At 69.1% G+C, this 90,252-nt stretch carries 89 protein-coding genes; 27 read left to right on the top strand and 62 right to left on the bottom strand.

Going from position 1 to position 90,252, the window contains the following annotated elements; genetic code table 11:
• Nucleotides 1-316: 316 nt before the first annotated feature.
• The 11 genes from ACXJLU_RS07890 to ACXJLU_RS07840 form a co-directional block, all read right to left on the bottom strand.
• On the bottom strand, nt 317-1,156 hold the full coding sequence (locus ACXJLU_RS07890) for an alpha/beta fold hydrolase (RefSeq protein ID WP_457329885.1): 840 nt from the start codon (nt 1,154-1,156) through the stop codon (nt 317-319).
• A gap of 8 nt (nt 1,157-1,164) precedes the next feature.
• The gene (locus ACXJLU_RS07885; protein ID WP_457329884.1) at nt 1,165-3,342 is read right to left on the bottom strand and encodes a 3-hydroxybutyrate oligomer hydrolase family protein; all 2,178 of its coding nucleotides are present in this window, start codon (nt 3,340-3,342) and stop codon (nt 1,165-1,167) included.
• Nucleotides 3,339-4,391: a branched-chain amino acid ABC transporter permease gene (locus ACXJLU_RS07880; protein WP_457329889.1), complete on the bottom strand. Its 1,053-nt coding sequence runs from the start codon at nt 4,389-4,391 to the stop codon at nt 3,339-3,341. The genes ACXJLU_RS07885 and ACXJLU_RS07880 overlap by 4 nt, the downstream gene beginning before the upstream one ends.
• Nucleotides 4,392-4,411: 20 nt before the next feature.
• Nucleotides 4,412-5,407 carry a branched-chain amino acid ABC transporter permease gene (locus tag ACXJLU_RS07875; RefSeq protein WP_457329883.1) on the bottom strand — a complete coding sequence of 332 codons (996 nt, stop codon included), beginning with the start codon at nt 5,405-5,407 and terminating at the stop codon, nt 4,412-4,414.
• A complete protein-coding gene (locus tag ACXJLU_RS07870; RefSeq protein WP_457329882.1) occupies nt 5,404-6,132 on the bottom strand; it encodes an ABC transporter ATP-binding protein in 729 nt (242 codons plus the stop codon). Before ACXJLU_RS07870 ends, ACXJLU_RS07875 begins: the two co-directional genes overlap by 4 nt.
• Nucleotides 6,129-6,872: an ABC transporter ATP-binding protein gene (locus tag ACXJLU_RS07865; RefSeq protein WP_457329888.1), complete on the bottom strand. Its 744-nt coding sequence runs from the start codon at nt 6,870-6,872 to the stop codon at nt 6,129-6,131. Before ACXJLU_RS07865 ends, ACXJLU_RS07870 begins: the two co-directional genes overlap by 4 nt.
• Before the next feature lie 15 nt (nt 6,873-6,887).
• Nucleotides 6,888-8,327 carry an extracellular catalytic domain type 2 short-chain-length polyhydroxyalkanoate depolymerase gene (locus ACXJLU_RS07860; protein ID WP_457329881.1) on the bottom strand — a complete coding sequence of 480 codons (1,440 nt, stop codon included), beginning with the start codon at nt 8,325-8,327 and terminating at the stop codon, nt 6,888-6,890.
• Between the two features lie 34 nt (nt 8,328-8,361).
• A complete protein-coding gene (locus tag ACXJLU_RS07855; protein ID WP_457329887.1) occupies nt 8,362-9,543 on the bottom strand; it encodes a substrate-binding domain-containing protein in 1,182 nt (393 codons plus the stop codon).
• A 234-nt stretch (nt 9,544-9,777) separates the two neighbouring features.
• Nucleotides 9,778-10,680 carry a transglycosylase SLT domain-containing protein gene (locus ACXJLU_RS07850; RefSeq protein WP_457329880.1) on the bottom strand — a complete coding sequence of 301 codons (903 nt, stop codon included), beginning with the start codon at nt 10,678-10,680 and terminating at the stop codon, nt 9,778-9,780.
• Nucleotides 10,681-10,767: 87 nt separating this feature from the next.
• Nucleotides 10,768-11,421, bottom strand: a complete 654-nt coding sequence (locus ACXJLU_RS07845) for a DUF6515 family protein (protein WP_457329879.1) — start codon at nt 11,419-11,421, stop codon at nt 10,768-10,770.
• Between the two features lie 73 nt (nt 11,422-11,494).
• Nucleotides 11,495-12,967, bottom strand: a complete 1,473-nt coding sequence (locus tag ACXJLU_RS07840; protein WP_457329878.1) for a sigma-54 interaction domain-containing protein — start codon at nt 12,965-12,967, stop codon at nt 11,495-11,497.
• Between the two features lie 134 nt (nt 12,968-13,101).
• Between ACXJLU_RS07840 and ACXJLU_RS07835 the strand changes: the two genes are divergently transcribed.
• From ACXJLU_RS07835 to ACXJLU_RS07805, 7 genes are all read left to right on the top strand, one after another.
• On the top strand, nt 13,102-13,806 hold the full coding sequence (locus tag ACXJLU_RS07835) for a GntR family transcriptional regulator (protein ID WP_056815428.1): 705 nt from the start codon (nt 13,102-13,104) through the stop codon (nt 13,804-13,806).
• Nucleotides 13,799-15,106 (top strand): malonyl-CoA decarboxylase, encoded by a 1,308-nt coding sequence (locus tag ACXJLU_RS07830; RefSeq protein WP_457329877.1) that lies wholly within the window; start codon nt 13,799-13,801, stop codon nt 15,104-15,106. Before ACXJLU_RS07835 ends, ACXJLU_RS07830 begins: the two co-directional genes overlap by 8 nt.
• 51 nt (nt 15,107-15,157) lie before the next feature.
• Nucleotides 15,158-16,159 (top strand): Bug family tripartite tricarboxylate transporter substrate binding protein, encoded by a 1,002-nt coding sequence (locus ACXJLU_RS07825; RefSeq protein ID WP_457329876.1) that lies wholly within the window; start codon nt 15,158-15,160, stop codon nt 16,157-16,159.
• A 10-nt stretch (nt 16,160-16,169) separates the two neighbouring features.
• Entirely contained in the window at nt 16,170-16,958 is a 789-nt protein-coding gene (locus ACXJLU_RS07820) for an enoyl-CoA hydratase/isomerase family protein (RefSeq protein WP_073463269.1), read from the top strand.
• 20 nt (nt 16,959-16,978) lie between these two features.
• The gene (locus ACXJLU_RS07815; RefSeq protein WP_457329875.1) at nt 16,979-18,517 is read left to right on the top strand and encodes a malonate--CoA ligase; all 1,539 of its coding nucleotides are present in this window, start codon (nt 16,979-16,981) and stop codon (nt 18,515-18,517) included.
• 184 nt (nt 18,518-18,701) lie between these two features.
• Nucleotides 18,702-19,547 (top strand): hypothetical protein, encoded by an 846-nt coding sequence (locus tag ACXJLU_RS07810; protein WP_457329874.1) that lies wholly within the window; start codon nt 18,702-18,704, stop codon nt 19,545-19,547.
• Nucleotides 19,528-19,770 carry a cysteine-rich CWC family protein gene (locus ACXJLU_RS07805; protein ID WP_457329873.1) on the top strand — a complete coding sequence of 81 codons (243 nt, stop codon included), beginning with the start codon at nt 19,528-19,530 and terminating at the stop codon, nt 19,768-19,770. Before ACXJLU_RS07810 ends, ACXJLU_RS07805 begins: the two co-directional genes overlap by 20 nt.
• Before the next feature lie 164 nt (nt 19,771-19,934).
• On the opposite strand, the gene ACXJLU_RS07800 is transcribed toward ACXJLU_RS07805, so the two are convergent.
• Nucleotides 19,935-21,614: an MFS transporter gene (locus ACXJLU_RS07800; protein ID WP_457329872.1), complete on the bottom strand. Its 1,680-nt coding sequence runs from the start codon at nt 21,612-21,614 to the stop codon at nt 19,935-19,937.
• Nucleotides 21,615-21,889: 275 nt separating this feature from the next.
• Here ACXJLU_RS07800 and ACXJLU_RS07795 point away from each other — a divergent pair, with 275 nt between their 5' ends.
• The gene (locus ACXJLU_RS07795; protein WP_457329871.1) at nt 21,890-22,831 is read left to right on the top strand and encodes a GSU2403 family nucleotidyltransferase fold protein; all 942 of its coding nucleotides are present in this window, start codon (nt 21,890-21,892) and stop codon (nt 22,829-22,831) included.
• On the opposite strand, the gene ACXJLU_RS07790 is transcribed toward ACXJLU_RS07795, so the two are convergent.
• From ACXJLU_RS07790 to ACXJLU_RS07770, 5 genes are read right to left on the bottom strand one after another with little or no spacing between them, the layout of a single operon-like run.
• The gene (locus tag ACXJLU_RS07790) at nt 22,832-23,476 is read right to left on the bottom strand and encodes a 2-hydroxychromene-2-carboxylate isomerase (protein ID WP_457329870.1); all 645 of its coding nucleotides are present in this window, start codon (nt 23,474-23,476) and stop codon (nt 22,832-22,834) included.
• Entirely contained in the window at nt 23,473-23,679 is a 207-nt protein-coding gene (locus ACXJLU_RS07785; RefSeq protein WP_457329869.1) for a DUF1289 domain-containing protein, read from the bottom strand. Before ACXJLU_RS07785 ends, ACXJLU_RS07790 begins: the two co-directional genes overlap by 4 nt.
• Nucleotides 23,679-24,197, bottom strand: coding sequence for a TlpA family protein disulfide reductase (locus ACXJLU_RS07780; protein ID WP_073463255.1), 519 nt, complete (start codon nt 24,195-24,197; stop codon nt 23,679-23,681). Before ACXJLU_RS07780 ends, ACXJLU_RS07785 begins: the two co-directional genes overlap by 1 nt.
• Nucleotides 24,198-24,250: 53 nt before the next feature.
• A complete protein-coding gene (locus ACXJLU_RS07775) occupies nt 24,251-24,769 on the bottom strand; it encodes a YbaK/EbsC family protein (protein WP_457329868.1) in 519 nt (172 codons plus the stop codon).
• Nucleotides 24,766-25,689, bottom strand: coding sequence for a hydroxymethylglutaryl-CoA lyase (locus ACXJLU_RS07770; RefSeq protein ID WP_457329867.1), 924 nt, complete (start codon nt 25,687-25,689; stop codon nt 24,766-24,768). Before ACXJLU_RS07770 ends, ACXJLU_RS07775 begins: the two co-directional genes overlap by 4 nt.
• Nucleotides 25,690-25,794: 105 nt before the next feature.
• Here ACXJLU_RS07770 and ACXJLU_RS07765 point away from each other — a divergent pair, with 105 nt between their 5' ends.
• Nucleotides 25,795-26,223, top strand: coding sequence for a hypothetical protein (locus tag ACXJLU_RS07765; RefSeq protein WP_457329866.1), 429 nt, complete (start codon nt 25,795-25,797; stop codon nt 26,221-26,223).
• Nucleotides 26,224-26,281: 58 nt separating this feature from the next.
• Here the strand turns inward: ACXJLU_RS07765 and ACXJLU_RS07760 are convergent, their stop codons facing one another.
• Genes ACXJLU_RS07760 through ACXJLU_RS07740 form a run of 5 tightly spaced genes read right to left on the bottom strand, consistent with a single transcriptional unit; the run spans nt 26,282 to nt 32,512 of the window.
• Entirely contained in the window at nt 26,282-28,273 is a 1,992-nt protein-coding gene (locus tag ACXJLU_RS07760; RefSeq protein ID WP_457329865.1) for an acetyl/propionyl/methylcrotonyl-CoA carboxylase subunit alpha, read from the bottom strand.
• A gap of 14 nt (nt 28,274-28,287) precedes the next feature.
• Nucleotides 28,288-29,472, bottom strand: a complete 1,185-nt coding sequence (locus tag ACXJLU_RS07755) for a dienelactone hydrolase family protein (RefSeq protein WP_457329864.1) — start codon at nt 29,470-29,472, stop codon at nt 28,288-28,290.
• Nucleotides 29,469-30,095: a DUF4126 domain-containing protein gene (locus ACXJLU_RS07750; RefSeq protein ID WP_457329863.1), complete on the bottom strand. Its 627-nt coding sequence runs from the start codon at nt 30,093-30,095 to the stop codon at nt 29,469-29,471. The genes ACXJLU_RS07755 and ACXJLU_RS07750 overlap by 4 nt, the downstream gene beginning before the upstream one ends.
• A gap of 7 nt (nt 30,096-30,102) precedes the next feature.
• Entirely contained in the window at nt 30,103-30,888 is a 786-nt protein-coding gene (locus ACXJLU_RS07745; RefSeq protein WP_457329862.1) for an enoyl-CoA hydratase/isomerase family protein, read from the bottom strand.
• 16 nt (nt 30,889-30,904) lie between these two features.
• A complete protein-coding gene (locus ACXJLU_RS07740; protein WP_457329861.1) occupies nt 30,905-32,512 on the bottom strand; it encodes a carboxyl transferase domain-containing protein in 1,608 nt (535 codons plus the stop codon).
• 122 nt (nt 32,513-32,634) lie between these two features.
• On the opposite strand from ACXJLU_RS07740, the gene ACXJLU_RS07735 reads away from it, so the two are divergent.
• Nucleotides 32,635-33,675: an AraC family transcriptional regulator gene (locus tag ACXJLU_RS07735; protein ID WP_457329860.1), complete on the top strand. Its 1,041-nt coding sequence runs from the start codon at nt 32,635-32,637 to the stop codon at nt 33,673-33,675.
• An 8-nt stretch (nt 33,676-33,683) separates the two neighbouring features.
• Here the strand turns inward: ACXJLU_RS07735 and ACXJLU_RS07730 are convergent, their stop codons facing one another.
• The 4 genes from ACXJLU_RS07730 to ACXJLU_RS07715 all read right to left on the bottom strand — a co-directional run bounded on the left by ACXJLU_RS07730 (nt 33,684) and on the right by ACXJLU_RS07715 (nt 38,648).
• The gene (locus ACXJLU_RS07730; RefSeq protein WP_457329859.1) at nt 33,684-35,819 is read right to left on the bottom strand and encodes an alpha/beta hydrolase domain-containing protein; all 2,136 of its coding nucleotides are present in this window, start codon (nt 35,817-35,819) and stop codon (nt 33,684-33,686) included.
• A 92-nt stretch (nt 35,820-35,911) separates the two neighbouring features.
• Nucleotides 35,912-36,886: a Bug family tripartite tricarboxylate transporter substrate binding protein gene (locus tag ACXJLU_RS07725; protein ID WP_457329858.1), complete on the bottom strand. Its 975-nt coding sequence runs from the start codon at nt 36,884-36,886 to the stop codon at nt 35,912-35,914.
• Nucleotides 36,883-37,290, bottom strand: a complete 408-nt coding sequence (locus tag ACXJLU_RS07720) for an AtuA-related protein (RefSeq protein WP_457329857.1) — start codon at nt 37,288-37,290, stop codon at nt 36,883-36,885. Before ACXJLU_RS07720 ends, ACXJLU_RS07725 begins: the two co-directional genes overlap by 4 nt.
• Nucleotides 37,287-38,648: an acyclic terpene utilization AtuA family protein gene (locus ACXJLU_RS07715; protein ID WP_457329856.1), complete on the bottom strand. Its 1,362-nt coding sequence runs from the start codon at nt 38,646-38,648 to the stop codon at nt 37,287-37,289. The genes ACXJLU_RS07720 and ACXJLU_RS07715 overlap by 4 nt, the downstream gene beginning before the upstream one ends.
• 70 nt (nt 38,649-38,718) lie before the next feature.
• Between ACXJLU_RS07715 and ACXJLU_RS07710 the strand changes: the two genes are divergently transcribed.
• The gene (locus ACXJLU_RS07710) at nt 38,719-39,672 is read left to right on the top strand and encodes a LysR family transcriptional regulator (protein ID WP_457329855.1); all 954 of its coding nucleotides are present in this window, start codon (nt 38,719-38,721) and stop codon (nt 39,670-39,672) included.
• Here the strand turns inward: ACXJLU_RS07710 and ACXJLU_RS07705 are convergent.
• The 16 genes from ACXJLU_RS07705 to ACXJLU_RS07630 all read right to left on the bottom strand — a co-directional run bounded on the left by ACXJLU_RS07705 (nt 39,641) and on the right by ACXJLU_RS07630 (nt 54,434).
• The gene (locus ACXJLU_RS07705) at nt 39,641-40,156 is read right to left on the bottom strand and encodes a hemerythrin domain-containing protein (RefSeq protein ID WP_457329854.1); all 516 of its coding nucleotides are present in this window, start codon (nt 40,154-40,156) and stop codon (nt 39,641-39,643) included. The genes ACXJLU_RS07710 and ACXJLU_RS07705 overlap by 32 nt on opposite strands.
• Before the next feature lie 70 nt (nt 40,157-40,226).
• Entirely contained in the window at nt 40,227-40,829 is a 603-nt protein-coding gene (locus ACXJLU_RS07700) for a 2-hydroxychromene-2-carboxylate isomerase (protein ID WP_457329853.1), read from the bottom strand.
• A 5-nt stretch (nt 40,830-40,834) separates the two neighbouring features.
• Nucleotides 40,835-41,443 carry a GNAT family N-acetyltransferase gene (locus tag ACXJLU_RS07695; protein ID WP_457329852.1) on the bottom strand — a complete coding sequence of 203 codons (609 nt, stop codon included), beginning with the start codon at nt 41,441-41,443 and terminating at the stop codon, nt 40,835-40,837.
• A 31-nt stretch (nt 41,444-41,474) separates the two neighbouring features.
• On the bottom strand, nt 41,475-41,870 hold the full coding sequence (locus ACXJLU_RS07690) for a hypothetical protein (protein WP_457329851.1): 396 nt from the start codon (nt 41,868-41,870) through the stop codon (nt 41,475-41,477).
• Nucleotides 41,871-41,877: 7 nt separating this feature from the next.
• Complete coding sequence (locus tag ACXJLU_RS07685) at nt 41,878-43,008, bottom strand: acyl-CoA dehydrogenase family protein (protein ID WP_457329850.1); 1,131 nt, start codon at nt 43,006-43,008, stop codon at nt 41,878-41,880.
• A 31-nt stretch (nt 43,009-43,039) separates the two neighbouring features.
• Nucleotides 43,040-43,705, bottom strand: a complete 666-nt coding sequence (locus ACXJLU_RS07680; RefSeq protein ID WP_457329849.1) for an SDR family oxidoreductase — start codon at nt 43,703-43,705, stop codon at nt 43,040-43,042.
• The gene (locus ACXJLU_RS07675) at nt 43,702-44,469 is read right to left on the bottom strand and encodes a DUF72 domain-containing protein (RefSeq protein ID WP_457329848.1); all 768 of its coding nucleotides are present in this window, start codon (nt 44,467-44,469) and stop codon (nt 43,702-43,704) included. Before ACXJLU_RS07675 ends, ACXJLU_RS07680 begins: the two co-directional genes overlap by 4 nt.
• On the bottom strand, nt 44,469-45,647 hold the full coding sequence (locus ACXJLU_RS07670; RefSeq protein WP_457329847.1) for an acetyl-CoA C-acyltransferase: 1,179 nt from the start codon (nt 45,645-45,647) through the stop codon (nt 44,469-44,471). Before ACXJLU_RS07670 ends, ACXJLU_RS07675 begins: the two co-directional genes overlap by 1 nt.
• The gene (gene bioF, locus ACXJLU_RS07665) at nt 45,640-46,848 is read right to left on the bottom strand and encodes an 8-amino-7-oxononanoate synthase (RefSeq protein ID WP_457329846.1); all 1,209 of its coding nucleotides are present in this window, start codon (nt 46,846-46,848) and stop codon (nt 45,640-45,642) included. Before bioF ends, ACXJLU_RS07670 begins: the two co-directional genes overlap by 8 nt.
• Nucleotides 46,845-47,516, bottom strand: a complete 672-nt coding sequence (gene bioD / locus ACXJLU_RS07660) for a dethiobiotin synthase (RefSeq protein WP_457329845.1) — start codon at nt 47,514-47,516, stop codon at nt 46,845-46,847. The genes bioF and bioD overlap by 4 nt, the downstream gene beginning before the upstream one ends.
• Entirely contained in the window at nt 47,513-48,817 is a 1,305-nt protein-coding gene (gene bioA, locus ACXJLU_RS07655) for an adenosylmethionine--8-amino-7-oxononanoate transaminase (RefSeq protein ID WP_457329844.1), read from the bottom strand. The genes bioD and bioA overlap by 4 nt, the downstream gene beginning before the upstream one ends.
• Entirely contained in the window at nt 48,814-50,613 is a 1,800-nt protein-coding gene (gene aceK / locus ACXJLU_RS07650; RefSeq protein ID WP_457329843.1) for a bifunctional isocitrate dehydrogenase kinase/phosphatase, read from the bottom strand. Before aceK ends, bioA begins: the two co-directional genes overlap by 4 nt.
• 13 nt (nt 50,614-50,626) lie before the next feature.
• Nucleotides 50,627-51,304, bottom strand: coding sequence for a carbonate dehydratase (can, locus tag ACXJLU_RS07645; RefSeq protein WP_457329842.1), 678 nt, complete (start codon nt 51,302-51,304; stop codon nt 50,627-50,629).
• Nucleotides 51,305-51,431: 127 nt separating this feature from the next.
• A complete protein-coding gene (locus ACXJLU_RS07640; protein WP_457329841.1) occupies nt 51,432-52,565 on the bottom strand; it encodes an ABC transporter substrate-binding protein in 1,134 nt (377 codons plus the stop codon).
• Nucleotides 52,566-52,800: 235 nt separating this feature from the next.
• Entirely contained in the window at nt 52,801-53,979 is a 1,179-nt protein-coding gene (locus ACXJLU_RS07635; protein ID WP_457329840.1) for an isovaleryl-CoA dehydrogenase, read from the bottom strand.
• A gap of 35 nt (nt 53,980-54,014) precedes the next feature.
• Nucleotides 54,015-54,434, bottom strand: a complete 420-nt coding sequence (locus ACXJLU_RS07630) for a MerR family transcriptional regulator (protein WP_073463204.1) — start codon at nt 54,432-54,434, stop codon at nt 54,015-54,017.
• Between the two features lie 83 nt (nt 54,435-54,517).
• Here ACXJLU_RS07630 and ACXJLU_RS07625 point away from each other — a divergent pair, with 83 nt between their 5' ends.
• Nucleotides 54,518-55,606, top strand: a complete 1,089-nt coding sequence (locus ACXJLU_RS07625) for an MBL fold metallo-hydrolase (protein ID WP_457329886.1) — start codon at nt 54,518-54,520, stop codon at nt 55,604-55,606.
• A 22-nt stretch (nt 55,607-55,628) separates the two neighbouring features.
• On the opposite strand, the gene ACXJLU_RS07620 is transcribed toward ACXJLU_RS07625, so the two are convergent.
• Genes ACXJLU_RS07620 through ACXJLU_RS07600 form a run of 5 tightly spaced genes read right to left on the bottom strand, consistent with a single transcriptional unit; the run spans nt 55,629 to nt 60,370 of the window.
• The gene (locus ACXJLU_RS07620; protein WP_457329839.1) at nt 55,629-56,318 is read right to left on the bottom strand and encodes a GntR family transcriptional regulator; all 690 of its coding nucleotides are present in this window, start codon (nt 56,316-56,318) and stop codon (nt 55,629-55,631) included.
• 2 nt (nt 56,319-56,320) lie between these two features.
• Complete coding sequence (locus ACXJLU_RS07615; RefSeq protein WP_457329838.1) at nt 56,321-57,196, bottom strand: ABC transporter permease; 876 nt, start codon at nt 57,194-57,196, stop codon at nt 56,321-56,323.
• A complete protein-coding gene (locus ACXJLU_RS07610; protein WP_457329837.1) occupies nt 57,196-58,053 on the bottom strand; it encodes an ABC transporter permease in 858 nt (285 codons plus the stop codon). The genes ACXJLU_RS07615 and ACXJLU_RS07610 overlap by 1 nt, the downstream gene beginning before the upstream one ends.
• A gap of 11 nt (nt 58,054-58,064) precedes the next feature.
• Nucleotides 58,065-59,339 carry an ABC transporter substrate-binding protein gene (locus ACXJLU_RS07605; protein ID WP_457329836.1) on the bottom strand — a complete coding sequence of 425 codons (1,275 nt, stop codon included), beginning with the start codon at nt 59,337-59,339 and terminating at the stop codon, nt 58,065-58,067.
• Nucleotides 59,340-59,377: 38 nt separating this feature from the next.
• A complete protein-coding gene (locus tag ACXJLU_RS07600; RefSeq protein WP_457329835.1) occupies nt 59,378-60,370 on the bottom strand; it encodes an ABC transporter ATP-binding protein in 993 nt (330 codons plus the stop codon).
• Nucleotides 60,371-60,520: 150 nt separating this feature from the next.
• Between ACXJLU_RS07600 and ACXJLU_RS07595 the strand changes: the two genes are divergently transcribed.
• Nucleotides 60,521-61,252, top strand: coding sequence for an aspartate/glutamate racemase family protein (locus ACXJLU_RS07595; protein ID WP_457329834.1), 732 nt, complete (start codon nt 60,521-60,523; stop codon nt 61,250-61,252).
• 74 nt (nt 61,253-61,326) lie between these two features.
• Here ACXJLU_RS07595 and ACXJLU_RS07590 read toward each other — a convergent pair whose 3' ends face one another.
• The 5 genes from ACXJLU_RS07590 to ACXJLU_RS07570 form a co-directional block, all read right to left on the bottom strand.
• Entirely contained in the window at nt 61,327-61,611 is a 285-nt protein-coding gene (locus ACXJLU_RS07590) for a type II toxin-antitoxin system RelE/ParE family toxin (RefSeq protein WP_457329833.1), read from the bottom strand.
• 3 nt (nt 61,612-61,614) lie between these two features.
• Nucleotides 61,615-62,079, bottom strand: a complete 465-nt coding sequence (locus tag ACXJLU_RS07585; protein ID WP_457329832.1) for an antitoxin PaaA2 family protein — start codon at nt 62,077-62,079, stop codon at nt 61,615-61,617.
• 218 nt (nt 62,080-62,297) lie between these two features.
• Complete coding sequence (locus ACXJLU_RS07580; RefSeq protein WP_457329831.1) at nt 62,298-63,065, bottom strand: ABC transporter permease; 768 nt, start codon at nt 63,063-63,065, stop codon at nt 62,298-62,300.
• A complete protein-coding gene (locus ACXJLU_RS07575) occupies nt 63,062-63,883 on the bottom strand; it encodes an ABC transporter ATP-binding protein (protein WP_457329830.1) in 822 nt (273 codons plus the stop codon). Before ACXJLU_RS07575 ends, ACXJLU_RS07580 begins: the two co-directional genes overlap by 4 nt.
• Nucleotides 63,880-64,707: an alpha/beta hydrolase gene (locus ACXJLU_RS07570; RefSeq protein WP_457329829.1), complete on the bottom strand. Its 828-nt coding sequence runs from the start codon at nt 64,705-64,707 to the stop codon at nt 63,880-63,882. Before ACXJLU_RS07570 ends, ACXJLU_RS07575 begins: the two co-directional genes overlap by 4 nt.
• Before the next feature lie 91 nt (nt 64,708-64,798).
• On the opposite strand from ACXJLU_RS07570, the gene ACXJLU_RS07565 reads away from it, so the two are divergent.
• Entirely contained in the window at nt 64,799-65,320 is a 522-nt protein-coding gene (locus ACXJLU_RS07565) for an ABC transporter ATP-binding protein (RefSeq protein WP_143171296.1), read from the top strand.
• Nucleotides 65,321-65,325: 5 nt separating this feature from the next.
• On the opposite strand, the gene ACXJLU_RS07560 is transcribed toward ACXJLU_RS07565, so the two are convergent.
• The 5 genes from ACXJLU_RS07560 to ACXJLU_RS07540 are packed head-to-tail and all read right to left on the bottom strand — an operon-like array spanning nt 65,326 to nt 71,098.
• Nucleotides 65,326-66,345, bottom strand: a complete 1,020-nt coding sequence (locus tag ACXJLU_RS07560; RefSeq protein WP_457329828.1) for an ABC transporter substrate-binding protein — start codon at nt 66,343-66,345, stop codon at nt 65,326-65,328.
• Nucleotides 66,346-66,385: 40 nt separating this feature from the next.
• Nucleotides 66,386-67,645, bottom strand: a complete 1,260-nt coding sequence (locus ACXJLU_RS07555; RefSeq protein ID WP_457329827.1) for a M20 family metallopeptidase — start codon at nt 67,643-67,645, stop codon at nt 66,386-66,388.
• On the bottom strand, nt 67,642-69,405 hold the full coding sequence (gene uraD / locus ACXJLU_RS07550) for a 2-oxo-4-hydroxy-4-carboxy-5-ureidoimidazoline decarboxylase (protein ID WP_457329826.1): 1,764 nt from the start codon (nt 69,403-69,405) through the stop codon (nt 67,642-67,644). The genes ACXJLU_RS07555 and uraD overlap by 4 nt, the downstream gene beginning before the upstream one ends.
• A complete protein-coding gene (puuE, locus tag ACXJLU_RS07545) occupies nt 69,402-70,349 on the bottom strand; it encodes an allantoinase PuuE (RefSeq protein ID WP_457329825.1) in 948 nt (315 codons plus the stop codon). The genes uraD and puuE overlap by 4 nt, the downstream gene beginning before the upstream one ends.
• Before the next feature lie 5 nt (nt 70,350-70,354).
• Complete coding sequence (locus tag ACXJLU_RS07540) at nt 70,355-71,098, bottom strand: GntR family transcriptional regulator (protein WP_457329824.1); 744 nt, start codon at nt 71,096-71,098, stop codon at nt 70,355-70,357.
• 26 nt (nt 71,099-71,124) lie between these two features.
• Between ACXJLU_RS07540 and uraH the strand changes: the two genes are divergently transcribed.
• Both uraH and ACXJLU_RS07530 read left to right on the top strand, forming a co-directional pair.
• Entirely contained in the window at nt 71,125-71,478 is a 354-nt protein-coding gene (uraH, locus tag ACXJLU_RS07535; RefSeq protein ID WP_457329823.1) for a hydroxyisourate hydrolase, read from the top strand.
• Nucleotides 71,479-71,483: 5 nt separating this feature from the next.
• On the top strand, nt 71,484-72,683 hold the full coding sequence (locus tag ACXJLU_RS07530; protein WP_457329822.1) for a urate hydroxylase PuuD: 1,200 nt from the start codon (nt 71,484-71,486) through the stop codon (nt 72,681-72,683).
• 252 nt (nt 72,684-72,935) lie between these two features.
• Here ACXJLU_RS07530 and ACXJLU_RS07525 read toward each other — a convergent pair whose 3' ends face one another.
• A complete protein-coding gene (locus ACXJLU_RS07525; protein ID WP_457329821.1) occupies nt 72,936-75,194 on the bottom strand; it encodes a tetratricopeptide repeat protein in 2,259 nt (752 codons plus the stop codon).
• A gap of 194 nt (nt 75,195-75,388) precedes the next feature.
• On the opposite strand from ACXJLU_RS07525, the gene ACXJLU_RS07520 reads away from it, so the two are divergent.
• From ACXJLU_RS07520 to ACXJLU_RS07510, 3 genes are all read left to right on the top strand, one after another.
• Nucleotides 75,389-76,948, top strand: a complete 1,560-nt coding sequence (locus ACXJLU_RS07520; RefSeq protein WP_457329820.1) for a clostripain-related cysteine peptidase — start codon at nt 75,389-75,391, stop codon at nt 76,946-76,948.
• Nucleotides 76,949-77,158: 210 nt separating this feature from the next.
• Nucleotides 77,159-77,572: a hypothetical protein gene (locus tag ACXJLU_RS07515; RefSeq protein ID WP_457329819.1), complete on the top strand. Its 414-nt coding sequence runs from the start codon at nt 77,159-77,161 to the stop codon at nt 77,570-77,572.
• 179 nt (nt 77,573-77,751) lie between these two features.
• Nucleotides 77,752-78,582, top strand: coding sequence for an urease accessory protein UreD (locus tag ACXJLU_RS07510; RefSeq protein WP_457329818.1), 831 nt, complete (start codon nt 77,752-77,754; stop codon nt 78,580-78,582).
• 34 nt (nt 78,583-78,616) lie between these two features.
• On the opposite strand, the gene ACXJLU_RS07505 is transcribed toward ACXJLU_RS07510, so the two are convergent.
• Complete coding sequence (locus tag ACXJLU_RS07505) at nt 78,617-80,182, bottom strand: AbfB domain-containing protein (protein WP_457329817.1); 1,566 nt, start codon at nt 80,180-80,182, stop codon at nt 78,617-78,619.
• A gap of 183 nt (nt 80,183-80,365) precedes the next feature.
• Between ACXJLU_RS07505 and ACXJLU_RS07500 the strand changes: the two genes are divergently transcribed.
• On the top strand, nt 80,366-80,590 hold the full coding sequence (locus tag ACXJLU_RS07500) for a hypothetical protein (RefSeq protein WP_073463162.1): 225 nt from the start codon (nt 80,366-80,368) through the stop codon (nt 80,588-80,590).
• Nucleotides 80,591-80,749: 159 nt separating this feature from the next.
• Nucleotides 80,750-81,229 carry a carboxymuconolactone decarboxylase family protein gene (locus ACXJLU_RS07495; protein WP_457329816.1) on the top strand — a complete coding sequence of 160 codons (480 nt, stop codon included), beginning with the start codon at nt 80,750-80,752 and terminating at the stop codon, nt 81,227-81,229.
• Here ACXJLU_RS07495 and ACXJLU_RS07490 read toward each other — a convergent pair.
• A complete protein-coding gene (locus ACXJLU_RS07490; protein WP_457329815.1) occupies nt 81,222-82,217 on the bottom strand; it encodes a LysR family transcriptional regulator in 996 nt (331 codons plus the stop codon). The genes ACXJLU_RS07495 and ACXJLU_RS07490 overlap by 8 nt on opposite strands.
• Before the next feature lie 155 nt (nt 82,218-82,372).
• On the opposite strand from ACXJLU_RS07490, the gene ACXJLU_RS07485 reads away from it, so the two are divergent.
• Genes ACXJLU_RS07485 through ACXJLU_RS07470 form a run of 4 tightly spaced genes read left to right on the top strand, consistent with a single transcriptional unit; the run spans nt 82,373 to nt 85,265 of the window.
• Nucleotides 82,373-83,125, top strand: a complete 753-nt coding sequence (locus tag ACXJLU_RS07485) for an SDR family oxidoreductase (RefSeq protein WP_457329814.1) — start codon at nt 82,373-82,375, stop codon at nt 83,123-83,125.
• Nucleotides 83,126-83,163: 38 nt separating this feature from the next.
• Nucleotides 83,164-84,045, top strand: a complete 882-nt coding sequence (locus ACXJLU_RS07480) for an RNA polymerase sigma-70 factor (RefSeq protein ID WP_457329813.1) — start codon at nt 83,164-83,166, stop codon at nt 84,043-84,045.
• Between the two features lie 42 nt (nt 84,046-84,087).
• Nucleotides 84,088-84,489 (top strand): TA system antitoxin ParD family protein, encoded by a 402-nt coding sequence (locus tag ACXJLU_RS07475; RefSeq protein WP_457329812.1) that lies wholly within the window; start codon nt 84,088-84,090, stop codon nt 84,487-84,489.
• On the top strand, nt 84,483-85,265 hold the full coding sequence (locus ACXJLU_RS07470) for a hypothetical protein (RefSeq protein ID WP_457329811.1): 783 nt from the start codon (nt 84,483-84,485) through the stop codon (nt 85,263-85,265). The genes ACXJLU_RS07475 and ACXJLU_RS07470 overlap by 7 nt, the downstream gene beginning before the upstream one ends.
• Before the next feature lie 30 nt (nt 85,266-85,295).
• Here the strand turns inward: ACXJLU_RS07470 and ACXJLU_RS07465 are convergent, their stop codons facing one another.
• Nucleotides 85,296-87,104 (bottom strand): cellulase family glycosylhydrolase, encoded by a 1,809-nt coding sequence (locus tag ACXJLU_RS07465; protein ID WP_457329810.1) that lies wholly within the window; start codon nt 87,102-87,104, stop codon nt 85,296-85,298.
• 147 nt (nt 87,105-87,251) lie between these two features.
• Between ACXJLU_RS07465 and ACXJLU_RS07460 the strand changes: the two genes are divergently transcribed.
• Entirely contained in the window at nt 87,252-87,731 is a 480-nt protein-coding gene (locus tag ACXJLU_RS07460; RefSeq protein ID WP_457329809.1) for a DUF4275 family protein, read from the top strand.
• Between the two features lie 15 nt (nt 87,732-87,746).
• Here ACXJLU_RS07460 and ACXJLU_RS07455 read toward each other — a convergent pair whose 3' ends face one another.
• A complete protein-coding gene (locus tag ACXJLU_RS07455; protein WP_457329808.1) occupies nt 87,747-89,507 on the bottom strand; it encodes an ATP-binding protein in 1,761 nt (586 codons plus the stop codon).
• Between the two features lie 332 nt (nt 89,508-89,839).
• On the opposite strand from ACXJLU_RS07455, the gene ACXJLU_RS07450 reads away from it, so the two are divergent.
• Nucleotides 89,840-90,252, top strand: a 413-nt coding sequence (locus ACXJLU_RS07450; protein ID WP_457329807.1) for an ATP-binding cassette domain-containing protein, incomplete at its 3' end; no start/stop codon positions are given.

Genomic DNA, 90,252 nt, shown 5'->3' with positions numbered 1-90,252 from the left:
GCCCTGGCGCACAACCTGATGCGCATGGCGAAGTTGAACCATGCGTTCGCGAGCTGAGCCTGAACCCCGTCTGGAGCGGGCACTGGGCGCCCTCGGATCGCCCTATGGCGACGCCGATGACATCACGCAACAGACGAGTGCGGCGCACAGGATCGCACCGTCAACCCCAGGTCCTGAACCTCACGACGCCCGCGTCCACGAGGTTCAGGCTTCAGATACGATTCCTTCACAGGTTCTCAGCCCGAACGGGTGGAGGCAGCTCGAATGGGCTCTTTGCCGTTGCCAAACTTGAGGTCGCAAATTGCGATCTCAAAAATCAGGGCGCCATCAAGAACCGCTCCACCACCGTCAGCTGCTCCGGCACGTTCAAGGCCGGCGCGTGCCCGCAGCCCGGCACCGTCACCACCTGCGCGCGCGGGCCACGGCGGCGCATCTGCTCGGCCACCTCGGGCAGCAGCAAATCAGAGTGCTCGCCGCGCAGGCACAGCACCGGCAGCGTCAGCGTGTCCCACGCATCCCACAGCCCATAGTCGTCGTCGTGGTGGGTGAACTGCATCACCATCGCCGGGTCGTAGTGCGGCGTCACGCGGCCGTCGGGCAGGCGGCGCGTCGAGGTCTCGGTCAGGCGCCGCCACTGGCCATCGCTCAGCCAGCCGTAGGGCTGGTAGATCTTGCGGAAGTACTGCTCCAGCTCTCTCACCGTCTCGAAGGCCGCCGGCCGGCCCGCATAGCCGCGGATGCGCGCGATCGCCGCCTCGGCGAGCTCCGGGCCGTTGTCGTTCAGGACAAGCTTGCGGATGCGGCCGCGCAGCGGCCCGGCCGCGGCCAGCGTTCCGATCGCACCGCCCATCGACGTGCCCAGCCAATGGAAATCGTGCAGTCCCAGCCGGTCGACCAGCGACACTGCCTGCTGCACGTAGAACGCCAGGCAGTACTCGCGCTCCGGGTCGCGGCTCCACTCGCTCAGGCCGCGGCCCAGCGTGTCCGGGCAGATCACCCGGAAGCGCTGCGACAGGTGCGCCGCCACCTCGTCCATGTCGCGGCAGGTGCGCGCGAGGCCGTGCCACGCGATCACCGTCTCGGCGCGGCCGGCGCCCCACTCGGTGTAGTGGAGTTCGCGGCCTTCGCAGGCGACGTAATGCGAGGTGAAGGCCACCGTCTCCCCTAATTCGGAACGGCGATCGACGTGCCGCTGAACCCGATCTGGTCGGCCACCAGCGGCGTCGAGCTGATCGCCGGCACGTTGCCCGCGGTGATCGCCGGTGCCATGCCCGGCGCGCCGCCGCGCGGCGTCGCGCGCACCACCTGGCTGGGCGGCAGCGCGGCGCCGGTCTTCAGGTGCACGAACATCGCGTCCATCGCCCGGTTGAAGTAGACGTGCAAGGGCACGAAGCGCGTGTCGAAGCCGGCAAACGACAGGAAGCCGTCGAAGTGCTGCGCGTTCGCCACCTCGATGTAGCCGAGCTTGCTCGCCGCCTCCACCGTCTTGTTGAATGCCACATAGGCGCGCGCGTTGTTGTTGACCGGCACCAGCGCGTCGCTGCGGCCCGCCACCACCAGCGTCGGCTTCGCGCGCAGGTTGCCGTTGACCACCACCTCGGCCATGCCGGCCTGCACCGCCGCCGCCTGCGCCGCGGTCGGGCGCGTCGACGTGGCGGTGGCCGTCAGCGCCGCGCCGGTCTCGTCGACACCGGTCACCAGCGCGCGCTGGCACAGCGCGTTGTCGAGGCCGAAGTCCTGCACGCCGGTCGACACCGAGGTCGCCACCGACCACAGCTTCGCGCCGCCGACGGAGTCGTTGTAGACCACGCTGGCCGGCGACCCGTTGGCCGTGCCGTTGCCGGTCGCGAAGCTCGGTGCCTTGCTCGTCGCAAGCGCCGCGATCGGGTTGCCACCGGCATCCACCTGCGCGAAGCTGGTGTTGCACAGGTTGTCGGTCACCGAGAAGCGACCGTACATCATCGGGTACATGGCAGACAGGATCGGCCCGTTGCCGAGCGCGTAGTGCGCGTTGTGCATCTGGTCGTTGTCGGCGGTCCAGCCGTAGGCGCGCAACTTGGCCAGTGCATCCGCCGATTGCGCCGCGGTGTCGGCGCCGCTCACCAGCCCCTTCGCCGCGAGACCGGTGCAACGCGCGGTGGCTTTCGCCGTCTGGTTGGTCGCGACGAGGTAGTTGAAGGTCGAGTTCTCGGCCATCACCGCCCCCGCGGCCAGCGCGGCGCAGGGCTGATAGATGTTGCCGAAGGTCGTGAAATCGCCCAGCTTCCTGCCGTAGCCTGTGACCGCCACGCCGCCGAACTGCACGCCGTAGCCGGTCGTGGTCGGCAGCTCGGTGACCGGCTCGCCGGCGACCACGCCGTCGATCAGGCCCGCGGTGTCGGCCTCGGCCGCGCGCAGCACCGCGGCGCCTCCATTCGACACCGAGCCGGCGATCACGATCGTGTTGGCCGCGGTGAACGGCAGCGGCGCGGCCGCATTGCCGTAGCGGTCGTTCAACGCATACAGCGCGTAGGCGGCGGCCACCAGCGTGTCGCTGCCCCAGTCCTTCTCGGCGTTCTGCTGCGAGTGCGCCTGCTTCAGCGACAAGCGGTTCGGGTACAGCGCGTTGTACGCAGCGCGCACGGTGTCGGTCACCGCGGCGGCGAACGAGCCGGTGGCACCGGCCGCGGCGCGCGTCGCGCGCGTGCCGTCGATGCGGGTCACCGTGTCGTCGGTCATGTCGTACAGGCCCATGCCCTTGCCGGCATCGGTCAGCGCGACCGCGCAGCCGTGCTTCAGGCCCCACTCGGCCGAGGTCGCGATCGCGCCATACACGCCGCGCGAGCCGGACGACGGGCCGAGCACGAGGCAGGGCGCGCTCTGGTTGAAGGTGTCGGGGATCTGCACCGCGATCGCGACCCGCTTGGTGCCGGCCGCGTTGTCCAGCACCGCGACGTACTCGCGGCCCGGGATCAGCCCTTCGCCGGTCGTCGCGAGGCCGGTCACATCGACGTTCGGGCCGTACAGCGTGCCGTAGCCACCGCCGGCGCTGATGTCGACGAGGCCGCGGTAGTTGCTGAACAGCGCATTGCGGCGCAGCTCGGCAGCCGTCGGGTTCAGCGGGTCGGCGTAGGTGGGCGCGGCCGCGCCAAGTCCGGACTTGCCGAGGCCGCCGGTCAGCAGGTCCTGCGTGGCCGCGGTGCTGCCGGCGCCGGTGGCGGTCGCGGGATAGTCCGTCACCGACTGCTGCGTGACGTTGGCGGGCAGCGCGTTGACGGGCGGCGGCGTGTCGTCGTCGCTGCAGCCGGCGAGGGCCAGCGCAGACAGTCCGAGGGCGGCGAGCGTGAGCGGGTGCAGGTTCATGTCGATGTCTCCTTCTGGGTGGGATGGTCGTGCCGGCTGGCCCTCTTCGCGCGCAGCCGCCCCACGATCCCGTTCGGGAAGTGGTAGACCGACAGCACGAAAAGAACCCCGAGCCACAACAGCCAGCGCTCGGGCGAGATCAAGGTCGACAGCAGCGGCACGCCGCCGACCAGCGGCGCCGCGAGCGCCATCAGGTTCTGCAGGTAGCTCTGCGCCAGCACGAACAGCAGGCTGCCGATGACGGCGCCGTACACCGTGCCCATGCCGCCGATCACGACGATCAGCAGCACGTCGAGCATGATCTCGAAGCTCAGCGAGGTGTCCGGCCCGTTGTAGCGCAGCCAGAGCGCGAGCAGGCAGCCGGCGAGCGTCGCGAACAGCGCCGACAGCACGTTCGACAGCGTGCGGTACACCACCGTGCGGTAGCCGATGGCCTCGGCCCGGAAGTCGTTCTCGCGGATCGCCTGCAGCACGCGGCCGAACGGCGAGTTGACGATGCGCAGCATCGCCAGCACCAGCAGCAGCGCCGCACTGAACAGCAGGTAGTAGCTGACGCGCCGGTCGCCCAGCGCCTCGGGCAAGCGGAAGCTGAGCCCGTCTTCGCCGCCGGTCCAGTCCGACAGCTGCGACGCGAGCGTCAGGAAGGCCGAGGCCACCGCCAGCGTGATCATCGCGAAGAAGATCGCCTTCACGCGCAGGCTGAACAGGCCGATCAGCAGCGACAGCACGAGCGAGACCGCGAGCGCCGCCGCGACGCCCACCGCCAGCGCGAGCCAGCCCGGCCCGAGCCGCGTGCTGGCGATCGCGATGCCGTAGGCGCCGATGCCGAAGAACATCGTGTGCGCGAAGCTGACGATGCCGGTGTAGCCGAGCAGCAGGTCGAAGCTCGCGACCAGCACGATGAAGACCATCACCTTGGCCGCGACGTTCATCGCCTGCGTGCCGGTGAACACGAAGGGTGTCAGCGCGAGACCGAGCACGATCGCGACCAGCAGCACCGCGAGCATGCGGCTGCGCGGCAGGTCGTGCGACAGCAGGCGATCGAGCAGGCCAGCTCCCAGACGAGCGCTCATCGCGAACTCACCGGATACAAGCCGCGCGGGCGCCACAGCAGCACCGCGACCATCAGCCCGATGTTCGAGAACAGTGCGACCTTCGGCCACAGGAAGCCGGTGTAGTTGGCCAGCAGCCCGACCAGCAGCGCGCCGACGAAGCAACCGAGCGTCGAGCCGAGCCCGCCGATGATGATCACGATGAAGATCAGCACGTTCAGCTGCGCGCCGATCTGCGGCACCACGCCCTGCTGGTACAGCGCCCACAGCGAGCCGCCGAGCCCGGCCAGCGCCGAGCCGGCGACGAACACGCCGACGAACAGCGTGCGCACCGGGTAGCCGAGGCTCTCGACCATCTCGCGGTCCTGCACGCCGGCGCGCACCAGCAGGCCGAGCTTGGTGCGGTTCAGCGTGTAGAGCATCGCGGCCAGCACGACGGCGCCGAGGCCGGTGGCGAGCAGCCGGAACTTCTCGACCGACGCATCGCCCAGCGCGAGCACGCCGCGCAGCGCCTGCGGCAGCGACAACGGGATCAGCGCCGGGCCCCAGATCGCCTTGATCAGCTCCTCGCCGATGATCATGCCGCCCATCGTGATCAGGATCTGCTTCAGGTGCTGGCCGTAGACCGGGCGCACCAGCACGCGCTCGAAGGCCCAGCCCACCGCGGCAGCCAGCGCCATCGCGGCCAGCATTGCCGGGAACAGCGCGGCCAGGTTGAGCCACAGGCTGTCGGCGCCGGTCCAGTCGGCCAGGCCGCCGAGCACGCTGGTCGCGATGAAGGCGCCGAACGCGATGAAGACGCCGTGGCCGAAGTTCAGCACGTCCATCAGGCCGAACACCAGCGTCAGGCCGGACGCGACGATGAAGACGATCATCCCCATCGCGAGGCCGGCGACGGTCAGCGTGAGCCAGCTCGACGACGAGCCGATCAGCGGCCACGCGGCGAGCGCCAGCAGCGGCACCAGCGCCAGCGGCACGTAGTCGAACGATGAGCGGGGCAGCGTGGCGCTCATGCGTGCGCTCCCAGTGAGAGGCCGAGCAAACGGTGCTGCAACGCGTCGTCGTCGGCCAGCTCGGCCATCGCGCCGCGGTGCACGATGCGGCCGCCGTCCATCACCGCGACGTGGTCGCCGAGCGCACGCGCCATCGCGAAGTTCTGCTCGACCAGCAGGATCGCCGTGTTCGTCGCCTTCATCTCGCGCAGCGCCGCGACCAGGTTCTGCACGATGGCCGGCGCGAGGCCCTTGCTCGGCTCGTCGATCAGCAGCAGGCGGCGCGGCTCGATCATCGCGCGCGCGATCGCGAGCATCTGCTTCTGCCCGCCCGACAGCGCGCCGGCCGGATGCAGCCAGAACGTGCGCAGCGCGGGGAACAGGCCGCACAGCCAGTCGAGGCGCTGCGTGTCGATGTCGTCCAGCGAGCGGGCGCCGCGCGCCGCGAGCAACAGGTTCTCGCGCACCGTCAGGTCGCCGAAGATGCCCATGTTCTCCGGCACGTAGGCGATGCCGCGCTGCGCGATGCGCGGCGTTCCGAGGCGCGTGATGTCGTCGTCGTTGAACGCGATGCGGCCGGCGGATGCCGTCCACAGGCCCATCACCGTGCGCAGCGTCGTCGTCTTACCGGCGCCGTTGCGGCCGAGCAGCATCGTCACCTGCCCGGCCGACACATCGAGGTCGACGCCTTGCAGGATGTGGTACGCGCCGATGTGCGTGTGCACGCCTTGCAGCGAGAGCGTCATGCCGCCAGCCCCAGGTAGGCCTGCTGCACGATCGGCGAGGCGATCACAATGTCGGGTTCGCCGTAGGCGACGAGCTGGCCGTTGTGCAGCACGACGATGCGGTCGGCGAGTTCGCGCACCACGTCCATCTTGTGCTCGACCAGCAGGATCGCGCAATCGCGGCGCGCCTTCAGCATGCGGATCAGGTCCAGCACCACCGGCACCTCGTCGACGCTCATGCCGGCGGTCGGCTCGTCGAACATGAAGACGCGTGGCTCCAGCGCCATCAGCATCGCAACCTCCAGCTTGCGCTGGTCGCCGTGCGGCAGGCTGCCGGCAAGCCGGTCTGCTTGATCGGTGAGGCGCACCTGTTCGAGCAGCGCCTGCGTGCGCTCGAGCGTGTCGCGGTGATCGCGCCACACCGACCACAGGTTCAGGCCGAGCCGAGCGCGCGATTGCACGACCAGCCGCACGTTCTCGCGCACCGGCAGGCCCGGGAACAGCTGCGTCAGCTGGAAGGCCCGGCCGATGCCGCGCTGCGTGCGCGCCGCCGGGCCGTCGGCGGTGATGTCGACGCCGTTCAGGCGCACGTGGCCGGCGCTCGCGCGCAGCTGGCCCGAGACCAGGTTGAAGTACGTCGTCTTGCCGGCGCCGTTCGGCCCGACGATCGCGGTCAGCGTGCCGGCCTCGAAGCTGCAGCTGACGCGGTCGACCGCGACGTGGCCGCCGAAGCGGATGGTGAGGTCCTGGGTCTCGAGCATCGGGGCGTCAGGCATTCAAGGACAGGTTCCGATCACGTAGTAGTTCGTGCCCGTCATCTTCAGCGTCGTCGTGACGAACAGGTTCCACAGCCCCATGTTCTGGTTCGAGCCGTTCGCCAGCGCGTAGCCGCCCTGCACGTGCGCCCGGTTGGCCGCGACGTGCGCATAGTTGCTCGCGGTGGTGCAGGTGGCGGCCGGTGGCGCGCCGGTGGTGCTGCCGGTGGCCACAGCAGACGACGTACCTTCGACGCCGCCGCCGTCGACCGCCTTCACCGTCCAGGAGTAGGTGGTGCCGGCGGCCAGCCCGGTGTCGGTGTAGCTGGTGCCCGCGACCAGGCTTGCGTTGACCTTGCTGCCGCCGCGGTACACGTTGTAGCCGCTCGCGCCGGTGACGCTGCCCCAGCTGACCACCATGCTGCTGGCGGTCGCGCCCGAGGTGCCGACGCCGGTGGGCGCCGGCAGGCCCGACGGTGCCGAGCCGCTGCCCAGCGTGGTCATCATCGCGCGCACCGCCGCCATCTGCGGGCCGGACTTCTTCGCGTAGTTCGCGTTGTCATACCCCCACCAGTCCCAGCAGCTGTTGGTGGCCTGCGTGCTGGTCTGCGGGTACAGCACGACCATGTTGTTGGTGTCGGCCCAGCGGTTGTAGCCGGTGTTGCGCACGTACTGCTGGCCGACCAGCGCGGTGTTCTGCTGGCAGCCGTGGAACACCACGTGCAGCTTGCACGCCGCGCCCGCGCTGCAGGCTTGCGGCACGTAGACCCAGCCGGTGGTGGCCATGCCGTGGCCGGAGATGAAGGCGGTCTGGTCGAACTCGGTGAACGTGCCCGACAGCGTGCCGGTGTTGCGCGGGTTCAGCGTGCCGTGCAGCTGCTTCAGGATCTCGCCGGCGAGGTCGAAATCGCAGTCGTTGATGTAAGGCGACGCGGTGGTGCCGCAGCTGCTGCCGTAGTCATCGGTGATCATCGCGTGGCCGGACGCGATGGTGTTCTTGTAGAAGAGGTTCGCCGCCGGCACGAAGCTCTGGTAGTAGGTCTTCAGGTCGTTCATCACCGCTTGCTTGACGGTGTTGTCGGAGGTGCCGGAGTAGAGGTAGACCTTCGAATTGGTGAGGTTGGCCACCGGGTCGATCAGGCCGCTCGTGGCCCAGCTGTTGGTGGTGCTGACGAGGCTGCTGACCGGGATGGTGCTCGCGTGCGTCATGCAGCGGCCGGTCGCGTTGACGATCGAGCCTTCGGCGCAATAGAACGGCCCGCCGGCGACGATGCCGGCGCCGCGCTTGAAAGTGGCGGAGTACGCGACGTGCATCTGCACCGCCATGAAGCCGCCGGACGACAGGCCGGACACGCTGACCTCGGCGGGGTCGATCTGCAGTTGGGGCAGCGGGGTGGCCTGGCAGGCCACAGCAAACACGAACGAGGCCGCAGCCCCGATCCTGGCGAACCGGTTCTTCATCGTGATGTCTCCTTGGTGGGTTGGCGGACGGTGCTCAGCGCTTGTTGCGAATGGGCACGTCCATCTCTTCGGGCTTGATCTCGCGCACCAGCTCCGGCACGCCCCAGGCGAAGGCCGGGTCGGCCTTGATGCGGAAGTGGTACATGCTCTGCATCGCCTGGTGATCCTCCTTGCGGAACACCATGCGGCCCTTCGGCGTCTCGAAGGCCATGCCTTCCATCGCGGAGATCAGCTTGTCGCTCGCGGTCGCGCCCTGCGTCTTCTTCAGCGCCTCGACGACCGCGATCGCCGCGCTCATGCCGCCCGCGGTGAAGAAATCCGGCGGCGCCTTGAACTGCTTGTAGTGGTTGGCCACCAGCCATTCGTTGACCGGGTTCTTCGGGATGCCGAAGTAGTAGTACGTGGCGCCTTCCATGCCGGGAAAGTTCTTGTACGCGGCCATCGCCGGCAGGATGTTGCCGCCGGTCGCGATCTCGATGCCGTGGCGCTTGAGATCCAGGTCGGCGATCTTGAACGGGTTGCCGGCGCCGGCCCACAGGATCCAGATGATCTTGCGGCCGGGTTGGTCCTTCAGCTTGTCGATCAGGCGCTGCGCCCCGGCGGTGAAGTCGGTGGTGCTGGTCGGCAGGTACTCGCCGTCGATCAGCTTCGCCTTCTTGATCGACTCCTTGAAGGCCTTCACGCCGTCGCGGCCGAAGGCGTAGTCCTGCGCGAGCGTCGTGATCGTGACGCCGGGCTTGTCGAGCGCGACCGCATTGGCGATGGCGTCCTGCGAGCTGTTGCGGCCGGTGCGGAAGATGTAGCGGTTCCACTTGTCGCCGGTGATCGAATCGGCCACCGCGGGCTCGACGAGCAGCACCTTCTTGTACTCCTCGGCGACCGGCAGCAGCGCCAGCGCGACGCCCGACGACGACGGGCCGACCGCGATGTCGGCCTTGTCGTCGCCATAGGCCGCCGCGAGCTGGCTCTTGCCGACGTCGGGCTTGCCCTGGTCGTCGCGCTCGATCACCGTGAGCTTGCGGCCGGCCACCGTCATCGTGCCGCCGGTCGCGTAGTCGAGCCCCATCATGAAGCCGGTCTGCGTCTGCTTGCCGTAGGCCTCGAGCGGGCCGGTCTTGCTGTAGACGTGGGCGATGCGGATGTCCTGGGTCTGCGCCTGCGCGCCGGTGGCGGCGATCAAAAGGCCGGCCAAGGCAAGGCAGGCCAGCAGCGCCATCGGGCGCTGTCGGGTCGCGGTCATGCTGTCTCCTGTTTTATTGGAATGGTGATGCGCGTGCACCTCGTACAGCGCAAGCCACGTGCCACACACGGGCCATCGTGCGCCGCGGCGTTCAAGCCCTTGAGCGGCAAGGACTTTGTGCCGGCGTCTTCGGGTTGTCCCGCAGGCCGCGCCAAGCGGGCGTGAACGGATCGCGGACAGTGCGCACTGTCCGGACAGCAGGCAGAGTGGCTAGAACTTGCGCATGACCGCGAGCTGCGGTGAGGCCTCGGTGACCGTGGTGTCGAACGGGTGCGTCAGCATGCGCGACGACTTCAGGATGCGGCTCACGTAGCCCAGCGTCTCGGCATACGGCGGCACGCCGCGGTAGCGGTTCACTGCGCCTTCGCCGGCGTTGTAGGCCGCCGCCACCAGCGTCACATCGCCGCGGTAGTAGGCGAGCAGCCAGCGGATGTAGGCCAGCCCGCCGCGGATGTTCTGCGCCGGGTCGAACGGCCGCTTCACGTTGAAGCGGGCGGCGGTCTCGGGGATCAGCTGCATCAGGCCCTGCGCGTTCTTCGGCGACAGCGCGACCACGTCGAAGTTCGACTCGACCTGGATGAACGCGAGCGCGAGCTGCGGGTCGACGCGGTACTCCGGCGCGATGGTCTTCACCAGGTCGACGATGTACTTCGGGCCGTTGCTGCGCAGCTCGGCCGCGGGTGCGGCGGCGGCGGGCGTGGCCTGCACCGCGGCGGCCACCACCGGCGCGGGCGGGCGCATGCAGTCGGGAATGTCGGTGCCGGGCTGGCCGACGCGTTCGAGCATGCGCACCGCCTGCGGCAGGCCCTGCTCGGCGGCAGCGTGGAAGAAGAACGAGGCGGTGGCGTCGTTGCGGTCGATGCCGCGGCCGTTCGCATACATCCACGCGAGGTTGTATTGCGATTCGGCGTCGCCCTGGCGGGCGGCCTGGCAGTAGAGCTGCGCGGCGCGCACCGGATCGCGCGGCACGCCTTCGCCGTTTTCGTAGGCGACGGCTTCGTCGCGCGTCAGGCGGACCAGCAGGTCATCTGACGTGGATGCATCCGGCTGCACCTGCGCCCGCACCGTGCCGGCGAGGCAGCAGAGCAACAGCAGGAGGGTGGGCAGGCGCATCGGTCGGGCGAGAGGGAGTGGAGCCGAAACTTAACGGCCCCGCTCCCTGCCCACAACCGCCCAGCCGAGGGGGTCGGGCCCCCTATGTCACCGAACCGTGTAGCCGCGCCCGTCCATGCAGGCCGCCACCGCGCGCTGGAAGACGGAGGCATCCGCCATCGCCGCCGGCTGCGTGGTGGCCCAGCGGTTGCATTCCTGGCGGTCGGCCTCGGTCTGCGCGGGACTCTGGCCGGTGCGCGGGTAGAGGATCGGATCCGGCTCGGGCTTGGGTGGCGGCGGGAGCGGTGTGGGCTGCGCGGCATCGGCGCCCGGCGGCGGCTCGACCACGGCATAGCCGCCCGGCGCGGTCGCGTAGTACGCACCGTTCGCGTAGTAGTACGGCGCGCCGCCGATGTAGAGCGTGGTGTAGGCCGGCGGCAGCAGCGGCACGACGATGCCGAACGGCGGCGCGACGACGACGTAGCGCGGGCCCTGCGGGCGGAACCAGACGCCGCCTTGGTAGAAGTAGTTGCCGCCGTGGAACCCGATGCTGATGCTGCCGCCCGGCAGCGCCGCGGCGACATACCCGCGCGACGGGTAGTAGTGGTCGTGGTGGTAGCGGTTGTCGAACTGCCAGTGCGGCGAGCGGTAGCCGGGTGGCGGGCCGCCGCGGCCGTGGCGCTCCTGGGCCTGAGCCATGCCTGCAGAAACCGCCAGCACGAGGGCCACGGTGGTGAATGCGAGTCGCTGGGTGGTGCTCATCGAAATCTCCTGGACAGCTTCATCGTGGGATGCAGGCGTGTCGCTTGGATTTCAGGTGTGCAAAGAAACGTGGCTACCCGTTCAGATGCGGCAGCTTCTCGTACAAGGTCGCCCGCGAGATCCCCAGCAGCCGCGAGGCCGCAAGCTTGTTGCCGCCGGTCGCCGCGAGCGCCTCGCGGATCGCGCGGCACTCCAGCTCGGCGATCGCCTGCGGCAGCGACTTCGGCGTCGATGCCGTCGCCGCCACCGGCAACGGTTCCACCGCCGCCTCGATCACCGGCCCCAGCCCGCTGTCCTGCGCCTCCACCTGCCTGAAATGCCGCGCCGTCAGCGTCATGTCGTCGGTCATCAGCGTCGCCTGCTCCAGCACGTTGCGCAGTTCGCGGATGTTGCCCGGCCAGCGGTGCCGCGCCAGCAGCGCCAGCGCGTCCGGCTCCAGGTTCTTGTGCGGCAGCCCGCTGCGCCGCGCGATGTCGTCGGCCAGCGCCTCGATCAGCGCCTCCAGGTCGACCATGCGCTCGCGCAGCGCCGGCAACCGGATCGGCAGCACGTTCAGCCGATAGAACAGGTCGGCGCGGAAGCGACCGTCGGCCACCATCGCCGGCAGGTCGCGGCTGGTCGCCGCGATGATGCGCACGTCCACGCGCTGCACCGTGTTGCTGCCCAGCGGCTCCACCTCCTGCTCCTGCAGCACGCGCAGCAGCTTCGACTGCAGCGCGATCGGCATGTCGCCGATCTCATCGAGGAACAGCGTGCCGCCATCGGCCAGCTTGAACTTGCCGTCGCGGCCCTTGCGGTCGGCGCCGGTGTAGGCCCCCGGCGCCACGCCGAAGAATTCGGCCTCCAGCAGGCTGTCCGGCACCGCGGCGATGTTGACGCCGACGAACGCCCGCGACGCCCGCGTGCTCGCCGCATGGATCGCATGCGCGAGCAACTCCTTGCCGGTGCCGGTCTCGCCCAGCAGCAGCACCGTGCTGTCGGTCTGCGCGACGCGCCGCGCCTGGCGCTTGACCTCCATCGCCTGCGGGCTCGCGCCGATGAAGCTCGCCACCGTGAACTTCGGGCGGCGTTGCGCGGCGAGTTGCCGGCGCGCGTCATCGAGCTCGCGCTGCAGGTGGCTGAACTTCGTGATCAGCGGCTGCATCGTCGTCTCGGGGTGGTCGAGCAGCACCATGCCCATCGCGCCGATCACCTCGCCGCGTTCGTCGCGCAGCGGCAACCGGCTCACGAGAAAGGTGCCGGCCTGGTTGGTCAGCAGGTCCACCAGCATCGGCTGGCCGCTGTCGATCACGTGCGCCATCAGCGTGTTCGGCACCACCTCCTCGACCAGCCGGCCGACGAAGTCGTCCTCTGCATGGCCGAGCGCCGGCAGGAAGCGCTTGTAGCCCTCGCTGATCCACACGATGCGGTGCTGGCGATCCACCACCAGCGTGCCCATCGCGGTGCGCGCGAGCGTGTCGAACATGCTGCGCGCCGCCAGCTTCAGCAGCGCGTCGGCATCGGCCGGCAGGGTCGGCGGCGACAGGAATTCAGGGGTGTCTGGCACGCGGACACTGTAGCGAGCAGGCCGCGCCGCGCACTCAGGGTTTGTCTTTGTCGCAGCCCCTCTTGTAATTATGAATTACTGGATTTAGAGTGACCCGAACCGCCGCGCCGTGGCGGTCCACCGGTGAACACCCCATGGTCGACCCGACACCTCTGCGCCTGGCATCGCTTCACGAAGAAGTGGCCGCTCGCCTGCGCAACATGGTGTTCGAGCGCCAGCTGGTGCCCGGGCAGTGGATCGACGAACTCGCGCTGGCCAGCAACTGGAAGATCAGCCGCACCCCGCTGCGCGAGGCGTTGAAGGTGCTGGCGGCCGAGGGCCTGGTCGAGCTGGTGCCGCGCCAGGGCTGCAAGGTGACCGAGCTGTCGGAGGACGATGCCGACGAACTGTTCCCGGTGATGGCCTTGCTCGAAGGCCGCTGCGCGTTCGAGGCGGTGCGCAAGGCGACGCCCGCCGACATCAAGCTGCTGCAGCGCCTGCATGCGGCGCTCGAGAAGCACGCCGCGGCCCGCAACATCGACGGCTACTACCGCGCGAACCATGATTTCCACAGCACGGTGCAGGCGCTGGCCGCCAACCGCTGGCTCGACCGCGCCACCACCGACCTGCGCCGCTTCGTGCGGCTGCTGCGCGGGCGCCAGCTGAACTGGCCGGGCCGCATCGAGGAATCGATCGGCGAGCACCGTCGCCTGATCGACGCCATCGAGCAGCGCGACGCCGCGCGCGCCGAGCAGCTGATGCACGACCACCTGATGGCCCAGCTCGCCGCGCTGAAGGCATTGCGCGCGCATGAAGCGGCCCAGGAAGCCACCTTGGACCAGGGACAACACCATGCTTGAAAGCCTGAAGAACGCCGCGCGCCGCGCCGGCAACGACCGCGCGTTGCGCAGCCTGATGCTCGACTGCCGCCGCCTGCTCTCCGAGCGCGGCGAGGCCAACAGCGTCGCGATCGCGAGCGGCCTGGTGGCGCGCTTCAGCAACCTGCCCGACGACCAGCAGGCCGGCTTCTTCGAGCGCCTGTCGCGCGATTTCAGCCCCGACCCGAAGGCGGTGCTGTCGGTGGCGCAGGCCTATGCCGACGAACCGTCGGCCGACAACCTGATCCGCCTGACGCACCTGGCCGAGCCGCCGCGCCAGGAGCTGCTGCGCCGCATCAACCGCACGCCCGGCGGCACCGCGCACATCGTCTCGATGCGCCGCAAGCTGCTGGCCCGCGTGAAGGCGCAGCCCGAGCTGCGCGCGCTCGAGGCCGATTTCCTGCACCTGCTGTCGTCGTGGTTCAACCCCGGCTTCCTGCAGATGCAGAAGGTCGACTGGCGCTCGCCCGCGCAGCTGCTGGAGCAGATCATCCACCACGAGGCGGTGCACGAGATCGACGGCTGGGACGACCTGCGCCGCCGCCTGCAACCCGATCGCCGCTGCTTCGCGTTCTTCCACCCGCAGTTGCCCGACGAGCCGCTGATCTTCGTCGAGGTGGCGCTGCTGCCCGAGATGCCGGGCGCGATCGCGCCGCTGATCGACAAGAACTCGCAGCCGCTGCCACCCGACCAGTTCAAGGTGGCGGCGTTCTACTCGATCAGCAACTGCCAGCCGGGGCTGAAGGGCGTGTCGCTCGGCAACTTCCTGATCAAGCGCGTGGCCGAGCAGCTGAAGCGCGAGTTGCCGCAGCTCAAGACCTTCTGCACCTTGTCGCCGATCCCCGGCTTCGCGACCTGGCTGACAAGCCGCAGCGACCTGGCCGCGCTGCCCGGCCTGAAGCGCGGCGAGGCCGAGCGCCTGGTGCAGGCGCGCGAGCTGCTCGACGAAGCCAGCGGCGGCGACCTGGCGACTCTCGCCACCGCGGCCACGTTGAACGGCCTGGCCGAGGCCGAGCGCGAGGCGCTGGCCCGCCTGTGCGCCGCCTACCTGGTGCACGTGTCGACCACGCCGGGCGGCGATGCGGTGGCGCGTTTTCACCTCGACAACGGCGCGCGGCTCGAACGGCTCAATCCTTCGGGTAACCTGTCGCGCAAAGGACTCAAGCAATCGTTCGGGATGATGGTCAATTACCTCTACGACCTGCAGAAGGTCGAGACCAGCCACGAGAAATTCACCCAGGGCGACGTGGCGCATTCGCGCGCCGTGGCCGCCCTGCTCTGACCCCGGGCCGCCCTCGGCCCCCTTGCTTCACATCAACGACCGGGAGACAACATGAGCTTCGAATCACGACGCGCGCCGACACGCCGAGACGTTCTTCGCACCGGCGCCGCGGCGGCTGCCACGCTGGCCATGCCGTTCGCCGGCGCGCAGAGCGCCTGGCCGAGCAAGCCGGTCACGATCATCGTGCCGTTCCCGGCCGGCGGCGGCACCGACGCGTTCGCGCGCCCGCTGTTCGGGCTGATGAGCAGGAACGCCGGCAAGCAGTTCCTGATCGACAACAAGGGCGGCGCGGGCGGCAACGTCGGCGCCACCGTCGCATCGCATGCGGCGGCCGACGGCTACACCTTCTTCATGGGCGCGGTGCACCACACGATCGCGCCGTCGATGTACCCGAAGCTCGACTACAACATCGAGACCGATTTCATCCCGGTCGGCCTGATCTCCAGCGTGCCGCAGGTGATCGTGGTCAACCCGCAGCGCGTGCCGGTCACCGACCTGAAGGGCCTGCTGGAGTACGCGCGCAAGAACCCGGGCAAGCTGAACTACGGCTCGGCTGGCAACGGCACCTCGCACCACCTGGCCGGCGAGCTGTTCAAGCTGCAGACCAAGACCTTCATCACGCACATCCCGTACCGCGGTGCGGGCCCGGCGCTGCAGGATTTGATCGCCGGGCAGGTCGACATGATGTTCGACGGCCTGGGCTCGTCGGCCAACCACATCAAGGGCGGGCGCATCAAGGCGCTGGCCGTCGCCTCCGAGCGGCGCGCACCCGGCTTCGCCGACGTGCCGACCACAGCCGAGGCCGGCCTGCCGAGCTACCAGGTCGCCACCTGGTACGGCCTGTGGGCGCCGAAGAACACGCCGAAGGAGATCGTCGAGTCGATGCGCGCCGAGATGAAGAAGGCGCTGACCTCCGACGACCTCGTGAAGGCCTGGAACGGCCTCGGCGCCGAAACGCCCAACCTGTACGGCGACGCCTTCGGCAAGTTCGTCAACAGCGAGATCAAGCGCTGGGCCGATGTGGTGAAGGCCTCGGGCGCAAAACTTGATTGACGAGGCAAGCGTGCCCGGTTCCATCACGCTGAGCCACGACGAACCCGGCATCGCCCGGGTCGTCATCGCGAATCCCGGCAAGCACAACGCGATCGACATCGCGATGTGGCAGGCGCTGCGCGACGTGTTCGCGCGGCTGCAGGCGCTCGACGCCGCGCAGGCGCCGCATGCGGTGATCGTCTGCGGCGCCGACGGCCAGTTCGCGTCCGGCGGCGACATCGGCGAGTTCGCGCAGTTCCGCTTCGACGAACAGCGGTTGCATGATTTCCACGAGCACACCGTCGCGCCCGCGCTGCAGGCGCTGCTCGACTGCGACATCCCGGTCGTCGCGCAGATCGAGGGCGCCTGCGTCGGCGGCGGGCTGGAGATCGCGGCCTGCTGCGACATCCGCATCGCCGGCATGGGCAGCCGCTTCGGCGCGCCGATCGCGAAGCTCGGCTTCCCGATGGCGCCCGGCGAGCTGCAGATGCTCGCGCGCGTGGTGCCCGCGCCCACCTTGCGCGAGATGCTGCTCGAAGCCCGCCTCGTCGATGCGTCGATCGCGCTGCAACGCGGCCTGGTGCATGCGGTGGTGGCCGATGAGCAGGTCGCGCCGCACACGCTGCAGCGCGCCCGCGCGCTCGCGGCCTTGTCTCCGCAGGCCGCGCGCATCAACAAGCGCACGCTGCGCCAGCTGGCCGCCGGCGGGCCGAGCGCCGACGAGCGCCGCGCGCACTACGGCTATGCCGACAGCCCCCAACACCGTGAAGGCATCCAGGCCTTCATCGAGAAGCGACCGCCGCATTTCCAGCGCGGCTGAAGATCCCCCGAGGAGGTTCGATGAGTAGTGACAACCTGTTCGCCGCGTTGCGCGCGGCCTTTCCCGCCGACCTCGACACGACCGCGATCGAGGTGGCCGATGGCGAGGCGCCGCTCAGCTACCGCTGGCGCGACCTCGAGCGCGCCACCGCGATGCTCGCGAACCTGCTCGAGTCGCTGGAGCTGCCGGCCGGCAGCCGCGTCGCGGTGCAGACCGAGAAGTCGGTCGAGGCGCTGATGCTGTACCTCGCGGTGCTGCGCGCCGGCTTCGTCTACCTGCCGCTGAACACCGCCTACCAGGCCGCCGAGATCGAGTACTTCATCGGTAACGCCGAGCCGGCGGTGGTGGTGTGCGCACCGAAGAACTTCGGCTGGGTCAGCAAGCTCGCGTTCAAGGCCGGCACGCGCCATGTGTTCACGCTCGGCGACGACCGCAGCGGCAGCCTGCTGGAGCGGGCTTCGCACCAGAGCGACCAGCACGTGCCCGCAGTGCGCGGTGCCGACGACCTGGCGGCCATCCTGTACACCAGCGGCACGACCGGGCGCAGCAAGGGCGCGATGCTGACGCACGGCAACATGCTGAGCAATGCGCGCACGCTGAAGGCGTACTGGGGTTGGCAGCCGGGCGACGTGCTGGTGCACGCGCTGCCGATCTTCCATGTGCACGGCCTGTTCGTCGCGATCCACGGCGCGCTGCTGAACGGCAGCAAGATGATCTGGCTCGCGAAGTTCGACCCGAAGCGCGTGCTGGCCGCGCTGCCGCGCGCCACGGTGTTCATGGGCGTGCCGACGCTGTACGTGCGGCTGCTGGCCGAGCCGGGGCTCACGCGCGCGGCGTGCTCGGGCATGCGGCTGTTCGTCGCCGGCTCGGCGCCGCTGTTGCCCGAGACCTTCAACGCCTGGCGCGAGCGCACCGGGCAGGCCATCCTCGAGCGCTACGGCATGAGCGAGACGGTGATGCTGACCTCGAACCCGTACGACCCGGCCGACGGCGAGCGCCGCGCCGGCACGGTGGGCTTCCCGCTGCCGGGCGTGCAGTTGCGCGTGCGCGACGAAGGCCGCGACTGCCCGCGCGGCGAGATCGGCGGCATCGAGGTGAAAGGCCCGAACGTGTTCGCCGGCTACTGGCGCCTGCCCGAGAAGACGAAGGAAGAATTCACCGACGACGGCTGGTTCAAGACCGGCGACGTCGGCCGCATCGACGAGCGCGGCTATGTGTGCATCGTCGGTCGCAGCAAGGACCTGATCATCAGCGGCGGCTACAACGTCTACCCGGCCGAGATCGAGGGCTACATCAACGACATGCCGGGCGTCGCCGAGAGCGCGGTGGTCGGCGTGCCGCATCCCGATTTCGGCGAGGCGGTGGTCGCGGTGGTGGTGCCGCGCGCCGGTGCGCAGCTCGAAGGGGCCGCGATCGCGGCGGCGCTGAAGGCGCAGATCGCGAACTTCAAGGTGCCGAAGCTGGTCGAGCTGGTGCAGGAATTGCCTCGCAACACGATGGGCAAGGTGCAGAAGAACCTGCTGCGCGAGAGGCACAAGGGGCTGTTCGCGGCAGGCTGAGCTTCGCGCGCGCGGCGTAAGCGAATGCGTCGGCTGTGAGGGCACGCAACGTGACTGACACGCCGCGGCACCCGGGTGGGCGCGAATCGTCGCTCGCCGCGGCGGTCCTACGGGGAACGGGTGTTCCAGCGCGGGTGGCAGGGCCCTTGCAGGGTTCTGAGCTCACGCTCACCGGGAATGCCGCATGCCCTCCTCGATCCTTGCCCGCACTGCCCTCGCCGCCGCCCTGGCGACGAGCGCTTTCGCCGCCCACGCGAACTACAACCCCGCCACCGGCAAGCTATTGTTCGAGGACACGATGAACCAGACCGGCCTGTCGTTCACCGGCAACTGCACGAGCTGCCACACCAACGTGCAGAACCGCCGCGCGGAGATCTACTTCAAGACCGGCGGCGGCGCACGCGATCCGTTCGCCGCGATCGATTCCGAGACCGCGCTGAACCGCATCGGCTATGCGCTGAACAACGTCAGCGCGATGAAGCAGTTCCAGGTGCTGGACGCGGAAGAGATGACCGACATCGCCGCCTTCATCGCCGACACGCCGAAGACCAGCGACAGCGCGCTGAGCTTCTCGGCCAGCGCAGTGAACGTGCCGACGGTGTCGCAGAACCTCGACCTCGCCAACGGCGTGACCTTCGGGCAGGTCACGGTCGACAGCGTCGCGATCGGCGGCGCCGGCGCGGCACGCTTCACGCTGAAGAGCGATACCTGCACCGCGCAGAAGCTGGCGGCGTCGGCCACCTGCCGGGCCACCATTTCGTTCAGCGCGGCCGACACCGCGGGCTACAGTGCGACGCTGACCATGACGATGCACCAAGGCACCTCGACCACCAAGTTCACCCGCACGGTCGCGCTCGACGGCGCGGTCGGCGTGGTGACGACGCCGCCGCCGAGCGGCGGGAATGGGGGCGGGAGCGGTGGCAACAGCAACAGCGACGAAGGCGGCGGCGCGCTGGGCTTTGGGTGGCTGGGTGGGCTGGCGCTGGCGACGGCGCTGCTGCGGCGGCAACGTGGACGCACTGCCGGCTGACAGCGACGACGGCAGCACCTGCCCGCGCTGCGAGCGGGCGTTCCATTGCGGCGTCAATGACGACCAGCCATGCTGGTGCAGTCGAATGGTGCTCAGCGCAGGGATGCTGGCGCGGCTTCGGTCGGCGTACGACCGGTGCCTGTGTGGCAATTGCCTGATCGAGCTGTCTCAGGCTGCTGATCTCGACGCGCAGATCGAGCGGAACCCCTCGCGACGACAGTGACCCTTCAGTCATCGATGCCTATTTGGCAAGAACACACCATCACTGCGCAGCGCGTCGTTCTCGCCAACCGGGACTGAGTGACCCCGCGCCGGAGGAAGTTCCTGCGCCCCCAAAGCAAMCGCGGGCCGTGTCGCCACGGCCCGCGTCTCGATTCAACTCAGCGCTCAATCACTCGCGTAGATATCAACGTCCTTCGTCTCCTTGACGAACAGCATCCCCACCACGAAGGTGATCGACGCGAACACGATCGGGTACCAGAGGCCGTTGTACATGTTCCCCGTCTGCGCCACGATCGCCAGCCCGGTGGCCGGCAGCAGGCCGCCGAACCAGCCGTTGCCGATGTGGTACGGCAGGCTCATCGAGGTGTAGCGGATGCGCGTCGGAAACATCTCGACCAGCATCGCGGCGATCGGGCCGTAGACCATCGTCACGTAGATCACCAGCAGCGTCAGGATCGACACCAGCGTCCACCACTGGCCGCTCATGAAGGCGATCGGCTTGGCCTTCGCCGGGTAGCCGTGCTCCTTCAGCGCCGCGGCCACGTCCTTCTTGAACGCCGCGTCCTTGGCCTTGGCTTCGTCGGCGGGCAAGCCCTTCGACGTGAAGGACTCGATCGTCTTGTCGCCGATCACGATCTTCGCCGGGCCGGTGCCCGCCACGTTCTCATAGCTCACCGACCCCGCGGCCAGCACCTGCTTGGCGATGTCGCACGAGCTGGTGAACTTGGCCACGCCGGTCGGGTTGAACTGGAACGAGCATTCCGACGGGTCGGCCGTCACCGTGACCTTGGCGCTCTTCTGGGCCGCTGCGAGTTCCGGGTTGGCGGCCTCGGTCAGCGCCTTGAACAGCGGGAAGTAGGTCAGCGCGGCGATCAGGCAGCCGGCCATGATGATCGGCTTGCGGCCGATCTTGTCCGACAGCGTGCCGAAGACGATGAAGAACGGCGTGCCGATCAGCAGCGCGGCAGCGATCAGCACGTTGGCGGTGGGCCCGTCGACCTTCAGCGCGCCGGTCAGGAAGAACAGCGCGTAGAACTGGCCGGTGTACCAGACCACCGCCTGGCCCATCGTCAGCCCGACCAGTGCCAGGATCACGATCTTCAGGTTCTTCCACTGGCCGAACGACTCGGTCAGCGGCGCCTTCGAGGTCTTGCCCTCTTCCTTCATCTTCTTGAAGGCCGGCGATTCGTTCATCGACAGGCGGATCCACACGCTGACGGCCAGCAGCAGGATCGAGACCAGGAACGGAATGCGCCAGCCCCAGTCGGCGAACGCCTCTTCGCCGATCCAGGTGCGCGTGCCCAGGATGACCAGCAGCGACAGGAACAGCCCGAGCGTCGCCGTGGTCTGGATCCACGAGGTGAACGCACCGCGCTTGCCGTGCGGCGCATGCTCGGCCACGTAGGTGGCTGCACCGCCGTACTCGCCGCCGAGCGCGAGGCCCTGCAGCAGGCGCAGGCCGATCAGGATCACCGGGGCGGCGACGCCGATCGATGCGTAGGTCGGCAGCACGCCGACGATGAAGGTCGACAGGCCCATGATCAGGATCGTCACCAGGAAGGTGTACTTGCGCCCGATCATGTCGCCCAGCCGCCCGAACACCAGCGCGCCGAACGGCCGCACGATGAAGCCGGCCGCGAACGCGAGCAGCGAGAAGATGACCTGGGAGGCCGGGTCGAGGTTGGAGAAGAACTGCTTGCCGATGATGGCGGCGAGCGTGCCGTACAGGTAGAAGTCGTACCACTCGAACACGGTGCCGAGGCTGGACGCGAAGATGACCTTGCGCTCCTCGCGCGTCATCGGCCCCGCGGGGTTGCGTGCCGGTTTGGCCACTGCAGTTGCCATTGGAATGTCTCCTTGTCGTCAGGCTCCCTGCCGAACGGCGGGGCGTGCCGCATCTTCACGACGCCCTCTGACCCATCGCTGACGCCAAGCTGAACGCCGGCTGACAACTTCAGTGACAACCCTGACGAAACGTTTCTCATCGTGGGAAACGAGGGATGACCCGCACTGGGAGTTTCCCGCACACACCCTGGCACGGTCATCGTCTCCCTCATTGAGGCAAGTGCTTGATTTGGCTGGATTCACCGCAAATTCCAGAGTCTTGTTATTCTGCGGTGATGAACTACCTGCCCCTGTCGGACAACGCTGCGCGGCAAGCCATCGATTCGATGACGACCTTCGTCGAATTCCGCCGCGTACAGGTCCAGGCACGCAGCTATATCGGCGCGATGTACTGGAAGCAGGAAGGCGACTACGAGTACCTGGTGAAGACACGGCCACGCCAGCGCAACCAGGAACGGCTGGGCCCTCGCTCCGAGCTCACGGAAAGGATCTTCGCGGAGTACACCAGCCGCAAGCAGGCTGTCGAGGCCCGCCTGGCATCGCTGCGCGAGGCCTTGAACGAAGCCGAGCGCATGAACAAGGCGCTGAAGGTGGGCCGTGCGCCCTCGCTCCTGATCGGCGTGCTGCAGGCGCTCGCGGACGCTGACCTGCTGGAGCATTTCACCGTGGTCGGCACCCACGCGCTCTACGCGTATGAGGCAGCCGCCGGCGTTCGCATCGTGCCGGGCGCCTTGGCCACGCAGGACATCGACCTGCTTTGGGACGCGCGGCGCAGGGTGCAGTTCATGACAGACCTGCAGCAGCTCGATTCATCGATGCTCGACGTCCTGAAGAAGGCCGACCCGACGTTCGAGCGCAAGGAAGGACAGAACGAGACGGCCATCAATGCGCGCGGCTTCGAGGTCGATTTCCTGCGCCGCCAGGCGGTCGACGGCGACCCGCACCCGTTCCGATTCTCTTCGGACGAAGGCGATCTCTGGCCGGTCCAGGCCATCCGAGCCTCCGTGCTGACGTCCGCGCCTCGCTTCGAGCATGCCGTCGTTTCGGCGACCGGCCGCATGGCGTGGATGAGCACGATCGCACCTGGCACCTTCATCGAATTCAAGCGTTGGATGGCGCAAGACGCTCCTCATCGCGAGGAGGCCAAGCGTCGTCGGGACCGCCTGCAGGCTGACATCGTGCAGGAGCTTCTGGACCAAGGGCTGCTGCTGCCCTGATCAGGGGGTGCGCTGGATTCCCAACGGCTGTCGCGCCGCGTCGTCCCACGCCGGTCCATCGAACCAGGGGTCGCCGCCGAGGTAGCCCTGCAGCAATTCCAGGCCGTCCAGCCCCCAGAACAACCGCCCGTCGACCTCGACGGTCGGCACGCCGAAGATGCCGAGCGACACCGCTTGCGCGGTCGCCGCCTTCAGCGCCGCCTTGACCTCGTCGCCCTGTGGATCGAGCGCCGGCTGCAGCCGCTGCGCGAGCTCCGACAGGCGCTGTGGCTCGTTCGCATCCGCACCGCCGCGCCACACGTGGTGCATCAGCTGCTCGCACACCCAGCGGTTCGGCGTCGCGAGCGGGCCGCGGCAGGCCAGGCCCAGGCGCAGCAGCGCGAGCGGGTTGAACGGGTGCTGCGCCGGCATCTGCATCGGGATGCCGTGCCGGTGCGCGAGCCACGCCACCTGCCGGTAGGTCCAGTCGCGCTTCGGCCCGATCTCGGCCGGGCCCTTCTGCCCCCACTGCGACAACAAGCCGGCGAACAGCACCGGCTGGTAGCTCACCTCGACGCTGCGGCCCTCCAGCACCTGCGGCAGGCGCTCGAACGCCAGGTAGGCGTACGGCGAGATCACGTCGAACCAGAACCGGAGTTGCTTCATCGCGATTGCTCCTCATCGACAACAGGCGCATCCGCCTTGCGCAGCGCGATCGCCTGCCAGACCTGCCGCTTGCCCTCGTCATCCATCTTCGACCACGCCGCGATCTCGTCGATCGTGCGCCAGCAGCCGGCGCACAGCCCGCTGGCCGCTTCCATCCGGCAGATGTTCACGCACGGGCTGGGGACGGCAACCGCTTCATCCATCAGGTGAGCACCAGTTCGGCGATGTCGTCCCACAGCGACGCATCGATGCGGCCCCGGATCTGCTTCACCTCGCGGTGCTGCTTGTCGAGGATGAACGAGGTCGGCGTCTGCGCCATCGCGCCGAAATCGTCGCGGTGCGTCGCATCGGCGCGCCACAGCATCGGGAACTGCTGCTTCATCGGCACGACGCGGTTCAGGATCGCGTCGTACTCGCGCACCGCGGCCAGGCTGCGGTCGAGGCTCACCGCGACCAGCTGGAACGGCTTGTCGCGCCAGGCCTCGTAATTCGCGCGCAGCTCGGGCATCTTGTCGCGGCACACCGCGCAGTCGGTCGACCAGAAGAACACCAGCACGGCCTTGCCCGCGTCCTGCGCCAGCTCGTAGCGCTGGCCCTCCAGCGTGTTGCCGGCCAGTGCATGGGCTGGGACTGCTGGCGCGGCACGCAGCGGGACGGCGGTGCCGAGCAGGGCCGAAGCCGTGGCCGACAGGAAAAAACGGCGATCGATGCGGGAGGTCATGGCGCGGCCTGCAGAAGTGGAGCTGTGCCTTGGTCGCGACGGCCGGCCGGGCATTACGGGCTTTGCGGGCCTGGCGCGACTTGCGTCACGTCGGCCACCGGCGCCTGCGTCAGGCCCTGCAGTTCGGCCGGGCTCAGCCGGAACACGCCCTTCGGGTGCCCGGCCGCCGCCCAGATCTCGTCGAAGCGCAGCAGCTCGCGATCGATCAGCGTCACTGGTGTGTTCGCATGGCCGACCGGCGACACGCCACCGATCGTGAAGCCGGTCTGCGCCTTCACGAAATCGGCATCGGCGCGGCCGAGCGGGCCGGCCAGCGCGGCCACCTTCTTCTCGTCGACACGGCGGTCGCCCGAGGTCACGACCAGCACCGCGACGTCGTCGGCGCGGCGCCGGAAGATCACGCTTTTCGCGATCTGGCCGAGCTGCACGCCCAGTGCATCGGCGGCCTCTTGCGCGGTGCGCGCGTTCACCTCCAGCAGGATCGGCGCATGCGGATGGCCGAGCGTGCCCAGCACCGCGCTGACGTGGCGGAAGCCGTCCGGCAAGTCCTGCGTCACCGTGGCATCGCTCATGCGTGCACCTCCGCCGCGGCCGCGCGCTTCGCCAGCAGCGCCTTGCCTGCCCGCGACACCGGCGCGCGGCCCAGCACCTGCGAGATGAAATTGCCGGCGTCGACCAGCGCATCCAGGTCGATCCCGGTGTCGATGCCCAGCCCATCGAGCATGAACAGCACGTCTTCGGTCGCGACATTGCCGGTCGCGCCCTTCGCATACGGGCAGCCGCCCAGGCCGGCCGCGCTGGCGTCGAAGGTGTGCACGCCGAGCTCGAGGCTGGCGTAGATGTTGGCCAGCGCCTGGCCGTAGGTGTCGTGGAAATGCCCGCTCACCTCCACCAGCGGATAGTGGCGCAGCGCGCGCTCCAGCGCGGCCTGCACCCGCTTCGGCGTGCCCACGCCGATGGTGTCGGCCACGCCGCAGTGGTCGACGCCGATGCCGCGCATCAGCCGCACCACGCGCTCGACTTCGTCGGGGCTGACCTCGCCCTGGTACGGGCAGCCGAGCGCGCACGAGATCGCGCCGCGCACCTTGATGCCGTTCGCATGCGCCGCGTCGACCACCGGGCGGAAGCGCTCGATGCTCTCTTCGATGCTGCAGTTGATGTTGCGCTGGCTGAAGGCCTCGGTGGCGGCTGCGAACACGACGATCTCGTCGGGCTGGGTCGCGAGCGCCGCCTCGAAACCGCGCAGGTTCGGCGTCAGCACCGAGTAGCGCACGCCGGGCTTGCGCTGCAGGCCGGCCATCACCTCGGCGTTGTCGGCCATCTGCGGCACCCACTTGGGGCTGACGAAGCTGGTGACCTCGATCTCGCGCAGCCCGGCCGCCTGCAGCCGGTGCACCAGCTCGATCTTGTGCGCGGCGTCGACCTGCTTCGCTTCGTTCTGCAATCCATCGCGTGGACTGACATCGACCAGCGTGACATGGGTTGGAATCATGACTTAAGTCTCGATTGGAAGAACCGCGTGCGGCACCCCCCTTTGTCTGGGGATGGCGAGCCGTGCGGGGTCTGTCGAAGATACCTGAACTGACTGGAGCACGTCGTGTCCACACCCTCCGAACTGCGCATCGCCACCCGAATCCACTTCGGCCTGAAGCAATGGCTCGGGGAAGGCATCGACGTCGAGGTGATGCTGCGGCAGCCCGACGAAGCCCGCGAGATCCTCTTCGTGTGCCAGGCGTCGGGCCAACCCGAGCTGGAATCGCTGGCCCGGCAATGGGCGGAGGCGCGGGGGGAGCTGAAGAAGGCCGCCCGCCCGCGCGCCGTGGTAGAGAAGCCGGTGGTCCGGCCGAGCACGCCCAAGACCGCCGCACCGCGCGCCGCCGCCAAGCAGGACCTGGCCTGGGCCCGCGACACCAGCGGCTTCGGCATCACCCAACCGGCCGAACTGTCGCCGCCGGAGCCGGACACCACCGGCGCCCGCTGGCACAAGCCGTCGAGCTGGCTGCGCCTGGGGTCGAGTCGACACTGACGTAGCCCGGATGCCAATCCGGGTTTGTCGTTCATGCATTCCCGGATTGGCATCCGGGCTACGACAAGCGCAGCAATTCGCCGCCTTCGCCCACCTGATCGCCGGCTGAATAGAGCAGCTCTTGCACCGTGCCGTCGCGCGGCGCGGTGATCGTGTGCTCCATCTTCATCGCCTCCAGCACCGCCAGCGGCTGGCCCTGCTTGACCTGGTCGCCCACCTTCGCGAGGAAGGCCACCACCTTGCCCGGCATCGGCGCGGTCAGCCGGCCGCCTTCGGCCGCACCGTCGCCGGCATGCGCCAGCAGATCGACCTCGCTGGCCAGCGCCGAACCCTCGGGTGCGAACACCGCGATGCGCTCGCCGACCGCGTAGACGGTCAACACCCAGCGCCGCCCGCCGACCACCACCGCATGCCGCTGCGCTGACAGCGACTGCAGCGCGAACGCATGCCGCTGCGCGCCGATCGCCAGCGTCATCGCGCCGCGGTGGTTGCGTTCCAGCATCACCGTGTGGTGCGTGCCCTGCAGCTCGATGTCGAAGCGCCGGTGCGCGCCGCCGTGCAGCCGCCAGCCGTCGCGCCGCGACCACGGGTCGTCGGTCTGCAACGCCGCCTCGGCCGCCATCGCATGCGCGACGACACCCGCCGCGACGCATTCGAGCGGCAGCGGCGGCGCCTCGAACAGCGCGACGCGCTCGCGCTCGATCAGCGCGGTGTCGAGGTCGGCGGTCGCGAACGCCTTGCTCGTGACCACCCGCCGCAGGAACGCGACATTGGTGTGCAGCCCGACGATGTGCGTCTGCGCGAGCGCCGCATCCAGCCGTGCGAGCGCCTGCTCGCGGTCGGCGCCCCAGACGATCAGCTTCGCGATCATCGAGTCGTAGTGCGGCGAGATCGCGTCGCCCTCGCGCACGCCGGCATCCAGCCGCAGCTCGCCCCGCTCGAACGCGGCGGCCTGCGGCGTGCGGAACACCTGCAGCGTGCCGGTGGCCGGCAGGAACTGCGCATCGGGGTTCTCGGCGCACAGCCGCGCCTCGATCGCATGGCCGTGGATGCGCAGTTGCTCCTGCGCCAGCGGCAAGGGCTCGCCGGCCGCCACGCGCAGCTGCCACTCCACCAGGTCGAGCCCGGTGATCGCCTCGGTCACCGGGTGCTCGACCTGCAGCCGGGTGTTCATCTCCATGAAGTAGAAGCGCAGGTCGCCGTCGGCCGCCGGCTCGGCGATGAACTCCACTGTGCCGGCACCCACGTAGCCCACCGCCTGCGCCGCCGCGACCGCGGCCTGGCCCATCTCGCGCCGCCGCGCCTCGGTCATGCCGGGCGCCGGCGCTTCTTCCAGCACCTTCTGGTGGCGGCGCTGCACCGAGCAATCGCGCTCGAACAGGTAGACGCAGTGGCCGTGCGCATCGGCGAACACCTGGATCTCGATGTGGCGCGGGCGGGTCACGTAGCGCTCGACCAGCACCGCGTCGTCGCCGAAGCTGTTGATCGCCTCGCGCTTGCACGACGCGAGCGCGTCCTGGAAGTCGGCCGACGCTTGCACCGCCCGCATGCCCTTGCCGCCGCCGCCGGCGCTGGCCTTGATCAACACCGGGTAGCCGATGCGGTCGGCCTCGCGCTGCAGCAGCTGCGGGTCCTGGTCGGCACCGTGGTAGCCGGGCACCAGCGGCACGCCGGCCTCGGCCATCAGGCGCTTCGATTCGGCCTTCAGCCCCATCGCCTGGATCGCCGAAGGCGGCGGGCCGATGAAGACCAGCCCCGCATCGGCGCAGGCCTGCGCGAACTCCTCGTTCTCGCTGAGGAAGCCGTAGCCGGGGTGGATGGCCTGCGCGCCGGTGGCGCGGGCGGCCGCGATGATGCGTTCGCCGCGCAGGTAGCTGTCCTTCGGCGCGGGGCCGCCGATGTGCACCGCCTCGTCGCAGGCCTGCACGTGCTTCGCGTGCGCGTCGGCGTCGGAGTACACCGCCACGGTGCGGATGCCGAGTTTGCGTGCGGTGGCCGCGACGCGGCAGGCGATCTCGCCACGGTTGGCGATCAGGATCTTGTTGAACATCGTTGTCTCCGGAATCAGGGCGTCCACACCACGTCGTTGTCGACCGCGTACAGCTTGCAGGGCTCGCCCTTGCGCTGGCAGAAACCCAGGGCGCGGCCGATGGCCCAGTCGCCGCTGGCGGTGCCGGCCGCGCCTTTCGGGCTGATGGCGTAGGCGCGCGGCAGCTTCGAGGCGAGGAACTTGCGGTAGTGGCCTTCGCGTGTCGCGGCATTGACCGGCACCTTGTCGATCTCGTCGACGGCCGCGAACGACGATGCCGGCGGACGCGCGATCACGCCCGGCGTGTCGAAGCCGAGCTTCGCGAGAAAGGCCTCGGCATACGGCACCCAGTGGTCCATGTCGAAGTTGACCGCGCCGTGGCCGTTCTGGCCGGCCGCGGCCAGCGTGTGGAACTCGGCCTTGCCGCCGCCGGCGGTCCAGGCCTCGTGCCAGCGGCGCGGCACGTCCGGCCCCCAGTAGAGGTCGTTCTCCCAGTAGAGCCACAGCATCGGTGCCGTCGCGCTGCGCGCCTGGTCTTTCCACAGGCTTTCGATCTGCTGCGGGCTGCAGGGATTGCGCGGGCGGCCGTCCGGATCGCCACCGCTGCCACCCGAGAAGTTGATCGCCCCCACCAGGCCGGGCGGGTGCCGCGACACGGTGGCGACCGCCGTCAGGCCGCCCGCCGACTGGCCCATCACGAGCCAGCGCGAGGTGTCGACGTAGGGCAGCGTCTTCGCGAAGGCCAGCGTGGCCATCACCTGGTCGGCCACCGCGACGGCCATCGGCCCGGGACGCCGCGATTGGCAGCTGCCGGTGTCCTCCGGGTCGAAATCGCCATACGTGTCGGCGTAGCCCACGCGCGTCGGCAGCAGCACCGCGAACCCCTTGCCGACGAGGTAGCGCGACAACCACTCGTAGCGCTGGCGGCCTTGCGCCGATCGCTTCTCGGCCGTCGCGCGGCCGTGGTTCATGATGACCAGCGGAAACGGCCCGTCGCCTGCCGGACGGAAGATCATCACCGGGATCTGCCGCGTCTGCTGCTTGCCGTACAGGTCGGTCACGGTGACGCTGATGAACTGAGTCTGCTCGCGCAGGTCCTTCAGCACGGCCGCCTCGTCCGGGGCCTGCGCCTGCGCGCCGGCCCCTGCACCCCACAGGCCGAGCAACAGCACGGCTGCAAGCCGCGCCAGGGTCGATGCCGATGTCCAGATTGCTTTCAAGATCTCTCCCTGACGGCAGCGCCGGTGCCACGCGACATGGCAGAAAAGCGGCGCACCAACTGCCGCAGGAATTTCGCCAGCACCCACACCAGCGCCGCCGACACCGCGAGCGCGAGCACCAGGAACACCGCCAACACCAGCGGATGCGTCCACGACAACCACAGCACCGCCGGCACCAGCCCGTCGCCGAGCAGCGACAGGCCGATGTTCGAGAACGGCTCCGGCGAGGTGTTGGCAGCCGCGCGCGTGGTGGCCTTCGCGATGTGGCTGCTGGCCGCCAGCCCGCCACCCAGCACCGCCGCGATCGTCGCCCACGTGGCCTGGTCGGCGCCGAACACCGCGGCCGCCAGCGCCGCGCCGGCCGGGATGCGCAGCACGGTGTGCAGCACGTCCCACAGGCTGTCGACGCCGGGGATCTTGTCAGCGAAGAACTCGACGCACAGCATCACCCCGCTCGCGCCCAGCATCAGCGGATGCTGCAGCAGGCGCAGCCCGTGCGGCAGCTCGATCCAGCCCAGCGCGCCGGCCGCACCGGTCAGGAACAGCACCGCATACAGGCGCAGCCCGCTGGCCCAGCCGAGCGCGGCGGCAATCGCGAGCAGGTGCGGCGTGTCGAGGTTCATGGCGGGGTCAACCCGGCTCCAGCCACGCGGGCTTGCGCTTGGCCAGGAAGGCCTGCACGCCCTCGCGGCCCTCGTCGCTCGCGCGGATGTCGGCGATGCGGCGCGCGGTGTCCTCGCGCAGCGCCGTGGTAATCGGCTGGCCGGCGATGTCCTGCACCAGCCGCTTGCAGGCGCGCGCCGCCATCGGGCCGTTCGCCACCAAGGCGGCGACGACCTCGTCGACCTTGGCGTCCAGCGCGTCGGCCGGGCAGACCTCGTGCACGAAGCCGAGCGCATGCGCCTGCGTGGCCGTGAAGCGCTCGGCCGTCACCATGTAGCGCCGCGAGGCCTGCTCGCCCAGCGCGCGGATCACGTAGGGGCTGATGGTGCCGGGCAGCAGGCCGAGCTTCGCCTCGCTGAGGCAGAAGTTCGCCGCGTCGGACGCCACCAGCACGTCGCACACCGCGGCCAACCCGACGCCCCCCGCATAGCAGTCGCCGTGGATGCGGCCGACCACCGGCACCGGGCAGCTGTAGACGGTCCACAGCATGTCGGCCAGCGCCTGCGCATCGGCGCGGTTCTGCTCCCAGCTGTAGTCGGCCATCGCGCGCATCCACGTCAGGTCGGCACCGGCGCAGAAGGCCTTGCCGTGGCCGCCGAGCACGATCGCGCGCAGGCCGGCATCGGCGGCCAGCGTGGCGAAGGTCTCGCGCAACTCGGCGATCACGCCGTCGTTGAAGGCGTTGCGCACGTCGGGGCGGTTCAGGTAGACGCGAGCCACCGGGCCGTGCCGCTGAACATCGAGGGTGGTCATGCAGCGTACTTTCGCATCACATCCGGAACACGCCGAACTTCACGTCGGGGATCGGCGCGTTCAGGCTCGCGCTGATCGCGAGCGACAGCACGCGGCGCGTGTCGGCCGGGTCGATCACGCCGTCGTCCCACAGCCGTGCGCTCGCGTAGTACGGGTGCGCCTGCCGCTCGAACTGGTCGAGCACCGGCTGCTTGAAGGCGGCCTCTTCGTCGGCGCTCCAGCGGCCGCCCTTGGCCTCGATGCCGTCGCGCCGCACGGTGGCCAGCACGCTCGCGGCCTGCTCGCCGCCCATCACCGAGATGCGCGCGTTCGGCCACATCCACAAGAGCCGCGGATCGAACGCGCGGCCGCACATGCCGTAGTTGCCGGCGCCGAAGCTGCCGCCGATGATCACGGTGAACTTGGGCACCTGCGCGGTCGACACCGCCGTCACCATCTTCGCGCCGTGCTTGGCGATGCCCTCGGCTTCGTACTTGCGGCCGACCATGAAGCCGGTGATGTTCTGCAGGAACACCAGCGGGATCTTGCGCTGGCAGCACAGCTCGATGAAGTGCGCGCCCTTCTGCGCCGATTCGGAGAACAGCACGCCGTTGTTCGCGACGATGCCCACCGGCATGCCGTCGATGTGCGCGAAGCCGGTGACCAGCGTCGTGCCGTAGCGCGCCTTGAACTCCTCGAACTCGCTCGCGTCGACGATGCGGGCGATGATCTCGCGCACGTCGAACGGCTTGCGGGTGTCGGTCGGGATCACGCCGTGCAGCTCGGCGRCATCGAACAGCGGCGCGCGCGGCGCGATGCAGCGCAACGACACGTCCTTGCGCCAGTTCAGGTGCGCGACCGCGGTGCGCGCGATCGCCAGCGCATGCGTGTCGTTCTGCGCCAGGTGGTCGGCCACGCCGGACAGCCGCGTGTGCACGTCGCCACCGCCCAGGTCTTCGGCGCTCACCACCTCGCCGATGGCGGCCTTCACCAGCGGCGGGCCGGCCAGGAAGATCGTGCCCTGGTTCTTCACGATGATCGATTCGTCGCTCATCGCCGGCACGTAGGCGCCGCCTGCGGTGCACGAGCCCATCACCACCGCGATCTGCGGGATGCCCTGCGCGCTCATCTGCGCCTGGTTGAAGAAGATGCGGCCGAAGTGGTCGCGGTCGGGAAAGACCTCGTCCTGGTTCGGCAGGTTCGCGCCGCCGCTGTCGACCAGGTAGATGCACGGCAGCCGGTTGGCCTGCGCGATCTCCTGCGCGCGCAGGTGCTTCTTGACGGTCATCGGGTAGTAGGTGCCGCCCTTCACCGTCGCGTCGTTGCAGACGATCATGCAGTCGACGCCCGAGACCCGGCCGATGCCGGCGATCAGCCCGGCGCCCGGTGCTTCGTCGTTGTAGAGCCCAAGCGCGGCGAGCGGCGCCACCTCGAGGAAGGGCGTGTCGGGGTCGAGCAGCATCTCGACGCGGTCGCGCGGCAGCAGCTTGCCGCGCGCGAGGTGCTTGGCCCGCGGACCGTCGCCGCCACCCTGGGCGATGCGCGCGAGCTTGGCGTTCAGGTCGTCGACCAGTGCGCGCATCGCCGCGGCATTGGCCTTGAAGTCTTCCGAGCGAGGGCTGAGCTTGGACGCGAGGGCGGGCATGAAGTCTCCTGGGCGCGCGGTCGTCGGCGCCGCGCTGGGCGAAGTCTAGGCTCGCGGAGCATACGCAACCATGGACCGCATCGGCGGCCATGCAGGTTGCAAATCGTGCCAGACTTTCCGGCATGCCGAGAGCCCAGTCCCCCACGCCCGCCCCGCTGCGCGGCAGCCGCACCGCTGCCACGCCGATGGCCTTCGTGCGCGCCGTGGTGCTGGCCTACGAGCGCTACGGCGTCGATCCGCGCGGCGCACTGCAGCAGGCACAAATCACGCCAGCCGAACTGCGGCGCAGCGATGCCCGCATCACCGCGGCGCAGATGGAGGCGCTGTGCGCCTTCGCGATGCAGGAGCTGGACGACGAAGCGCTCGGCTGGTTCGCGCGCAAGCTGCCGTGGGGCAGCTACGGCATGCTGTGCCGGGCCTCGATCACGGCGCCGACGCTGGGGGTCGCGTTGAAGCGCTGGTGCCGGCACCACCGGCTGCTGACGGACGACCTGGTGTTCGAGCTGGCGGTGGACGGCCCGCTCGCCACCGTGACGATCGACGAGCACCGCCGCTTCGGCGCGCTGCGCGAGTTCTGCCTGGTCACCAGCCTGCGCTACCTGCATGGCTTCGCGTGCTGGGCGATCGACTCGCGGATCGCGCTGCGCGACGCGCGCTTTCCGTTCGCGGCGCCGCCGCACCGCGACGTCTACCCGGTGCTGTTCCCCGGGCCGGTGCAATTCGATGCCCCGCAGGCCGGCTTCAGCTTCGATGCGCAGGACCTGGCGATGCCGCTGCGGCGCGACGAGCGCGCACTGCAATCGATGCTGCAACGCGCGCTGCCGCTGACGGTGCTGCCCTACCGGCGCGACCGGCTGCTGGCGCGCCGCGTGCGCGAGCTGCTGCGGCAGGATGCCGCGCGGCTCGGCACCGCGGACGCGTTGGCGCAGGCGCTGAATCTTTCAGTGCGCAGCCTGCACCGGCAGCTGAAGGACGAGGGCGTCGGCTTGCAGGCTCTGAAGGACGAGGTGCGGCGCGACCAAGCCTGCGAGCTGCTGCTGCGCACCGACCGCCCGGTCAAGCAGGTGGCGCAGGCGGTCGGGTTCGACAACGACAAGAGCTTCGCGCGGGCGTTCAAGCTGTGGACGGGCAAGTCACCGCGCGAGTTCCGCAACCCGGGTTAGCACCCGGGCTACGGCAGCACCGTTGCCGCCGTCGCCTGCTGGATCCGCAGGTCCGCATCGCGCTGCAACAGGAAGCGCTGCGCCACCAGGCGGCTCGCCGCCGCCGTCACCGCGCTCACATACCCCGCCTGGTTGCCGTACAGCGACTCCAGCGACGGCCGCGCGTCGCCGGCGGCGAGCCGCGATGCCTCGGTCGCGTGAAACGGCAGGTAGCTGCCGGTCAGGCTCGTCAGGTCGACCTGGCCCGGCGTCGCGACGTAGTTGAACTCGATGCTGGTGCCCAGCGGCGCCTGCACCTCGATGCCGCGGATGCCGGCCAACGCCAGGCCGGTCGACGCATCGACCTTCGGCACCAGGATCGCGTAGTCGGTGCCGGCCAGCGGAGGCAGCTGCGTCGCGACACCGCTCTCGTCCTGCGGCACGTACTGCGGACCGAAGTCCAGCACCCGGTAGGCGTTGAACCAGCCGCGGTAGCTGAAGTCGGGGATCGCGGTCGCGACGCCGCCGACCGGCCAGCTCAGGCCCTTGATCGCCGGCCAGCTCAGCTGCTCGGGCCGCACCAGCGTGCCGGCCGCGATGGCCGGCACCTGGCTCGGCGGCGGCGCGGTGTCGTGCATCACCCAGTCCTCCAGCGCGATGAACAGCGCGCGGAAGGTGTCGCTGTGGTGCGCCACCGTGCCCCGCGGGTAGACGCTGTTGGCCGGCACGTACGCGATGCTCGCGGTGCCGCCCGCGCCGCCGTGCTGCGTGCTCGCGTAGTAGTAGATGCGCGCGTTGTCGGGTTGCGCGAGGTCGGCGAATCCCCAGGCATCGGTCAGCACCGGCGAGCCCTGCAGTTGCCAGAACTCGGTGCCCGACAGGCCGAGGAAGAATTTCGGGCAGGTGTTGCTCGCGGCGCAGCGCGTCATCACGCCGCCCTTGCGGCCGGTGATCGGGTCGACATAGTCCTTGTCCAGCGCACGCGGCGCGGTCTGGCCGAACGCGGTGTGGTCGGTGCGGATCGCACCGCCGCCGCCCGGCACGGCGAAGCGCGTGTTGATGTTCGTCTGCCGTGCCGCGACGTGGGCGTACACGCCGTCGAACACCTTGCTGCCGTCGAGCGCCTGGTTGAAGCCCAGGTGAAGGAAGGTCTTCATCGCATTGCCCGATTGCGAGGTGCCCTGCCCGATCGCATGCGTGATGCGCCCGCCAAGCGGATTGGCCACGCCGTCGGCATCGGCCGCCTGGTGGCGGAAGAAGCTCACCGTGTCGCGCAGTGCCGCCAGGCCCACGCCCATCACCTTCGGGTCCTTCGCGACGTAGACCAGCTCGTACAGCCAGGCCGGGTCGAAGCCGCCCTTCAGGCAGACCTTGCTGCCGTCGGGCGTGCCGGGAAAGGGCCTGGCCGCGGCATCGCAATCGGCGAACTTCCAGTCGGACGGCGGGATCGCCACGCGCGCATCGGTGTCGTTCAGCCGCCGCGTCAGCGAATGGCCCGGCAAGCTGTTGTCCAGGCTGGCCGGTGCGTACGGGATCATCGTGCCGTTGAAGACGCCACCGGGCAGCGTCATCACCGGCGTCGAGGCCGATGGAACGAGTTCGCTGCGGTAGGTGCCGGTGATCGACGAGCCGTCGCGGTTGACCGCCACCGGCACCGTGAGCGTCAGCCGCGCGGCGCTGCTCTTCGGCACGTCGCCCTGCCACGCCGAATACAGCAGCACGTAGCCGCGCTCCAGGAACACCGCATCGCTCGGCGTCGCGACCGGGTTCGGCATCGTCAGGATGGTGCCGCGGTTCGGCGCGTCGTAGCGCAGCACGCCGCTCGCCTTGCTCATGTCCTTGGGCTTCAGCAGCACGAAGTCGGCGCTGTACTCGACCATGCCGCGGGCATTCACCGGCGCGAGGTCCAGGTCCTGGATGATCGCGTTGTGCGCATCCTTCGGATCGACCTCGCCGCGCAAGGTGCCGCTGAGCTTCTCGTAGGCGCCGACAGCGCCGTAGCTGCCGGCGAAGTCTTCGGTGGCGGTGATGCTCAGGTGCATGCGGGGAGCCTGGGCGGCGGGCGGCGGCGCGTTGCCGCCGGCATCGCCGGAATCGCCGCCACAGGCGGCCAGTCCGCAGGCCAGCGCAAGCGCGGCCACGCGGTTCAGCGAAAGCTTCGTCATCGATGTCTCCTGGTTTTGGAAAGGCTCCGCCCCCGGAGCGCTCTGGCGGCGCCCGCTGGTGGGTGGCGAAGGGGATGCGCCGTCGCGCGGAACTACTCGGGGTCGATGCCGGCCGCCTTGATGACCTTGCCCCACTTCTGGGTCTCGGTCGCCTGGAACGCCGCCAGCCCCTCGGGCGTGGTCGTGAACGGCACCGAGCCGCTCGCGTCGAAGAAGCTCTTCGCCGCGGCGCTGCCGGTGCCGCTGACCAGCAGCTCGCGCAGCCGCTGCACCACCGCGGCGGGCGTGCCGGCCGGCACGTAGGCCGCAAACCAGTAGCCCATGTCGTAGCCTTTCACGCCGGCCTCGTCGATGGTCGGCACCTCGGGCAGCAGCGGCGAGCGCTGCGCCGTCGAGATGCCCAGCGCGCGCAGCTTGCCGGCCTTGACCTGCGGCACGCCGGTGGAGGTGTCGGTGATCATCAGGTCGATCTGGCCGCCCAGCAGGTCGGTGATCGCGAGCGGGTTGCTCTTGTACGGCACGTGCAGCAGGTCGACGTGCGCCATCTGCTTGAACAACTCGCCGGCCACGCGGCTCGACGAGCTGCCGCTGCCGAAGCTCAGCTTGCCCGGCTGCTGCTTCGCCGCGGCGAGCACGTCGGCCACCGTCTTGTACGGCGAGTTCACGTTCACCACCATCACCTGCCCGCCCTTGCCGAGCCCGGTGACCGGCACGAAATCCTTCACCGGGTCGTAGGGCAGCTTCTTGTAGAGGTGCTCGTTGGCCGCATGCGTGGTGTTGGTGGTGATCAGCACGGTGTAGCCGTCGGGTGCGGCGCGGGCCACGCTCTGCGCCGCCAGCATGCCGCTCGCGCCGGCCTTGTTGTCGACGACGACCGCCTGCTTCGTGTCGACGGTGATCGACTGGCCAAGCGCGCGCGCCAGTTGATCGGTCGCGCTGCCGGCCGCGAACGGCACGATGAAGGTGATCGGCTTGGCAGGCCAGGCCTGCGCCTGCGTGCGCAGCGGCAGCCCGCCGAGCGCAGTGAGCGCCAGCGCGGCCGCGAGCAGGGAACGGTACTTCGTCATCGTTTGTCTCCGGTGTGGTTCTTGGATTCGTCAGCGTCGATCGGCGGGCCGGCCAGCAGCGGCACCACGGCGCGCGGCACGCGCAACGGTAGCTCCAGCAGCAGGAAGGACAGCGCCTTGCCGTGCCCATCGAGGTTCAGCGCGCCGTTGACGCCGCCGTCGAGCACGTCGTCGAGCACGAAGTTCATCGCGTGCAGCAGCGGCAGCAGGTGCCGCACGATGCGGCCCGGCCGGCGGTGCGCGAACTGGCGGCGCACCGCGTCTTCGTCGATCTGCGCGACCAGCAGCGGCCACAGCTGCGGGTGCCAGGCGATCAGGCTGATGTTGGCGCGGTCGCCCTTGTCGCCGGTGCGGGCGTGTGCGGCGCGGTAAAGCGGGACTTCGATGTCCATCTCGTCGCTCATGCGCCCTCTCCGATCGGCAGGAAGGTGAAACCCGCATCGACGCGCTCGCGCGGCACGCTGCAACTGGCGATGCCCAGACGACGGCGCAGCGCGGTGCGCACGCCACCGCCGCCGGCCGGGCCGCAGGTGTACAGCGCAGTCACTTCGCGCGCGAGGCGTTCGGCCTGCCGGCGGTCGGCATGCTGCAGCGCCACGCGCAGCCGCACGTCACGGCCGTCGTGCGCGCTCGCGGCATCGTCCCAGGTGCCGGCGTCGTCGGCGAACACGCTGCTGACGCCGATCAGGTCGGCGCGCAGCGTGCCCAGGCCGTGCAGCCGCTCGCGCAGCACCTCGGCCGCGAGCCGCGCACGCGCCTCGGCCCGCGGGCCGGCGTACGAGATCTCCCCTTCGGCCAGCCAGCCGGTCTCGTGGCACACGTTCACCTTCAGCTGCGCCGGTCGCGCATGGCCGCGCACGCCGTCGAGCCGCACGCGGTCGGGGCCGAGCTGCCGCACCTGCGCCTGGCCGATGTCGGCCACGACGTCGGGCGTCAGGTAGGCGAAGGGGTCGTGCACCTCGTAGAGCAGCTGCTCCTTCACGGTGTGCTCGTCGATGCGCCCGCCGGTGCCCGCGGGCTTCGTGACGACGCAGCCGCCGTCGGCATCGATCTCGGCGATCGGGTAGCCCAGCGTCGCCAGCCCGGGCACGTCCTTGTAGCCCGGGTCGGCGTAGTAGCCGCCGCTGACCTGCGCGCCGCATTCGAGCAGGTGCCCGGCCATCGTGGCGCCGGCGATGCGGTCCCAGTCGTCGCGTGCCCAGCCGAAATGCGCGAGCGCCGGGCCGACGGTCAGCGACGGATCGGCGACCCGCCCGCAGACGACGATCTCGGCGCCGGCCAGCAGCGCATCGGCGATCGCCTCGGCACCGAGGTAGGCGTTGGCCGCGACGATGTCGAGCGCGGCCGCCTGGCGACCCAGCGCTTCGAGCAGCAGCCCGCGGTGCGTGTCGCCGGCGAGGTCGTCGCCCGACACCACCGCGATGCGCGGCACGCGCAGGCCCAGCTCGCGGGCCAGTGCCGCGATGCGCCGTGCCGCGCCCGGCGGGTTGGCCGCGCCGAAGTTGCTGACGATGCGCACGCCACCGGCCAGGCAGCGCGCGAGCACCGGGCGCAGCAGGTCGTCGAGCAGCGGTTCGTAGCCGGCATCCGGATCATCGCGGCGCGCCAGTTGGGCCAGCGCCAGCGTGCGCTCGGCCAGCGTCTCGAAGATCAGCACGCCGCCGCCCGCGGCGATCAGCGCGTCGACCACCGGGCCGGCCGCATCGGTGCGGTCGCCGGAGAAGCCTGCGGCGCAGCCGATGCGCAAGGGGGTGCGATTCATCGCGCCGACTGTAGGCAGCGGCGATTAATATGGGAATTCGCAATTTCGGATGAGTTGATCTGCAATGCAAATGAATGTGTCGACCCGCCAGCTGCGTGCCTTCGTGCTGTTGGCGGCGCAGCGCAACTTCACGCGGGCCGCGGCGGCGATGCACCTGTCGCAGCCGGCCTTCAGTGCGCTGATTCGCCAGCTGGAAGAGGCACTCGGGCTGCGGCTGTTCGACCGCAGCACGCGTTCGGTCGAGCTGACGACCGAGGGCCGCGAGTTCGAGCTGTCGGCGCGGCGCGTGCTCGACGAGTTCGACGGCGCGCTGGCCGGCGTGCGCGACCAGGCCGCGCGGCGGCGCGGGCGGGTCTCGATCGCGCTGCTGCCGTCGCTCGCGGCCGGCTGGTTGCCGCCGGTGCTGGCGGAGTTCCGCAAGGCCTGGCCGGGCATCGAGCTGCAGGTGGCCGATGTGCTGTCCGAGCCGTGCATCGAACTCGTGCGCAGCGGGCATGCGGATTTCGCGCTCGCGGCCACGCGCGCCGAGACGCCCGAGTTGCGCGCCGAGCCGTTCTGCAGCGACGACTTCCATCTGGTGTGTCCGACCCGCCATCCGCTGGCGCGGCTCGCCGAGGTGCGACCGAAGGACGTGGCGGCCTGGCCCTTCATCCACCTGTCGCGCACGTCGAGCGTGCGGCAGTACCTGGATGCCGCGACGCATCCGCAGGTGATGAATGCAGTGATGGAGGTTGACCAGCTCGCCACCGTGATGGGCATGGTGCGCGCGGGGCTGGGCGTGAGCATCGTGCCGTGGCTGACGCTGTTCCACTTCAAGGCGCCCGGGGTGGTGACGCGGCCGCTGCCGTGGGCGGGGCTGCAACGGCAGCTCTACCTGGTGCGGCGGCGCGACCGCGGGTTGTCGGTGGCGGCGCAGGGCTTGTATGAGTGGGTGATGGCGCGGCCGCCGGAGGGGACGAAGGCGGGGGCCGGCACCGGCCCCGTCGGCCGGGTCACCCGCAGGAAGACGAGCCGCAGCCCGTGATCGCCGCCGCCGGCAGCGCCTGCGGCAGGTGAACTTCGCCGCTCGCCGCGTCGTAGCCGACACCGCGAAGGTGCAGCGCGAGCGCCGCATCCATCGTCTGCGCATGCGTCGGGAACCACGCGGCCAGTTCGTCGGCCATCTGGCGGATCATCGCGACCTGTCCGCGCGCCACGCCCTCGCGCATCACCTCGAGCACCACGCGGTGCTGGGTCGCGTGGCAGTTGCCGGACGCGAAACCGGTGTCGCGCATCCAGCGGTCTTCCTGGTCGACATGCGCCTGCGTGTGCTCGACGAGCGCGGCCCAGGCGGGCAGCACGGTGTCGTCATCGGCGGTGGCCACCTGCGCCAGCAGGTCGACGAACTCCTGGTGCGTGTGGTCCATCGCCTCAAGGCCGAGCGCGAGGCCGTCGGACCAGGCCAGGCGCGGCCGCGGCGCAGGAAGGATGGTGGACAGGGACTGCGGATCGACGGCAAGTGCAGACATGGTGGCAGGGCGAGAGTCGAAAGCGCGATCCTGGGCCGCATCGGGCGCCGTGTCGTTGCGGCCGATCAAATCAGAACGGTCCTTGCTCGAGCCAGCGCTCGATCTGCGGGCGTCGATCGTTGCCCCAGAAGGGCTCGCCATCGAGCACGAAGAATGGCGCGCCGAACACACCGGCCGCGATTGCCGCGTCGTTGGCCTGGCGCAGGCGATCCTTCCAGTGCGGATCGGTCCACACGCGCTCGGCGGCGCCCGCTTCGAGGCCGGCCTCGGTGGCCAGTGCGGCCAGCGCCGTCGTGTCGCCCAGATCGATGCCGCGCGTGAAGTACGCGCGCAGGCACAGCCGGGCCCAGGCCACGGCGCGCGCCGGGTCGTCGGCGTGCAGGAACCAGAACACGCGCGACACGTTCTGCGTGGCAACCGGGAATTTCGGCGGGATCGTGAATGGCACGCCGGCAAAACGCGCCGAACGCTCGAAGTCGTGCAGCGAGTACTCGCGCTTGATCGGGTGCGAGACGGGGCTCTTCAGTTCGGCCGCCTGGAACACCGCGCCGAGCATCACCGCCTTCCATTCGACCGTGCGGCCGTGGCGCGCGGCCAGCGCCTCGATCCACTCGGAGGCGATGTAGGAATAGGGCGACGAGAAGTCGAAGTAGAAATCGATGGCGGTGTTCATGACGTTCATGGCAAAAGCGATTCCGGGCGGTCGCGGGCAACGAGACTCAGGTAGTCGTCGAGGCTCGACGTGCCCAGCGGCTTGACGAAGACCCGGACGGTGTGGGTGATGTCGCCGAGCTGCGCCCCGGCACGGCGCCTGACTTCGGTGTAGCCCTGCCGCTCCCAGAAGCGCTCCGCCCTGGCGTTGCCGACGACGGCGCCGAGGCGGATCCACAGGGCTCCTTGCGCCTTCAGCCAGGCCTCGAGCCCGGCATACAGCGAGGCGGCAGTGCCCGACCCATGCAGCGATGTGGCCACGATGAACAGGCCGATGTGCCAGACCTGCGGCGCCAGCAGGTTGGCCGTGATCGACGCCATCGCGATCAGGCGACCGTTGTCGTCAGCGAAACCGATCATGAACGCATCGTCGAACGGCATCCCCGCCGGTGGCCGGTCCTCGAACTCCTGCCTGGCCTCGTCGGCACGAGGGGCCATGCCGTTGACCGCGACGAAGTAGTCGGGATTGGCGACGAAGAACGCCTGCAGGTCCGGCAGATCGGATTCGGTCAGCTTCCACGCCGCGGCTCCTGCGGTGGTGAAGAGGCGATGCGATGGTGATCGGGAGACTTCCATGTCACTGCAAATGGCGAGAGGTTCTTCGTGGCTACGCGGGACTTTTGCGCGACAGATGCTCGACGATAGTGGACGCGATCCACAGGCAAGCAACGAACGACACCGAAATTCTCAGCCAGAACACGCGGCTGGAGATCTTGCCGAACTTCTTCTCGATGAAGAAGGCGACCACGGCCACCAGCAGGAATGAGCTGGCGATGGTGAGGTAGGCATCGGGCGACGCGTGTCGCAGCGCATGCACCATGACGGCAATCCACAGCAGCAGTTCGGCCAGGTCCTCCACCCGTTCGAGGATGAACAGCGCATCAGCAGACAGCGGCCGCTTCGCCGCCGCCAGGAAGCTGCTGATGAACTTGGAGACGAACGAGGCGAGGTTGGAACTGAGGAAGAACGCGACGGCGTAGGCGAGGGTGTGGAGAGCGTTCACGTCGGCATCACCCCGCCAGCGCCCGCCCGATCAGGATCTTCTGCACGTCGCTCGTGCCCTCGTAGATCTGGCACACCCGCACGTCGCGATAAATGCGCTCGACCGGAAAATCGCTGACGTACCCATACCCGCCGTGGATCTGGATCGCCTCGCTGCACACGCGCTCGGCCATCTCGCTCGCGAACAGCTTGCCCATCGCCGCTTCCTTCAGGCACGGCTGACCGGCATCCTTCAGCCGCGCCGCATGGTGGATCAGCTGCCGCGCCGCCTCGATCTGCGTCGCCATCTCGGCCAGCCGGAACTGCAGCGCCTGGTGCTCGAAGATCGGCTTGCCGAACGCGACCCGCTCCTTCGAATAGCGCAGCGCCGCCTCGAAGGCCGCGCGCGCCATGCCCACCGCCTGCGAGCCGATGCCGATGCGCCCGCCTTCCAGCCCCGACAGCGCGATCTTCAGTCCCTGCCCTTCATCGCCCAGCCGGTTCGCCGCCGGGATGCGGCAGTTCTCGAACAGGATCTGCGCGGTGTCGCTCGCGTGCTGGCCCATCTTGTCTTCCAGCCGCGCCACCACGTAACCCGGCGTCGAGGTCGGCACGATGAACGCGCTGATGCCCTTCTTGCCGGCCGCCTTGTCGGTCACCGCCATCACGATCGCCACGTCGCCATGCTTCCCGCTGGTGATGAATTGCTTCACGCCATTGAGCACGTAGTGGTCGCCATCGCGCACCGCGGTCGTCTTCAGCCCGTCGGCCTGCGAGCCGACGTGCGGCTCGGTCAGGCAGAACGCGCCGAGCATCTCGCCACGCGCCAGCGGCTTCAGCCACAGCGCCTTCTGCGCGTCGTCGCCCCACACCATCAGGATCGAGCACACCGGGCAGTTGTTGACGCTGACGATGGTCGACGTGGCGCCGTCGCCGGCCGCGATCTCCTCGAGGATCAGCGACAGGCTCAGGTAGTCGAGCCCGGCGCCGTCCCACTCGGCGGGCACCGCGACGCCGTAGCAGCCGAGCTCGGCCAGGCCGCGCAGCTCGTCCTTCGGGAAGTGGTGCGCCTTGTCCCAGCGGGCCGCCTGCGGCGCGATGCGGTCCTGCACGTAGGCGCGCACGGCGTCCTGCACCGCGCGGTGGTCTTCGGTCAGCATGGGTCTTGTCTCCTCGCGTTCTTCTTCAGGGTCACCAGGCCAGCGGCTGGTGGTCGTGGTTCAGGAAGCTGCCGTTCTCCGACGGCTGCAGCGCGGCCAGCGTGCGCCGCATGTCGGCCACGCTCTGCTCGACGCTGATGTCGGCCGACGAGCCGCCCATGTCGGTGCGCACCCAGCCGGGGTGGAAGGCGACGCAGGTCGCGCGGCCGTCCAGCGAGAACGACATGTCCTTCAGCACCGAGTTCAGCGCCGCCTTCGACGCGCGGTACAGCCAGCTGCTGCCCGAGCTGCGCAGCCCGATCGAGCCCATGCGCGACGACAGCACCGCGAGCTTCGCGCCGGGCGCGAGCGACTCCATCACCTGCGGCAGGATGCGCATCGCGCCGAGCACGTTGGTGTGCATCACCGCATCGAAATCGGCCTCGCTTGGCGTTTGCGGTGCCGACAGCCGCGGCCCGAGGACGCCGGCGTTGACGATGACGACGTCGAACGCCTGCCCGGCGATGCGCGAGGCGACGCCCGAGGCGCTGGCGGTGTCGGTCACGTCGAGCGCGAAGGCCTCGGCGCCGAGCTGCTGCAGGCGTGCGATGCCGGCCTCATCGCGCGCGGTGGCGGTGACGCGGGCGCCGGCCTCGCGGTACTGGCGGACGAATTCGAGGCCGATGCCGCGCGAGGCGCCGATGATCAGGATGTTCATGGGGAGGTGAGTGTCTCCAGCTGCAGGGCGTTCGGCAATGCCGCGCCCGCCGCCGTGTTGTCGAAGATGCACCAGCGGTCCGCGTGGGCCGGCAGTTGCGCGAGTTCCTGCGCGCGCTCGCGCAGCCAGTCGGTCTCGTAGGTCGACCAGTAGATCCGCGGCGAACCATGCCAACGGTGGTAGAAAACGGCCGGGCGGCGCGCCGTCGCAGGGCCCGTCCAGCCGCCGGGTTCGTTCGCCTGCGGCCACTTCGACGGGTCGACGGCCGCACGGGCGACTTCGCACTGCGCCAGCAGCTGCCCGGCCTGCGGCGTGAACCAGCTGAGATGCCGCGGCTCGCAGACGACGGCGCCATCGAAGGCCTCGCCCAGCTGCTCGAAGAACCGGCCCGCCACCTTGTCATCGAACGCCAGCGAGGGCGGCAACTGGACCAGCGTGACGGCCCACTTGGCGCCCAGGCCCCCCGCTTCCGCAACGAACGCCGCCAGCAGCTCGTCGACACCCTCGAACCGGCATTCGTGCGTGATGCGCTTCGGCAGCTTCACCGCAAAGCGGAAGTCGTCGGGCGTGCTGTCGGCCCAGCGCACATAGGTTTGCACCCGGTGGCTGCGGTAGAACGACGAATTGATCTCGACGCAGTTCATGCGCCGTGCGTAGCGTTCGAGGTGCGTGCCTTCGCCGGGCAGCGCCTCGGCCTGCGCGGCGGAGATCGCCCAGCCCGCGGTGCCGATCCGGATCGCCGCCGACGCTCCCCGCACGCCCATCAGGCCAGTTCCACCGCCATGGCCGTCGCCTCGCCGCCGCCGATGCACAGCGCCGCGACGCCGCGCTTCAGCCCGTGCTTGCGCAGCGCACCCAACAGCGTGACGACGATGCGCGCCCCGCTCGCGCCGATCGGATGGCCCAGCGCGCACGCACCGCCGTGCACGTTGACGATCTCGTGCGGCAGCTTGAACTCGTGCATCGCCGCCATCGTCACCGCGGCGAAGGCCTCGTTGACCTCCCACAGGTCGACCTCCTTCGCGGCCCAGCCGGTCTTCTTCAGCACCTTGTCGATCGCGCCGATCGGTGCCGTCGTGAACCAGTTCGGCGCCTGTGCATGCACCGCGTGCGCATGGATGCGCGCCAGCACCGTGCTGCCCAGCCGCTTCGCGGTGCTCTCGCGCATCAGCACCAGCGCCGCGGCACCGTCGGAGATGCTCGACGCATTCGCCGCGGTGATCGTGCCGTCTTTCTTGAACGCCGGCTTCAGCGTCGGGATCTTGTCGAGCTTGGCCTTGAATGGCTGCTCGTCGAACTTCACGACGGTGTCGCCGCCCTTGCCGGCCACGCTGACCGGCGCGATCTCCCAGTCGAAGCTGCCGTCTTCATTGGCCTGCTTGCTGCGCTGCGTCGACGCGATCGCGAACGCGTCCTGCGCCTCGCGGCTGAACTGGTACTTGGCCACGCACTCCTCGGCGAACACGCCCATCGCGCGGCCGCGGTCGTAGGCATCCTCCAGCCCGTCGATCGCCATGTGGTCGAACATCTGGGCAGCGCCGTAGCGCACGCCCTTGCGCGCGAACATCAGGTGCGGCGCGTTCGTCATGCTCTCCATGCCGCCGGCCACCATCACGTCGACGCTCTCGGCCTTCAGCATGTCGTGCGCGAACATCATCGCGCGCATGCCCGAGCCGCACATCTTCGACAGCGTCACCGCGCCGGCCGATTGCGGCAGCCCGGCGCCGAGCGCGGCCTGGCGGGCCGGTGCCTGGCCCTGGCCGGCCATCAGGCAGTTGCCCATCAGCACCTCGTTGACGGCGTCGCCGGTGATGCCGGCGCGCTCGACCGCGGCCTTGATCGCGATGGCACCGAGCTGGTGGCCGGCCAGCGCGCTGAAATCCCCCAGCAGGCCGCCGATGGGCGTGCGGGCGGCGGACACGATGACGATGGGGTCAGACATGAGGGTCTCCTTCATGGTGGGGTGAATCGGTTTTACGCCTCGCGGCAATCTCTCGCAATGCGTCCAGCAGCCGGTCGACCTCGGCCTCGGTGTGCGCCGCCGACAAGGTGATGCGCAGCCTGGCGCTGCCGGCCGGCACCGTCGGCGGCCGGATCGCCGGCACCCACAGGCCGCGCTCGCGCAGCGCCGCCGCCATCGCGAGCGCCTCGGCATTGCCGCCGAGGATCAGCGGCTGCACCGGCGTCGGCGACGGCGGGTTGGCCCACGGCAGCCCGGCCAGCCCGGCGCGCAACCGCTGCACCAGCGCCATCACGTGCGCGCGGCGCTGCGGCTCGCGCTGCATCACGCGCAGGCTCTCGCGCAGCACCTCGGCCTGCATCGCCGGCATCGCGGTCGCGAAGATGTAGCTGCGGGTGCGCTGCAGCAGCCAGTCGATCAGCGTCTCGTGGCCGGCGACGAACGCGCCGGCCACGCCAGCCGCCTTGCCGAGCGTCGCCATGTAGACGAGCCGCTGCGACTGCAGACCGAAGTGCGCCGCGCTGCCGCGGCCGTCGGGCCCGAGCACGCCGAAGCCGTGCGCATCGTCGACCAGCAGCCAGGCGTCGTGGCGCTCGCACAGCGTCAGCAGTTCGGGCAGCGGCGCGAGGTCGCCGTCCATGCTGAACACCGCATCGGTGACGACCAGCTTGCGCTCGGCGGTCGACGCGGCGAGCCGCTCGGCCAGTGCCGCCAGGTCGCCGTGCGGGTACACGCTGATCTGCGCGCCCGACAGCCGCGAGCCGTCGATCAGGCAGGCGTGGTTCAACGCATCGCAGAACAGCGCGTCGCCACGCCCGACCAGCGCCGGCAGCAGCCCGACGTTGGCCGCGAAGCCGGCGTAGAAACTCAGCGCGGCCGGCATGCCGACGAAGGTGGCCAGTTCGCGCTCCAGCGCATCGTGGGCTTCGGTGTGGCCGCAGACCAGCGGCGACGCGGTCGCGCCGACGCCCCACTGCTGCGCCGCGCGCTGCGCTGCGGCGATCAGGTCCGGGTGCTGCGCGAGGCCGAGGTAGTCGTTGCTGCAGAACGCGAGCAGCGCTTCGCCGTCGACCACCATGCGCGGCCCGTCGACCTGCTGCACCACGCGGCGCCGGCGGCGCAGGCTGTGGCCGTCCAGCGCGTCGAGCTGCGCGGCCATCTCGCCGAGGTCGAAGGCGTTCATCGGGCGGTCCAGTGGCGCAGCATGTCCTGTGCGTTCGCATGCGGCTGGTGCGGCAGCTCGGCCCACAGCGGGGCGTCGATGCGGTCCCGCAGCGTCGCGATGTTTTCGTCGACCGCGCGCATCGCCGGGTCGACGCGGTTCGCGACCCAGCCGGCCAGGCGCAAGCCGCGCGAACGGATGGCCTCCTGCGTCAGCAGCGCGTGGTTCAGGCAGCCGAGCCGCAGGCCGACCACCAGCAGCACCGGCAGGTCGAGCGCCTGCGCGAGGTCGGCGCCGGTGTGCGTGTCGCTCAAGGGCACCAGGAAGCCACCGGCGCCTTCGACGACGACCGCGTCGGCCAGCGACGACAGTTCGCGGTAGCGCCGCGACAGCAGGCAGATGTCGATGGTCTCGCCGGCCGCGTGGGCCGCCAGGTGCGGCGACATCGGCAGCGGCAGGCAGTACGGGTTGTCGAGTTCGCGCGGCACGGTCACGTTGCCGGCGGCGCGCAGCGCGAGCACGTCTTCGTTGTCGTCGCCATGCGGCGTCGCGATGGTGCCGGCCGCCACCGGCTTCATGCCGACGACGCGCTTGTGGCGCCGGCGCAGGTCGAGCATCAGCGTGCAGCTGACGAGGGTCTTGCCGACGCCGGTGTCGGTGCCGGTGACGAAATAGCCTTCGACGCTCATGCCAAGGTCTCCTGCAACGCGGCGAGTGCACCCGCCGCAAGCTGCTCGCAAGCCGCCTCGTCGATCACGTACGGCGGCATGAAGTACAGCGTGCTGCCGATCGGCCGCAGCATCAGCCCGTGCCGCAGCGCGGCTGCGTGGTAGCGGCGTGCGAACAGCGGGTCGGTGCTGTCGATGTCGAACGCCCACACCATGCCGAGCCGGCGGCTGCGCAGCACCGCCGGGTGCGCGCGCAGCGGCTCGCACAGCACGTCGAGCGTCGCGGCCGTCACCGCGTTGTGCGCCATCCAGTCGCGCTGGCCGAAGATCTCCAGCGTCGCGAGCGCGGCGCGGCAGGCCAGCGGGTTGCCGGTGTACGAATGCGAATGCAGGAAGCCGCGCGCGGTGCTGTCGTCGTAGAACGACGCGAACACCTCGTCGGTGGTCAGCACCGCCGACAGCGCCATCGTGCCGCCGGTCAACCCCTTCGACAGGCACAGCAGGTCCGGCCGAATGCCGGCCTGCTGGTGCGCGAACAGGCTGCCGGTGCGGCCGAAGCCGACCGCGATCTCGTCGCACACAAGGTGCACCTCGTAGCGGTCGCACAGCGCGCGCAGCTCGCGCAGGTAGGCCGGGTCGTGCATCGCCATGCCGGCGGCGCATTGGATCAGCGGCTCGACGATCACCGCGGCGATCTCGTCGTGCCGCGTCTCCAGCACCGCCTGCAGCGCCTGCGCGCAACGGCGCGCCACGTCGGCCGCCGTCTCGCCCGGCAACGCGTTGCGCGCATCGGGGCTCGGCACCGTCGCGCTCAGCCGCACCAGCGGGCCGTAGGCCTCGCGGAACAGCGGGATGTCGGTGACCGACAGCGCGCCCACCGTCTCGCCGTGGTAGCCGCCCTCCAGGCCGATGAACTTGGTCTTGCCGGGCCGGCCGCGGTTGCGCCAGTGGTGGGCGCTCATCTTCAGCGCGATCTCGGTGGCGGCCGCGCCGTCGCTCGCGTAGAACGCATGGCCCAGGCCGGTCAGTTCGGCCAGCCGCTCCGACAGCGCGACCACCGGCTCGTGCGTGCAGCCGGCCAGCATCACGTGGCACAGCGTGTCGAGCTGCGCATGCAGCGCCGCGCGCAGGTGCGGATGCCCGTGGCCGAACAGGTTGACCCACCACGAGCTGATGCCGTCGAGGTAACGCCGGCCGGCCGTGTCGAGCAGCCACGCGCCCTCGGCGCTCGCCACTTCGAGCAGCGGTTGCGTCTCATGCTGCTTCATCTGGCTGCAGGGGTGCCACACCGCGACGCGGCTGCGTTCATTCAATGTCGTCATGTCGATGTCGTCACGTCGGAACTTTGCTGCGCTGCGCGCAGCCTTCGTTGGTTCTTGAAGCGCCGCGCCGGGTCGTACGGGAACACGTCGTGCACATGCCCGGCCTGGATGCGCTCCTTGCGACGCTGCCAGAAATCGGCATCCAGCAGGTCGGCATGGTGTTTCATGAACACCTCGCGCACCCCCGGGTGGCCGAGCAGGAACGGCCCGAAGGTCTCGGGGAACACGTCGCGCGGGCCGACCCGGTACCAGACCTCGCCGGACAGTTCTTCCTCTTCGGTGCGCGCAGCCGGCACCCGGCGGAAGCTGCAGTCGCTCAGGTACTCGATCTCGTCGTAGTCGTAGAACACCACCTTGCCGTTGCGCGTGACGCCGAAGTTCTTCCACAGCATGTCGCCGGGAAAGATGTTGGCCGCGACCAGGTCCTTGATCGCGTTGCCGTACTCGACCACCGCGTGCTCCATCTGCTCGGGCGTCGCCTCCTGCAGGTAGATGTTCAGCGGGATCATGCGGCGCTCGATGTAGACGTGGCGGATCACCAGGTCGGCGCCGTCTTCCTCGAGCAGGCTGCCGCAGAAGTGCTTCAGCTCGGCCACCAGCTCGTCGTCGAAGCGCACCCGCGGGAAGGCCACGTTGCTGTACTCCAGCGTGTCGGCCATGCGCCCGACGCGGTCGTGCTGCTTCACGAGCAGGTACTTGCTCTTGATCAGCTCGCGCGTGGTCTCCTTCTGCGGCGGGTAGAAATCCTTGATCACCTTGAACACGTACGGGAACGACGGCAGGTCGAACACCAGCATCACCATGCCCTTGATGCCGGGCGCAATGCGGAAGGTGTCGCTGCTGTGGCGCAGGTGCGCCAGCAGGTCGCGGTAGAAGATGTTCTTGCCCTGCTTCTGCAGCCCGAGCGCGCTGTACAGCTCCGAACGCGGCTTGCGCGGCATCAGCGTGCGCAGGAACTGCACGTACGCCGACGGGATCTCCATGTCGACCAGGAAGTACGCCCGCGCAAAGCTGAACAGCATCAGCAGGTCGTCCTCGCTGAGCAGCACGGTGTCGATCGTCAGGCCCTTGCCGCCGGCGCTGTGCAGGATCGGCAGCGCGAACGGCGTTTCGCGGAAGCCGTTGATCACCTTGCCGACCGCATACGCGCCCTTGTTGCGGAAGAACAGCGAGCTCAGCACCTGGATCTGGAAGTTCGCGCGCGGCCGGAAATCGCCCATCTGCTCGTTCACCGCCGCCAGCACGTGGTCGATGTCGCGTTCGAGGTCCTCGAACTCGCAGTCGAGCTGGAAGTTGTGCACCACGCGCAGCCAGGTCTCGCGCAGCGTCTCGCGCGTCGGGTAGTAGGCGCGGTAGGTCGGCTGCGAGGCCGGCTCGTCGTTCTCGATGTACTCGGTCGACACCGCCGGGCGCACGAAGATGAAGTCGTTGTTGAAGTAGCTGCGGTGCAGGATCTTCGTCGTCACCGAGTTGAAGAAGGTCTCGGCGAGTTCGGGCTGGTGGTGGTTGGTCAGCAGCCCGATGTAGTGCAGCTTGGCCTCCTGCCAGGCCTCGGAACTCAGGCTGGCGGCATCGAACTCGGTCTGCAGCCGCTCGACGGCCTCGTCGACGCGCAGGTCGTAGAACTCGATGCGCTCGCGCTGCGCGCGCTGCTGGCCGTGCCAGTCGGCCACCTCGAAGCGCTGCTTGGCCCCGGCGCTGGCCGCGCGGAACAACCGGTAGTGGCGGTTGAAGCCGTCGAGCATCGCCTGTGCGATGCCGAACGCGCGCGCGTCGGTGAGGGCCTGCGGGAACATCGGGCGCGCCTCGTCAGCCGGTGATGGCCCCGATGGAGGCATAGCGCGACTGCAGCCCGGCCAGCGCCGCTTCGTACGCCGGCCCGACCTCGTCGGCGCGGCCGATCGTGATCTTCATGTCCTGCAGCAGCCCGTTGTACAGGCCGTAGAACCAGCCGTGCACGACCAGGTCCTGGCCGCGCCGCCAGGCCTCTTCGACGACGGTGGTCTGGCAGACGTTGCGCGCCTGCTCGATCACGTTCAGCTCGCACAGCGCATCGACGCGGCGCGACTCCTGCACCGTGTCGAGCCAGGCCTGGTGCTTGTTGCGCACGTCCTTCACGTGGCAGATCCAGTTGTCGGCGAGGCCGACGTGGCGGTCGTGCAGTGCCGCCGCGACGCCGCCGCAGCCGGAGTGGCCGACCACGATGATGTGCTTGACCTTCAGCATGTCGGTCGCGAACTGGATCACCGACAGGCAGTTCAGGTCGGAGTGCACCACCACGTTGGCGACGTTGCGGTGCACGAACAGCTCGCCCGGCGCCAGGTCGACCAGCTCGTTGGCCGGCACGCGGCTGTCGGCGCAGCCGATCCACAGGTACTGCGGCGCCTGCTGCTTCAGCAGCCCGGTGAAGAAGCCCGGCGAGCGTGCTTCGGTGCGCTGCGCCCACAGGCGGTTGCTGTCCAGGAGTTCTTGCAGGTCGGTGGTCATGATGTTGCAGTGCAGCGAAGACGGACGCAGTTTACGCATCCATCCCCAGGCTGCACGCGGACCGATCCGACGTGCCTGGACACGAGCGTCCCGCCTCCGCTCCCGCGGGGCCGAGACGCCCGGGGAATCAGTTGAGGATCTTGCCGTTCGCGCCGAACATCGCGAAATTCACGTAGTGCGAACCCGGCTTGTCGTTCAGGCTGAAGTCGAGCGTGTAGCCACCGACGTCGATCGCGTTGGCTGCATTCAGCGCCGCGGTCACGCCGGCCGGCGTCAGCGAGTTCGTGGTCTCCAGCACCTTGACCAGCGCCTTCGCGGCGATGAAGCCTTCGATCGAACGGGCCGACAGGTCCGGGTTGTTCGACGCGGCCTTCAGCTGCATGTACTCGCGCACGACCGCGAGGTTGCTCTGCTGCGGCAGCGGCAGCACCACCGAGAACGCGTAGCCACGCGCACGCTCCGGGCCGAGCGCCTTCAGCAGCGCATCGGTGTCGATGATCGACATGCCGTACAGGATGCCCTGGCCGCCCTTGGCGGCGTACTGCTTGACGAACTCGATGCCGGCCGCGGTGGTCGCGCCGAGGAACACCACCTGCACCTTCGAGTCGATGATCTCGGCGACCGACTTCTCGACCTGGATCGTGTTGCGCGGGTAGCCGCTCGTCACCGCGAGTTCGATGCCATGCGCCTGCGCGGCGATCTGCGCACCGGCCAGCACGTCCTTGCCCAGGCCGTCGTCCTGGTAGACCAGGCCCACGCGCTTCACGCCGACGTGCGACAGTTGGTCGAACAGACGGCCCACCTCGTCGTGGTAGCTCGCCTTCACGATGTGCATGCCCGGCGCCTTGACGACCGTGGCCGCACCCGACACCGCGCCGACCAGCGAGGTCTTGGTCTGCGTGTAGACGCCGTCCTTGGCCAGCGCCTCGAGGTTGGCAGTGCCCACCGTGCTGATCATCGCGACCGGCGCCTCGGCGGCGATCAGCTCGCGCGTCAGGCGCACGCTGTCCTCGGGCTTCTGCGCGTCGTCGCGCGTCACCAGCTTGATCGGCCGGCCGCGCACGCCGCCCTTCAGGTTCACCGCATCGAAGTACAGCTTCGCGCCGGCATTCATCGCCTTGCCGGTGACGGCCTGCGGGCCGCTGAACGGTGCGACCTGGCCGATCACGATCGGCTCGGCGGCCAGCGCCGCGAACGGGAAGGCCAGCGTGGCGGCCAACAGGCCGGTGACGGCCAGCGCGTGCAGACGGAAGCGCTGCACAGCGGAAGTCGGTTTGGTATACATCAGATGGTCCGGTATGGCGCGAACGGCGCCGTATGGACAGCATCTTAGAAAGATGGGCCGGGATATCCCTACTCATTTCGCGATTCAATTGCAAGCCGATGTGAACTGCTGCGCGAAGATTTTTCTTGCTTTTTTGGTGCCGCGCGATATTCGCCCCAAGCTGTCAAAAAGCCGTCAGGAAATGGGGCCGAACCGGTGCGGCACAGCATATTCACATCGTTTCGGCGAACAACTCGCGCCCGATCAGCATCCGCCGGATCTCCGACGTGCCCGCGCCGATTTCGTAGAGCTTCGCGTCACGCCAGAGACGGCCGAGCGGGTACTCGTTGATGTAGCCGTTGCCGCCGAAGATCTGCACGCCTTCGCCGGCCATCCAGGTGGCCTTCTCGGCGCACCACAGGATCACGCTCGCGCAATCCTTGCGCACCTGGCGCACATGCTCCACGCCGAGCGCATCGAGGTTCTTGCCGACGGTGTAGCAGAAGGCACGCCCGGCCTGCAGCACGGTGTACATGTCGGCGACCTTGCCCTGGATCAGCTGGAACTCGCCGATGCTCTGGCCGAACTGCTTGCGGTCGTGGATGTACGGCACCACGTTGTCCATCACCGACTGCATGATGCCGATCGGCCCGGCGGCGAGCACCGCGCGCTCGTAGTCGAGGCCGCTCATCAGCACCTTGGCGCCGCCGTTCAGGCTGCCGAGCACGTTGGCGGCCGGCACCTCGACGTTCTGGAACACCATCTCGCCGGTGTGCGAGCCGCGCATGCCGAGCTTGTCGAGCTTCTGCGCGGTGCTGAAACCCGCCATGCCCTTCTCGACGATGAAGGCCGTGACGCCGCGCGCGCCGAGCTGGGGCTCGGTCTTCGCGTAGACCACCATCGTGTCGGCGTCGGGGCCGTTGGTGATCCACATCTTGGTGCCGTTCAGCAGGTAGTGGCTGCCCTTGTCCTCGGCCTTCAGCTTCATGCTGATGACGTCGGAGCCGGCGCCCGGCTCGCTCATCGCGAGCGCGCCGACGTGCTCGCCGCTGATCAGCTTCGGCAGGTACTTGCGCTTCTGCGCCTCGCTGCCGTTGCGCTTGATCTGGTTCACGCACAGGTTGCTGTGCGCGCCGTAGCTCAGGCCGACGCTGGCCGACGCGCGGCTGATCTCTTCCATCGCGATCATGTGGGCGAGGTAGCCCATGTTCGCGCCGCCGTACTCCTCGCTGACGGTGACGCCGAGCACGCCGAGCTCGCCCATCTTGCGCCACAGGTCCATCGGGAACTGGTCGCTGCGGTCGATCTCGGCAGCGCGCGGGGCGATCTCGGCCTCGGCAAAGGCGCGCACGGTGTCACGCAGCGCATCGATGTCTTCGCCGAGCTGGAAGTCGAGTCCGGGCAGGTTCATGGGGTGTCTCCGTCGGTTTTTCGGGGTGAAACGTGTCAGGGCGAATTCAGCAGCCGCTTCGCCTCTTTCTCGTGCGTGCGCACCTCGTCGAGCGTGACGTGCAGGTCGGCCATCTGCTGCTCCAGCTGCTGGCGGTGCAGCGCCAGCACGGTGAGGAACTTCTTCAACTGGGCCTGCGTGTCGCGCGGCGACTCGTACATGTCGACCAGCTCCTTCACCTCGGACAGCGTGAGCCCGAGCCGCTTGCCGCGCAGCGTCAGCTTCAGCCGCGTGCGGTCGCGCGCGGTGTAGATGCGGTTGCGGCCGGCGCGCTGCGGCGACAGCAGCCCGCAGTCCTCGTAGAAGCGGATGGCCCGCGTCGTCAGGTCGAATTCGCGCGCGAGTTCGCTGATCGTGTAGGTGATTCCCGGGAGGGACGAGGTGGCAGGCACCTCGGCGACAGCAGCGTGCGGCATGAAAACCTAGAATCGGCTGATTGACGTATACGTAAAGTGTAGCTGCCCTCATGACATCCACCACCCCGCCCATCCCCAAGCCGATGAACGAGCTCGAGCGAGCGCTGCAGTACCCGCTCGGCGAGAGCCTGCCCGACACCGGCCGGACGCTGGAGGTGGCGCCCGGCGTGCGCTGGCTGCGCATGCAGCTGCCGTTCGCGCTGGACCACATCAACCTCTGGCTGCTGCGCGATGAGCTCGACGGCCGCGCCGGCTGGACGATCGTCGACTGCGGCATCACCAACGACGCGACCCGCGCGGCCTGGGAGCAGGTGTTCGAGACCGAGCTGCAGGGCCTGCCGGTGCTGCGGTTGATCGTGACGCACATGCACCCGGACCACATGGGGCTGGCGCACTGGCTGACCGAGCGCTGGAACGTGCGGCTGTGGATCAGCGCGACCGACTACAACGCGGCGCGGCTGGCCAGCACCTCCACCACCGGCTTCGGCGGCGAGGCGGCGGCGGCGTTCATGGCCAGCCACGGGCTGACCGATCCGGAGGCGGTGGCGAAGATCAGGGCGCGCAGCAACTACTACGCGACGATGGTGCCGCAGGTGCCCACCGCGTTCCGGCGCCTGCTCGACGGCATGGTGATCAGCATCGGCGGGCACGGCTGGCAGTGCATCTCGGGCTACGGGCATGCGCCGGAGCACATGTCGCTGTACTGCGCCGAGCTCGGCGTGCTGATCTCGGGCGACATGCTGCTGCCGCGCATCTCGACCAACGTCAGCGTGATCGACCTGGAACCCGAGGCCGATCCGCTGCCGCTGTACCTGGCGTCGATCCAGCGCTTCAACGCGCTGCCGGCCGACACGCTGGTGCTGCCGTCGCACGGCAGGCCGTTCCGCGGCATGCACACGCGCATCCAGCAGCTGGTGACCCACCATGACGAGCGCTTCGCCGACGTGATGACCGCCTGCGCGAAATCACCGCAGAGCGCGGCCGACCTGCTGACGGTGCTGTTCGCGCGCAAGCTCGACCTGCACCAGACGACGTTCGCGATGGGGGAGTCGATCGCGCATCTGCATGCGCTGTGGCTGGCGGGGAAGCTGGTGCGGTCGGTGGATGGGGCGGGGGTTTATCGCTTCGCGAGCGCCGAACCCGGATTGGCATCCGGGCTACAGGTCCCGTAGCCCGGATGCCAATCCGGGTTCTTCACCGGTACGCGCGAAACACATCCCGCAACGCAGGCACCACCTTCGCCACCGGCTGCGACAGGCTGCGCTCGATCTCGTTCAGATGCCGCCGCATCTCGGTCGACGCGCCCGCGCCGGCCCCTTTGGCGAGCACCTGCAGCAGTTGCTGGTGGCTGTGTGCCACACACATCGGCTCGCCGGGCGACTTGTAGAGCGCCATCAGCAGCGAGGTGGTCGGCAGCAATTCCTCGAGCAAGCGCACGAAGATCGGGTTGCCGCTCATCCGCGCGAGCTTCAGGTGGAATTCGCCCGACAGCCGGATCGCCTCCTGCTTGTTCTGCGACTTCGTCGCCCGCGCCTCGGCCTCGACCAGCTGGCGCAGCTCGGCCAGTTGCTCGGCGCTCAGCTTGCCGGCCAGCCGCCGCGCGACCTCGCACTCGACCACGCGCCGCGCATCGAACACATGCTCGCCGTCGCGCCGCGTCGGCTCGGGCACCTGCGCGCCGCGGTTCGGCCGCAGCACGATCACGCCGTCCTGCGCGAGCTTGTGCAGCGCTTGCCGCACCAGCGTGCGCGACACCGCGAAGGTCTGCGCCAGCTCCTCCTCGCGCAGCCGCGAGCCGGGCACGAGGCGGTGGTCGATCACCGCGGCATAGATCGCTTCATAGACCCGATCGGCACCGCCGATCGCCGCGGACGCTTCGGCCATCGTCACGCGCCGCGGCGCTTCCCGAGCCACTTCACCAGCGCCAGCGTGCAGCCCATCACCACGAACGACACGACCGTCGTCACCGTGCCGAGCGCATAGATGGCCGGCGTGGTCACGGTGCTCGTCAGCCCCTGCAGCTCCAGCGGCAGCGTGTTGACGTCGCCGATCGCCTGCGAGGTGCGCGCGATCTCGTCCCAACTCAGCGTGAAGCCGAACATGCCGACCCCCACCAGGCTCGGCGCGATCAGCGGCAGCACCACGTGGCGGAAGCTCTGCCACGGCGTCGCGCCCAGGTCGGCCGCCGCCTCCTCGAAGGCCGGGTTGAAGCGGTTGAAGACCGCCAGCATGATCAGCAGCCCGAACGGCAGCGTCCAGGTCATGTGCGCGCCGAGCGCCGAGGTGTACAGGCCCATCGCGGTGCCGTAGCTCTCGAGCAGGCCGGTCGCGCCGAGGCTTTCCAGCACGCCCCGCAATGCGGTGTCGATCAGCCGGAACTGCAGCCCGATGCCGAGCGATACCACGATCGACGGCATGATCAGGCTCGCGACCGAGGTGTAGAACAGCACGCCCGAGCCGGAGAACTTCTTGCGGAACGCGAGGCCGGCACCGAGCGACAGCAGCACCGTCAGCAGCATCACGACGGTGCCCAGCGCCACCGAACGCCGGAACGCGGCCGCGATGTCGACCACGCCCATGCCTTCCCACAGCTTCGCGAACCAGTGCAGCGAGACGCCGCGCATCGGGAACGTGAGCCCGCCCTCGGGCCCCTGGAAGCTCAGCACGAAGATCGTGATCATCGGGCCGTAGAGGAACAGCACGAACGCGCCGAACACCGCGGCGAGCGCGTAGAAGCTGCGGGGGCGCTTGTCGACGTGCATCAGAGCTGCTTGCGGATGTCGACGAGCCGGGTCAGGCCCCAGATCATCATCAGCACCACCGCCAGCAGGATCACCGCGTTGGCCGCGGCCATCGGGAACTGCAGGTACGAGGTCTGCACCTGGATGATCTTGCCGACCGAGGCGATCTGCTGGCCGCCCATCACGCCGATGGTGACGAAATCGCCCATCACGATCGTGATGACGAAGATCGAGCCGATGATGATGCCGGTGCGGCTCAGCGGCACGACCACGTTCCACACCGTCTGCCAGCCGCTCGCGCCCGAATCGCGCGCCGCCTCGATCAGCGCGCGGTCGATGCGCATCATCGAGTTGAAGATCGGCACGATCATGAACATCGTGTACAGGTGCACGAAGGCGAGCACCACCGAGAAATCGCTGAACAGCAGCCACTCGATCGGCGAGTCGATCACGTTGGCCGCCTGCAGCCCCTGGTTGATCAACCCGTTGCGCCCGAGCAGCGGCACCCACGAGATCATGCGGATCACGTTGGAGGTCCAGAACGGCACGGTGCAGACGATGAACAGCAGCGTCTGCGCGCCGACCGAGCGCACATGGAAGGCCAGGAAGTACGCCACCGCGAAGCCGATCAGCAGCGTGACAAGCCAGACGAGGAAGCAGAACTTCAGCGTCGACAGGTAGGTCCGCAGCGTGGTCTCGTTGAAGACGTCGAGGTAGTTCTGCGCGGTGAAGGCCGGGATCAGCTCGTAGTCGGTGGCGCGCCAAAAGCTCACCGTCACCACCAGCAGCAGCGGCAGCACGAGGAACAGCACGAACACCAGCGAGAACGGCGCGGCCTGCAGCCAGGCCGAAACGCGAAGGGGCTTCGTGCTGCTCATGGGCGCTCAGTTCAGGCGGCGACGAACTCGTTCCACTTCTGAACCATGTACGCGTTCTCGTCCATGATCGCGTTCCAGCAGGCGATGCCGCCCATGCGTGTCTCGTAGCTGCCGCCGTCGCGCACGCTGCCCGCCTTGGCCAGCAGGTCGCCGTTGGGCGACTTGATGTCCTGCGCAGCCGCCTTGCCTTCCATCCAGTAGGCCCATTCGTAGGCCTCCATCTTGGCCTTGGCGGTCTCCAGCACCGCGCTGTAGTAGCCCTGGCGGTTCAGGTACGCGCCGGCCCAGCCGTCGAGGAACCAATTGATGAACTCGTAGACCGCATCGGCCTTCTTGCCGCTCACCGTCTTCGGCACGCCGAAGCCGGCGGCCCAGGCGCGGTAGCCTTCCTTCAGCGGCTGGAAGGTGCAGGCGATGCCCTTGGTGCGCACGGCAGTGACGGCCGGCGACCACATCGACTGGATCACGACCTCGCCCGAGGCCATCAGGTTCACGCTCTCGTTGAAATCCTTCCACAGCGCGCGGAACTGGCCGGCCTTCTTCGCCTCGATCAGCGTCTTGATCGTCAGGTCGATTTCCTTCTTCGTCATGTTCCCCTTGTCGGGGTACTTGTAGAGGCCCGCCGCCTCGACCACCATCGCCGCATCCATGATGCCGATCGACGGGATGTTCAGGATCGCGGCCTTGCCCTTGAACTCGGGGTTCAAGAGCTCCTTCCAGCTTTCAATCGGGCGCTTGATCAGGTCGGGCCGGATGCCCAGCGTGTCGGCGTTGTAGACGGTGGGGATCAGCGTCATGAACTGCGTCGACTCCTTCGCGAAGTCCTTCGCGGTCGGCGACGCGACGTACATCACCTTCTTCGGCGCGGTGCCCTGGTCGCCGACCTTCTTGCCGCCGACCTCCCCCTTCGTGAACAGCGTGGTGATCTTGTCGGCGTTCTTGATGCGCTTGGTGTCGATGCCCAGCAGGTTGCCGGTCGGCAGGATCTTCTTCAGCGAGAAGTACTCGGTGTCGATCAGGTCGAACGAGTTCGGCGCGGTGACGGCACGCTTGGTCACGTCGTCGGTGGTGACCGGGATGTACTGGATCTCGATACCGGTGTCGGCCTTGAATTTGTCGGCGATGGCCTTGTCCTGGTTCACCGCGGTGCCCAGGTAGCGCAGCGTGATCTTCTCTTGCGCATGCACGAACGGGAAGGCCAGCGCGCTGCCGGCGGCCGCCGCGCCCTTCAGCAGCGTGCGGCGGCCGAGCTTCGGTGTGGCGGTCGGATCGTTGTGGTCGGACATGGGAGGCTCCTCGGGGTGTTTGTGGGAACGGAAACGGTTCAAGCCAGCGCATGCGCCTCGTGGGCAGCCCAGCTCACGTAGACGGTGTCGCCGGGCGCGAACGGCGCGGCGTCGAAGCTGGCATCGGAGACGGTGGCCGTCCAGTGCGCGTCGGCCGCCTCGCCCTGCGGCGCCAGGCTCACCTGCACATAAGTGCCCTGGTATTCGACGGCACGCACCGCGGCGGCGCGGCCGTCGGTGTCGGCATGGCGTTGCAGCCGCATGCGGTCGGCGCGCACGGCGATGTGACCGGCCGGCGACGCGATCACGTTGTGCGCGCCCATGAAGCGTGCGACGAACTCGCTGCGCGGCGCGTTGAACACCTCGCGCGGCGAGCCGGTCTGCTCGATGCGGCCCTGGTTCATCACGACCACCTGGTCGGCCAGCGCCATCGCCTCTTCCTGCGAGTGCGTCACGTGCACGAAGGTGAAGCCGAGCTCCTGCTGCCAGCGCTTCAGCTCGGCGCGCATCTGCACGCGCAGGAACGGATCCAGCGCCGACAGCGGCTCGTCGAGCAGCAGCACGCGCGGCTCGGTCATCAGCGCGCGCGCCAGCGCCACGCGCTGCTGCTGCCCGCCGGACAGCTCGCTCGGCAGGCGCGCGAGGTAGGGCGTCATCGCGACCAGCGCGAGCAGCTCGCGCGCCCGCGCATGGCGCTCGGCCGGCGCCTTGCCGCGCATCTTCCAGCTGAAGGCGACGTTGTCGAGCACGCTCAGGTGCGGAAACAGCGCGTAGCTCTGGAACATCATCGCGGTGCCGCGGTCGGCGGCGGCGCTGTAGGTGATGTACTTGCCGCCGAGCAGGATCTGCCCGTCGCTCGCGAGCTCATGGCCGGCGATCATGCGCAGCGTCGAGGTCTTGCCGCAGCCCGAGGGTCCGAGCAAACAGCAGTAGCTGCCGGAGGGAATCGTCAGGTCGATGCCGTCGACGGCGACGGTGTTGCCGTAACGCTTGACGAGCGAGGTGAGCACCAGGGACGAGTCGGGCTTCATGGGTCCGGCTGTATGCAAAGCATGTGCCAGATGGCTCGCCCAGATTTGGGGCGCTGTCGGGCAACGTGCAGGCGCACGACTTGCTCAGCTGATGGCGACACCCAGGCCCGCTTTGTATACAAAGCAGCCCATCGCACAGAGGAGCCGACGATGAAGATCCGCGTGATCAACCCCAATACCAGCGCGTCGATGACCGCCAAGATCGGCGAGGCCGCGCGCGCGGTGGCCGCGCCCGGCACCGTGATCGATGCGGTGCAGCCGAGCTTTGGTGCACCGTCGATCGAGGGGCACCACGACGACGTGTGGGCCGCCGCCGGGGTGACCGAACAGGTGCGCGCCGGTGAGCTGGGCGGCGCCAATGCGCACGTCATCGCCTGCTTCGGCGACCCGGGGCTGCACGCCGCGCGTGAGCTGGCGCACGGGCCGGTGATCGGCATCGCGGAGGCGGCGTTCCACTGCGCATCGCTGCTGGCGACCGGCTTCTCGGTCGTCACGACGCTGACGCGCACCTGCGTGATCGCCGAGCACCTGGTGCTGCAGTACGGCTTCGAGCGACGCTGCCGCGGCATCCACGGCACCGACATCGCGGTGCTGGAGCTCGACGACCCGGCGAGCGACGCCTATGCGCGCATCCTGGCGAGCGCACAGCAGGCGCTGGAGCGCGACCGCTCCGGCGCGATCGTGCTGGGCTGCGCAGGGATGGCCGACCTGTGCGCGCGGCTGCAGGCCGAGCTGGGCGTGCCGGTGGTGGATGGCGTCGCAGCGGCGGTCAAGCTGGCCGAGGGGCTGGTCGCGATGAGGCTCGGGACGAGCAAGCGCGGGGACTATGCGGCGCCGTTGCGCAAGGACTATGTGGGGCTGGCCGCGCCGTATTCGCCGTAGCCCGGATGCCAATCCGGGATGTGTCGGTCACGATCCCGGATTGGCATCCGGGCCACAAGGCCGGCGGCGCCCCCTCAGCCCTTCTTCGGCCAGCGAAGCGCGGTATGGAGTACACGCAGAACCTCGACCGCCTGCGGCGTGACACGATAGACCATCAGGTCGTGGGGCCGCACAACGATCTCACGTGTGCCCTTGACGCGACCCACCTTGTACAGCGTCGGATTCGACCGGGCGAGTTCCGCCTTCAATTCGAACTCCTCGTCGAGTTCAGCCGCCGCGAGCGGGTTGTCACTCGCAATGTGATCCTCGATCGCCATGCGATCCCTGAGCGCCATCGGGCGCCATGCGAGCCGTTTCAATGATCAACCCGTCTTGGCACGCCGGCGCAGCGCGGCGCGGCGCGCTTCGAACTGCGCACGCGCATCTTCGTCACTGACGCTCGGCCGGGGATCGTCGATCGAAGCCTGCACGCTGGCGCGGAACCACTTGTCGTAAGCCGCGGCCTCGTGCGCATGCTTCATGCGCTCGGATGCCACGCTGCTTCGACGATCCGTGGCGTCAGAAGCGCCAACGGCTGCTTCGTATTCAGCCGCATCGACATGAAAGGCCGTGATGCCCATTTCTTTCAAGTAGCTCGCCAGCGTCTCGAAGCGGCGAAAGAGTCGGGTGTGGCCGCGGCGCGCCGCAAGCGTCTGATGCGAACGCCCATGCCTGATGACCACGCCCCAGGCTCCCGCCTGACCAACCACCTCGGCGCGCACAGTTTTACCTGCGTCGACCAGGTTCTGCAGGGTTTCGTGATCAATGGTCGTGCGCGGCAGTTGCATCGAGCTTCCGGTGCCAACGAGAGGAAAGCCGGGATTCTTCCAAATTCTTAGAAAGTGGTCAACGCAAACTCCCCGTAGCCCGGATGCGAATCCGGGATTCGTCGCTCACGATCCCGGGTTGTCACCCGGGCTACACGAACACACGCCATTCGGGCATCGAGAGGGCCTTCGATACCTCAGGCTGAACGGCTGCTACCAGTCATCACGCCCCGGCGTGCTTATGCCGCCCCCGCCCCCCGATGCGCCCACCCCGTCGTGCGCCGCTCGACCACCGCGAACAGCTCGTACATCCCCATCGCCATCGCGCCCACCACCACCAGCCCGGCGAACGCCAGCCCCATCTGCATCGACGAGCCGGCCGAGATCAGTAGGTAGCCGATGCCCTCGTTGGCGGCCGTCATCTCCGACACCGTCGTGCCGACGAAGGCCAGCGTGATCGCGACCTTCAGCGACGCGTAGAAATATGGCATCGAGCGCGGCAGCCCGACCTTCAGCAGCACATCGGTGCGCCGCGCGCCGAGCACGCGCAGCACGTCCTCCAGCTCCGGCTCCAGCGTCGCGAGGCCGGTCGCGATGTTGACCGTGATCGGGAAGAAAGAGATCAGGAACGCCGTCAGCACCGCCGGTCCGACCCCGATGCCGAACCACACGACCAGGATCGGCACGAACGCCGCCTTCGGCAGCGCGTTGAAGGCCGTCATCAGCGGGTACATCGCCGCATACGCCAGCCGCGAGCTGCCGACCAGCACGCCCAGCAGCACGCCGACGACGATCGCCAGCCCGAAGCCCAGCATCGTGACCCAGAACGTACGCCATGCATGCGCGGCAATCACCGCATGGAACTCCCACAGCTGCTGCGCGATGCGCGACGGACTCGGAAAGATGAAATCGGAGATGCCGAAGCCGCGGCACGCCAGCTCCCAGAGCAGCAGCACCGCGGCCAGCAGCAGCCACGGCGCGAGGCGCTCGCGTTGCCGGCGCGTCACGACACCGCCTCCGGTGCGCGGCGGATGCTGCCGATGTGCTCGCGCAGCTCGAGCACCACGTCGCTGAACTCGCGGGTGTAGGTGAGCGCGAGGTCGCGCGGCCGCTCGAAGCCGATCTCGCGGCGCGCCAGCATGCGCCCCGGGCCGCGGCTCATCACGTGCACCGTGTCGGCGAGGAACACCGCCTCGCGCAGGTCGTGCGTCACCAGGATCACGTTGAAGCGTTGCGCCGCCTGCAGGTCGCGCAGCGTGCACCACAGCTCCTCGCGCGTGAACGCGTCGAGCGCGCCGAACGGCTCGTCGAGCAGCAGCATCTTCGGTTCATGGATCAGCGCTCGGCAGATCGATGCGCGCTGCTGCATGCCGCCGGACAGCTGCCACGGGAACTTGTCTTCGTAGCCCGCCAGGCCCACGCTCGCCAGCAGCGCGCGCGCCTTCGCCTCGTACTCGGCGCGGCGGGCGCGGAATTGCGAGCGGTGCGGCTCGACGATCTCCAACGGCAGCAGCACGTTGCGCAGCGTGCTGCGCCACGGCAGCAGCGACGGCGCCTGGAAGGCCATGCCGGTGATCTTCAGCGGCCCGGCGACCTCGCGGCCGTCGACCAGCACCGTGCCTTGCGACGGCCGCTTCAGCCCGGTCGCGAGCTTCATGAAGGTCGACTTGCCGCAACCCGAGGGCCCGACGATCGCGATGAACTCGCCCGGCTGCGCCCGCAGCGAGATGTCCTCGACCGCGAACTGGCCACGCGCGAGCAGCTCGTCGTCGTAGGCGAGCCAGACCTTGCGGAAGTCGACGAAAGGCGGCAGCGGTGGATTCATCGGGAGGCCGGCGGTGACGAGGGGGCGAGGCGCGAGATCAACGACTTGACCGCCTCGCGGTACAGCGCCGGATCGTCGTCGTGCAGCCGGCTGTGCGAGCCGCCGCTGAACTCGACCCAGCGCGTGCCGGCCGGCGCCGCATCGCGCAGCGCGCGGCCGAGCGTCACCGGCACCGTGTCGTCGGCGCTGCCGTGCATGATCAGGATCGGGGCGTCGATGCGGCCGATCTTGTCGATCGAATCGAACTTCTCGGTCGCGAGCCACGAGACCATCGTGCCGACCACGCCGAGCTCGGCGGCCACGTCGGGCAGCCGCGTGAAGGTCGACTCCAGGATCAGGCCGCCGTAGTCGCGCCCGGCGCGCTTGCGGCTCGCGAGGTCAACCGCCACGCCGCCGCCCATCGAATGCCCGAAGATCACGCGCCGCCCCGGATCGGGCTGGTGCCTCACCAGCTCGGCCCACGCGCTGTCGGCATCGGCCAGGATCGTCGCCTGCGACGGGATCAGCCGCGTGCTCTCGCCCCAGCCGCGGTAGTCGACCGCCAGCACCGAGAAGCCGGCATCGCGCAGCGCGTCGATCTTCGGCAGGTTGCGGTACAGCGCGCGAAAGGTGCCGTGCAGGTACAGCAGCGTCGGTGCCTGCGGGTCGGCGTTCGGCATCCACCACAGCTGCAGCCGGTCCTGCATCCCGGGTGTTACCCCAGGCACCGCCACCGCATACGACAGGTCGCCCGGCCGCAGTGCGAACTCGGCCGGTTGCCCCGGCGAGGGCCGGAACACCCATTGCCTCTGCTTCAGGTCCCACCACGCACAGCCTTGCAGCATGACAACGCACGACACCGATGCGCACAGCCATCCGACAAGCCTGGATGCCTGCCTCCAAAAACCAGGTCGAGAGTTCGCGACAATCAGCGCCATGAAGTTTCCTGCCCTGGCGTCTGCCGTGTGCGCCTGCGGCGTGTCGATCTGCACCCCCGCGCAAACCGTACCCGCTGCCCCTGACGCGCCCGAAGCGCCGCCGGCCACTGTAAGTGAGGATGTCTGGCGCCTGATGTATTCGCCGGCGACCTACCACTACTCGCGCGACCCCGACCACCACTACGTGTGGATGGTGGGGGTCGAGCGCGAGCGGCCGAACGGCGTGGTCTCGGGCTTCACCTACTTCAGCAACTCGTTCGGGCAGCCGAGCGCCTATGCCTACGTCGGCCAGCGGTTGACCGATTTCAGCGAGTGGAACCGGCTCTACGCGCAGTGGACCGCCGGCCTGATCTACGGCTACAAACCGCCGTTCGACGACAAGGTGCCGCTGAACTACAAGGGCTTCTCGCCGGGCCTGGTGCTGACGGTCGGCTGGCAGCTGACGCCCACCGTGTCGACCCAGGTCAACGTGCTGGGCAACTCGGCGCTGATGTTCCAGGTGTCGGCCGTGGTCCCCTGACGGGCTCACTTGCGCGCGACCGCGAAGATGTTGCGCGAGGCCGCATCCGGCAGGTAGGCGTCGCTCCACACGGCCGCCGGGTTCACGCGCTCCTTGGTGCCGAACGCGTCGGACACCTGGCTGGCCATCAGGCTCAGCCGCGGTGCCAGCACCGTGCCGAAGCCCTCGGCCCGCGCATCGGCGGTCAGCACCGTCGCATCGAGCGTGAGCTTCAGGCGCCGCAGTTCCAGCGCCTCGTTGACGATGCCGTCGCGCGCCTTCACAGTCGCGACCGCCGCGGCCGGATCGGCCACCACGTCCTTCATGCCCTTGGCAAACGCGCGCAGGAAGGCCTTCACCGCGTCCGGGTTCTTCTTCAGGAACTCCTGCGACACGATGACCGCGTTGCCGTACAGCTTCACGCCGTACTGCGGGTACGGCAGCACGACCACGTCGTCGGCCTTCACGCCGCGCGCCTCCAGGTTCAGCAGCGAGGTGAACGAGAAGCCGGTGATCGCGTCGATGTCGCCGCGCACCAGCATGGTCTCGCGCAGCGGCGGGTCCATCGCGGTCCAGGCCACGGTGCCGATGCCGTTGGCCTTCGCGAAGATCGGCCAGGCCTTGCGGCCGGCATCAAACACCGGCGCGCCGAGCTTCTTGCCGTTCAGGTCGGCCGGCGTCCGGATGCCGGATTTCTTCAACGCCAGCACCGCGGCCGGCGTGTTGTTGTAGACCATCATCACCGCCACCGGCTTGTTCGGCGCGGTCGGGTTGTTGGCGTGGAACTCCATCAGCGCCGCGAGGTCGGCGAAGCCCATGTCGTACGCGCCCGACGCGACTCGCGCGACGGCGCCGCCCGAGCCGTTGCCGGCGTCGATCGTGACGTCGAGCTTCTCGGCCTTGAAGTAGCCCTTCGCGGCCGGCACCAGGAACATCGCCGCCGGGCCTTCGAAGCGCCAGTCGAGCTGGAACTTGACGGGGATGTCCTGGGCCGATGCGGCCTGCGCGAGGAAGACGGTGGCGAGGACCAACGTGCGAATGAACATGCGAACTCCGTAGCCCGGATGCCAATCCGGGAGGCATGAATCACGAACCCGGATTGGCATCCGGGCTACAAAGATCATGCAAGGCGCGCGCCACCACCTGGGTCGCCCGCCGCAGGTCCTCGAGCACCACATGCTCGTCGGCCCGCTTCGCGTTGCTCTCGAACACCGTGCGCGGCCCGGCACCGTAGATCACCGCCGGAATGCCACGCTCGCTGTACAGCCGCACGTCGGTGTACAGCGGCGAGCCCGAGGTGGGAATCGGCTCGCCGAACACCGCCTCGCCATGCCGCTGCAGCGCCTCGACCAGCGTCCGGTTGCCCGGCAGCGGCTGCAGCGCGTGCGCCAGCAGCAGCCGGCGGATCTCGACGGTGATGCCCGGCACCTGCGCCGCCGCGTCGGCGATCACCGTCCGCAGCGCGGCCTCGACCTCGACCGGGTTCTCCTCCGGGATCATCCGGCGGTCGAGCTTCAGCACCACCTTGCCCGGCACCACGTTGGTGTTGGTGCCGCCCTCGATGCGCCCCACATTGAGGTACGGGTGGCGGATGCCCGGCACCTTCGACGTCACCTGCCGGTACAGCGCGTTCTGCGCATACAGCGCGTTCAGCAGCGCGACCGCACCCTGCAGCGCGTCGATGCCGGTGTCGGGAATCGCCGCATGCGCCATGCGGCCGTGCACCGTCACCTCCATCTGCAGGCAGCCGTTGTGCGCCGTCACCACCTGGTAGCTGAAGCCGGCGGCGATCAGCAGGTCGGGCGTCGTGAGGCCGTGCTTCAACAGCCAGCCGGGGCCGAGTTCGCCACCGAACTCCTCGTCGTAGGTGAAGTGCAGCTCGATGCCGCCCTTCAATGGCACGCCCAGCGCCTCGAGCGCCCGCACCGCAAAGGTGTAGGTCGAGAAATCGCTCTTGCTGACCGCCGATGCGCGGCCGTAGAGCTTGCCGTCCTCGATGTCGCCGCTGTACGGCCCGTGCGCCCAGCCTTCACCGGGCGGCACCACGTCGCCGTGGGCGTTCAGTGCGATGGTCGGGCCCTCGTCACCCTTCCCATAGCGGCGGCGCACGATCAGGTTGGTGATGCTCTCCATGCCGGCGGCACGCACCTCGTCGCCCGGCACCACGTGCCGCTCGGCCTCGAAGCCGAAGCCCGCCAGCAGGGCCGCGGTGCGCTCGGCATGCGGCGCGTTGTTGCCCGGCGGCGTGTCGGTGGGCACCTGCACCAAGGCTTGCAGGAACCGGGTCTGCTCGTCGAAATGCGCGTCGATCCACGCATCGAGGCGCGCGTACGTGTCGTCGCTCATGTCGTCTCCAGGTGGTCCAGCAGGTGCTGGAAGGCCTCGACGCACAGCTGCGCGTCGTGGTTGGTGATGGTTTCCAGCGGGTTGTGGCTGATGCCGGAATTGCCGCCGCGCAGGAACAGCATCGCCTGCGGCATCACCTCGTGCAGCTTCATCGCATCGTGGCCGGCGCCGCTGGGCATGCGGTGCACCGGCAGGCCGCTCGCCTCGACCGCGCGCTCCCAGCGCTGTTGCCAGGCCGGCGCACTCGGCGCGGCCGACGCGCGCAGCGTCTCTTCGAGCGTGTGGTGCAGGCCGCGCCGCTGGCAGATCCGTTCCAGCTCGGCCACCACGTCGCGTGCCAGCGCATCGCGCGCCTCGTCGGTGGTCGCGCGCAGATCGAGGCTGAACACGCAGCGCCCGGGCACGACGTTGATCGAGCCGTTCGGCACGCTCAGCATGCCGACGGTGCCGACCAGGTTCGGCTGCGCGGCGGCGCGCTCTTCGACGTACAGCGCCAGCTCGGCCACCGCGGTCGCGGCATCGCGGCGCCGGTCCATCGGCGTCGTGCCGGCATGGCTGGCCATGCCGATCACCTCGCCGAGGTAGCGAACGCTGCCGTTGATCGACGTGACGACACCCAACGGCAGGTCGAGCTCGTCGAGCACCGGGCCCTGCTCGATGTGGACCTCGACGAAGCCGAGGTACTGCGCCGGGTCGCGCCGCAGCGCAGGGATCTTCGCGGGGTCGAGGCCGGCGCTGCGCATCGCGTCGCGCATCGCGATGCCGTCGGCATCCTGCTGGTCGAGCCAGCGGGTGTCGAACTGCCCGATCAGCGCGCCCGAGCCGAGGAAGGTGGCCTTGTAGCGCTGGCCTTCTTCTTCCGCGAAGCCGACCACCTCGATGCCATGCTTCAGCCGGCGGCCGGCGCGCTGCAGCTCGCGCACGCAGACCATCGGCACCAGGATGCCGAGCCGGCCGTCGTATTGGCCGCCGTTGCGCACGGTGTCGAAGTGCGAGCCGGTCAGCAGGCGCGGCGCGGCGTGATCGCTGCCGTGATAAAGGCCGACCACGTTGCCGACCGCATCGACCGACACCTCGTCGAAGCCGCAATCGTGCATCCAGCGCACCAGTTGCCGCTGGCAGGCGCGGTGCGCATCGGTCAGGTAGGTGACCGTCAACTGGCCGTGCTCGGCATAGCCCGGGTCGCTGTGCTGCGCGAGCAGCTCGGCGCAGTCCCAGACCTGGTTGCCCAGCGTCGGCTCGCTGCCGAACTTGTCGTCCAGCCGCAGTTCGGCAATGCGGTCGATCTGGCGCAGGCATTCGGCCAGTTCGACATCGGCATGGCCTTCGACGCGGCGCGCGAAGGTCTCGATGACCTGCGTGCGCGTGAGCCCGCTGCCGCGCGGGCCGCGCACGGCCAGGATGAAGGGCCAGCCGAAGCGCGCCGCATAGGCCGCGTTCAAGGCCTGCAGGCGCGCGAACTCCTGCGGCGTGCACTGCGTGAGGCCGGACACCGATTGCTCGCCGGCCGATTCGCGCGTCAACGCGACCTTTGCCTTGCCGGCCAGCTCGGGGTGGGCACGCACCAGCGCGAGCTGCTCGTCGCGTCCGGCATCGCGCACCACCTGCACCAGCGCGTGCTTCAGCTGCGCCAGACTGGTGAAAGGCGCCGCGGCGAAGGCCCGCTCGGCGATCCACGGCGAATGCTCGTAGACGCCGTCGAGCAGCGCGACGAAGCCCTCGACCGTCGCCTCGTTCAGTTGCTGCAGGCTGATGCTCATGTCCAGATCCAGGCGTTGTCGGCGTTGAACGGATGCACGCTCTTCCAGTGGCGCGCGATGTCGACGCGGCGGCAGACCCACACCCGGTCATGCGCCTCGATGTGGTCGAGAAAGCGCTGCAGCGCGCGGAAGCGCCCGGGCCGCCCGAGCAGCCGGCAGTGCATGCCGATGTTCATCATGCGCGGCGATTCGTCGCCCTCGGCGTACAGCACGTCGAAGCTGTCGCGCAGGTAGGTGAAGAAGTCGTCGCCGGTCGCGAAGCCCTGCGGCAGCGAGAAGCGCATGTCGTTGGTGTCGAGCGAGTACGGCACCACCAGGTGCGGCGCGAGGCTGCCGTCGGTCTTGCGCACCTGCATCCAGAACGGCAGGTCGTCGCCGTAGTAGTCGCTGTCGTACTCGAAGCCGCCGTAGTCGGCCACCAGGCGGCGGGTGTTCGGGCTGTCGCGGCCGGTGTACCAGCCGAAGGCGCGGTCGCCGGTCAGCTTGTGGATGATGTCCATGCCGATGTCCATGTGCTGGCGCTCGGTGGCCTCGTCCATCTGCTGGTAGTGGATCCAGCGCCAGCCGTGGCAGGCGATCTCGTGGTCGAGTTCGACAAAGGCTTGCGTCAATTCGGGGTGGCGCTCCAGCGCCATCGACACGCCGAACACCGTGAGCGGCAGCGCGCGCCGCTCGAACTCGCGCAACAGCCGCCACACGCCGACGCGCGAGCCGTACTCGTAGATCGACTCCATCGACAGGTGGCGCGCCGGGTAGGCGGCCGGGTTGAACATCTCGGACAGGAACTGCTCGCTGCCGGCATCGCCGTGCAGCACGCTGTTCTCGCCGCCCTCTTCGTAGTTCAGCACGAACTGCACCGCGATGCGGGCGCCGCCCGGCCATTCGGCATGCGGAGGGTGTTCGCCGTAGCCGGCGAGGTCGCGGGGGTAGGAAGGTGATGGCATGGCGGTCAGGCGTGCGCCGGCCGGGCGCCGGCAAGATCAGGGACGCGCGGGTCGAGCTGCAGGTTGCGCTCGACGCTGCGCAGGTGGGACTGCATCAGGCGCACCGCGGCACGCGCGTCGCGCCGCTCCAGTGCGTCGACGATGGCCACGTGCTCCTCGAAGGAGTGTTCGGCCGAATGCGCCGACTGGTACATCAGCGAGATCAGCGACGAGCGCGACACCAGGTCGGCCAGCAGCTCGGCCAGCACCTCGTTGCCGAGCATGCGCGCGAGCACGACGTGGAAATCCGCCAGCAGCCGGGTGCGGCCGGTGACGTCGGTGCGCAGCACGGCCTCTTGCTCGGCGGCGAGGTGGGCACGCAGCGCGGTGAGCTGCGCGGCATCGAGCGCGCCGGCGGCGCGGCGCACCAGCGCGGCCTCGATCATGTGGCGCACCTCGAACACCTGGCGCGCCTCGTCGACGCTGGGCATCGCGACGCGCGCGCCGCGCGCCGGCTCGAGCGTGATCAGCTTGTCGCGGCTGAGCTGGTTCAGCGCCTGGCGCACCAGCGTGCGCGAGACCTTGAACAGGTCGGCGATCTTCTGCTCGGCGAGCTTGGTGCCGGGCATCAGCCGGCGCTCGACGATCGCGGTGGTGATGGCGTCGACGATGCGCTGCGTGGTGCCCCCATCGGCCGCGTCGGCGCGCGCCCGCGCGGGGCGGATCTGCTTCAACGGGGCCGCCGATCTGGCGGGGATGGCGCGGGGCATGGCAAAGTGTATACACTTTCGCCACCATGGGAAAACTGACGACGCACGTGCTCGACACGATGAACGGTTGCCCGGCTGCGGGGATGGCGGTGCGGCTCTACCGCATCGACGGTTCGACGCCGCAGCTCTTGCGCAGCGTGCAGCTCGACGCCGACGGCCGCGCCGGCGGCCCCTTGCTGGAAGGCGCCGATTTCATCGCCGGCCGCTACCGCCTGGTGTTCGAGCTGGCCGATTACTTCCGCGCACGCGGCGTCGCGCTGCCCGACCCGCCCTTCCTCGACAGCGTGCCGCTCGACTTCGGCCTGGCCGACACCAGCGCCCACTACCACGTGCCGCTGCTCGCAAGCCCCTGGGCCTACTCCACCTACCGCGGCAGCTGACGCGCATGGAAGCCTATGTGCTCGACTGGCTCAACCTGCTGCTGCGCTGGGCGCACGTCGTCGTCGCGATCGCGTGGATCGGCTCGTCGTTCTACTTCGTCTTCCTCGACAACAGCCTGCTGAAGCCCGAGGCGCCGGACCTGAAGGACAAGGGCGTCGACGGCGAGCTGTGGGCGGTGCACGGCGGCGGCTTCTACAACCCGCAGAAGTACATGGTGGCGCCGAAGTCGCTGCCGGCGCACCTGCACTGGTTCTACTGGGAGAGCTACTCCACCTGGCTGACCGGCTTCGCGCTGTTCACGGTGCTGTACCTGTGGCAGGCCAGCACCTTCCTGATCGACCAGCGGGTGCATGCATGGTCGCCGGCCGGCGCGATCACGGCGGCGCTGGCCTTCCTCGCGGTGTTCTGGGTGGTGTACGACGGCATCTGCCGCGCGTTCGGCCGGCGCGTGAACGGCGACCGCATCGTCGGCGCGGCCGTCGCGGTGGTGGTGGTGCTCGGTGCGTGGCTCGCGTGCCAGCTGTTCGCCGGGCGGGCCGCCTTCCTGCTGGTCGGCGCGATGATGGCGACGGCGATGAGCGCCAACGTGTTCTTCTGGATCATCCCCGGCCAGCGCACCGTGATCGCGCAGATGCGCGCCGGCCAGCCGGTCGACCCGGTGCACGGCCAGCGCGCGAAGCAGCGCAGCGTGCACAACACGTATTTCACGCTGCCGGTGCTGGCGGCGATGCTCAGCAACCACTACGGCTTCCTGTACGGCGCGCCGCACAACTGGGCGGTGCTGGTGCTGGTGATGCTCGCGGGCGCGCTGATCCGCCATGTATTCGTCGCGCGGCACAAGGCGCTGGTGCAGGGCAAGCGGGTGCCGTGGGAGTTCGCGGTGGCCGGCACGGTGCTCTTGTTGGGCGTCGCGGTGTGGCTGGCGCCGGCGCCCGGGCCCACCGTGCAGTCAGCGCAGCCCGTCACGTTCGCGCAGGTGCAGCAGGTGATCGGCACGCGCTGCGTGATGTGCCACAACGAGCAGCTCGCGAGCAAGGGCGTGCGGCTCGACTCGCCGCAGGGCATCGCCGCGCATGCGCAGCAGGTGTATCAGCAGGCGGTGGTGCTGAAGCTGATGCCGCTGAACAACGCGACCGGGATCACCGACGACGAGCGGGCGCTGCTGAAGCGGTGGTTTGAGAGCGGCGCCGTCGTCGCGCCGTGATCGGTCTTCATCCTCCAGATTGAGGAAGAACCCGGGAAATCCATTGACGCCGAGGGCTTCACGCCGATAGCCTGTACCTTCACTTCTGAAGGAACCCATGGCACCGAGCACTTCACACCAGACTCCCCCGCAACCGGCGCCCACGCGCCCGATCACGCCACTGACGAACGAGGAACTTCGCCACGTTGGCGGCGGCCCGACGGGCGGTCCGCTGCTGTGACAGTCCGTGCCCGGAGCCACTCCGGGCTGCGATCAATGGGGCAGCACGTAACGCGTGCTGGGCCCGTTGCCGGTCTGTTCGAGCAGGCCGAGTTGTGCCAGCGTGCTCAGGTGCTTGGAGGCCGTGGCCAACCCCACGCCGCAGACCTTGGCATACATGCTCTTCTGGATCGACCCGGCGCGGAACAGGTGGTCCAGCAACGCAATGCGCCGCTGCTCCTGCAGCAGTTCCCCGGCCTCGCGCTCCCATTGCGTTGCCAGCTGCTGCTCGCGGGTCAGCTCACGGTTGAACGTCGCGCGAAGCCCTTCGAGTTCGGCGGCGAACTGGTCGCCCAGACCGTGCTTCCTGATCAATGACAAGGCCGCCTCGCGCTCCTTGCTCGATATCGCCAGGTAGGCGTTGGCGATGGCCAGGTGGGCGCTGATGTGGGCCTGGGGCCCCATCGGCACGGCCAGCACCGCGCGCTGGCGCTGCACATCGGCCATCTGCTCGAAGTGCGCGGCAAACTCTTCGGGAAGCAGGCGGTCATAGGTCTGGCCATCCCGCGGGCCGAGGATCTCGGTCTTCAGGTTGCGCGTCGCCTCGGCGTGGCCCGGGTCGCTTTCAGCGGCCGGCCCCTTCAGCGCCGCAGCGGCGTGCGCATCCCCCAGGCGCTCGTCTTCCGCGTCCTGCCCGATCTGGAAGCGCTTGTAGTGCGCCTCGGCCAGGTTGTAGTGGGAACGCCGCATGTGAAGCGGCAGATTGGCCCGGCGGCCCGTCTCCAGCGCGAGCCGGTACTGCTCGATCGCCAGGTCGTAACGGCCTTGCCAGAAGTAGGTGGCCCCGAGGTTCAGGCGCGTGCTGCTCTCCATCTCCGGCTCGAGCGAAATGCGCTTGCCGATGTCCAGCACGCGCTCCGAGCAGGCGATCGCGCGCTCGAAATCCTTCGCCTCGCCGTGGATCAGGCTGAGGTTCAGGTACGTGATCAGGATGGACCGCTGGTCGCCCAGGCGCTCGAAGATGTTCAAGGCCCGGTGCTTGTGCGTCAGGGCACGCTGCAGTTCACCGGCGCGCCGCCAGTATTCGCCCCAGGTCTGCTCCAGCATGCCGATCGCTTCGGGTTTCAGCGCATGTTCGGCGCGCAGTTGCTCGGCCTTGTCGAGCACCGCGCGGGAACGGGGGTCATTGCGCAGCACATGCAGCCAGGCCAGCTTGACGAGCGTGCCGAGGTACTCCTCGACCGTCTGCGTTTCGTCGCCCTCGCGGGCCTGGCGCGCGATGCGCAGGAACTCGGCGCTGTCCTCGTAGCAGACGAAGGCGCGGTCGGCATCCCGCAGTTCATAGAACTTGCCGAGTGCCCCATAGGCCTTGCCCAGCATCAGCTTGTCGTCCGCGGTGCTGGCGATGCGCAAGGCCTGCTCGTAGGCCTGTCGCTCGCGCTCCTCGGCGCTGCGCACCTGCCAGATCGATGCCTGGGCCAGGCAGAGCGCAAAGCGAACGCGCGGCGGCAACGGTTCGCCGGCCAGGCGCTCCAGCATCAGGTCGGTCTCGGGGTCGGCGGCCAGTTCGATCCGGAATCGCTGCAGCAGCTCGACCGCCGCATCCCAGTCTCTCGCCTGCAACTGGTGCCACCAAGCGGTGGGTGCGTCGCGCAGCAGCAGTGCATCGGCCGCCTGCACCCGGTGCCAGGCCGCGCGCGCATCGGCGTCGTCGAGGCCGAGCCGCGCGTGGGCCTCGGCCTGCGCCATGCGCCGCAGGCCCTGCGTCTTCTCGCCGACGCGCAGCGGATCCATCAGGCTCTCGGCGATGAGGCGCCGGCCCTTGTCCAGGTAGCGGTAGAAGGTGCTGGGGCCGACCGCCCACAAGCCGCACAGGTTCTCGGCCGGCGACTCGTCGGGACGGCGGTGGTAGCGCTGGCGAAATTCAGGTACCGGCGCGAAGCCGAAGTGGCACATCACCGCCAGGAACGGGCGCCAGCTGGTGCGTTCGATCCAGGCCTGGCTTTCGATGCCGACCAGTTCGGTGTGCTGATCCGGACGCAGTTGCAACACGGCCCAGCGCAGCCACAGCGACACCGCTTCGGCACTGGCGGACTCGCCCCGCAGCGCGTCGCCCGAGGTGCCCAGCACCGGCCTGAGGAATCGGCGCGAGAACCAGCGCGTGAACCGTGGCCGGCGCCGCAACAGTTCATCGAGCGTGCCGGCCTTGTGCGCGGCCAGGGCCAGCGCGAGCAGCGCATCGACCACGGCAGCCGGCAGCAAGGGGCTGACCGGCGAGGAAACGGACTGCAAATTAGGGGGGTGTCTCACCATGACAGACCTATCGTCTCCGGATCGTCTGGCGCTCCTGGCTCTGCGGCCTCCACGAGGGCGTGTGCATGCGAAAGGATCGCGGTTAGTGTAGCGACGCGCGGCTCCCGGGTGCATGTTCGCACCTGCGCAGTTGCATCCGATTGCTGCCGCCGCGAACCCATCAAGCCATCGAGCCATCGACAACAGGAGATCCCATGCCAACCCCACGCCTGCAGCCTCGCGACACCCATTCCGCCGCGCGTGACAGCGTCGTGCTGGCGGTGTACGCGCCGTTCGGCAGCGATCCCGTGCTCAGCACCTTCCCCGACGGCAGCTCCCGGCAGCTCGCACAGCATCCGCTCGTCAACAGCCTGCTGCAGATCGCCGGCAGCGGCATCCATGTGACGGCGTTGATCGACCTGGTCGAGGACGACAGCTACCTGATCGACATCCCGGCCGGGCAGCCCGCGGCCATGCAGACGGTCTCGCGCTGGAAGCAGGACATGAGTTCGCCGAACACGCTGGCCGGCTTCCTGCGCCACGCGCACGAATTGCACGCCACGTCGGACGTGGTCCTCGCGCTCGAAGGCCATGGTGCCGGCTTCCTGCCCGAGATCGATCACAGCAAGCTCACCATCGCCAACCTGACCTTGCAGGGCCAGGTCGAATGGCACATCACGAGTGCCGGCGGATCGCCGGTGCTGCCGCAAGGCTCGCCGATGCTGCCGCAGGGCTCACCGATGTTGCCGCAGGGGTCGCCGATGCTGCCGGCCAGCCAGATGCCGCTGTCCACCTGGGCCCTCGGCGATGCGCTGAAGCAGGCCCTGGACGCCGGCGTGCCCAAGCTCGCGGCGATCCACTTCAACAACTGCTTCAACATGTCGGTCGAGGTGCTGCACACGGTGGCGCCCTATGCCGACTACGCGACCGGCTACGAGAACTACAACTTCTTCACCGCCGGCGCGGCCTACCCTGCCGTCTTCCAGAAGCTGGCGGCCGCCGGCAGCGCCACCGCCCAGCAGCTCGCGCAGTGGTTCGCCGACGGCAACAAGGACATCCTCGCGGCCAAGGGCAACCACCCGACCGTCGGCTGCGTCGTGCAGCTCGCCCGGCTGCAGGCCATCGTCGAGCGCATCGACGACCTGGCCGATGCGCTGCTCGCCGCGCTGCGCACCTCGACGCCGGCGCAGCGCCCGACCATCGTGCAGAAGATCCGCAGCGCGATCCGCCGCGCCCAGCAGTTCGACACCAACGCCAACATGGACCTGGAGACGCCGGACGAACTGACCGACATCGACAGCCTGGCCACCGAGCTGATGGCCACCGACTTCGCGCCGTTCAAGGTGCAGCAGGCGGCGGCCGGGCTGCGCGATGCGCTGAAGGACATCAAGCGCTACGGTGCCGTCGACGCGCCATGGACGGCGCCAGGCGAGGTCTGGGACTTCTCGGCGAAGAACCTCGCGATGAACATCTTCCTGCCCGACCCGCTGCTGCTCGGCCTGTGGGACTGGCGCTCGCCGTACTACCTCGACGTGAACCCCGACCCGACGCTGCCGCGCGTGCAGCCGCACATCATCGACTTCGCGAAGGTCACCGACTGGGTCGACTTCATCGTCGAATACCACAAGGGCCAACCGTTCAAGGGCCTGCTGCCGGCGGCCATTCCCGAGTTCCCGGTGTTCAACGCGCGCTACGAGCCGCCGAAGGGCCGCCAGCCCGACCCCTGCGGCGACGGCGACATCCCCAAGGGAGATGACAAACCGCGCCGCGCCTGACGCCCCCCGCGCTTCAACCCGAACCCCTGCGAGGCCCGTCCTCCCAGGGGTTTTTTGCGTCCGGCCGGTGATCGTCTGGCGATCGTCCAGCGCCTGCGCCGATCGGGCGGCGAGCGGGCGTGTCAATGGGAAGGCGTCGCCGATGGAATGCGGTCCATGGATTCCTCCACCGCACCCCGCCCCGCACCCCACCCCTCCCAGGAGACGCACATGAAGTGGTACCTGTCCGTTCTCGGCGCGCTGGCCGTCTGGCGCCTCACCCACCTGCTGCACGTGCAAGCCGGCCCGCGCCGCGTGCTGGAGACCGTGAGGCGCTGGGCCGGCGAGAGTTCATCGCTGGCCTGCTTCTACTGCCTGAGCCTGTGGGTCTCGGTGCCGGTCGCGCTGGTGATCGGGCAGGACTGGGTGGAGCAGGTGCTGCTGTGGCTCGCGTTGTCGACCACCGCGATCGCGCTCGACCTGCTGCTCGACCTGATCAGCCGCAGCACGGCGCCGCCGGCCCACCTGCAGCTGCTGACGCCGTCGCAGATGGCGCAGGCGATGGCGGCCCGCTACTTCGACGAGCAGGCCGCCGACGAAACGCCGGAGCCGCTGTTCACGCGCGGCCCCGCACGCACCCACTGAGCGGAGGCCTGCATGCTGCCGTCGATCAAACGCCGCCTGGCCGCGCTCGGGCCGGTCGCCATCCCGTTCGCCGACACCACGCCGGGCATCTGGCTGCTGGAGACGCAGCGGCCGGCGCCGGCCAAGGAAGCGGCGGCCGCCCCTACACTGCACGCGCCCCGCATCAACACCCCGAGCCCATGGCCTGGAACGGTCGCCTGCAACTCCACTACCGCCACGACGCCGGCCGCTGCGTCGTCCACGACCGACACAGCGGGCCGCTGCGCATCCTGCAAAGCCTCTATCCCGAAGGCACCGGGATCTGCCACAACGTGCTCGTGCACCCGCCCGGCGGCATCGTCGGCGGGGACGTGCTGGCGATAGAGGCAGAACTCGATGCCGGCGCGCATGCGCTGATCACGACGCCCGGCGCGACCCGCTTCTACCGCAGCCTCGGCGAGACCGCGGTGCAGAGCCTGACGGCCCGCGTGGCCGACGGCGCGCGCCTCGAATGGCTGCCGCTGGAGACGCTGTGCTACCGCCGCACGCTGGCCGAGAACCGCATGCGCTTCGAGCTGGCGCCGGGTGCCGAGATGATCGGCTGGGACGTGCTGGCGCTCGGCCTGCCGGCCAGCGGCGAGCTGTTCGACGAGGGACGCTACACGCAGCAGATCGAGCTGCCGGGCGTGTGGCTGGAACGTGGGACGGTCGACGGGCAGGATCGTTTGCTGCTCGACTCGCCGGTGGGCTTCGCCGGGCACAGCGTGCTGGCGACGATGTGGTTCGCCGCGGGCACGGCGCTGGCGGGTGCGCGGCGCGAGGCGCTGATCGATGCGGCGCGAGAGCAGCTCGAGGCGCATGCGCTGCGCCTCACCGCGGGTGCAACCTCGCCGCATGACGAGGTGGTGCTGCTGCGCGTGCTGGCGCACCGCGTGGAGCCGGCGATGGAATTGCTGACCGGTGTGTGGAAGCGCTGGCGCGAGATCGCGTGGGCCTTGCCGGCGCAGGTGCCACGCGTCTGGCGGACCTAGGGCTTGAACTCGCGGCAGATCGCCGACCGAAGAATCAGCGGCTCAGCTTGATCCAGTTCAGGTTCCACCCGCCCTGCAGCGCCTTCACCGCGATCTGCTGCTGCCCGGCGCTCAGCTGCACCTGGTGCGAGACCGTGGTCCAGTTCTGCCAGCCACCGGTCGACGGCACGCCGAGGCTGCCGTACACCTGCGTGCCGCCGGCGCGCTCGAGTTGCAGCACGCCGCCGCCGCTCTGGCTCGCGACGCGGTACTGCACCGTCCACGTCCCGCTGCTCGGCACATTCACGTCCCACACCACCCAGTCGTTGGCGTCGATGTAGCCGAGGTTCTGGCCGCCCTCGGTGCAAGCCTCCGCCGTCATGCCCTGCATCACCGCGTAGTTCTCGGCCTCCAGCGTGATCGCCGAGCCCTGCAGCAGCGGCGTGCGCGCGAAGGTCGCGTCGTTGCGGTCGCCGTCGCTCGCGATGCCCTCGACATACAGCAGCGAGTTGCGGTGGCGCAGGTAGCGGCCGGGGAAGTTCCACGATTCGAACGAGGTCGCGCCGGCGTTGGCCAGGCCCGCGCGCTGGTTGAAGGTGGCGTCCTGGCGGAACAGCGTCGAGTTGTCGTTCGCGTCGAGCCAGACCTCGCCATTGCGGTGGCGCAGGTAGCTGTTCGGGAAGTTCACCGACTGGAACGAGACGCCGCCGCCGGCCAGGCCAGGCACCATCGTCCAGTTGCCGTCGGCGATCGGCGACACGCTGCCGGCCGGGTCGATGCGGCCGCGGCTCGCCTGGTGGCGGATCACGTTGCCGTTGACGTTCTGGCTGGTCCAGGCGGCCTGCGTCGTGGTCGCCGTGCCGGGCTGGTAGACCCGCACGTAGTCGACCAGCATGCGCGCCGGCAAGGCGCCTTCGTCGATGTTGAAGCCGGGCCAGTTGCCGCCCACCGCCATGTTCAGCAGCAGGAAGAAATCGCGCTGGAATTCATCGGTGCCGCCGGCGTTGTTGCTGATGTCGATCACGTGGTACTGCGTGCCGTCGACGAACCACTTGATGGTGTTCGTGTCCCACTCGACCGCGTACACGTGGTAGCTGTTGATGCTGGTGGCCACGTGCCCGCCGTACGACGCGTAGCTGCCGTTGGCGGCCTGCCAGTGCACCGTGCCGTAGACGTCGGCGCCGGTGTTGATCTGCTCCATGACGTCGATCTCGCCCGATGCAGGCCAGCCGACGGTCGAGATGTTGCTGCCCAGCATCCAGAACGCCGGCCAGGTGCCCTGCTTGCCCGGCAGCGCGATGCGCGCCTCGATGCGGCCGAACTTGAAGCTCTTCTTGCCCTGCGTCTTCATGCGCGCCGAGGTGTAGCGCATGCCGCCGAAGTCTTCACGCTTCGCGGTGATGACCAGCGCGTCGTTCTCGACCGTCGCGTTCTCGCGCCGGTAGTACTGCTGTTCGTTGTTGCCCCAGCCGCCCGAGCCGGTGCCGGTCTCGAAGACCCAGTCGGGGCTGATGCTGCCGTGGAATTCGTCCTGCCAGACGAGCTGCCAGTTCTGCGCGAACGCGAACGGCGCGCTGAGCAGGCCCAGCAGCAGCGCAAGCAAAGGTCTCAGGTTTCTCATGGGTGTCCTCCAACGATGTGTGTGTGGCGATCGGCGCGGCTGCCGGGCACTCTGACGGCACCCATCGCCGGATCCTAGCGGTTTTGCAAGCGGTTTCATAAAGCACCACCTTGCAACGCGGTGGAGGAGTTCGCCAAGGGTGGCACGATGGCGATCCGAACCACTCACCCAGGGAAACCACCCATGAACGCCACCCACACCAAGTCCGGCATCACGGCGGAGCGCATCGCGAAGAAGTTCCAGGGCCTGGCCCAGGCCAACGGCTGGGGCGACAACCCGGACGTGCAGGCCTTCGGCGCGCTGCTCGAGACCTTCTCCGAAGCGGTCGATGGCGAGATCGATGCGCTGAAGATCCAGCTCACCGACGTGGCCGCGCAGGTGCGCAAGCTGACGCCGCCGCCGGCCTGAGCTGAAGCGCGGCGCCGGGCCGATTGGTGTGCCGCGGTCAACACCGTGGTCCCCGCCGCAGGCCTACCGCGGCGCGCACCCGGCTCCTACGATTTGCCCATTCCGCACTCCGCAGAAACCGGGCACCCCAGCCGCACTGGGGACACGAAGGAGCATGTGATGACCCAACGCATCAACTACGTCCAGCAGGCGCCCGAACTCTTCAAGAAGTTCGTCGAGTTCGGCGGCCTGGTCAAGGACAGCACGATCGAGGAGAAGATCCACGACCTGGTGTCGATCCGCGCCTCGCAGATCAACGGCTGCGGCTTCTGCGTCGACATGCACGTCAAGCAGGCGACGATCCATGGCGAGCGCCCGCTGCGCCTGCATCACCTCGCGATCTGGCGCGAATCGACGCTGTTCGAGCCGCGCGAACGCGCCGCGCTGGCCTGGACCGAGGTGCTGACCACGCTGCCGGCCCAAGGCGTGCCCGACGACGTGTACGAGCGCGTGCGCGGCCAGCTGTCCGAGAAGGAACTGACCGACCTGAGCTACGCGGTGATGAACATCAATGCGTGGAACCGCATCAACGTCGCGTTCCGCACCGTGCCGGGTTCGTCCGACACCGCGTTCGGTCTCGACAAGGCCAAGCTCAGCTGAGGGGCATCGCCACTGACACCAGCGGGCAATCGAGGTCGAGCGCGCGCGTCTCGGTGCTCATGTGGTCGATGAACACCCGGATGCGCGCCGGCAGTTGCCGGCGGCTCAGCCAGCACAGGTAGTGCCCACTGTCGTCCGGCGCCTGGCCGCCCAGGCAGGCCACCAGCTCGCCGCTGCGCAGCAGTTCGCAGGCCTGGTAGGCGGCGACCTGCGCGAGACCCCGACCGTCGAGCACCGCCTGCAGCGCGAGGTCCTCGTCGTTGAAGCTCTGCAGCGACGCCGGCACCACCTTGCGCGGCTGGCCGTCCACCTTGAACTCCCACTCCCGCACGCGCCCTGAGGCCAGCCGCAGGTTGATGCAGCGGTGCGCCGCCAGATCGTCGACGCTGCTTGGCAGCCCGTGCTCGCACGCATAGCCGGGCGAGGCGACCACCAGCATCTGCATCGGGATCAGCTGCTTCGCGATCACCTGGCTGTCGTCCATGCGACCGTCGCGGAAGGCCACGTCGATGCCGTCGCTCGCGAAATCGGCCGGGCGATCGTCGAGCCGCAGGTCGACCGCGATCTCCGGGTAGCGTGCCTGGAAGCCGCGCAGCACCGGCGCCACCACCTTGCGTCCGAAGGCCACCGTCGACGCGATGCGCAGCTGGCCGCGCGGCGGACCCTGGCGCAACTCGCGCATGTCGTCCAGCGCCTGCACGATGTGCTCGACGCCGACCCGGCAGTTCGCATGGAAGAGCTCGCCCTCGCGCGTCAGCGCGGTGCTGCGCGTGGTGCGGTGGAACAGCCGCGCGTCGAGCTGGGCCTCCAGCTTCTGCACGCTGCGGCTCACCGCCGAGCGGCCGATGCCGAGCCGGTCGCCGGCCTTCGCGAAGCTGCCCTCGTCGACGACGGCGATGAACGCGACCACGCCGGCATAGCTGGCCGCGAAACTGGCGGCCAGCGTGTCGGTGGCCGCGGGTGTGGCGAGTGGGTTCGAGGTGTCCATGCCCTGTAGAACACACGAGCCACCCGGTTTGTGACACGCCGGGCAAAAAAGATTGGTGCGCGGCAGACAACAGCGTGGTCCCTGCCGCAGGGCTTCCGGGGGAGGGATGCGCTCCCTAGCATCCCTCCCACCCTCCGCAACTCTGAAAGCCCACCATGAAGATCGTCGTGATCGGCGGCTCCGGCCTGATCGGCAGCAAGCTCGTGCAACGCCTGGCCCGCAGCGGCCACGAGGTGCTGGCCGCCTCGCCCAATTCCGGTGTCAACACGCTGACCGGCGAAGGCCTGGCCGCGGCGCTGGCCGGCGCGAAGGTGGTGGTCGACGTGTCGAACTCGCCGTCGTTCGCCGACGACGCGGTGATGAGCTTCTTCCAGACCTCGACCCGCAACCTGCTGGCCGCCGCCACCGCGGCCGACGTCGGCCACATCGTCGCGCTGTCGGTGGTCGGCACCGAACGGCTGCAGGCCAGCGGGTATTTCCGCGCCAAGCTGGCGCAAGAGGCGCTGATCAAGGCCTCGCCGCTGCCGTACTCGCTGGTGCACTCGACGCAGTTCTTCGAGTTCCTCGGCGGCATCGCGCAGTCGGGCACCGAGGCCGACGGGAAGACGGTGCGGCTGTCGCCGGCCTTCGTGCAGCCGATCTCGTCGGACGACGTGGCCGATGCGATGCATGACGTGGCGCTCGGCAAGCCGCTGGGCACGACGGTCGAGATCGGCGGCCCGGAGCGCATCCGGCTGGCCGAGCTGGTGCAGCGCTTCCTGGTCGCCAAGGGCGATCCGCGCCGCGTCGTCGCGGACGCGCAGGCGCGCTACTTCGGCGCCGAGATCGACGACGGCACGCTGGTGGCCGGCGACGGCGCGCGCATCGGCAAGGTGAACTTCGCCGATTGGTTCGCGGGCCAAGCCTAGGGTTGTCACAGAATGGGTGCTTCGAACGTTCTCATTCGATGGACACCGCCTCGCTCACCTTCAACGGCCTGCGCCCCCGGCTGCGCGGCATCGCCTACCGCATGCTGGGCTCGCTGGCCGAGGCCGAAGAAGTGGTGCAAGACGCCTGGCTGCGCTGGCACGAGGCCGACTACGTGGCGCTCGACGACCCGACCGGCTGGCTGGTCACCGTCACGACCCGGTTGTCGATCAACCGCCTGCGGGCCGCCAAGGTGCAGCGCGAGCACTACGCCGGCCTGTGGCTGCCCGAACCGGTGCTGACCGATGCCGCCGATTCACCGGAGCAGATGCTGGAGCGCGCCGACGACGTGTCGGTCGCCTTCCTGCTGATGCTGGAGCGGCTGACGCCCGAGGCGCGCGCGGCCTTTTTGCTGCGCGAGGTGTTCGATGCCGAGTACGACGAGCTCGCCAGCGCGATCGGCAAGAGCGAGGCCGCGTGCCGGCAGCTGGTGCACCGCGCCCGCGCGCAACTGCGCGAGGAACGGCCGCGCTTCGAGGTGTCGCCCGACACGCATCGGCGCCTGCTGGGCCGCTTCGCGCAGGCGCTGACCGGTGGCGATTTCTCGGCGCTGAAGGCGATGCTGGCCGACGACGCGGAGCTGATCGGCGATGGCGGTGGCAAGGTGCCGAGCTTCGGCCGCCCGATGCTGGGCGCGCAGCGCATCGCGCAGCTGTTCTTCGCGGCGAACCTGCGCCTGAAAGACGAGCAGCGCATCGAGCTCGCGCTGATCAACGGCGAGTGGGGGCTGCTGCGCTTCTTCAACGGGGTGCTCGAATCGGCGCAGTCGTTCGAGACCGACGGCGAGCGCATCGTGCGCATCCACGTGCAGCGCAATCCGGACAAGCTGGTGCGGGTGGCGAAGGCGTTCGGGGGTTGCTGATGGCGGCTTGTTATGTCGCTAAATGCCACATAAGATGGCGGCATGGCCAAATCGATCCGTGTCTCCGACGGCGTCTATGAACTTGCCGCTGCAGCCGGCGAGGCGGTGCACCGCTCGCTGGCGGAGCAGATCGAGTACTGGGTGCGCCTGGGCGCGGCCCTCGACGCGGCCGGCATCACGATGGAGGAGTCGCTGCTGTTGCTGCAGGGCGACCGCGGCGTCGTCGACCGCATGCTCACCCACGTGACCTCGGCACCCGCAAAGAGTCGCCGTCGACAGCGCTACACGGGCGCCGCATCGATTGCTGCCAGGAACGCCCAGCTCGAACGCGAGGTCGAGCGAGGCGAGCGCAGCCCTGAGAGCCTCTTCCTGTTCTCACCGGAGCAGATCAAGGGCGCGGTGTTCACTCAGCGCTCACCCGCCAAGCCGGGCAAGGGGTGGTAGCCAGAAAGAAGGCCGTCGCGACGCCACCGCGCGTGGTGGAGCGCCTGCTCGGCGCCTGTGACGACTCCGACGTGCTCGTGGGCGGCCAGGCATTGACGGTCTGGGTCGTGAAGTTCGGCCTGACGGTTCCGGATCAGTTGCCCGTCATCACTCACGATGCCGACTTCCTGGCCCAGTCGCCGGCCGCCAGGGAGACGGTAAGAAAGTTCGCCCAGGCCATCGCCGGGACGCCGCGGTTTCCTCGCAAACTGGCGCTCACGGCGCTCGTCGGTCAGGTGGAGCTGGAACTGTCCGAGGAGGAGTACCTCAGCGTCGACATCATTTTCCAGGTCATCGGACTGGACGCGAAGAAGATCCTGGAACGCGCGATACAGGTGACGTTCGGCACAAGCCGCTTCCAGGTGATGCACCCGTTCGATGTGCTCCGCAGCCGTCTGGCCAACCTGCACCAGCTTCAAGAGAAGCAGAACGAAAAGGGCGTCCTCCAACTCGCGTTGGCGATCCAGGTCGCGCGGAAGTTTCTGCAGTCGGAGGCTGCGCTGGCATCGCCCTCCGAGACCGCCACCGGCCGCAGCCCCCTCCAGCCCCTCGTGTCGGAAATCGAACGCCTGGCGCTCAGCGACGCCGGCCGCAAGGTCGCCGCGCGCTGGGGGCAGCATGTGGCCGATGCCATCGACCCAAGCCTGATCCCGGCCGGGCCGTTCTGGACCCGCAAGTGGCCGGGGCTGCGGACCTTGATGTCTGCCGGGCATGCCGGTCGGTTCGCGCCGCCCTGAGCCACCCCTGCGGGTGGCCGCCGAAGCACCTTACTGCACCCCCGGCGTCACGCTGAACCAGTTCAGGTTCCAGCCGCCGGTCTGCGACTTGAATCCGAACTTGTGCGTGCCCGCGGTCAGCGTCAGCGTGGCCTTGATCGTCGTCCAGTTCTGCCAGCCGCCGGTACTCGGCACCGACACCGTGGCATACACCGGCGTGCCGCCGGCTTCCTCGAACGTGAACCAGCCGCCGCCGTTCAGGCTCGCGACGCGGAACGCGATCGTGTAGGTGCCGGTGCTCGGCACCGTGATCGGCGTGCCGGCATACGACAGCCAGTCGCCCGCGTCGATGTAGCCCACCGACTGCCCGCCGCCGCTGTCGGTGGTGGCCTCGGTCTGCACGCCGCTCATCTGCGAGAACGTGCTCGCCTTCACGGTGGCGATCGGCACCCCGCCGCCGCTGTCGACACGCTCGACCTGCAGCCAGTTCAGGTTGAAGCCGCCGGTCTTGGTCGACACGCCCAGCACCTGCTTGCCGGCCTTCAGCGCAACGACGTGCGACACCGTCGACCAGTTCTGCCAGCCGCCGGTGCTGGCGATGTCGACGCTGCCGAACACCGGCGTGCCGCCGCCCTGCTCGAGCTGCAGGCTCGCGCCGTTGCTGGCGCTGGCCACGCGGTACGAGACGCGGTAGTTGCCGTCGGACGGCACGTCGACCGCATAGGTCATCCAGTCGCCGGCATCGATGTAGCCCAGGTTGCTGCCACCCCCGGCATCGGTCGTGCCCTCGACCTGCACGCCGGCCATCTGGCAGTAGCGCTCGGCCTGCAGCGTCGCCGGCACCGCGGTGTTGGCGCAGCTGGTCGGCGGCGGGGTGCCGCCCCAGCCCTGCACGATGCTGCGCGCGAGCTTGCCGGAGGCGGTGAGCCCCGATTCAGGCCAGCCCCCGGTCGAGCTGGCGCCGGACGCGAGCGCGGCCGAGCCTTCCGGCGCATCGTCGAGCGCCCAGTTGGCATTGCTCAGGTTGTGGGCCTTCATGAAGGCGACCCAGGCGTTGGTCTCCGGGGTGGCGACGCCGCCGTTGCCGTCGGCATTGACCGAGCCCCATTCGGTGACGAACAGCGCCAGGCCGTTGTTCATCGCGGTCGACGCCTTGTCGCGCAGGAACTGGCCGTGCGTACCGGCGTAGAAGTGCAGCGTGTAGGCGATGTTCGAATAGCCGGTGATCGGATCGCGCGAGGCCACGTCGGCGTCCTGCGACCAGTTCGGCGAACCGACGATGATCAGGTTGTCGGGGTCGATCGCGCGGATCGCGCCGATCACGGCCTGCGCATACGGCTTGACGTTGCCGCTCCAGCTCGCATCGTTCTTCGGCTCGTTGTAGATCTCGTAGATGACGTGGTTGTTCTTGCCGTAGGTGCGCGCCATCTCCTGGAAGAACTCGATCGCCTGCGCCTGGTACTGGTACGCGTAGTGCGAGTGCCAGTCGATGATCACGTACAGGTCGTTCGCGATCGCCGCGTCGACCACCGCCTTCAGCCGCGCCTTGTTCGAGGCCGGGTCCTGCAGGTAGCCGCCGGCTTCGTCGACCCCCATCGCCGCGCGCACGACCGTCGCCTTCCAGTCCGACTTCAGCCAGCCGACGGTGCTTGCGTTGTAGAACCGCGCCCCCGGCCAGCCGTTGTTGCTCCAGTAGTAGCTGACGCCCGACAGGCTGCCCGGCGTGCCGCCCACCAGCACCTGGTTGCCGCGCAGCGACAGCGCCGGCACGTCGGCCAGCACGGGGCTGGCGGCCACCATCGACAACAGCGCGGCGGCGAGGCCCGCACGCAGCGACAACACGGACTTCCTGTTCGACACCATCACGCTCCCTTCAGGTTTGAAACCGTTTTCAAAATAGAGTATCGAGCGTAGGGGAGATTCGCGGCGGCCCGCGTTCCGGCCGGGTAACAGCGGGTTTCAGTGCGCCGGTTTCGGTGAGCATGTCGGTGCGCTAGAGTGCGCGCGATGGTCGATCGCCGCCTCCACGAACCGCTGGTCACACCGGGCCAGGTCACGCACACCTTCTCGAAGCAGGAGGTGGCCGCGCTGGTCGCGCAGTGGCTCGAGGTCTTCGGCCAGGACCGCTTTGGCGCCAATGCACGCGCCTACCTCTGGCACGTCTTCAGCTTCGAGCGCTACCCGAGCCTCTCGGGCGTTCCGGCACAGGCCGCGTACGACCAGCAGCAGGCGCACGAGTACATCGTGTTGTCCAACGACCGCGACCTCGCATTCAAGACCGACCTGCTCCCGGTGCGGGCGATGCTGCGCGACTACCAGGTGTTCCCGCCGAACCTCGCCTGGACGATGTCGTTCACGCACGAAGACGGCTGGCTCGGGCCGTACTTCGCGAAGCACTCTCAGTACGACAGGCTGAATGCGATCAACCTGGCGAAGATCCAGAAGGCACTCGACATCGAGGCCGCACGGCGCAAGGGCTGGTTGTAGGCGTGTGACGCGGCCTCACCACGTCGACGCCGGCGGTGCCCGGTGCGCCGTCCAGCGTTCGATCACGGCGGCCAGCATCGCGGTGCTGACCGGCTTCGTGACGACGTCGTTCATGCCGGCCTCCAGGCAGCGCTCGCGGTCGCCGTCGAGCGCATCGGCGGTCAGCGCGACGATCGGCGTGTAGCCGCCCTGCTCACGCTCCCAGGCGCGGATCTGGCGCGCCGCGTCGTGGCCGTCCATCACCGGCATGTGCAGGTCCATGAAGATCAGGTCGTGCCGGAACTCCTGCGCGGCGCGCAGCGCGGCCGCGCCGTCGGACGCGATGTCGACCTCGCAGCCCAGCTTCATCAGCATGCTGTGCAGCACCATCTGGTTGACCGGATCGTCCTCGGCCAGCAGCACGTGGGCACGCAGCGGGCCGCGCGGCTCGGCCGCTTCGGCGGAGGCGGCCGGCACCGGCGTCGCGGTCGACTTCTTCATGTCGAGTTCGACCCAGAAGCTCGAGCCGACGCCCGGCTCGCTGGTGACGCCGATGCGCCCATCCATCAACTCCACCAGCTGCTTGACGATCGCGAGGCCCAGCCCGGTGCCGCCATGGCGGCGCGTGCTGCTGCCATCGACCTGGGTGAACGCGTCGAAGATCAGCCCGAGCTGGTCGGCCGGGATGCCGATGCCGGTGTCCTCGACCCGAAAGCGCAGCCGCACCGCCTCGGGCGTGTCGTCGAGCAGCGTGACGACCAGCGCGACCGTGCCGCGCTCGGTGAACTTGATCGCGTTGTGCAGCAGGTTGACCAGCACCTGGCGCACGCGCACCGGATCGCATTCGACGACGGCCGGCAAACCGGCGGGTAGCGAACAGCTCAGCGTCACCGGCTTGTCGCGGCCGGCGAAGCTCATCAGCTCGACGGTCTCGGAGGCGAGCGCGCGCACGTCGACCGCGGTCGGGTGCAGCGTGAGCTTGCGGGCCTCGATGCGCGACAGGTCGAGCACGTCGTCGATCAGCGCGAGCAGCGCCATCGCCGAACGGTGCGCCGTCTTCGCATAGCGGTGCTGCTCGGGCTCCAGCGGGCTGGCCAGCAGCAGCTCGGTGGTGCCGAGGATGCCGTTCATCGGCGTGCGGATCTCGTGGCTCACCATCGCGAGGAACTGCGACTTCGCGCGGCTCGCCTGCTCCAGGCTGTCGACCATGTCGCGTGCCGAGCGCACCGCGACGCTCATGCGGTTGCGCAGCCGCTCGATCACCAGGCCGGTCACCGCGAGGTAGGCGCCGAGCACGTACATCGTCGCGGCGATCGCGAGCCGGTCGAGCCACTGCACCGCGGCCGGCTCGTAGGCCCACAGCCACAGCGCATAGACCAGGTAGGCGACCACCGTGACGTGGTTGAACCAGAACGCGCGCCGGAAGCCGAACCCGACCTGGTCGGCGACCCGCATCAGCAGCAGGTAGGCGAAGAACAGGTTCGATTTCTCGAGGTAGTGCAGGTTCGCGATCCACACCAGCACGTCGATATGGAACAGCAGCATCGCCAGGTCGAGCCGGCCGGTGCGCCGCCAGCCGACGCGCAGCGCGATCCAGCCGGCCGCGGCGTAGAGCAGGTTGATGCCGATCAGCGCCAACTGCAGCGGCGCGAGCGCGGTGCCCTCGCGTGCCGCCTGCAGGATCACCATCAGGCAGACGATCACGAAGCCGATGGTGCGGATCGCCGGGATCTGGACCGTGTTGACACGGCGCGCGTTGCCGGCCTTGCGCGCGGCGAGCTCGCCGGCCTCGAGCATGAGGCCGGGCTGGTCGCCGGGACTGGGGGCTGTCGTCTCCACTCGCGCCTTTGCTGGATCTGCGGTCGCTTGGTCTGCGGGAGATGGTACGCGGTCCTACAGCGCGGCGCGGCGGGGCACCACACCTTTGGAGGGTCCGCCGCCGACCGTTCATCCTTCAAGTTGATGACGGCGCGTTGACGGTGCGCGACAGCGTCGCTAGGATCGCCGCTTTTCCAGCCCTGCCTGCCCGTCCGATGCGCCGCTGAGCCTTTCCATTGAACGCCGTTCCACGCCCCCTTGAGGCGGCGTGGCGTGCCTGCTTCTTCGGAAGCTTCCTCGGAAAGCCAGCCATGTCATCGATCTCCACGGGCCCTCGCCCGTCCGGGGCGCACCCGCCCGCCTCTCCTGCTTCTTCGTCCTCCTCATCTGCGTCGTTCGCGTTCCAGCTGCGCGACGTGCAATGGCGCACGCCCGACGGCCGCGCGCTGTGGTCGAGCCCGCTGTCGCTGTCGATCGGGCCCGGGCGGCTCGGCATCGTCGGTCGCAACGGCGTCGGCAAGAGCGTGCTGGTGCAGCTGCTGACCGGTGGCCTCGAGCCCTCGGGCGGTCGCGTCGAACGCGCCGGCCGCGCGCATCGGGTGTCACCGCCGCTGCTCGCGCACGACCCGCGACGCGTGGCCGATGCGATGGGCCTGGCCGCGGCGCTCGCGGCGGTCGAGCGCCTCGCGGCGGGCCTCGCGACGGCCGGCGACCTGCTGCTCGC

It is taken from the genome of Rhizobacter sp. P5_C2 (assembly GCF_054049715.1).
Note: the sequence above shows the minus strand (reverse complement) of the source record. Positions and strands in the feature narration are given on the sequence as shown.

Coding starts and splice junctions, on each gene's coding strand:
- ACXJLU_RS07875 (WP_457329883.1), bottom strand. CDS start 5,407: ATGAGCGCCACGCTGCCCCGCTCATCGTTCGACTACGTGCCGCTGGCG.
- ACXJLU_RS07770 (WP_457329867.1), bottom strand. CDS start 25,689: ATGATTCCAACCCATGTCACGCTGGTCGATGTCAGTCCACGCGATGGA.
- ACXJLU_RS07485 (WP_457329814.1), top strand. CDS start 82,373: ATGAAGATCGTCGTGATCGGCGGCTCCGGCCTGATCGGCAGCAAGCTC.
- uraH (WP_457329823.1), top strand. CDS start 71,125: ATGGGAAAACTGACGACGCACGTGCTCGACACGATGAACGGTTGCCCG.
- ACXJLU_RS07475 (WP_457329812.1), top strand. CDS start 84,088: ATGGCCAAATCGATCCGTGTCTCCGACGGCGTCTATGAACTTGCCGCT.
- ACXJLU_RS07800 (WP_457329872.1), bottom strand. CDS start 21,614: ATGGCAACTGCAGTGGCCAAACCGGCACGCAACCCCGCGGGGCCGATG.
- bioD (WP_457329845.1), bottom strand. CDS start 47,516: ATGAGCGTCGAAGGCTATTTCGTCACCGGCACCGACACCGGCGTCGGC.
- ACXJLU_RS07780 (WP_073463255.1), bottom strand. CDS start 24,197: ATGACCTCCCGCATCGATCGCCGTTTTTTCCTGTCGGCCACGGCTTCG.
- ACXJLU_RS07630 (WP_073463204.1), bottom strand. CDS start 54,434: ATGCCGCACGCTGCTGTCGCCGAGGTGCCTGCCACCTCGTCCCTCCCG.
- ACXJLU_RS07790 (WP_457329870.1), bottom strand. CDS start 23,476: ATGAAGCAACTCCGGTTCTGGTTCGACGTGATCTCGCCGTACGCCTAC.
- ACXJLU_RS07810 (WP_457329874.1), top strand. CDS start 18,702: ATGCCCTCCTCGATCCTTGCCCGCACTGCCCTCGCCGCCGCCCTGGCG.
- ACXJLU_RS07620 (WP_457329839.1), bottom strand. CDS start 56,318: ATGGCCGAAGCGTCCGCGGCGATCGGCGGTGCCGATCGGGTCTATGAA.
- ACXJLU_RS07595 (WP_457329834.1), top strand. CDS start 60,521: ATGAAGATCCGCGTGATCAACCCCAATACCAGCGCGTCGATGACCGCC.
- ACXJLU_RS07885 (WP_457329884.1), bottom strand. CDS start 3,342: ATGAACCTGCACCCGCTCACGCTCGCCGCCCTCGGACTGTCTGCGCTG.
- ACXJLU_RS07860 (WP_457329881.1), bottom strand. CDS start 8,327: ATGAAGAACCGGTTCGCCAGGATCGGGGCTGCGGCCTCGTTCGTGTTT.
- ACXJLU_RS07775 (WP_457329868.1), bottom strand. CDS start 24,769: ATGAGCGATGCCACGGTGACGCAGGACTTGCCGGACGGCTTCCGCCAC.
- ACXJLU_RS07510 (WP_457329818.1), top strand. CDS start 77,752: ATGGCCTGGAACGGTCGCCTGCAACTCCACTACCGCCACGACGCCGGC.
- ACXJLU_RS07675 (WP_457329848.1), bottom strand. CDS start 44,469: ATGGGCGTGCGGGGAGCGTCGGCGGCGATCCGGATCGGCACCGCGGGC.
- ACXJLU_RS07685 (WP_457329850.1), bottom strand. CDS start 43,008: ATGCTGACCGAAGACCACCGCGCGGTGCAGGACGCCGTGCGCGCCTAC.
- uraD (WP_457329826.1), bottom strand. CDS start 69,405: ATGAGCATCAGCCTGCAGCAACTGAACGAGGCGACGGTCGAGGGCTTC.
- ACXJLU_RS07495 (WP_457329816.1), top strand. CDS start 80,750: ATGACCCAACGCATCAACTACGTCCAGCAGGCGCCCGAACTCTTCAAG.
- puuE (WP_457329825.1), bottom strand. CDS start 70,349: ATGCCATCACCTTCCTACCCCCGCGACCTCGCCGGCTACGGCGAACAC.
- ACXJLU_RS07815 (WP_457329875.1), top strand. CDS start 16,979: ATGAGTAGTGACAACCTGTTCGCCGCGTTGCGCGCGGCCTTTCCCGCC.
- bioF (WP_457329846.1), bottom strand. CDS start 46,848: ATGAACGCCTTCGACCTCGGCGAGATGGCCGCGCAGCTCGACGCGCTG.
- ACXJLU_RS07670 (WP_457329847.1), bottom strand. CDS start 45,647: ATGTCTGACCCCATCGTCATCGTGTCCGCCGCCCGCACGCCCATCGGC.
- ACXJLU_RS07865 (WP_457329888.1), bottom strand. CDS start 6,872: ATGCTCGAGACCCAGGACCTCACCATCCGCTTCGGCGGCCACGTCGCG.
- ACXJLU_RS07795 (WP_457329871.1), top strand. CDS start 21,890: ATGAACTACCTGCCCCTGTCGGACAACGCTGCGCGGCAAGCCATCGAT.
- ACXJLU_RS07600 (WP_457329835.1), bottom strand. CDS start 60,370: ATGAAGCCCGACTCGTCCCTGGTGCTCACCTCGCTCGTCAAGCGTTAC.
- ACXJLU_RS07570 (WP_457329829.1), bottom strand. CDS start 64,707: ATGCTGCAAGGCTGTGCGTGGTGGGACCTGAAGCAGAGGCAATGGGTG.
- ACXJLU_RS07750 (WP_457329863.1), bottom strand. CDS start 30,095: ATGAACCTCGACACGCCGCACCTGCTCGCGATTGCCGCCGCGCTCGGC.
- ACXJLU_RS07605 (WP_457329836.1), bottom strand. CDS start 59,339: ATGTCCGACCACAACGATCCGACCGCCACACCGAAGCTCGGCCGCCGC.
- ACXJLU_RS07835 (WP_056815428.1), top strand. CDS start 13,102: ATGGTCGACCCGACACCTCTGCGCCTGGCATCGCTTCACGAAGAAGTG.
- ACXJLU_RS07735 (WP_457329860.1), top strand. CDS start 32,635: ATGCCGAGAGCCCAGTCCCCCACGCCCGCCCCGCTGCGCGGCAGCCGC.
- ACXJLU_RS07705 (WP_457329854.1), bottom strand. CDS start 40,156: ATGTCTGCACTTGCCGTCGATCCGCAGTCCCTGTCCACCATCCTTCCT.
- bioA (WP_457329844.1), bottom strand. CDS start 48,817: ATGACGACATTGAATGAACGCAGCCGCGTCGCGGTGTGGCACCCCTGC.
- ACXJLU_RS07855 (WP_457329887.1), bottom strand. CDS start 9,543: ATGGCGCTGCTGGCCTGCCTTGCCTTGGCCGGCCTTTTGATCGCCGCC.
- ACXJLU_RS07565 (WP_143171296.1), top strand. CDS start 64,799: ATGAAGTTTCCTGCCCTGGCGTCTGCCGTGTGCGCCTGCGGCGTGTCG.
- ACXJLU_RS07515 (WP_457329819.1), top strand. CDS start 77,159: ATGAAGTGGTACCTGTCCGTTCTCGGCGCGCTGGCCGTCTGGCGCCTC.
- ACXJLU_RS07455 (WP_457329808.1), bottom strand. CDS start 89,507: ATGCTCGAGGCCGGCGAGCTCGCCGCGCGCAAGGCCGGCAACGCGCGC.
- ACXJLU_RS07635 (WP_457329840.1), bottom strand. CDS start 53,979: ATGAACCTGCCCGGACTCGACTTCCAGCTCGGCGAAGACATCGATGCG.
- ACXJLU_RS07540 (WP_457329824.1), bottom strand. CDS start 71,098: ATGCCCCGCGCCATCCCCGCCAGATCGGCGGCCCCGTTGAAGCAGATC.
- ACXJLU_RS07680 (WP_457329849.1), bottom strand. CDS start 43,705: ATGAACATCCTGATCATCGGCGCCTCGCGCGGCATCGGCCTCGAATTC.
- aceK (WP_457329843.1), bottom strand. CDS start 50,613: ATGTTCCCGCAGGCCCTCACCGACGCGCGCGCGTTCGGCATCGCACAG.
- ACXJLU_RS07730 (WP_457329859.1), bottom strand. CDS start 35,819: ATGACGAAGCTTTCGCTGAACCGCGTGGCCGCGCTTGCGCTGGCCTGC.
- ACXJLU_RS07520 (WP_457329820.1), top strand. CDS start 75,389: ATGCCAACCCCACGCCTGCAGCCTCGCGACACCCATTCCGCCGCGCGT.
- ACXJLU_RS07625 (WP_457329886.1), top strand. CDS start 54,518: ATGAACGAGCTCGAGCGAGCGCTGCAGTACCCGCTCGGCGAGAGCCTG.
- ACXJLU_RS07710 (WP_457329855.1), top strand. CDS start 38,719: ATGAATGTGTCGACCCGCCAGCTGCGTGCCTTCGTGCTGTTGGCGGCG.
- ACXJLU_RS07460 (WP_457329809.1), top strand. CDS start 87,252: ATGGTCGATCGCCGCCTCCACGAACCGCTGGTCACACCGGGCCAGGTC.
- ACXJLU_RS07505 (WP_457329817.1), bottom strand. CDS start 80,182: ATGAGAAACCTGAGACCTTTGCTTGCGCTGCTGCTGGGCCTGCTCAGC.
- ACXJLU_RS07500 (WP_073463162.1), top strand. CDS start 80,366: ATGAACGCCACCCACACCAAGTCCGGCATCACGGCGGAGCGCATCGCG.
- ACXJLU_RS07825 (WP_457329876.1), top strand. CDS start 15,158: ATGAGCTTCGAATCACGACGCGCGCCGACACGCCGAGACGTTCTTCGC.
- ACXJLU_RS07700 (WP_457329853.1), bottom strand. CDS start 40,829: ATGAACACCGCCATCGATTTCTACTTCGACTTCTCGTCGCCCTATTCC.
- ACXJLU_RS07830 (WP_457329877.1), top strand. CDS start 13,799: ATGCTTGAAAGCCTGAAGAACGCCGCGCGCCGCGCCGGCAACGACCGC.
- ACXJLU_RS07760 (WP_457329865.1), bottom strand. CDS start 28,273: ATGTTCAACAAGATCCTGATCGCCAACCGTGGCGAGATCGCCTGCCGC.
- ACXJLU_RS07585 (WP_457329832.1), bottom strand. CDS start 62,079: ATGCAACTGCCGCGCACGACCATTGATCACGAAACCCTGCAGAACCTG.
- ACXJLU_RS07555 (WP_457329827.1), bottom strand. CDS start 67,645: ATGAGCGACGACACGTACGCGCGCCTCGATGCGTGGATCGACGCGCAT.
- ACXJLU_RS07490 (WP_457329815.1), bottom strand. CDS start 82,217: ATGGACACCTCGAACCCACTCGCCACACCCGCGGCCACCGACACGCTG.
- ACXJLU_RS07850 (WP_457329880.1), bottom strand. CDS start 10,680: ATGCGCCTGCCCACCCTCCTGCTGTTGCTCTGCTGCCTCGCCGGCACG.
- ACXJLU_RS07785 (WP_457329869.1), bottom strand. CDS start 23,679: ATGGATGAAGCGGTTGCCGTCCCCAGCCCGTGCGTGAACATCTGCCGG.
- ACXJLU_RS07870 (WP_457329882.1), bottom strand. CDS start 6,132: ATGACGCTCTCGCTGCAAGGCGTGCACACGCACATCGGCGCGTACCAC.
- ACXJLU_RS07615 (WP_457329838.1), bottom strand. CDS start 57,196: ATGCACGTCGACAAGCGCCCCCGCAGCTTCTACGCGCTCGCCGCGGTG.
- ACXJLU_RS07695 (WP_457329852.1), bottom strand. CDS start 41,443: ATGGAAGTCTCCCGATCACCATCGCATCGCCTCTTCACCACCGCAGGA.
- ACXJLU_RS07530 (WP_457329822.1), top strand. CDS start 71,484: ATGGAAGCCTATGTGCTCGACTGGCTCAACCTGCTGCTGCGCTGGGCG.
- ACXJLU_RS07845 (WP_457329879.1), bottom strand. CDS start 11,421: ATGAGCACCACCCAGCGACTCGCATTCACCACCGTGGCCCTCGTGCTG.
- ACXJLU_RS07715 (WP_457329856.1), bottom strand. CDS start 38,648: ATGAATCGCACCCCCTTGCGCATCGGCTGCGCCGCAGGCTTCTCCGGC.
- ACXJLU_RS07480 (WP_457329813.1), top strand. CDS start 83,164: ATGGACACCGCCTCGCTCACCTTCAACGGCCTGCGCCCCCGGCTGCGC.
- ACXJLU_RS07525 (WP_457329821.1), bottom strand. CDS start 75,194: ATGGTGAGACACCCCCCTAATTTGCAGTCCGTTTCCTCGCCGGTCAGC.
- ACXJLU_RS07575 (WP_457329830.1), bottom strand. CDS start 63,883: ATGAATCCACCGCTGCCGCCTTTCGTCGACTTCCGCAAGGTCTGGCTC.
- ACXJLU_RS07720 (WP_457329857.1), bottom strand. CDS start 37,290: ATGAGCGACGAGATGGACATCGAAGTCCCGCTTTACCGCGCCGCACAC.
- ACXJLU_RS07745 (WP_457329862.1), bottom strand. CDS start 30,888: ATGACCACCCTCGATGTTCAGCGGCACGGCCCGGTGGCTCGCGTCTAC.
- ACXJLU_RS07560 (WP_457329828.1), bottom strand. CDS start 66,345: ATGTTCATTCGCACGTTGGTCCTCGCCACCGTCTTCCTCGCGCAGGCC.
- ACXJLU_RS07725 (WP_457329858.1), bottom strand. CDS start 36,886: ATGACGAAGTACCGTTCCCTGCTCGCGGCCGCGCTGGCGCTCACTGCG.
- can (WP_457329842.1), bottom strand. CDS start 51,304: ATGACCACCGACCTGCAAGAACTCCTGGACAGCAACCGCCTGTGGGCG.
- ACXJLU_RS07610 (WP_457329837.1), bottom strand. CDS start 58,053: ATGAGCAGCACGAAGCCCCTTCGCGTTTCGGCCTGGCTGCAGGCCGCG.